We start from the raw sequence: 115,343 nt of genomic DNA, 5'->3' as shown, positions 1-115,343 counted from the left end.
CATTTTATTTGGGACCCCAAAAGTATATGCGGAAATTCTTCATCAGCACGAGAACTTTTCAAAAAATGAGTTCAATAGCATAAGATTATTTATATCCGCAGGTTCTTCCCTTCCGGAATCCATCATCAGAGAATGGGAGACAGTATTTGATAAAACGATTATCAACGGAATTGGCTCTACAGAAATAGGGCATATTTTCATGTGCAACCACCAATTACAAGAACAAAGTAAAAATTCATCACTAGGTGTTCCCGTTCCCGGCTACCATATAAAAATAAGCAGGATCGACACGCCCGATGAAACAATAGAAAACTATGGAGAGATAGGTGAACTGTGCATTTATCCTCCAAAAAGCACACTCAGTTCATATTGGGAAAAAGAAGAAACCAATAAAATAAAATATAAAGAAGGTTGGTATTTTTCAGGAGACCTGTGTTCTCAAAATGAAGATGGCTCCTACATCTATCACGGCAGAAAAGACGATCTATTTAAGGTAAATGGACGCTGGGTAAATCCTATTGAAATAGAAAATTATGTATTACAGAACTTCAGGCAGGTAAATGAATGTGCCATCAGCTATTACCTGGATGATGATGATCTTGCCAGGTCAGTATTATATCTGGTGGAAAAAAACGGAATAGCCACTGATGTTCTTTCTGAAGAAATTCAAAAAAAACTGTCAGAAAACTTCCCCTCCTATAAACGTCCTTCCAGAATTTATTTCATAAAAGAATTAACCAGAAATAGCAATGGAAAAGTAATCAGAAAAAGACTGGAAAACAATTTAACATAACACAAATTATTAATATTAAAATATGCAGATAATAGATGCAGTAAGCGAAGTTCCCGGAATGAATATCATTGGTATCCGTGGTAAAATGCAGAATGGCTTTCAATGCCAGATTTACGAAATCGAAAAAGAAAAATCCTTATCCGCCTGGGCTTCAGAATTAAGCAGACAGCTATTGGATAAAAATGCTGTTTCGCAAGATGAGCTGGGCATAATTATCAATGCTTCTATTTCGCTATATGATACTACTGCTCTGAGAAATACCTCAGCTCCCGGCGTAGGGCATGAAGTACAAAAGCATTTGGATGCAAAAAATGCATTCGTTTTCGAAATGTTTCATAATGACTTGGGAAATATGATTAAAATCGCATCTGATTTTTTATCAAACTCTGAGCATAAATATGCATTGATCATTCAATCAAATAAATTCTCGGATTTCCTTAAGGATGATAAAAACGGATTCTGTATTCCTGACGGGGTAAATGCATTGCTCCTTAAATCAAGCAACAACAAAATAGAACTGGAAAATATCCATATTCTTTCCTCAGAAATATCAAAAGCGGGTTTAAGCTTCAATGCAGGAAATGAAGAAGCCCTGAAAAAAGAGAATATTTTCAGGCTGAACTGGAATTACAGTTCATCCTTTGTAAAAGCCATCAACGCTGAATTGAAAAATATATTCTTAAACCTAAAAGAACAACAGACCCCGGTGATCACAGAAAAATGGTTTTCAGAACACCTCTCATCCCATGAAACTGAAAATACACTAGCCATGAATACTATTCCGTGGCATTTACAAGAAAACAAACAACTAAAAGAACACCCCCTCACCATAGTATCATACAATCCGTTTCTTGCCCAATATTCGGTTCTAAAAATTACAAATGATGAAATATAACTCCTCAATAAAAAGTGTAGCCATAGGACTTCCAGAGACATATTACACCAATGATATGCCTCCGTTTTCCGAAATTCCCAATCTTCCAAAAAACTGGTGGAGAAATTGGGGAATGGAAGGAAGATATATGGTAAACAAAGAAAAAGGAGAATCCTGCTCTCAACTTGCCAGAAAAGCATCTTTGGGAGCCATAGAAAAAGCAGGTCTTTCTACACAGGACATAGATCTTATCATAGGAACCACATGCACCATTACAGGTTGGTCTGATAAAGAAGACGACAGAATTTTCCCGGGAATTTCAGAGTATTTAAAAACAGAACTGAACTGTAAACACTCAGCCATGACTATGGAAGTCAACCAGGCATGCATATCATTCCTGGTAGCCCTACAAATAGCATCTGATTACATAAAAACAGGAATGTACGAAAACGTTCTGATCTGTTCCGCAGAAACATTTACGCAAATTGCAGACTTCTCCTTACCCTCTTCTACCCTTTTTGGAGATGGTGCGGCAGCAATAGTCATTGGAAGATCAGAAAAAGAAGGAAAATTGGTTTCTTCTCACTATAAAAGCATTCCCACCTATAATGATATTGCAACATTACAATGGAAAACCCCGGCAGATAAGCCCGGGAAAGAATTTATCCGTCCTTACTTTACATTAGGAGAAGATGCCCCCACTCAAATGCAGACATTTGTGCCTCAAAATGTTCCTGAGGTTGTCTTTAAAGCTTTAGAAAAGGCAGACGCATCTCTTGAAGATATACATCATTTTGTCTTCCATCAGCCATCAAAAATGCTTATCAGAATGTGGGCAATGGGAATAGGAATAAAGAAAGAAAAATATACAACCACCGTAGAAAAATACAGTTGCCTGAGCTCTGCCTCAATCCCCATGACCCTCTACTTTGCATTAAAAAACGGGAAAATAAAACCCAATAATACAGTTGTATTTGCCGGAGCAGGAATCGGATGGGGTTTTGGAGCACAGGTATGGAATACAGAAAATATTAACTATTAAAAATTACAATAGAATGGAAAACCAAGAATTATTCAACAAAGTGTATGCTATTTTAGCAGATATTGCAGAATGCGATATCAATATGATTAAACCTGATACAGACCTGTTAAATGAAATAGGGGTTACTTCTCTTATGGGATTGGAAGTTTTGGTTGAGCTGGAAAGAGAATTCGACATCAGCTTAGATGAAGGAATCCTGATCAAAATGAAGACGCCGAAAGATATCGTAGACGTTCTGGAAGAAGAATTGGCCGTTTAAGAATACAAAACACAATCTTTGGGTTTTTACCAGCGTGTCGGGCCCAAAGATTTTAATAGATTTTGACTTTTTACCAATATTAATACAGCCCATTAATGTTGGTTCATAACAGACATCCGTAATTAAAAATACTCACTTAAAAAAAAGTGAGGGTTATTTCTTTTGGAAAAATTAAAACAAAATAATCTAAATAATGATTGAAAATTTAGAAGTCGATGAATTAGTAATAGGTGCAGGACTTTGTGGCCTTATGTACGGTATTTCTGCAGTTACCGAAGGAAGCTCGGTTGCCATCAGCGAAGCCCATCATAAAGTAGGAGGTTATGCTACCAATTTTTATCGGAACAAAAGAAAATTTGTTTTTGACTGCAGCCAACATAAAGTAAGCGGACTCAAAGAAAATGTTGGAAACCTATGGAATACCCTTAAAAGACTCGAACTACAGTCATTACTAGACGAATTCGAATTGCATGAAGAAATTGGAACAGTAGTGTATAAAAACCAATTCATCAAACTTCCCTCTGAGCCGGAAGACATAAAAAAAACACTCATTACCCATTTCCCGGATGAATTGGCAGGAATAGAAAAACTATTTCAGGATATAGAATCTCACGGATATCAGCATTATATGTTTTTTAGAAAACTGATGAATGAATATACCATAAACAGGGATATTTTGAGAGAAAGCAGAGGCTTATCAAAAATTACAGCCCGTGATTACTTTCAATCCATTTTCAAAGGACCGGACATTGTAGAAGTACTCAGTCCCATTGCTATTTATTCAGGTTCCATTTCCAATGAAGTCAATGCATTTTATTTTCTTCATTGCCTTTATGCCATGTTCTATGGCGGCCCCGCATTTATGAAAGGAACCGGACAGCGTATTTCGGATCTGCTGTTAAAAGAATTTGTAGACCGCGGCGGAATTCTTTTGAAGAAAAACCAGGTGCACGAGATGGAAGATATGGGTGACCATATGCTGGTAACCACCCGGAAAAATATAGTAAAGACCAAAAGGGTCATCGCGACCTGCCCTCCCGAAGATGTAGTAAGAATGCTGAAAAAAGATGAAAAGTCTCAGGAATTTAAAGAAGTTCTCGAAAACTTTACTGTTGGATGGGGACATTTTTGTGTATTTGCTGTACTTTCTGTTCCACCCAATGAACTGGGAATTAGCTCACCAGAATACCTTTTGGTGTCCGACACGGGTGATGACTTTACAGAAGAAGATTTTGAGAACGACCGGTATTATGACCTTTTTACCCTGAGTGTCAGCAACTATCACCGGGTAGACCCGGAAGGCGGCTATATTCTCCAGCTTATAGTTCTGGATCACGGAGACCGCTGGTTCCACCTGTCCGAAGAAGAATATAATCAGAGAAAAGATAAAATTCAGGAAAAACTGATCAAAAGAGTTCTTAAAACCTTTCCTCAGATAGAAGACAAGCTGATCTATACAGAATCTTCAACTCCGAAGACCAATTACAAATTTACACTGGCTACCAAAGGTTCGGCTTTCGCCTACAAAATGCTTCCAAAAACCAATTTAGGGCTATTGAGCAACTTCCCAAATGACAAAGTAAAACTGGTAAGCACATGGTCCGGAGGTCCCGGCTATGAAACCGCAATGTGTTTCGGATTTACACAAGGAAAACTATTAAATATGGAAAAAACACAAAATATATGAGCAATCTAAAGAAAAAAACACTAAGCCCAAAGTTTACCCTCTTACTAGAAAAACTGAATAAAGCTTCCGAAAAAAAACAGATGAGCCTCCTTCTGGATCATCCTTGGGACGAACCTATAGAAAGCGCCTGGCTGAAAAAAAGAGAAAATATTGCGATCTACGGAACACCTTATTATGATCTTGCTACAGAAGAAGAAAGAAGGCTTTTATCCGTCTATGAAACAGGTTCATGGTGGTACACTTTCATCGTATTCGAAAACCTTGTGTCAGAATACTATATGAAAATCGTCAATCATGGCTCCCTTAAAAAATTTCCCGAAGTCGTAAAATACATACATCATTTCTGCAAAGAAGAAATAGTGCATGCAATGGTCTTCAAAAAGGCAATGGCCCATTTTCAGATTACCCCCTTCCCGAGCCCTTTAAACCTTAGAGAAATATACAGCCACAATGCCTCAATGTCCGAATTTCCCTTAAAGGCCATCTACCTTACCATTCTTATTGAATGGCTGGCAGAAAACAATGCAATGGAAGACTGCAACAGCAAGGAAATTTCCCCCTTATCAAGAGCTGTAGCGGTAGAACATCATAAAGAAGAAGCAAGACATATAGAATGGGGCAAAAATATGATCCGTGAGTTTATAGATATGGTTCCTGAATTTTTGAAAGAAGCACAGGAAAGTACAGCTCCAATGCTTAGAAGCATGCTTGATATGTCTGTCTGTAGTATTGTAGTGTATTCCCGCGTCGGCTTTCAGAATCCTGCATTCAGAGATTATAAAAAACTGATTCCTGCCGTGTTGGAAAGTGAAAACCGTCAGAAAATCAATTCCAGAATTATGGCTCCCTTGATGAGATACTTCCTGGAACTTGGAATCTTCGATCCTAGTGATGATGAAAACATGAAAGTATGGAGAGACAACAGATTTGAAAAAGATGTGGAAGATGCTGTAGAATATTTCAGAAAAAAATCTGCCGCAACAGAGGATATAGATAATGTAATGAACAAAAACTACGACTAATGAATACTGTCATATCCGGATTTGGTCATGCTCTGCCCTCTGCAACCATAGACAACAAAACAATTGTTGAATGGATGAATACCACGGAAGAATTCATAGAAACCCGTACAGGCGTGCTCACCAGACAACATATTTCTGAAAATGAAAGCACAGGCGTATTAATGGTAGAAGCCTGCAAAAAAGCAATTGAAAAAGCCAATCTCTTACCGGAAGATATCGATATGCTGATTGTAAATACATTGAGTCCTGATTACCATGATCCGTCTCAGGCCTGCCTGATTCAGCCAATGCTTTCTCTGAAAAATACAATTCCCGTATTTGATATCCGGGCGCAGTGTAGTGGGCTTATTTATGGAATGGACATCGCAAGACAATTTATAGCAACCGGAACTCATCAGAATATATTAGTCTGCTGCGGAGAAGCTTTATCAAAAAGAATGGACTATTCTGATGAGGGCAGAAACCTCTCTATATTACTTGGTGACGGCGCCGGAGCTGTTGTGCTAAGTGCTTCAGAAGATCAGAACAAAGGAATTCTGGATGCTGCAATACACGCTGATGGAAGTTATTTTGAACTGCTTTGGACAGAAAGTCCCGGTACATCAGGCAAAACCTTCAGCGGAGATGAGAGCAAATGTTCCTATTTCCGGATGAACGGCAAAGCCATGTTTAAACATGCAGTAGAGAAATTCACTGAAGTAACAGTACAGACATTGAAAAAGCACAATCTTTCCATGGAAGATATAGATGTTATTATTCCCCACCAGCCCAATATGAGAATTTTGGATGCAGTGATAAATAATCTGGGAATTCCAAGAAATAAGGTACAGATCAATGTACATAAATATGGAAATATTGCTTCCGGTTCTTTACCCATCACTTTGAGTGAATATATGGAGAATACTCCTCCGGAAGAAAGAGAAGGAAAGCTGGGACTTATAGTAGGATATGGCTCCGGAGCGACATGGGGAAGTGTTTTATATAAATTCTAATTCATAATACCATGTGGATCAATAAAACAGGAAATATAAACAACTCTTTAGCCATCTTGGGAACAATATCCAACCCGGTTTATCTGGTAAAAGAAAATCAGGAATACATACTGGTAGAAGGAGGATTAACCCGGGATGCCAAAGCTCTGCTGGCACAATTGAAAAAACATGTTTCTGATCTGTCATTAGTCAGACACTGGTTTATTACACACTCCCATTATGACCATTGCGGAGCTATAGAATCTCTTTATCCTTATCTGAAGCATGTAAAACTATATGCCTCGGAACATGCGGTGAAAAACTTCCGTAATGAAAAATATGTAAAAAGGATTCGTCAGCTGAATGCCCTGATCTCAGATAAAGAGATTAAAAAATTTCCGGCGGACTTACAACAGATTCCTTTCATCACTTTGAAAGATAAAGAACAAATAGAAACGGAATCTGGAATCTGGGAAGTAATCTATACTCCGGGCCATAGTCCATGTTCTGTGAGTATTCATTATAAAGAAAAAGACATTTTGTTTGTATCGGATGCTTTAGGGGAAATTATCAATACAAAAAAATGGTTTCCATTGGCTTTTGATCATGTAAGACAATTTATAGACAGCATCAATAGATTGGGAGATTTGTGTGCCGAGACCGTTGCTTTAGGACACAATGGTATCCTTACAAGTGTGGAGGCCCTATCTGCCCCTGCCTGCAGCCTTCTTGGGTGTAACGAATTGATAGAGTTTGTTGCCCTACGTAAAGATTATTTATCAGAAGAAGAATTGGTGGATCACGTATGCAAAAAATATAAAGTGATGGATCATTCCTTCATTCCGGATAAAGTATACAGAAAAAGTATAGGACTATTAATCTCTCATTTAAAAACAGAATCATTCGTATGAATCAAAATCCAAAATATACAGAATATGACGTTTGCATTGTAGGAGCAGGAATTGCCGGTATTTTCCTGGCCTGGCTGCTTGGTTCACAAGGAAAAAAAATACTGATTTTAGAAAAAAATGCTAAAGTCAATATGAATGGTGCCGATATTTTAAAGCCTTCCGGAATCAATGTCCTTGAAAAACACGGACTGCTACAGGAACTTATGAATAAGGAATGCAGAGTGAGAGATCAGCTCAGTGTTTTTCATAATGGCATTCAGGTCGATCACATCAATTATAAGGCAGAAAACGAAAGAGGATATTTCATGGTTTGTCCATACAGTGTTTTACTGGAAACGATTTATGATAAAATTCAGGCCATCAAAACCATAGAACTTTTGGTCAATCAATCCGTTTCAAAAATTAATGAAGTGGAAAACGGGGTCTATGTAACTCTTAATTCAGGAGAAGAGATTTTCAGCAATATCCTTATCGGAGCGGACGGAACCAAATCCATTGTAAGAGAATATGCGGGAATAAAAGCCCATTTCGACTATTACGATCATGTGATGTATTTCAACAAATACCCTATTACATCAAGTGTAGAAGAGCTCAACCGATTGTATGTAGACAAAAACGGAGGGCTCGCCTATTTCTACCCGATCAACAATACAGAAGCCCGATGTGTTTTAGGATTTAATATGGAAGAAGGGAAAAACCTGAAAGAATCCGGAAACAAAGAAACTTTGATCAACCGACTGAAAACATTTGTTACCCAAAGTGATGACATGTTAAACCAGATCAATTCACTGGACAATTTCCTCACTTTTCCCTTATGCAGAATGCATTCTGAACAATACTTTAAAGGAAGGATACTTCTTTTGGGAAATGCAGCCCATTCCATCCATCCCATTACGGGACAGGGAATGAACCTGGCTATCGAAGATACAGGAGAACTCTTCATCTGGCTTTCAAAATATTTTAACAGTGAAATTTCTTTGGAAGAAGCACTGGCAAGCTATCAGGAGCAACGTTTTGAACTTAACAATAAAGTTCTAGCTTATGGTCATCGCCTGGCAGGCAGTTTCGGAAGTGCAGAAGACTTTATGAACAGCCTTAATTCCAAAATACAGACCAGCAGCAGAGACCTTTCCATACTCAATAAGATTTAAAAATAATTATGCAAATAGATTTATCAGACAAACATTTTTTAGTGACAGGAGGCGGAAGAGGAATCGGAAGAGCTATTGTTCAGCAGCTACTTTCATCGGGAGCATCCGTATCATTTACCTATAATCATGGGAAAGAAATAGCAGAAGCTTTTTTGGACAAACTTTCAGCTGAATTTCCGGGTAAGACTATGCTTTATCAGGCTGACATAAAAAATGAAGAACAATCAAAATCTTTAATCGCCGAAATTGAAAAATCTGCATTAGGTCCGCTATACGGCTTGGTAAACAATGCAGGAGTCACAATGGACGCCCCTTTTTTCAGCATGACCACCGATATGTGGACCAATGTACTAGAAACCAACCTGAATGGAACCTATTACCTCACAAAAGCAGTGATAAGATCTTTCATCCGAAAGAAAAATTCAAAAATCATCAATATATCATCTGTTTCAGGTGTAAGAGGAGCAGTGGGACAGGCCAATTACGGAGCAACTAAAGCAGCTGTTATCTCTTTAACCAAAACACTTGCTCTGGAATTTGCAAAATTCAACTTACAGGTAAATGCTGTTGCCCCGGGATTTATTGATACCGAAATGGTAGCCAAAATGAATGAACAGGACAAAAAGAAAATAGATCAGATGATCCCCATGAAAAGGATGGGAAAAACGGAAGAAGTTGCTGAGCTGGTAACCTTTCTGTGCTCGGACAAAAGCAGCTATATCACTGGGCAGACATTCATCATCGATGGAGGATTAACTTTATAAAAAACACAAAACATATGAAAAGAATCGTAATTACAGGGATGGGTGTAGTAAGCCCTTTAGCCTGTGAAAAAGGAGCCTTTTGGGAAAAAATCTTGAATGGAGAATCAGGAGTCGGAGACCTTACAAAACTGGAGCCCTCCAACTATAAAGGAGTTACCCGCGCTGCTGAAGTAGACTTGGAAAAAGATTATAAGAATACTGAATTGCTGGAGCATTTTAAGCCTTATGGTAAAGCCGTTACTTATGCTGCTGCTGCGATAGACATGGGTCTGAAAGATGCCGGTTTTGAAAAATTCACTAAAAAAAATAATTACGGAGTTATTCTGGGTACTACAAACGGCAACCAGGATATTGTAGAAAGAATTGTAGATCAGTGGAATCTGGAAATGAAACATGAATACCTTTCCTCTAAAGCTGCAAAAACACTTACTTATTTTAGACCGGTTGAATTAAGTGCCAGTATAGCAAAATATTACAATCTCGGCGGAACAAATATGGTAATTCCTACAGCCTGTGCAGCAGGAAATTATGCTATCGGCACCGCCTATTCTATGATTCGTGAAGGCAGATCTTCCCTGATTATTGCAGGAGGTGCTGACCCTTTTACACGGTCCTGCTACACCGTTTTTTACAGATTGGGAGCCATGTCAAAAGACAACTGCAAACCTTTTGATCAGAACAGGAACGGAATGATTGTAGGAGAAGGAGCTGCTGTTTTAGTATTGGAAGAACTGGAACATGCATTAGCAAGAGGAGCTAAAATATATGGCGAAATCAAAGGATACGGCTTAGCCTGTGATGCTTATGATCCTACCGCCCCTGATCCGGAAGGTTCCGGTGCTACCCTGTCTATGAACAATGCAATAAAATCAAGCAATATTGATAGAGAGAACATCACTTATGTAAGCGCCCACGGAACAGGAACAAAAGCCAATGATTCCCATGAGGTAAATGCGATGCGCAATGTTTTCGGAGAAGAAATAGATTCTTTATATGTCAATGGAATCAAATCCATGTTAGGACACTGCATGGGAGCAGCCAGTGCATTGGAAGCAGTAACGGCCACTCTTTCCCTACATCATCAAAAAGTTCCCAGAAACCGCAATACAGAAAAAATTGATGAAGCTTTCAATACTCATTTTCATATCCAGCCATCCTCAGAAATCGAAAATAAAGTAGATCATGTTCTTAGTAATTCTTTCGCTTTTGGCGGAAATATATGCAGCGTAATATTCAGTAAATATGATAGCAAATAACATTTCAAATAACGATATAGTAATTTCCATAATAGGCTTCAATAGTCCATACGGAACGGAGATTGACAATTATTTCTTCCGAAAAGAATCGGAAACGAAAGCTTTAATCATTGAAGATCATGATCCCCAGAAGTTTTTAAAACCAAAAGGACAGAGATTCCTTAACAAAGCAACATTGTTGTTCTGTAATGCAGCATTTCATGCCATACATAGCAGGAGTTTAAGTTCGATAATCAATGAAGCTCCTGAAAGAATCGGGCTTTATGACGGCACTGAACTTTCCAACCTTGAAGACTGTTTTATCTTTGATTTAACTGCAAAAAATCAAGGTCCGGACCGTGTAAGCCCAATGAAAGCTCCAAGCACCATTGCCAATGCAGCAGCCAGTCAGATGGCCATTCAGGCAGGAATAAAAGGTCCCAATTTCAGTGTATGTGCAGGGATGGCAGGAAGCCTTCAGGCTTTAGATATTGCTTCCCTCCATCTAAAACAGGGAATCACAGATTACGGAGTTATTGCCTCTACAGAAGTCCGAAATGAATATCAGGAGTCTATCCGCAGGGGAAATGAAACCCTGCACAGACCAGTCTCCACCGAACTTGGAATTGCAATGGTTTTAGAACGTAGGGAAACTTTATCTGAAGCAGGCAGAAAACCTTTAGCCACAATAAAAAAGATACATTCTGAAACCCATACTGAGGGGCTGCCAATAGAAGCATTTCTGTATCAGAATATTTCAGGTATGGCAGCACTATTCAGTTTTGATACCATTATTTTTTCCGGAGGCACTTCGGTAATTGATGAAACTATTTTTGAAGAAGTGTTAAGAAAAAATGGGCTGAGCACATCTGTCATTTATCCTGAAAACCTTTTTGGAGATAATGACAACGCCGGAGGTATGCTGGGAATAGCCTATGCTGTTTCGGTATTCGAAGGAAAAAGCATTCACAAAACAGATCAGGAAAACATTCTGGTCCTTTCAGCAGACAAGGCAGGAACTGTAATTCTCAGCATAATAGAAAAAACAAAATAAATGGAAGCATTATTAGAATCCTATCAGATCACTCAAATTTTAAAATACAGACATCCGTTTCTTCTGATAGATAAAGTGACGGGTTATATTCCCGGAAAAGAACTTACTGCTGTAAAAGCCGTCTCTATGGGTGAGCCTTATTTCACAGGTCATTTTCCCGATTTCCCCATTATGCCCGGAGTTCTTATTACGGAAGCTTTAGCACAGGCTTCATCGCTCATGCTGGCTTTAGATGATCTGGAATGGGAAAAAGGAGGGCCTCTTCCTCCTACAGAAAGACCCATAATAGGGGTTTTAGGAAATGTCCAGATTAATTTTCTAAAGTCGGTATTACCAGGATGCTTGCTGCAGCTGGAGGTAAGTATAGACTGGAGAAAAGGGCCCGCCTGCTCTATTTATGTAAAAGCATCGGCAGAAGGTTCTGTCTGTGCAAAAGGAAAAGTAACCGTAATGTTTATAGATAAAAGTAAATTATCTGTTTAGATGGAATACAAAACACTATTGTTCTGTATTCCTTATGCGGGCGGCTCATCTTCCTCAATGTCTAATGTAGCCAATGTACTGAATACGGAAGATGTGGAGGTACATTATGTAGAACTGCCGGGAAGGGGAATGAGAAGTACGGAACCTTTTCATTCAACATTAGAAGAAACTATAGAAGATATTTCGGATAAAATCAGAAGCAGGCTGATAAGTAAAGACCAACCTTTCATATTGTGGGGACATAGTATGGGAGCTGTTTTAGGCCTTCTTATCTTATTTAATCTACAGAACGATTATACGCCAAAAGGATTGATCGTTTCAGGGATGCGGGCTCCCCTGTTTCAGTCTGCAGAACTGCCGATGCCGAGAGAAAAGCGGAATGCCCTGCTGCTTGATATTCTTCCAACGAAATATGAAAGAAGCAAAAATGCCCCGATTTTTCAGAGAGTACAGCAGAAACGGATAGAGATTATGGAAAAAGATACAGCACTTTTAGAAGAAAATCCTGTTGAAGACTGGCCGTCCATTATCATCGAAACTCCTTTGGCAGTAATCATAGCAGAAAATGATGAGCTGTATAATAATAAAGACTGCTATAAAGATTGGAACCGTCATACGTCCAATACTACAAGCTATTTTCCTGTAGAGGGAGGACATTTTTTTATGTTCCAGTATCCGAAGCAGACCTCTGCCCTGCTAAGTAAAATAATAAATGATTTAATACACTAAATCCATGAAAGAAACTAAGATCTTTTCTTCTCATATAAGTTCAGATTACCCCGAAAACTTTGATATGAAGAGTTTTTATAACTCTCTGAGGCAGAAAGCCACAAGTTCTATTTGGTTTGAAGTTTCTGAAGCTGTAAACAATGACAATCACAAGCTGGTTTTTATTGCGGCAGAATCTATTGCCTCATTACAGTCAAATAATATGAATGAGCTTCAATACAGATCAGGTGAAAAGACAGAAACAATAGAAACTGACGAGCTTAATTTTTGGGGTAAAACAGCCGAATGGCAGAAAAAAAATACCCCGGAAAATATTTCTCATCAGTATAACGGTCTTTTAGGTTTCAGCAGCTATGATTCTATACAGCTTATAGAAAATATTTCTCTGAAAAAATACGCTGAGGAAAGAGAAAGCAGCCAGTTACCACTCTTTAAATTTTCTCTGTACCGATATATTTATGTTTTCAATACCACCCTCTCACAGGTTGTCTGCATCAATAACTATTATAATGGAGAAAACGATGAGATCACGGAAATGAAAGAACAGCTGAAATACACCTTAAATACCGGATTAAAAGGATTTTCAGTATCCAACACAGAAGAAAAAGACTGTACAGAGGAAGAGTTTTTAGAAAAAGTGAATAAAGCAAAACATCACTGCCAGATAGGAAATGTATTCCAGCTGGTGGTTTCCCGAAGATTTTCCAGAAACTATGCAGGCGATCCGTGGACATTTTTTGTGAAGCTGAAAAACAACAATGCCCAGTATTATTTCTTTCTGGATGAAGAAAACTATACAATAGCAGGAGCATCACCGGAGACTCATTTCAGTTCTTCAGATGATTTGGCAATAGTAAAACCCATCGCAGGAACCTACAAAAAAACAATGCATGAAGAAAAAGATGCATTACTGGAAAAAGAGCTGCTAGCAGACCCTAAAGAAAATGCAGAACACAATATGCTGATTGATTTGGCAAGGAACGACCTCAGCAGATATGCAAATGATGTACAGATCAGTAAACTGAAAACCATAGAACATTATAATAATGTTATCCATATGGTAAGCCAGGTGCAGGGAAAACTAAATACAGAGCTTAATACGATCCGCCTGGTTAAAGAGTTTCTACCCGCAGGAACATTAAGCGGAGCGCCTAAATACAAGGCGGTACAACTTATTGATGATATAGAAAGCAGCGGTCGTTCATACTATGGAGGATTACTTGGCTGGATAGGATTTAATAATGATATCAATACCTGTATTCTTATAAGAAGTGCCTTATTCGAAAACGGAGTGATGGCTTACCGCGCCGGAGCCGGCGTTGTCATATCGTCTGACCCTCAAAAAGAGTTGGAAGAAGTAAACAATAAAATCACTTTAATTCTGAACACGTTAAAAGAATTTACATCATATACCTTATGAAAAAAATACTGCTTGTAGACAATTATGATTCATTTACCTACAACCTCAAACAGCTCATTTCCGAATGTGGTGACTATAAGATTGACGTTTACAGGAATGATGCCTTCCAGCTGGAACTAGCACAGGATTATAATGCTATTGTCCTCTCTCCCGGTCCCGGAATACCGCAGGATGCCGGACTATGCATTCCTTTGATTGAGACTTATAAGCATTCAAAAAAAATATTGGGTATCTGTTTAGGGCATCAGGCCATAGGAGTCGCTTTTGGAGCTCACCTTATCAATACTTCTCAAGTTTATCACGGAGTAAGTTCCATAATTTCACTTAACAAAAATGAAAAAATTTATACAGAATTGCCTGATCATATAGAAGTCGCAAGATATCACAGCTGGGTGGTGGAAAACTGTAATCTGCCTCAAAACCTGGTCATAACATCTACTGATGATCAGGACACCATCATGTCTCTGAGGCATGAAAAATATGATATTACCGGACTGCAATATCATCCTGAGAGTTTTCTTACTCCAAAGGGAAAAAATATTATGCAAAACTGGCTTAAATCTTAAAAATCAAGGAAAATATTATATGAATATAACCGGATATATTTTACTGATTATTATTCTGTCAATATCATTTCTGCACATCTATTGGGCATTGGGAGGGACATGGGGTAAGAATTTGGCAGTTCCCACAACAGAAAACCAAATTCCGCTTTTTGAACCGAGTGCCTTCGTTTGTCTTATTACAGGCTTTTGTTTTTTGCTGCCTGTATCAGCAATTGTCTTTCCCAGTAGATTTTCGCTGCCTATTTTATGGATAAATACTTTCCTGTTTTTTATAAGAGCAGTAGGAGATTTTAGATACATCGGTTTTTTTAAGAAAATAAAAAATACTCCATTTTCCAAAAGAGATACGCTTATCTACGCTCCATTATGCGTACTTATAAGCTTTTTAACATTACTACTGATTAACACATTTTAAATACCTTTATATGAGAAACAAAAAATTATTCCTTATGCTCTTCATAATGCTGGGCATAGTATCATGTCAAAACGATGAACTTTATGAACCCATTTCCGAAGCAGATCCTGAAATTTCAGCTTTGTCCAACTATAAAAGATCCTCCGGTGCTTTAGCAGCTACTTTTGGAAATAACATTGATCTGAATAATCTGGCAAACTATTCAGATCAGGAGATTCCTTCGTATATAATTCAAGACAATGCTCCCTTTCTAAATCCGATAACAGATGCAGGAGCGACCTTGGGAAGGGTTTTATTTTATGATAAGAATCTTTCCTCGAACAATACGGTGTCATGTGCCAGTTGCCATAAACAGGAGCTGGCATTCGGAGACAACAGCATTGCAAGCCAAGGGGTGAACGGACAGACAGGAAGACATTCCATGAGACTGGTCAATACAAGATTTTCCCTTGAATCCCGTTTTTTCTGGGATGAAAGAGCTTCCTCTTTAGAAACCCAAACCACAATGCCGATTAAAGATCATATAGAAATGGGATTTAGCGGCAGTAATGGTGACCTTTCAGTGAATGATCTTATTACCAGACTTAAAGGTCTACCTTACTATCAGGAATTATTTACCAAAGCATATGGAAGTTCTGATATTACTGAACGTAAAATGCAGAATGCGTTGGCTCAGTTTGTAAGAAGTATTACCTCCTTTGATTCTAAATATGATCAGGGCAGAGCCAAGTCTTTTTCAGATTTTTCTTCATTCTCAAATTTTACAGCAGAAGAAAACTTAGGTAAAAAGCTCTTCCTTGAGATTCCTGTGCTGAGTTTACTGATCGGGGGTGATCGTATAGCTGGTGGGCTTGGATGCGCCGGATGCCATGGAGCTCCTGAATTCAGTATAGCTCCTATTTCCAGTAATAACGGAGTCATTAATATAATCAACAGTAACGGGATTGATATTAACGTTACGAAATCTCCTTCCTTACGGGATCTTGTAAACAGCAATGGGGTATCCAACGGACCGATGATGCATTCGGGGCTTATTACCACTTTAGAAGGTGTTGTAGATCATTATAATAAAGTGCCAAAAAGCAGCAAGAATCCTAAGCTGGATATACGTTTGGCACTTGCCGATAACCTAAGAGTCACGGAAAAAGAAAAAAAAGCACTTGTAGCGTTTCTTAAAACCCTTTCCGGAAAAAATATATATACGGATAAAAAATGGTCAAATCCTTTTATTAATCAATAGTACATTTCAAATTTATGCTTAATGAAAAGAAGCCGTCTCACAACTGAGGCGGTTTTTTCTTGTTAAAAAGTAAATAATTTTGTATATTTTATTTTAAATCAATTTTGTTTTCAATGATTTGAAAAAACTTTAAGTTAATGCATTATACAAACAACTATCTTTTCCGCTTTTTCTTCTCTTTACACTATAAAATTCAAGAATCATGATGAATTTGTTATTTGCATATCGAACTCTTCTATCTAAGTTAAGAATTAATCCATGGTCAATTTTTCTATTTTTGACAGCCATTTTCCATGCGGCTAAACTTGCCTAATCATTACTCGTCCCCGAACTTAAACTCCAGCCAATTATTTTTTTGTCGTACAAATCTATATTCCTGTTAGCTATAAAAAACATCTTTGATCACGGGTGTATTTGGGACGACTATTACACCCTATATGTTCTTTTGGCAAACATCTCAGGAAGTGGAAGAAGAAAATAAAAAAGGTCTGATTCAAGATGGAAAGCCCAGCATCGGCTGGCGCCACATTCATGCGATGAGAAAAGATAATAATATAGGGATGATTATCTCTGAATTTACTACATGGTGCATTATTTTGGTTGGAGGAACTGTTTTACACAGCGCTCACATAACAGATATTAATACTGCCGCTGATGCAGCAAAGGCTCTAGAACCTTTAGTTCAGTCATTTCCCAATTCAGGGATGATATCAAAAATTATATTTGCAATTGGTATCATCGGCTTGGGACTCCTTGCTGTTCCAGTTCTATCAGGATCAGCATCTTATGCTGTTTCTGAAGCTCTCAGCTGGAATGCAAGTTTAGATCTGAAATTTACCAAAGCAAAAGGATTTTATATGGTCATTATTATTTCTACACTTATTGGCCTTTGCATGAATTTTATTGGGATTAATCCCGTGAAAGTCCTTGTTTACACAGCAGTTCTCAATGGTGTAGCTGCCGTACCCCTCTTGTTTCTGATAATCCGCATATCTGCAAGTGAACACATTATGGGAGAATTCAAAAGCAGGTGGCTGTCAAAAAGCTTATTATGGGCAACATTTTTCTTTATGACAGCAGCATCAGTTGCAATGTTTTTTACGATCTAAATAAATAGTAAATACTGCAGGAATGCAACAGCTAATATTGACTACTTTTGTATAATTTACCACAAAGAAGCTTAAAACAGCAACTTCCATAATGGTTTCCGTTTAAACAAATGTCTATTTTCCTGTAAATATTCTTCCATAATGCGTGGTTTTCGTGACATTAAATTGGTGATATTATCCCTTTCCGGTTCGGGAATTTTTATGGCTAGCTCATCAAGCTCTACAATATGGTTAGCCAGCCATACAGGAAATTTCGCTTTGTTGACCAACTGGTTAAACAGTTCTTCCGGTGTTACATTTACATATTCAATAGTACGCCCGGTCACATGAGATAATTTAGCGGCCATTTCTATATGACTAATGGCTTGTGGACCTGCAAGAACCACTGACTTTTCTTTTATTTCTTCGGGTGTCAACAAGTAATTTACGACTATATCAGCTACATCACGACAATCGATATAATTTCTTCGTGCTGTACCAAGTGCTCCGTAAATTTTCCCAAAATACTGAATGGTAAAAGTATTTCGTTCCCAATTTTGCATAAAAGAATGTGGCCTAAGGCAGCAATATTCATCCATATTTTGCCAAAGGTACTGATCTATTGTGCTATGCCATTGGCTGACCTATACCTTTGGCGCCATCACTATGGGAGCCGATAACTTGACGATTCGTCTTACACCATTTTGTCTTGCAGCATCGATAACATTAATTTCATATTCTACCTGGTTGGGATCAGTTGCTGTTAAAAGAAACAAAGCGTCAGCTCCTTTGCAAACTTCTTTAAGCTGGTTAACAGAATTTAAATCGGCACTTGCATAGGTTATATTCGATGGAACTTTATCCAATGGTAACGGATAAGGTCTTTCAGGGTTTCGAAGAATACCTCTTACCATACAATCCCGACTCTTGAGCTCTTGCATTACAACTGTTCCAACGGTACCCGTACATCCAAAAACAACGATAACTGGTTTTATTTTTTTCATTGAAATAAGTTGAATCTTTTAGTATGGATTAAGTGTTCAATATCCCTATTCTTAATGGGTATTCTATTTATTTTATTCTTCATTTTTTCTAGTTTGAGATGTTTCTGCTGATAAGTTTTTACAGATCAGTAATTTAGCTTTTACGTTTGGTCACAAGGTCACGAATGATGAGTATTGTAGCACCCAAAAATGCGGAGAATAAAATATTAAACTGTTCGTGGTGCCAATTGAACAGCCTTATACATAAGGTCCCTAAACCAATTATCAGTACAATGATCAACAAAGATCTGATTAGCTTGTTTCGTACTAATATTCGTTTCGACTCAAGCTGCCAAAGCAAGGTAAAACTGCAAAGTGTTGATAATAAGGAAGACAAACCAATGCTGCTGTAACTGGCTGTCATAAGATTATTGTTCTGAAGCAGAAAACCAGATATAAAAGACATTAAGGCAGGAAAAATATAAGCAGGCAGAGCTGCAGTAATCAGGCCTCGAAAGTTAAAAGTTGATTCAAGAGAATTGGTACTGTTCATAAAATTGTAATTGGATATTGATGATGAAATTGGTTTTGATTCATTTAATTTTCAGATCTTGAAAATTCCTAATACATGGTATGGTCACAAAACTGAAAATAATTGTTTTCATTATTTTTATTTGTCTATTTTCTGCCGATACGATAGGTAATGGTAACTTTCCCATAAGCCATGTTGGAGACAGAGAAATCATTGACTGTTTTTTGATGGGTATCGAACAATTCATACCGATTTAAAAGTCCCATTCCGGCTTGAGCTTGCAGCCAGATTCCACCCACTAAGCGCTGGTGAACCTGAAGACCTCCATGAATGGTAGAAAACTGAGCATAATCAACTTCTTTAAGATGATAGTCTTTATAATTTTTCAGGTTAAAGCGTGTCCAATCGATCGATCCGGCTAAACCTATTTGTGTATTTGGGCTTAGACTATAAAGTACATTTAGTCTCGGCCAATAAAATTGCGCTAACCATTTTTTATCGATACTTTGGTAATCAATTGATATTCCTGGAGTCACCAAAGTCTCCCCGAAAGAATGTAAGACATGAACTCCGAGTCCGATTTCAAGATTCGACTCCCTGCCGAATTTTTTAGATAATCCGAATATTCCATCTAGAATTAAATCATCAAAAGAAAGCGGTTTTTTAAAGTCGGATGCGATAGTTGGCATCGCTATTCCTAAAACCGACCATTTTTCAGAAAGTGGGTGCCTAATTATAAAAACAGATTTTATCTCGTGAATTCTTTCAATACGATTGGGATCTTGTATAGAATTTGTGTCATAATTAAAATCCATCATCCGATAGTTCAGATTACTAACAACACTTGTTTTACCAATTTTGAAAGGAGGGATGGATAACCATGCGTCATAAGTATTGAGTTGGAACTTATTTTCAGACAGAGAACTCTCTGAAGGTACATCTTTAAAGCTAGCTTTATGATGAGCCGTGACAGCAATACCGGCAACATCCTGAATAATCTGACCATGGCTTTTGTTTGAAAGGAAGAAAGCCGAAACGATTACACAAAGGCAGGATCTTTTGACAATCGCTCTGTGTTTAAAAGGAAAAACGTTTTAAACCTTTTCCTGATAGTATTTCTTACAGTAATCAATGTTTTCATTTTCTTTGAATTTTAATAATACAAAGGTGCTCTGAAAACAGGAAATACTTTAAAACTAAATCAACCTTTACTCGGACAAATCCTGCATAAATGTTATTCTGTACTCTGAAGGTGTTACTCCACTTATTTTCTTAAACAGGCGTCCAAAATAGCTGGGATCACCATAATTAAGTTCGAAAGCTATTTGTGAAATGCTCTTGGTTAAATCCTGTAAGAGCAATTGACTTTGCAAAATACTTACTTTATTAATCCATTCTTTGGGACTCTCACCTATCGTTTCTTTAATGCACCTATGAAGATAATTTTCAGAAACAGATAGTTCGGCAGCATAAAACAAAATTGTTTTATGTTCAATATAGTGTTTATACACCAATTCTTTAAAATTGAAAGTAATTTCCGCACTTCGGTTGACCCCTTTCTTGAGTTCGCAACCTGAACTGAAAACTTTCTGCAGCCCAGCCTGCAAAAGTGAATAGCAAATGTCTAAGTTTGCATTTTGAGAATAAATCTCTGTACTCAAAAGTTCAAATAGGGAGGTTAACCAGATGCTGTTTTCTTGTGATAAATGAATAATATTATTAACAGAAAACAGCTTGATCAGCTCCTGCTTTGATAGGATTTGGTTAAGCGTCTGGTCTTCAAATAAAATAATGTGCCCTGCAGCATCTGGGCTCACTTCCTTTAGTGAAGTTACATTTCCCTGCCTTACCAATAAGATTTCATGTTCTTTTATTGATATTAAATCTGCATCTACCTGCTGTTTTGCATTATCTTTTGTAACATGAACAATAAAATTGTATTCCGGCCTATGTAAAGGCGTAGGCACTTTAATAAAGCCTGATGTTTTTCCAATATCATGAATCTGAACAGCTGTTTTTAATATTGGAAAATCAGTCGACATTTCAGACATGTAATGTCCCCTGAAATCTGTTGGAGTTATTCTTTTTACTTTAACCACCGTACAAAGCTACCAACAAATATAATAACATACATAAATTTCCTTATTAAGATTTGATAATGATATATTAGTTAATATTAAATTAAACAACTTACATAATTAAAATAGCACCAAGTTTGATTCTATTTTAATTTATAGATTTATTGTTATTTCCTTCAAAATATTATTATCCTTTATATCTATTCCTACATCAATTCTATATTTTCATCAAGGTTTTTTGTGAATATAGTCCAGTGATAATCATTTTTACCTCTTAAATGTTTTGGAATCAAACGGATTATCTCCCTAATCAAAATATTCATATATACTTTCTATTCGCAATAAATCTTCTTTAAAAAAATTCGAGAAATCATCCGTTGGGGCTCCCTTGCACAATTTTAAGAGCTAAAAAACAAATTGAATTACTATATTTGTTCTTTAAAGCTAAAATGCTCTTTAAATCTTTTGTTAGATTTTGTAGATTAAAATATTAGTGTAGTTTGTGGCAAATTCGTGGCTATATTTCAAATTGAATTCGCAAAATGCTTATTTTCAATTAATTGTATTAAATAGTTCGAATCCCTCACTCTCCGCTTAGGGAGACGTTTATATTTAAACGTCTCCTTTTTTTACAGGTTTTGTGCATTGATTTACAATGCGTTATATTTGACTAAAATTATGTGAATAGGTGTTCGAGTTTTTCAGTATTTATCATCATAAAAAAACACAGGCCTTAAAATACCCCTATTCTTCATCATTTTGTGTTCGATATTCGTTTAACCATTCAATCTTGTAGCTCATTAATATTTTTCAAAAAAGCTGCTAATATATATTGAAAATCCAGGATAATGTATATATTTCGGTGAAAGTGGTCCCTCCTATTCCGGGCCAAATTCGACCATAGTTTTCGTTGAGGCAGATTATCTGTTGATAAATTATTATTATCTAGTAATTTGAAAATGAATTTAGGTTAATATGAGATCATATACTCTAATCTACAGAAGGTTTATGTCAAGCATTACGCTAAAAACATTTAGTCTAAAAAACCCTTACCAGCACTAGATCTATTAAAAGGAACCAAGTAAATAAAACAACCATTTCAGGACATGTCCTGAAATGGTTTGTTTCAACTTGTAAGGGATATTTTTTAAATACCTCTGGTAATTTTAGATGCTTCATCTACAACCGGAATGGCAACTATTTTTAAGTCTTTTAAAAATGGTAAATGAGCAACCACATCGATTTCTGGTGTTGCCATAAAAGCATCCATGTCTTCTTTCGTTTCCCATAAATAGAAACTAGAAAATTGAGTGTCAAAATCTGCCATCCATACTTTTGAGATTAACCCTTTGGCTTTAGAAATAGTTTCAGCAAATGGGTCTACGAATTGTTTGATATACTCTTCTTTAGAATCCAATTCGAGTTTGTAAGTGAAAATTTGTCCGTATTTCATAACTAATAATGTTTTATTACACTACAAAATTGGAGGAATTTACATGGATAAAAAATGAACTTTCACACTTTTATTTTGTGTGATTTATCACATTTTACTCAACCTACTTAACATTTCTCTTGACACACCGATATAGGATGCGATCAAGTATTTTGGAATAGATTGAATTAGATTTGGGTATAGCCTGTTGAAATGGTTAAACCGTTCTACAGAAGTCAGATTGAGCATAGTCAGTATCCTTTCCTGTGATGCCACATAACCTGCATTTGATTTGACACGAAAAAAATGTTCCATTTTATGAAATTCGGCACTTAGCTTTTCCAGATCTTCATTACTAATATACAACAGTTCACAATCTGTGATACAATCAACGTTGATGGTTGCTTCTTTATTATTAAAGAATGCATTATAGTCTGTGATCCACCAGTCAGGCTGTGCAAATTGTATAATATGTTCTTTGTCACTTTTATCGACATAATAAGATTTTAAAATTCCACTTAGGACGAAATATTTATTGACTTTCTGCTGTCCAACTTGTATAAGAAACTGGTTTTTCTTCATTTTCTTATAATGGAAGTGTGCGATGATGTAGTCAAATTCTTGATCTGAAAAGCTTACGATTTCTGCGATATGGTCTCTAAGTTTTGTTTTCATTATTTTACTTTCTGTCAAACTATTATATAGTTACTCAACCATAGCAATATTTAGTTTTACTGTCTGTGGAAAACATTATATTCTAACTACATTTAAAATTTCCATTGTGACTCTTACTGGATTTAGAGGTGACATTTAATCGATTTCGATTAAAGTAAATCTGTGTAGTCAATTCGGTCATGGACGCTTCACTTATTGATGCTATTACTATTAGCTTGTAAATATAATATTTTTCAAAGATATCAGCTTTTAAAATATTCCTGATGTAATAAGTGACTCAAGGTAAAACGACGTCTTTAAAAAAAATCCTAAAATACCAACCATCGTTGTTTGTAATTTTCGATCATTATCATAAGATTTTCAAGATACTTTTCGAGTATCATCACTACGAGTGAATCTGGAAATACTACTATATTTGCATAGTAATAAAGTTAAGCATAAACCGAGGCAAAATATGAAAAAGCAGGAAAAGGAGGCGATTTACGAATATCATTTACACGCTGATTCTCCAGGTAAAATGCAGTTTGAGGTCCAGTCTCTACAAGATGTTATTAAAGATCATCAGGAAGATATGGCCAAACCTCATATCCACAGTTTTTATCAGGTTATCTGGTTCAAGTCAGGTAATGGAAAACATTTTGTTGATTTCAACGAATACGATGTATCGGAAAATACGATCTTCTTTATTGCTAAAAACCAGGTTCATGCTTTTGATCATAATCCAGATTACCAAGGATTTGTTATCCATTTCTCTGAGGATTTTTTGGTTCAAAAGGAAAACGATGTTGATTTTTTCCTGAAGTGCAGCATGTTCAATAATCCCTATCAGATTCCTTCATGCTGTGTAGGAAGTGGAAATGAGTACAAATTGGATGAGTATATTGTCCAGATGCAGACTGAACTTAAAGAGCATGATAAATACGGTCAGGAAGAATTGCTTAGGCTTTATCTGAAAGCATTTTTGATTCAGGTTCAGCGCCGTAAATATGAACTTGAACAACTCAATAAGGGACTTGCGCCTTTTATTGTGGATGAAAAACGTACCCAGTTGATCCATTTTGTCAATCTGATCGAAGAAAACTATACCAAAGGACTTCCTGCATCTCAATATGCCGAAATGCTTTTTGTTTCCCTAAGAACGTTATCGAATCTTACACTGCAACTGCTCAATAAAAAACCATCTGAAATGATCCATGAAAGGATCGTATTGGAAGCAAAAAGACTATTGCTTCATTCAGAGCTCAATGTCAATCAGATTGCTGATAAAATAGGTTTTGAAGATTCATCTTATTTTATCAGATACTTTAAAAAATATACCGGTCAATCACCAACATCTTTCCGAAAATCCTTTCAATAGTTGGCCGGGCAGGAGATTCTATTGCGATATGGATATTGTAAAACACATCAGCCAGCATAGCCGGAACTTGATTGACGGACTGATGCATTCTTCCTTGGAGCAAAGAAAAAATTTAACCATAGCCCTATTAGGCTTTTATAGTCAATTGCCCAACTTTAAGGAAACTCTGCATCAATACCTCCATATCAACATAAAAAAACGGCAGTTAATCTCCGACATCCGTACTGGCCATCTTCAAAATTACGTAGATGCTATTGAAATAAGTAATGCTGAAGCAGACGTGTATGCGGACAACTATGAAGAGCCGGAGCCAATCGAACTCTTGATCTTATATGCATTTGCTGGTATCACTTCTGATTTGAAATTCTCTGCACCTTTAGTTCCACTTTTAATTGGAATTATTGACACCTTGGACTATTATGAAAATCTTTCTGATCGTCCTGAGTTTTGGCACCAGTTGTTAGAGAAAGAAGTACAGTTTCAAAATGAAATCTTGATTCAGCTCCGCTCAGAGCAAACTTTTCACGCTTCGATCTATGAAAAAAGATATGAACATGTAGAGTTTACTCACCTATGATTTGATTTCTGAAAAGCTGAAATTGTGGTTCTTGGGGAATTTCAGTTAAGTCCTCAAGTAATTTGATTTGCCCCTGTTTCTTATCTACCTAACCTTAAATCTTTGATTATTTATATCTGAATAATAATTGCTGTTAAGGGAGAAGAACGATCATGATCAGGAATCTTTCAACAGTCAAAATTCATCTACTGTTAAGTCTTAGGTATTCGTTTTAAAAAAAAAGTAGCATTCCATGTGCAACAAAAACACGACCACCCAGCTTGATGTTGTCCTCTTATTATTAGTTCATTACAAAGTTGTCGCGTGGAAATTTGAGGGGGTAATCCTATCAATAAGTACCACTTGTTTTCAGTTTTGTCCATTTTCTTGATACTTTCCAGCCACTACCTTTGTAGTATAAAATTTAAAAACAGATGCGTACTGAGCTTCAAGACCGTATATGTTCTTCCTTACTTGTAGATTGTCGATAAAAAAATAAAATTTAATCTCAACAATTTCTAAATCAAAGAAGCATTACACTTATCAGTAGCTGTCATTCATATTAAAAAAAGGAGAATTATGATACCTATATCATTATTAGAATTAGCGTTCATTTCTGAAGATAGCAATGCTCGTTCTACATTCGAAAAAACTAAAGAATTGGCCCAATTGGTCGATAATTTAGGATATAAACGCCTGTGGTTGGCAGAGCACCATAATATGGCTCATGTCGCCAGTACTGCAACTGCAGTTTTGATTGGACATCTTGCTGGCCACACGCAAAATATACGAGTCGGCTCGGGTGGTATAATGTTGCCCAACCATTCGCCTCTGATTGTTGCTGAGCAATTTGGAACCTTATCTCAGCTTTATCCAGATCGGATTGATCTGGGTTTGGGAAGAGCACCTGGAAGCGACATCCAAACAGCTTTAGCTATTCAAAAAGATTTTTATGAGCAATCTCAACGGTTTCCTCAAAATGTGGAAGCATTAGAAATCTATTTTTCCCATAAGAATCCCTATGCCAAGGTGCGTGCCTTTATAGCCGAAGATACACATGTTCCGATCTGGATATTGGGATCGAGTACAGAAAGTGCAGCTTTAGCCGCATCCAAGGGATTACCGTATGCTTTTGCTGGTCATTTTGCTCCAAGACAGATGTTGGAGGCCTTTGCACTGTACCGTCAGAATTTTAGAGCTTCTGATGTTTTGAAACAGCCTTACACGATAGCAGCTGTGAATGCTATAGCTGCAGAAACGGATCAGCAAGCAGAAATCTTATCGACCAGTCTGTATCAGATGTTTCAAAGTTTAGCACAAAACTCAGGGAAATTTTTACAACCTCCAGTGGACTCGTTAGCAGGGCTCCTGGACAGCATGTCTGAGCAGGTGCGTTTACAAGTGAAGCAAATGACGGCCGGTTCTTTTGTTGGAAGTAAGGAGAAAATCAGTCATGACTTAAAGGCCTTTTTAGGACAGACAGGCGTGGATGAATTGATGATCCATTCGCCTATCTATGACCATCAGGAAAAATTAAAAAGTATGATGATCATGAAAGAAGTGATGGATGATTTAAATGGTTAAGACTCCTGTTGTTTCGGGTCGATTGATCGTAGTTCATGATCCCTATAAGCAGAAAGAATATCCTACATTCCCTTAATACAATACAATACAATACAATACAACTGTTAATAATTTAAAAGTATAAAACAATGGATTTAGCAAATAAAATAGAATCAGAACAATTGACCATGGTTAATTTTCATGCAACTTGGTGTCCTCCATGTGTGGACATGAAGCCAAATTTAGATGAAGTGGTTGCAGAATTTGATGATGTTATTCATTATGAACGTGTGGATATCGATAAATATCCAGATTTGGCAACCCTATTTGAAATCAGAAGTGTACCGACTACCATGCTTTTCAAAAAAGGAGAAATGAAATGGAGACATTCCGGTATCGTACCCGCTCATGAACTTGGTCAGCTGGTAAAACAGAATCTTTAATAATTTATACTTCAATCAACATGAAAAGACTATTGTACATTATCAGTTCGCCGAGAAAGGAAAAATCTAAATCAGGAGCCATCGCTCATGAATTTTTGCAAAGTTACAAGTTATCAAACCCAGATACTGTCATTGATAAACTGAATCTATGGGACCTGAGCATTCCCACTTTTGATGGGGACAAAGCTGCGGCCAAGATGACTTTCTTCGGTGAAGGTACATTACATGAGGAATTAAAAAGTTCATGGGATAAAGTTGTGGAAGTAACGGAACGTTTTTCCTCAGCAGATGAATACCTCATCACTGTTCCTATGTGGAATGGTGGTATTCCATGGATATTGAAACACTATATCGATACCATTTCACAGCCGGGCTTGACTTTTGGCTTTGGAGCAGAAGGGTACTTTCCATTATTGAAAGATAAGAAGGCATGTGTTATTTATACTTCAGGCGTATATGGTGCAGGCGTACCGATTGAACTTGGATTAGATTTCCAGTCTACCTATTTAAACTGGTGGTTAGAACTTGTTGGTATTACTGAAGTTCATTCGGTTAAATTTTTAGGAAATCTAGTGAATCCGGATGCGGATAAAGAGTTTTCAAATGCGCTTAAATCAGCTCATGGTATTGCAAAAGAATTTTTTGCAGAGTAGTTCATTAATGCTAACTTGAGGAGTTTCGCTCTAATAAAAGATTTTGTGAAGAAGTCAAGTGAGCTATTTATCCTGTTGTTATCCGAAACTAAATTACGTCATTCAAAACAGCAAAATGCCACTTGACAAGAAGAAAGTTTCCCATAATTTGGGGAACTTCCTTTTTTTATAAGTGTAAGGTAACTAATGATTTGATTTTTCAATTAAGTGGGTTCGGATGGTCCGACCTATCTTTTCGCCAATATATTTTTGAAAGGAAATTTGACTATCTAAAGGGGTAGAATCGGATTAATAAGTGCTATTTGTTTTCAGTTTTGTCCATTTTCTTGAAGCTCTCTAGCCAGTACCTTTGTAGTACAAAATTTAAAACAATTGGTTATGTTAAACAATGTAAATTTAGAAGCATTAGGAAATTATGTAGAAGTAATTACTAACAAACCTGCTGAAGCAATTGCAGCATTAGGTGTAACCGCAACCTGGAAAGGTGGTGTAAATACTGAAATTACCACTCACAGTAAAAAGATAGGAAGTGCTTTCGTTGAAAAACAATTCAAATATCAGATCGGGGAGCCCGAAGAATTGTTGGGAGACAACCTGAATCCGAATCCTCAAGATTATATTTTAGGCGGTTTAGCCGGATGTATGATGGTGGGTTTTGTGGCAGGGGCAACCAGTAAAGGGATCAAGCTTGATAGTGTTAACCTAACGATTGTAGGTAACCTTGATCTCCGTGGGTTTTTGGAAGTTGACCCGAATGTTTCGGTTGGATTTGAAGAACTTCAGTTCAATTTTGAAGTTAGCGGTAGCGGAACCGAAGAAGACTACGCAGCTATTGCGGAACACGTACGTAAAGTATCTCCGGGATACAGAACGATTGCAGAACCCGTAAAGATTAGTATCAATAAGAGCTTAAATGCTGTGATCTAATTTAGTGTATGACAACAGTGATGTTCTAAATCAAAATGTCGCTGTTGTTCTTCATTTTAAAATATCAAAAAATGAATTTAGCTAACAAAATAGATTCTGATCAATTAACGATGATCAATTTTCACGCCTCTTGGTGTGGTCCATGTATCGCCATGAAACCGCATCTCGATCAAACCATAAGAAATTATGGCAAGGCGATTCATTATGAACGGGTCGATATTGATCAGAACCCGGGTTTAGCAGAAATATTCGAAATTAGAGGTGTGCCTACCACGATGTTATTTAAAAAGGGCCAAATGAAATGGAGACATTCCGGTGTACTTTCATCTGAGCAACTGACAGAAATCGTGAATAAGAACCTCTAAATAACTTTAAAAATAACAAGACAATGAAAATACAGGTATGGTCGGACATCATGTGTCCGTTTTGCTACATCGCTAAGAAAAATTTTGAGCAAGCGTTAGCAGACTCTTCGTTCAAAGATCAGGTGGAAGTAGAGTGGAAAAGTTTCCAGTTGGATCCTTCATTAAAAGAAAACTCTGGAACTTTGAGTATAAGCGAGTATATGATGAATTGTAAAGGTTTTTCTAAAGCTCACCTTGATCAGTTTTTGAATCAATTAAAAGAAATGGGTAAAAATTCTGGAGTAACTTTTAATTACGATCAGGTCATTGCTGCTGATACTTTTCCAGCTCATAAGTTATTGCATTTGGCAAAAGAACATGGTAAAGCTGATGATATGGAAGAAGCTTTATTTGAAGCTCATTTTGTCAACGGAAAAAACATTGCGGATGTTGAATTTTTGGTCTCCCTTGCTGAGGAACTTGGCTTAGATCAATCCAAAGCCCGAAAAGTATTAGCTGAAGATGAGTACAACTATGAAGTGAAACAGGATATCATGGAGGCACAAAATCTAGGAATAACTGGTGTACCCTATTACCTTCTTGATGGTAAATATGCCGTTTCAGGAGCACAACCTGTCGAACTTTTTGCTAAGGCCCTTGCACAGACCTACCAGGAAAGCATTGTCGATCTGTCTGAAGAATCTGGCGATAATATGTGTGGAATTGATGGATGTAGCATCTAATTTCAACATATAAGTCATTTCGTATTCACAATATAAAAAATTAAATAAAATGTCACAAATAATAGCAACTACCTACGAAGGTAAATATCATTCAAGAACAAAATCACCATTAAGCACTGATCCAATTCAAGTCGATTTAAAATTTGGTCCTATTGATCTTCTTATGGGTTCATATGCAAGCTGCATGCTTGGAACAGTAGATTTTTATGCTAGAAAAAAAGATTTTGAGGTCAATGGATCAAGAAGTGAACTTTCTTATGACATGTCAACAGAAGGCGGACAAGTCGGAACGATCCATGTGAAGATGTTCTTTGACAAAGCATATACTGCAGAACAAAAAGAAATCATCGAGCATTCGGCAAAAAACTTATGTCACGTAGGAAACAGCCTTAATCCGTCAATCGTCAAAAACTACGAATTCTTTTACGAGGCAAAATAAAAAGAATAAATCTTTTACTGATCTGAACGTTAGAAAAGATTTATTTACAACTGAATGTTATGCGGTCACCAATAGAGATCGGAGCAGATGTAGCGTAGGTGGTGTCTGCATCGACATTCTAAATCAATACATATTAATAATAAAAATTTAACAACATGTCACAAGTAATAGCAAGTACCTACGAAGGTAAATATAACTCAAGTACAAAATCAACATCGAATGCTGATCCGATTAAAGTAGATCTGAAATTTGGTCCTATCGATCTTCTTATGGGTTCATATGCAAGCTGTATGTTAGCTACAGTTGATTTTTACGCCAGAAAAAAAGATTTTGAAGTAAACGGTTCAAGAAGTGAGCTGTCTTATGAAATGTCAGCAGAAGGAGGACAAGTAGGAACGATCAACGTGAAGTTGTTCTTTGATAAAGACTATACAGCAGATCAAAAGGAATTGATTGAAAATTCAGCAAAGAATTTATGTCACGTTGGCAACAGTCTTAATCCTGCTATTGTAAAAAATTATGAATTTACTTACGGTGCTTAATCCGAAGGTAAGATCACATCAAAATTAATTTTAATTATTTCCAAGACGGAAATAACATAACGAATATAAAAAATATAGAAAAATGGAACAAGCATTAATCGTAGGTGGTTCAACTGGAATAGGTAAATCCACAGCAGAATTATTAATTGGAAGAGGAGTTGAAGTAGCACTAGTAGGAAGAAATGTTGAAAGCTTGAATAAAGCTAAAGCAGAATTGGAAACAAAAGGTGGTATAGTCAAGATTTACTCGGTAGATCTTTCCGATATGGATGCTGTCGTTGATTTCAATAGTAACCTAAAAAATGAATTGCCAAATTTGAAGTATTTGGTTAATGGGGCAGGACATTATAATCCAATTTCATTTTTTGATCATACGGAGAAAGACTATGATAGCTTTCAAACGTATACCAAAGCTTTCTTTTTTATTACACAAGCAGCGGCTTTAATTATGAAAGAAAATAAAGGTGGATCTATTGTTAATATTGGTGCGGCATTGATGCATCATGCGCTTAAAGCAGGACCAGCATCAGCCTATATGGTTGGAAAAGCTGGATTGGTAGCACTTACGAAACAATTGGCTATTGAATTAGCTGAATTTAACATCCGCGTAAATTCTGTCAACCCAGGATTTGTGGTTACCCCGATCTTCAAGACCTTTATGCCAGAAGATAAAATTGCTGAAAATCTATCTGCATTTGATGCATACCATCCATTAGGAGGTGTTGGTCAACCGGAAGATGTTGCCAAAACCATCGACTTTTTACTTTCAGACCAAACAAGCTGGGTTACCGGAGCAACTTGGACTGTTGACGGTGGATTACTAGCAGGACAAAACTAAATTTCAATCCATTTCATATAAAACATGGGTGTACAGAAATGTATATCCATGTTCTTAATTAAGTAAATCAGACACTTTTCTTTCATAGCTTAAATACGCTGATTTCATAAAATGTATGGTTTATGTAGTATCAACGTTTTAAGAACATTGTTTTATTTGAAATAAGATCAAAAAGATTGTGAAAATGAGTATTTAAGGTGGAGTATAGGATTTATCTAAACATCTTTGAACTGAAGAAGGCATCAAGTCACCTGGGTTACCTCCAATAATAGTTATTATTATATTTTTCAACATAGTCTTTTATATGAATCCCATAAGGTTTTCGATAATTTAGATTGATTTTATTTCAGATCAAAAATTCAAAAAAATCATCAAGTACTAATACTGATAAAAATATAGTTTTTAGTATCTTTGAAATTTATATATTTAATTTCAACTAGTTTTTTAGCTATTTAATTCCATTTAGAAATAATAAAAATGGTATAAGGAGTTCGACAGGCCTCCCGCTCATCCCGCTGGTTGAGAAACCAAAATAAGCTAAAACGCTGTAAACATTGATGTTTACAGCGTTTTTTGTTTTAAAGGAAGTATCAAAAAAAAATCAAATTACCAGTAGAATTTTCAATGAAATATCGGAAAGTAGAAAATTTCTCAACCTTCCAATGAGATAATAACAATAAACTACCCCGAGGCAAGCCTCGAGGTATTCTCTTCGAATAAATTCGATCGGAATTATTTAGTTTAGAGCTAGTTATAATGAGATTAGAGGATTGAGACACTCCCAACGGGATCACATAGCCATCTCCTTTTTTACACCCATAAAAATCTATTAGTCATACTTTTACTACTAGAGCATTTAGGAATGATTACGAAGCTTTTAATTTTGTTGTGTAATATTTAAATTACTGGCTTTAAAAAAATCTGGATTAATAATATGAACGTCCGTTCTGTTTTTCCAAATAATTGGCATATCATGACCTGGAAATACTATCAATTCGGGCATTTTTGTTCCTAAATTTCGAATATTATTTCTGTTTTTTGCAGCGTTCTCAGGTTGAGTTGGCAGTCTTTCAACATCATTAGATTTAAGCCAGTCGTTGTGTACAACAGCATCTCCGCTTAGTAAAACAGGCCCCCGATCTAAGGTTACTAAAAGCATTAAATCACTATCTGTATGTCCCGATTTTTCTATTAATTGTATCGTTTTGTCGCCAAACAAATCGTATGCTTTCCCTAACGAAGAATTACTTTCTTTAAATGAAGAAGCTGGTGTAAACCCTGGAAGACTTCCTTCTTTTGGCTCTGATTTGCCATTTAAGATGAGTGTTGCGTTTTTAAATGCGTTGACAGTTCCTATATGATCATCATGAAGATGTGAAATTGCCAAATATTTAATATCTTCAGGCTTTATGCCAAGTTTTTTAATCTGATTAAAAGCCAGCATTTCGAATTTAGATTTACTTTCAAATAAAAAAGACATAGGAAATCCTAACCCATTTTGACCTTCAAGTGCTACTTTCTCTGATATTCCCGAATCAAATAAAACATACCCAAACTTTGGATGTTTGATTAAATAAATTGGGCATGGTCTCCATTTTTTATAAGTAGGACTTAATGCTTTTGTCATTCGGTTAAACCCAGTATTAAATACATACAATTCAATACCTGAATCCTTAGAAAATGCTTCCATTTTCATCTCCTGATTTTCACCAACAATAAGAGTTGGCTGATATTTGACTGCAATCGAAATTCCAAAAGAAATAACAATCAATATAATAGCAGTGATTCGTACAATAATAGTATACCCATTATATTTTGCATCAATTTTTGGTATTTGCTGGTTATTCAAATTTAATATCAAAATACAAATAAGAAGTGCCAATACAGGAGCATGCGGAATATATTGAAACACCATCGTCCATAGAAGCGCTAACAAAACAGGCAATAAGTAAACATACTTTTTCCATTTTGAATGATCTTGTTCTTTTGATTTATAAGCAATTACAGTAAATAATATAAGTAAGATTGCAATTGCTGGAACTTCGATATAATTAAAGAATACTTCACGGGCATAAATAGTTAAATATTCACTGGCCCAATAAATTAAGATATTTGCACTTAAAGCAATTGATGTAATTAGTATTGCACTATTTTTCAGCCATCGCTGACGAATAAAACGACTAGTCCAAATTGCGATGAGTAAAGAAAAATAGACTAAAACAAAATAATGCCCATATTTAAAATATTCTTGTGGCATGTTTAAAGTTGACTTTACCGGCTCATCGAGCAATGCATCTTTTGCCAGAAAGTTTGTCAGGAAATTTGATATTACACAATCCTGACGGCCATTCCAGATTCGGGATTGAATAGGAATTAGAAATAGATTTAAAAGAATTCCCAGAGCACTTACTATAACTGTTATTCTTTCACTAATGAATCGTTTCATCTTTTGACATTTTTAATATTAAAATTATCTGACAAAAAAACAATAATAAAAAAACACTTGCATTTACATATGTAAAGGAATAATTAGTATTTATTGATATCCTATTCGCGACTATGATAGAATTTCCCCTGTTTTTCGATAAACATTTCAGGCGTTCAATCATCTAAAACGCTTATTTATGAACAATTTGTAGAATTGGTAAAACTACCAACTTTTTATTTTATTGTGTTACTCAATACCATTATATTAAACTTCCTTATCATCTATTTTTCTATGGATAGTCCATTCTGCAATGCTTCAGTTTTGTTTTCAGCGCATGTAGTAAATCAATTTTTCTGCGACTGTTGCTAAAAGACAACCTGTAATTCTTACCTTTATATGAAATTAAGTCTCAATGAATGAACTTAAAACTTTTCTTGACCGACTCTCACCTCTTTCTATCGTTAGCTGGGAAAAATTTTCGAATCTGTTTACTGCCAAGACACTGAAAAAGGGTCAGTATTATATTCGTGAGAACCAAATAGCAAAAGAAATTGGATTCCTAAATTCGGGAATATTACGTGCATTTTACCGGAGCGACAACGGGACTGAATATAACAAGCATTTTTTCCTTCCGCACTGTTTCATCGGCGGCTATGCTTCACTTATCTCAAAAAAAACAAATGCCATCAATCAGCAGGCACTCACGGATTGTGAGCTCCTTGTTGCCAATTATGCGGATATCCAAAAGCTATATCCATCGTGTCCAGATATCGAAAGGATTTCGCGACTCCTCGCCGAGCAGTTCTTTATTCAAAAGGAACAACGTGAAATTGAGATTGTACTGATGGATGCCGAAAAGCGTTATAAAATTTTCCAGAAGGACTTTCCATCCCTTGAGCAGTTCATTCCACAGTATCATATTGCATCCTATCTAGGGATTACCCCAACGCAACTCAGCCGAATCAGGAGAAAGATAGCCCAAAAGTAATTTTCTTTACCTATGTAAATGGATTTAAAAGTTTCAGAGACCAATTTTACAGTATGATAAAACAAATACCGTTAAAATAAAACAACCCGCCTTATGGGCCTGATGGCGCTTTCCTTGTATAGCAATACCCAAAAAAACAAGACATTATGGAAAAGAAAAAACCGTACACCATCCTGCTTCTTATGAATGCAACGCCACAATGGCTCTCCCTGACAAGAGAACAACGTAGTGATTTCCTTGAAGATCAACTCATGCCGATATTTGAAAAGGTAGCAAAGACCGTAAATGTGAGGATGTTCGATAGCGAATATTTCCATTCAAAAGTTTCTGACTTTCTGCTCGTCACTACCGACGAACTCCACGACTACAAACTAATGATGGAAATGCTCCGTGACTCCAAGGTATATGGTGTGCCTTACTTCCAGATCACCGATATCATCGTAGGCCAAGAAAATATGTTCAAGGATTTTAATGAAGAACTTAAGAACAAAAGCAATGAGAACCACTGATATACCGTACTCCTCACCTGAGTAAGCTCAGGGTTTGGGCTTAGCATTTGATAATTAGGGGGAAGAGGACTTAAGAAATTAAGAAAAAATCATTGCCCCGTGGAAAATTCTAGACATAGAAGTGTGAACAATTTTATGATGAACATTTTGGGTAGCTTTACTTCATATTGTTTCTTTCAAAAAAAACGTAATTAAATTAAAAAAGTAAACGACGAACCACTATTCTTAAACTTCGCTTAACCCGAACTCAGGTACTTTTACATTTTTAATCTTATATTTTACTCCTTCCAATGGAGAGGTAAATAGAACTGTATTAGCCTCGTTTTTCAAAACGTCAACATTAATTTCCTCTTTCTGATGGTTCCATTTAGTACTGTTAATAATAATATTTCTTCCCAGAGCAACATTGTGATTTTTTTCAACAAATAATATTTTCATCATGTAAAGTTCAGTAAATAATCAGAGGCTTATTATTGCATATATCAAATTTAAGCTAACTTTGTATTTCAAATAATCATAACTACTCAATACATGCTAGAGGTCAGAACCAGCTGCGAAAATTGCAAGAAACCCTTACCTTATGATTCCCCTGAAGCCATGATATGTACATTTGAATGTACCTTTTGTAAAGATTGTGTCGACTATATTTTTAAAAATGTGTGTCCAAACTGTGGTGGTGGATTGGAAAAACGTCCCATCAGACCTAAAAGTCTTCTTGCAAAATATCCCGTGAGTGCTGAAGTGGTATATAAACCGATTAACGAGGCTGAGTTTACAATGAAACAGGAGGGATTAATAGATATCCCTTTAGGTGAGCGATAAATAATACAATCGAATCACCTATACGCCAAACAATTAAAAAAACTCAAAAGGTTAAAAATAAAAGCCTTACCCAATATTCAGGATCTAAGTTTTTCTGATTTGGAAAAGTATTAAAACATAAAAATTTTCTTCCTTTATAAAAACAAAACCTACACATTACCGTAGGTTTTTCTTGTATTTGTAAGACATTTTGTTTTTATCTCAGGATGGAGTTTGCTGTACATTAAACACTGTACCTGCCGAATCTGTAATCCAATGCATATTTTCCGGAAGTTCCTCAATTTCATCACAGGCCTCTACTCCATTCAATTGCAGATATTGTGTTGCCTCTTCAACATTAGGAACGGTGAGCTGTAACCAGGTTTCTGAATGCGTGTAATTATCCACACAGTCTAACCAAATGATATTGTTCCCAAACTTCACTTCATGGGTTCTGGAGACCGTAGCGTTATCAATTTTCTTTTCTTCCACCGCTAATTTTAAAATATCTCTGTGAAAGGCTACCGTCTTCTCATATTTACTTTTCGGAATTTTAATGGCGATATTAATTCCTGCTTCAAATGGGATACTCATACATAATAGTTTTTGTATCAGTTGGTTTTGTAGAGTTATTATAATGAACCTTTGGAATGCTTGCCTTATGGCAAGATTCAATCATAGTAAAAGAATAGATTTAATAACTTTACCCTATATTTGCAGCATTCATCAATTAATGATGAATGGTATTAAAAACAATAACTACACTATCAATGTTCAATCAATCATTAAAAAAATCAATCCTTACCGCATCTGTATTTATATATTCAGCAACTGCATTCGCACAAAAATCGCCCATCAATATATTACCATCCGGCCATCTTATTGTACAGGCCGAAGTGGAGGGTAAAAAAGGAAATTTTATTCTTGACACAGGTGGTGGTGTCAATCTTTTCCTGGGTAACTTCTCCAAAGACCTTAGCCAAAAGGATTCTTATAATTTCCTTACCGCCTTCCGTGCTACAGGAGAGCAGATGACTGTACCCATGTTCAAATCAAAAGAGATTGTTTTTAACGGTAAAAAATTTAAAGACACCTGGTACGCAACCCACAACATGGAGATTAAGGGAATTGATGGACTTATCTCCCTGCCCATGCTTTATGATACAGAGTTTATTATAGATTATACCACTAAAGAAATTGTATTTCCAAAAGAAAAATTAAATGGAAAGAAAGTAGTAGATATTCAATTGTCTACCAATGCAGACCAGTCTCTGGATATTACCACTTATATTAATGTAAACAATATCAAGATCAATGTTCTTCTGGATTCCGGTGCCGGAAACGATTCTTTCTGGCTGAGTGAGCGTCTTATGAACACTTTAAATATTAAGAAAGAAGGGCTTCAGCTTATTGAAAAGAAAAGTGAGTTCAATCCGGCGATTACCAATAAGTTCTACAAAGGAAGTGTAAATACGGTTTCCAATTCGTTTGCAAAAGTTGAGAATCCTAATGTCTTTTTTGTTGAAGGATTAATTTACGAGGGTAAAACAAGTATTAACTGGCTGGGTAAGAAACTGGGCTTTAATCTTAAGGAAAAGAAAATTTATATTTTGGATTAATTTTTTTCAGTATACCCATAAAAACAAAACCTGCCTCTTTCGAAGCAGGTTTTTACTTTCCCGGAAATCAATAGGTTTTTATATTTTTACATCAATATAATTAACCCAGACCTGCTCCCGGTCTTGAGTATTTAAAAAATTCTCAAATAAGTATTCATGGTTATAGTTTATTCTTTTGTTGAAATAAAGTTTCATCAAACTGAGGAAACCAATGTGGCAATCCATTAAAACGAAATACCGGATAATCAGTCTGTATTTCCTTCATCAGTCTTGAAAAATCATCATTTGCGTTTAGTGGATAATAATCCTTATCGGTTGATCTACTAAAAGCTAAAAAGAATCAGTAGCATCGTTATCATATTTCATCAATACAATTTATGAGGCAAAGCTAACAAGAGAAAATCAGAAAAAATTGTAAAAATGGAACATTACAATTTAAGGCAGTAAATGCCAGAAAAGAGTGTCTTCCTGTCCCAAGATAGTTCCTTTAGAAAAAAACGATTTTGGAGAATTTTCCGTGAAGTTTTTATAAGTCTTATTGAAATGAGACTGGTCATTAAAATTAAACTCGTGAGCAAGCTCTGTAAAATTACGGTCAGGATTTTCAAAAAGTTTCTTGTTGATGGTTTGTCTGAACAGGACAATTTCGTTGAATTTTTTAACAGAAACTCCCAAATGAGCCTGAAAAAGTCGGTTTATATGCTGCCGGCTAACACCAATTTCTCTCGAAATTTTCTCCACTGAAAAGTTTTCGTAATGATTGAAAATATACTCAATCGATTTCTCAAGAATTACATTTTTAAATTTCTTGAATCTTTTTTCAAGAGACTTATCCAATAGGTTTTTATGAATTTCAGTATCTGTTGTTGAGAAAATCTCCTTCAGTTCATTCTGAGTAAAAAAATCATAGCCAGTAATATAATCTGTGAAATCTAAGTTTTCATAAAACTGATGAATTCCCAAAGGATGAAACACAACTACAATTCTATACACTTTTCCGGATTGTTTTACATGCAGAACTTTTTCCCGAATTGGCGTAAAAATTTGACATGGAGGCGAGTTTTCATCATAAATCACTTCTTTGGTTTCTAATCTGATATGGGATTTATAAAGAGAAATCGAGTTATTAAAGTGTGGAAAACATTGAAACTCATTGGTTGTATTATTATTTTTAATGTCCAAATAATAATAGTCAACGTATTTTCTAACGATAGAACTTTGAGGTCTGAATGTTTTAAAAATTTCCTCCATTTTCTTTTACAATGATTTTTCGTAAAATATCACCTAATGATCAAATATACGCAATGGTTTATTACTTCACAATAGATTGAAATTCCGAAAAACAAAAAAAAGAGGCTGTCTCAAAAGACAGTCTCTTTTTTATTGCAATTTTTTGTGAGGGACTTAGTTTTGTATTTTAATTATTTAGGATTTAGTTTTTTGATGAGTTGTGGATGTATTTTTTTTAAAAAAGAGCAGATTTTACCCTGCAAGCGCTAATTTTCTTAGATTGTGAGCAATAGCAACCAGGCCGATTTCTATTTCGACTTTATTTTGTCCTCTAAGCATAAATCTTTTAAATCCTTTGTTATGTTTGATCTGAGCAAAAACAGGTTCTACATCGTGGCATCTTTGTTTTCTAAGCTTTACTCCACGTTTGGTATTAAGAAGCTTATGAGCCTTATGCCGGAGCTTTGAAAGTTTTGGATTAGAAGGTGAAGAAGTTATGGTTTTAGTTTTCTGGTCTTTATCAAAGTAATTATACTTGATATAGGCTTTGACTTTTCTCTTTTGAAGAAAAATATAATTCTCTTCTGATCCATATCCTGCATCAGTCACTATCTCCTTGGGAGTTTTACGATAAAGATGTTCAAAATTATCAATATGAGGGAGCAGTGTTTTAGTGTCCCCAGGATTAGGATGCAGCGTATAGTTAAGGATAAACTGATTCTCGGTACTGAGCTGAAGATTGTAAGCGGCTTTAAGCTGTCCGTTACCCATATGATCCTCTTTCATACGCATGAAAGAAGCATCAGAATCTGTTTTTGAATAGCTGTTCCTGCCCCGGAGAATTTCCTGCTGTTTCTCATATTTTTCAAGGTTATCCGGCCAGTTTTTTTTTGCATAATTAATCTTCTGACGGACTTTAGGACAGATTTTCTTCTTTCTCAAAGTAGAGTCTATCGTTTCTATAGCAGATTTTATTTTTTCTTTATCCATAGACTTAAAGGTTACCTCAGAAGTATCTTTCATTTCTTCCCCAGCTATTTCCTGAGTGTAATTCCACAAATCTTCAAGCTGGGACTCTATACGTTCTTTATTCTTTTTGATCGCCTTTCCCCATACAAATGTATAACGATTGGCATTGGCTTCTATTTTGGTACCATCGGTAAAAATAGTCTGAAGGCTTACCAGCCCTTCTTTCTCTAAATACACTACAATTTGTGCGAAGATCTCTTTGAGTTCTCCTTTTAATCTTTCACTTCTAAAACGGTTCAAAGTATTATGATCAGGACGATTCATGGCACTGAGCCACATAAAATGAACATTTTCTTTGAGAGCCTGTTCCAGCTTTCTGCTAGAATAAATATTACACAAATAGCCATACACCAATACTTTCAAAAGCATTTTCGGGTGATACACCGATGTGCCCCCTGGTTTATAATTACGGATTAAATTACTGATATCCAGACCGTCTATAACTTCTGAAACAATTCGTACAGGATGATTAGCTTCTATTAACTCCGATAAATTCGGAGGAAATAGAAAATTTTGCTTGGGATTGTAATCTTTAAAGACTACCTTTGAATTACTTAACACACAGCAAATTAATCAATTTGCAAATATTAGGAAAGCAAAAGCTTTCCTTTTTTTATGCTTGCAAAAAAAGACTGCCTCACTTTTGAGACAGCCTCTTTCTATTTTATTATGCAACAGGCTTCTACTCCCCTGCCGGTTCAAACAATTCAATTTTATTTCCTTCAGGATCCATAATATGAACAAATTTTCCATATTCATACGTTGCAATTTCATCCAGAATTGTAATACCATCCTTCTTTAATTCCTCTACCAAGGCTTCAATATCCGCCACATGATAATTAATCATAAAATCCTTTTCTGAAGGTTCAAAATATTGGGTAGACTCTTTAAACGGACTCCATAGTGTATATCCTTTTTTATCAGATTCTGCTTCTCTCCAGTCGAATTTTGCTCCGTATGGGCTGGTTTCCACGCCAAGATGGGTTTTATACCAGTCGTTTACCTGTTCCGGGTCTTTACATTTAAAGAAAATACCTCCAATTGCGGTTACTTTTTTCATGCCTGTTGTTTTACTAAGTTTTATATTCAATCATTTTGAAACTTCACAAATATATTAATGTTTTCATTATATTACTCTACTTTATTTGAAGGATTAATAAGTTTACAACGTTGGAAAACGCAAAGGCGCAAAATAAGGTAAAAGCGTATGTTTTAAGGCGCAAGGATTTTATCTCCGATGAAATTGTATGCTGCTAAAGCATCCGTAGTAAAAAGAAAAACACTCCTTTGCTGAGAATTTTTAATTCTCCTGCGCCTTCGCATTTTCCAACAAAAACACTTCGTTGTTAATAACAAAAAAAGCGCACCCATTGGGTACGCTTTGTATGATTGAAAGCTGAATAATTAGTGTAATTCAGCCAAGTATTTTTCTGCATCCATTGCAGCCATACATCCGCTTCCTGCAGCTGTAATAGCCTGTCTGTAGATATGATCCTGAACATCTCCTGCCGCAAAAACTCCCGGAAGATTTGTTCTTGAAGAACCTTTTTCAGTTACAATATATCCGTTTTCATCAAGATCTACCTGACCTACGAAGATATCTGTATTCGGTTTGTGACCAATAGCGATAAAGATCCCTTCAACATCTACAGTAGATTTTTCCTGAGTCTGGTTATTGATAATTACCGCTCTTTCTACTAAGCTGTTTTCACCTTCAATTCCGATAAGCTCATGGTGAAATTTCACTTCAATATTGGGAGTGCTTTCTACTCTGTGTATCATTGCTTTTGAAGCTCTGAAAACGTCTTTTCTAACTAATAATGTTACTTTTCTGCAAAGTTTGGCAAGATAAGTAGCTTCTTCAGCTGCTGTATCTCCAGCTCCTACTACCACTACATCTTTTCCTCTGTAGAAAAATCCGTCGCAAGTAGCACAAGCAGAAACTCCGCCTCCTGCATATTTCTTCTCGTCTTCAAGACCTAAATATTTTGCTGTTGCTCCTGTAGAAATAATTACAGTTTTAGCAAAAATCTCTTTATTTCCAGCGTATAATTTGTGAACACCGCCAACTTCTTTTGAGAATTCAGCTTTAGTGATCATTTCGTAGTGTACTTTGGTTTCAAATCTTTCTGCCTGCTTTTGCAGATCCATCATCATTTCAGGGCCTGTAATCCCTGCTGGATATCCTGGAAAGTTATCAACCTCAGTAGTTGTAGTTAATTGTCCGCCCGGCTCCAAACCTGTATACAATTCAGGTTTTAAGTCTGCTCTTGCTGCATAGATAGCAGCTGTGAAACCAGAAGGCCCAGATCCAACGATCACACAATCTAAAATGTTTTGCTCCATAATTTACTTGTTCGAAAAAAGATGTAATTAAATTAAGACTGCTAATTTCGTAATTTTTGCCGGCTTTTTAAAGTTATTTTAATGATAGTTGTCAATAAGAGATATGCCGATTGTCAATGAAGGTACGGAGTACGAGATTCAGGATGCGTATTCAGGTGTAGAACTGGTAATTTATATTTAATCTATTTGTCTTAAATCCAGCACTTACTTTACCCTTCCACTCTAAAACGCTCCCAATCTCAAACATAAAATCAAACCTTCATTTTAATCTTATCCACATTAATAATCTTGTACACCAGTTCCTTAATAAGCTCTGCTTCTCCCATATTCACGGCTCCAAGACCTTTCCCTTTCATATCAAATTCTCTCAGAATAGAAATGACTCTTGTAGCATGCTTTAAAGGATACAGTCTTGCACTTTCTGCATAGTCTTTCACAAAATAAGGATTCACGCCCATTTGAGATGCTATGGTTTGTGGTGGCTGCCCTGCCATTGTCTGATAAATAATCACATTGGAGAAATAGTTGTAAAGACTTGCCAACATCATTACAAAAGGGTTATTCTTGGGATTCTTACCCATGAAATGGGCAATTTTAAAGGCTGTATTGGCATTTTTTGTTCCCAGTGCCTTCTGAAGTTCGAAAATATTGTACTCTTTGCTGATTCCGATATGGTTTTCAACAATGGTTCCGTCCAATACCTCTCCTTCTTTAAGGATGATTTTCAGTTTATTCAGTTCATTGGCAATTCTTGAAAGATCATTTCCCAAATATTCCGCTAAAAGATGGGAAATATTGGGAGCTGTTTTAATTTTCAGCTTTATACATTCATCAGAAATCCATTTCGGAAGGTTGCTTTCCTTTACAGATTCGCTAAGGAAAAGCGCATTGGCCTTGTCTAAAGCTTTAGCCGCTTTTTTTCTGCTGTCCAGCTTCTTATGTTTATGGGCAAAAACCAACACTGTAGAAGGAACAGGATTTTCAACATAAGCATCAAGAATTCTGTTTTCTTCCTCATTGAACTTCAGATCCTGAGCTTCTTTTACAATAATTACCTGTTTATCTCCCATCATGGGAAACTGTCTTGCCAGGGAAAGAACTTCCTGATAAGAAGTATCTTTTCCGTATGTAACGGTTTGGTTAAAGGCTTTTTCGTCCTCTTCCAAAAAATTATGTTCAAGGGCTTTTACGGCAACATCAATAAAGTAGGCTTCTTCTCCGTGGAAAAAATAAATAGGTAAAACTTCTTTATTTTTAATATTTTTGAGGATTAAATCTAATTCTTTCATCTTATTAATGGAACTTCCAAAACTGAATTTTCAGGAAACTTTTGATTTTAAATTCAAGAAAGACAAAGATAAGTTTTTTATTTATGATTTGGTTCGTAAAACTTATCTTCTGCTCACTCCTGAGGAATGGGTAAGGCAACACTGGATACATTACTATCTTACCGTAAAATCCTACTCTACATCGGCTTTAATCACCGAAAAAAAAATTATCCTCAATGGTTTAACCAAAAGAATTGACCTTTTAGTAACCGAAAAAACAGAACCTGTAATTCTGATTGAATGTAAGGCCCCACAAATCAAATTAACGGAAAAAACATTTGAACAAACGGCTCGATACAATTCTATTATCGGAGCTAAAGAAATTGTTTTAACAAATGGTTTACAGCACATTCATGCTTATTATGAAAATGAGCAGTATATGTTTTATAAACCTGAATAAAGTTGGAGCAAAAAATAAACAACAACGATCAATATGAAAATTAAAAATATAATATTCGATTTCGGAGGAGTTTTGATGGATTGGAATCCAAGATATTTCTTTAAAGATTATTTCAAGGACGATGAAAAAATGGAATATTTTCTGGAAAATATTGCTCAGGATGAATGGAATATTGAACAGGACCGAGGAAGAAGTCTTTCGGAAGGAACTGAAATTCAGGTGAAAAAATTTCCGGAATGGGAAAAGGAGATCAGGGCTTATTATGATAACTGGACTGTGATGCTGAAAAGTGATATTCCCCAGAATGTTGATATTTTAAGACGATTGAAAAATACAGATTATCAGTTATTCGGGTTAACGAACTGGTCTGCTGAAACATTCCCTTATGCATTGGAAAATTATGATTTATTCCAGCTTTTTGATGGAAAAATTGTGGTTTCAGGAACGGAAAAACTGATTAAACCTGACCCTAAAATCTGGCATGTTTTATTGGAAAGATATAACATTCATGCAGAAGAATCTGTTTTCATAGATGATAACCAGAAGAATATTGAAATGGCACAATCCCTGGGATTCAACACCATTCATATTCAGCCGGATACAGATCTAAAGCAGGAACTGGCTCATCTGGGTGTTGAGATCTGATTTTCTACATCATAAATAATAAAAATCCTCAATTAAGTTATTTTCATTAATTTGGTTGAGGATTTTTTATGAATATGAGAAAAATTTTACTTCTATTTTTATTTGCTGTTACAAGCTTTCATGCCCAAAGTATTGAAAACCCTGAAGCATTCAAAAAATGCCGCAAAGAATTCAACAAAAAGATTTGTCTTTCGGATGAAGATAAAGACAGCATTTTATTTTATCTCGACAGATGCCCTAAAGAAGAGGGCCCGGTAGAAAATAACGGCTGCCCATGGCCTGACTCCGATAAAGATGAAGTGATTGACAAAGATGACAAATGCCCTTACATAGCTGGCCCTCAGGAAAATCAGGGATGCCCTTGGCTGGACACTGATGGGGATGGTGTTTTGGATAAAGACGATGCCTGCCCAACAGTAAGAGGTGTTCAGGACAATAACGGATGCCCTCCTATAGTGATGAAAGGTTGCAGGTAAAAAATAAATTCGTTAATCTTGATAGCCATTTAAACAAACATGAGTAAAATTATTTTTTTTCTGGTATTTGCCGGAACTTATGTTCAGGCTCAGAATATAGAAGATAAGTTAGCTTTCAAAAAGTGCCGCAAGGAGTTCAATAAAAAGATATGTCTTTCGGATGAAGATAATGACAGCCTTTTATTTTATCTTGATAAATGCCCTAATGAAATAGGACCTGTAGAAAACCATGGCTGTCCATGGCCAGATACAGATAAAGATGGTACTTTAGATAAGGATGATGCATGTCCCACAATATTCGGAGTACCGGAAAACAATGGCTGCCCTCCTTCTACCAAACAAGATGATTGTGAAAAGTTTTATAAACAGCAACAAATAAAATATGAGCAGTTCCAGGCAGAACACCAAGATATTGGAAAAATATATAGTCTTCTCAATAAAAGAATTCTGAAAGATGCTCTTAATCTTCGTAAAAAAGATATGCTGAATAATAATTTTGGAATAAGTTTCGGATATATCCAGTTCTCTCTTGTACCTGATGGCGGCTGTGATGATCCCAACCCTACAAAGATCAAGAATTATTTGATTTCAAAATTTTGGAATAAAGATATCTTTGAATATGCCTCAAAAAAATACAACAAGGAAATTCTTATAAGAAGAATGTACTTTGATAAATATTTTAATCCTGAATTAGAAAAATTAATGGGCAAGGACACCTTTCAATACCTTCTTCAATATTCTAATAAAAATAATAACAGTATCATCATTCCATCCAAAACCTCCAAAAAACCTGAAAACTACATTCCTATCTATATACAATTCATAACCCCTTATAAAATTGAAATTGTAAATTCTGCCAGCCCTAAAATCTACGAATATAAAAATGGTCAATGGGAATCCAATAAAAAATAATCAGGCAGTTTATTGTATTCAGAATAATTTTTAACTCATATGAAGAAAATCGTTTTTTTGCTGGTATTTATAGCAACTTATACCTATGCTCAAAATACTGAAGATAAGGAATTATTAAAAAAGTGCCGTAAAGAATTTAATAAAAAGATCTGTCTTGCAGATGAAGATCAAGACAGCATCCCTTTTTACCTTGATAAATGTCCCTCCGAAGCTGGTGTGAAAGAAAATCTGGGCTGCCCGTGGCCTGACAAGGACAAGGATGGAGTACTTGATAAGGATGATCAATGCCCTGAAATAGCTGGCCCTGTAGAAAATAAAGGCTGCCCATGGGAAGATACAGATGGTGACGGAATCCTTGACAAAGATGATAACTGCCCTACTGTTCCTGGCCCTGCCTACTCCAATGGATGCCGTGCAATTTCCTGTACCTTTGGTAATGAACCTAATATCCGGATGGAAAAATTCGAAATGGATGTTCAAAATATTGAAAAAATATATGACCTTGTCAATAAGAAAGTATTGGATAATATTGTACAGGCACGTCCTAAAAAAGATTTTATAGGTCGAAAAACTTATTTTCGTATAGAATATATAGACTACAGATCTTATATTGACCGTAAAACACCTGATGATGGAACTTCCCCGGGATACAATCTTCTGATCACCAAATTCTGGAATCAAAATATCCTTGAATATATCCGGAAAAAATATGGCAAAGACATCTATCTTTCAACCTCAATCAGTCCCAACTATCTCAACGCGTATCATAAAATCATAGGTGATAGAACATTCAATTACATGATGAAACACTATGATTCAAGATACCATCAAATAAAAATAGCAGGAAAACAGCCAACTACACTTGAAAATCCTATACATATTATGGTCAACTTCATTACTCCTTACAAGATTAAAGTAATGGATTTCCAAAGTGTGACTGTATATGAATATAAAAACAATCAATGGGAATTTCATAAAGAGTAAAAGATGATAACAAATTATTTTTCACTAACTTAGATTCTCTATTAATATGAATAAAATTATTTTTCTTTTGGTATTTTCTGCCATTTATTGTCAGGCTCAGCATATTGAAGATAAGCAGGTATTCAAAAAGTGCCGTAAAGAGTTCAATAAAAAGATCTGTCTTTCGGATGAAGATAATGACAGTCTCTTATTTTATCTTGATAAATGTCCAAATGAAATAGGACCTATTGAAAATCATGGCTGCCCATGGCCAGATACGGATAAAGACGGTGTAGTAGATAAAGATGATGCATGCCCACAAATAGCCGGCCCTCCAGAAAACAAAGGATGTGAATGGCCAGATACAGATGGTGATGGCATTTTAGATAAAGATGATAACTGTCCTACTGTTCCCGGAATTCCCAATCTGAATGGCTGCCCAAGATGTAATCTATAACACCTTATAAAATATGATACGTTCAATCTTATTAACCACATGTATTATGGCCTCAGGAAACCTTTTTGGCCAAAGCCTTAAAACGGTTTCTTATCAAGACGGTTCACAAAAGCTAAACGGATTAGTAACTTCCAATGCAGGAAAAAAACTTCCGGGAGTATTGATACTTCCTGCCTGGAAGGGCATTGATGAAGAAGCCAAAACAGCCGCCCTTGAACTTGAAAAACAAGGGTATATTGCTTTCATCGCAGATATTTATGGAGAAGGTAAAATCCCTGCCAACAGCGAAGAAGCAGCCAAAAGTTCAGGATATTACAAAAAGAATTATTCGGAATATCAAAAAAGAATTTCACTGGCATTAGAACAGCTGAAAAAAAATGGAGCCATTACTGATAAAACAGCCGTTATCGGATATTGTTTCGGAGGAACAGGTGCACTGGAATCTGCCAGAGGAAATTTACCTGTTGCCGGAGTAGTTTCTATTCATGGAAGCCTGGGAAGAGATCAAAGCAGAAAAAATGAAAAATTAAATGCTAAAATACTGGTTGAAAATCCAGCAGATGATAAAGGGGTAACGCCTGATGATTACAGCAACCTCATCAAAGAAATGAATGACGGAAATGCAGACTGGCAGATTATTACTTATGCTCATTCCAAACATACTTTCACAGATCCTAAATCTCCGGATTATAATGAAACAATGGCTAAAAGAGCCTGGAATCATACCTTACTGTTTCTGAAGGAAATCCTGAAGTAAATACAATATAGCAAAGTACCAATGCTTTGGTGTGAGTCATTCATTGGTACATTATTATTTTTACATCTTTATTTTATTGTGGCTTGGCTTCTAATTCAACATTATATTTCTTAGTAGAATATTTTGTAAGAGAGCCTGTTGCAGCATCAATTCCTACACCTATTGCTCCTCCAAAAAGGATATTGAGAAGGGTTACTGCATTAAATGACTTATCCAGTTTTACTTTCTGTGCATCGAATCCTTCTTTTTCGATTGTAACGAACTGCTTACTTAAAGATCTAGAAATAGATGCTGTACAAGGGGTCACACATTTTTCTTCTCCGTTATGAATTACTTTGGCTCCTTCAGGAGTGGAATTGAAAGTTATTTTATCACGCGTTCCTGTAAAAATGGTTGCACAAGAAGTTGTGGAAAGCGCGATCCCTAACAATAACACAATGGGTAGATTGTTTTTCATATATTTTATTAAAAAGTTAAATAGGCCGACTTTTTTCGGCGCGCGAACTTACAAAATAATTAATGACAACCGGCATCAACAGGCGATAACATCTTCATTAAAATGATAACTTACTGATAGCTAAAATATTTTTTTAAAGCGGTTTTAATTAAAATATTCTAATCAGGTTTTAAAACAAAAAAGCCATCTCAGTTTTGAGACAGCTTTTCTATTTTTTGTATTGTATTACAGTGAGAGCACCATGTAAAAGAATTCCCCCTTACATTCGGGACAGATCTTTGTCACCATAAATACTTTTAATCTACTCCTTCCACTTCCCTGTTCACCAGCTCCATTGAAAATGCAGGCAGGCAGATTGCAAGATACTCGCAAGGTTCTGAAAAAGGATTGCTGTAACGAATTCTCGCTCCTTTTTCAATAAGGATACTGCTCCCTTTTTCCAACACTACAATTTCTCCGTCAATTTCAAACTGTTTTTTCCCTGAAATGATGTAAGTAAATTCATCAAATTCAGGAGTCTGATGAGGCTCACTCCAATCCGGAGGAGCTACCATATGGGCAATGGAAACATTAGAATTTCCTGTAGAGTTTCCCCAATGTTCTTCAATCAGTTTTCCGTCTGTAGTAGGAACTACAAAGGGAGACTGCTGTATTTTATACTTTTTCATACCCAATCTTCTTTTTTGATTTCGTATACAAAATTGGTTCTTGTAGGTTCTGCAAAATAAGCAACTTCTTCTTCCGCAATTTTGATCCCACCAAGCTTTTCCAATGCTTTCTGTGAACGGAAATTCTCTTTTCCGATGTGAAAATGAACTTTAGCTACATATTGGAAGATATACTCCAACATCAGTTTCTTAACCTTGGGATTGATTCCTTTCCCCCAAGATTTTGTTCCATAAAAAGTATAGCCGATGAAAATATGACTGTCATTTTCATCAAAATTATAATAACGGCTGCTTCCCAGTACGTCTCCGGTTGCTTTCTCAATAATTTTAAAGGCCCCTTTGCTTTCCATAGCTCCCAAAAAGAAATTTTCAAAGACTTCTCTTTGATAACGGTCTTTATTAGGATGCTGTTCCCATACTTTAGGATCTGATGCTACTTCATATAAAGATTCAAAATCCCCTTGCTGTAAGGGGATTAATTGAAATTCTTCATTCTCTAAAACAGGCTGAATAGAAAAATTCATGCTTAGCCTTTTTTGTTAGAATCTGATTCTATTCTCTGGATTTCTTTCAACTTATCAGAAATCTTGATTACTGTATCTAATTTTGCCGGTTTCAACGGAATTTCAGCCTGATTCATATCCCATTTAATCACAAGATTTCCTGAGTTTTCATCTGTTGGGTTCAGGGTAATTTCAAACCATTCCTGTTTGTCTGCCAGTTTATTTACCGGCACTGTAACATCTACTACATCCTGTTTTGGGTCGTAAGTATATGCTCCCCACTGTTGGAAATCTTTGTTCAGAATTACTTTCCATTCTTTTTCAGTAGGAACAATGAATAATCCGTAAGTACCTGCCGGAACATTTTTCCCACCAAAATTAACGGTCTGTCCAAATGTAATTTTTGTAGATGAGTTAGCTCCTGCTCTCCAAATCTGGCCATAAGGAACCAGTTCTCCAAAAATCTTACGCCCTTTTACTCCTGGTCTTCCGTAGTCGACAGAAATTTTAGACATAGAAAACTGCTGTTCTACTTTCTGACGCGGACTTGCCGCTGGCACAGAATAATCCTGTGCGAAAGTGAACACTGAAACTGAAATACAAACTGCTGCTAATAACTTTTTCACGTGTAAATTTTTGTTTAAAATTACGAAAATCAAAATAAAATAGCTTTCTCTAACTCCAATAATTTTTGTTTTCTCCAGATTCCGCCACCATAGCCTGTTAGCTGCCCATTGCTTCCAATAACTCTATGACAGGGAATCAGAATGGATATTTTATTTAATCCGTTGGCATTGGCTACGGCCCGAATTGATTTAGGATTTCCAAGAATATCAGCCTGCTCCCGATAACTTTTGGTTCCACCGTAAGGAATTTGCCGTAGAATTTCCCAAACTTCTTTTTGAAAAGCAGTTCCTACCAGAGAAAGAGGAACTGTAAATTCAGTTCTTTTTCCTTCAAAATATTCAGAGAGTTCCTTTTCCAGCTTTGTAAAATGAGGATTTTCTCCCTGCACAATATTAGCATTAAAGGATTTTGAAATATTCTTCAGCTCTGTAGGAAGTGCTTTTCTGTCAGCAAACTCCAGAAGACATATTCCATGCTCATCAGCACAGGCAACCATGGTTCCCAGCATGGTTTCAATTCTTTTCAGATCAATAATCTTTTCTGTCTTGTTCTTGCCTGGCGATACTCCGAAAATATTTTTAAAGCTTTCATTAAAGCCGCTCAAACTTTCATACCCTGAATCAAAAGCTACCTCTGTAACAAGTTCTCCTTGCTGAAGTTTTTTAAATGCTGTATTCAGTTTATACATTCTCTGAAAGGCATGAAATGTTACTCCATGATGTTTCAGAAACCATCTGCGTATGGTTGCCGGCTCCAGACCTCTTTTCACCAAATCATAATCTTTAAGTTTTAAAGTAGGATTATCAGAAATCTCTTTCAGCAATTCCTTGATATACAAAGGCGTCACATTCATAGTTTCCAGAGGTTTGCAAACTTTACATGGGCGATACCCTTTCAACATCGCCTCTTTTGTATTGGAAAAAAATTCTACGTTTTCAAATTTGGGTTTACGAGCAGTACAGGTTGGCCGACAGAATATTCCGGTTGTTTTAACTCCCATCCAGAAAATTCCTTCAAACGAAGAATCCTTACGAAAGGAAGCATCATACATAATTTGTTCTGTAAGTTCCATAATCAGATGAAAAGTGGGGCAAAGCTTTTGTTATTTGTAACTGTATCGCTGATTCTTTCGAGCTCGCGATAGATATGCCTGTTGAAAAAGGCTCCTGAAGTAATTCTTTTTACTCCTAATGTTTTTAAGATTTCAAAACCGGGGAGATCAGGTAAGCCCATCACATTAAGGGGAAGAGATGTAGCATTTACAACTATTTTAATATCCTCAACACGGGTCATTCCCGGAACAAATACTCCATCTACATTCAGTTTTTCAATCAGTTCAATTCTCTTTACTGTTTCTTCCAATGCATTTTCTATTCCTAATAAAAAAGGATCGGTTCTTACATTGATAAAGATTTTGCTCCTTCTCTCTTTCAGCATAGTCAGAATATGGCTTAGTTTTTCAAAAAAAACCTCTCTGCTTAACAGCTGTCTTTCTCCATCAACAATATGGGTATCTTCCAGATTTATTCCTACTACTCCTATTTCCAACAGTTTTATAATATTTGAAACAATTATCTCAGCAGTACTTCCGTACCCACCTTCCAAATCTACAGATAAAGGGATGGAAACGGATGCTTTTATTCTTTTGATGATATAAAAATACTCATCAAAGCTCATCTGCTCTCCGTCTTCGTATCCTAAACTCATGGCTACGGCTGAGCTGGAAGTTGCCAGAGCTTTATAACCAGCCTTTTCTAATATTCTTGCACTCTGTACGTTCCACACATTGCCTAATAATAAAGGCTGTTCTTCCTGATGTAAACTTTTGAAACCGATCATTATCTTTTTTTATTCAAAAGTAGGAAGAATGTTCAGGTAGCTGCAACCGAAAAATGAACAAGCATTTTTTGAGTAAGGAAGTTGGAGGCAGGAAGCTGGAAGTTATTGAAAGGAAATCAATAATTAAAGTCGATCTAAATGATATTTCTAATCCTTTGACCCGATTTCACAATAGGCACCATTCAATAAATGGCTTACAGTACCTTTTGCGTCCATCTTCAAACTTCAATCAACTTAAAATAAAATGGCTTTTTCCAGCTCCAAGAGCTTTTGTTTTCTCCAGATTCCACCTGCATAACCTACCAATTCCCCATTGGAGCCAATAACACGATGACATGGAATTAAAATAGCGATCTTATTGATTCCATTGGCTGTTCCTACAGCACGTATTGCCTTTGGATTCCCAAGAAATTCTGATTGCTGCTTGTAGGTTCTGATCTCTCCCATTGGTATTTCACGAAGCAACTGCCATACTTTTTCCTGAAATTCTGTACCTATGGTAAATAAAGGAACTTCAAACTTAGATCTGTTGCCCTCAAAATATTCTTTTAACTCCTGTTCCAGCTGTTGAAAATGGGGGTGTTCCTTTTCTACAATTTCAGCTTTCAGTTGCTTTGCTAAAACTTTGAGCTGCTTCTCAATATTCTTTCTGTCTGTAAATTCCAACAGGCAAATTCCCTGGTCTGTTGCACAGGCTATCATTTCTCCCAATGGAGTCTGTATTGTTTTTTGGTGTATGATTTCCATTAGTTTAAAATTACTATTTTTCCGGAATTCATACCCTCTCTTTTTTATATATTCTTTAAAACTCTTTCTGCCTGAGCCATATGCCTTGCATTATGATAGATTACAAACCTTAAAGTATCCCCCAGTTTTAAAGTTATTAATTTTGAGATACTAATAGCTGTTTTTGTTTTCTCCAGATTAATATGGCTTGCCTTTTCCAATAGATCCAGTAATTGCTGCTGCTGTTTTATAAATTCAGTCACAACCTCTTTATTCAACTCGCTATGAATCGGATTCATGATTTTAAGGGTCTTCATCTTGTTCAGCTTTTCTTTGGGAAGCATACTTTTAGCAAAATAATTCCCTAGAATTCCCGGCTTAAAATCAGATTTTGGGGTTGTTTTAGAAGAAGAAATTCTGCGTGAGATTTCGGGGATATAAAAATCTCCGTAACGGTTGAGATGTTCCAGACATTCCAAAGTGCTCCAGCTATCAGAAGTTATTCTGAAATTCAGTTCATTTTCCGGTTTCAGCAAAAGAGTTTCAGCATATTGCAAATGTTGTCCTGTTCTGCTTTTTAATTCGTCTAATAATGCTTCGGTTGAGATTTTCATTACTGTTTTTTGCAAATTTCCGAATTGCTTTATTCTTAAATCTTGATTGAGCTCAAGATTTTTTAAGCCTTGATAAGGTTTCCGGAGACATTCTTAGATAATTGGCTATATATTTATTAGGAACTTCCTGAAACAGCTTCGGACTTCGCTTTAAAACTCTTTCAAAACGCTCACCCGGAGCACTAATCAGTAAATCTTTTTCTCTTTCCAATTGTTGCAATACAAGGTCTTCCAGAACATTTATCCAAAATTTCATATGCTCTTCATCGGATTGAATAAATTTATAGAAATCTTTTTTTGAGGCTACTTTAACCGCTGTTTTCTTGATAGCTTGAATATAAAGTTCCGAGGGTTTCCCGGAAAGGAAAGAATCCAGAGAGACAATAATATTTCCGGTATATCCAAAACGGATAATCCTTTCTTCATTTTCATCTGTCATAAAGATCCTCACACTTCCTTTTTCAATAAAATAAATATGAGTATCGGTACTTCCTGAAGTCTTCAGAAATTCATTCCTTTTAAATTCTTTATGTTCCCAATGAATTCCGCTTTGAAGTACCTTTTCAATCATATCCTTTTATTATTTGGTGTTCCAAAGATAATGGGTAAATTTAAGGGTTTAAATACCAATCACGAATAATGCTCAAAAAAACAGGTTTTTTCCTTCTTTTTTCCGTCGGATTTTTCGGCATAAAAGCTCAGCAAACCATTCCTTTCAGGGTTACAAAATACAATACTATTATTGTACAAACTCTTGTCAACAAAAAGGATTCTTTGGATTTAATGTTTCAAATTGCGATGAAAGATGGGGCCATCTCTCCGGAACGGCAGCGGAAAGCAGATCACATTATTTTTAATAAAGAGGAAATAAGTGAACATAATAGAGTAGATATTGGCAGCATGAGCTGGAGAGATGTCACATTTACAGATAATCAGCTGGCTGGTTTGGAAGCTGACGGAAAAATTGGAACAGGACTTTTTGAGGGGAAGATCTTTAAAATTGATTATGACAGCAATCAGTTTGTGATTTATAATCAAAAACCTGATCTGAAAGGGTTTCAGCCTATTAAAACCACTTTTGAGAACGGAGGTTTTCATATTTCCGGGGATAATATTATAGATGGAGATAGGCAGCAGGCAACTTATTTTGTACTTCAATCCGGTTACTCAGGAGGCATATTGTATAGTAATGATTTTGCTGAAAAATATGATCTCAACAAAAAGCTAAAGATTATTGGAGAAAAAACGCTGAAAAATTCCAGTAATAAGCTTCTGGTTATTAAACAGGGAATTCTTCCATCTTTCAAACTTGGTGATTTTGTTTTCAGAGAGGCTCCTGTAGGATTTTTTGCAGGAGATCTTAAGAATCAAAATGTCAGCTATTTTGGCGCAGACATGATGCGAAGATTTATCTGGATTTTTGATGCTGACAGGAAAGTGGCATATATTAAACCCAGTAAATATTATTCTGAGCCTTACTATAAAATAAATTAAACTCAAAATATTCAAAACATTCTTAATAATGAAGATTAACACAGCCTTAGTGCTTTTATGTTCGCAACTGATGATTGTCAGTTGTAAAAAGGACGACAAAAAACCAATTCAGGATCAGCCAGCCATTGTAAAAGATTCTGTAAAAACGGCTACAACAGAAGAGGAAATAGATTTTAAGAATTTCAACATTTTCAATGTTTCCACCATGCAGCGGAAGGATCTTATGGATACTTTTATCTCCGTATCGGACATTTACAACGGTAAAAATACTATTCCGGCAGACTTTCTAAAGAAACAAAAGGAAGTTCCTTTTGAAAAGATGGCTTATATTGAGCTGGATCCTACGTATAGAAAAAAAATGCTGGATGGTATTCACATTACTGAAAATGATTCACTTTATCTTTACAACTACGAAAAGAATAAACTGCAAAAAATCCCTGTAAGTAAATTAAAAGCAGTGGCCTATCTTTCTCCTTATATGGGTGAAGGGGAGGAAATTGATCCTGAATCCTACATGGTTGGATTTCAAATCGGCACTCAGAAAGGCAATGATATTTTTGATAAATACATGAATGTAATTGCCTATTTTGGCAGTAAAAGTCCATTTGTAGAAAATAAAATGAAGATGATTAAATGGGAAAAGGCAGGAGCCGATATTCAGAAAAAATATTTTTCCGGTTCCACGCTTAAATATGGTGGCACTTATCAATATACCTATGAAAACCTGACCTATTATGTACAGGATCTTCTTGAAGAATATGGTCCTCAGGAACGCAAACTGGTAGTCATTAACGATCATCATGAAAAAGTCTTTGAGAAAACATTTACCATTGAGGATGGTGCGGAGTTTAATCCGCTTGAAAAAATGCCCAATGAAGAAACGAATTATTATGCTCAGTGGACCGGCAGACTTTTTAAAGGAAAGGCACCGGTAGTCTTTAATTTCATCTCCCCTTCTTTCGGATGTAGAGCCATTACATTTTTAGATAAAGAAAGTACAGAGCTTAGTATTAATTGTGATAACAGACATTAAAATTACTGAACAGAAAAATTCACGTACAGATATGGTCAATCAGCATTATCTGTGAGAGATTTTTTTAAGAAAATAACTTCAAAAGCAAATCTGTGAATATACAGGTTTGCTTTTTTTGCAGGGACAGTTTTCGGAATTAAAAAATAATGTAATTTTATCACAACACAAAAGCACAATTATGAAACAAAATATACTTCTTTTTATACTCTGCGTTTTCATCAACTTACTGATTGGTAACATTGTATTAATCGTTATTTTCCCAGATTTACCTTTCCTTTATAATATCCTTATTTCACTTTTTGTATTCATAATTTATGGAATTATATTTTATAAATTAAGCATAAATCCTAAAAGATATGAACCATGGAAATTGGCCGGAATTTCAGCAGTTCTAAGCCTCACTGCCTTATTAATCGCCTGTATTTTCACATCAATGGGTAACCGTTTACCAACAGACACTATAATAACTGCCGGGTTAAAAGGAGTAATTCCTATGTTTATTTTTGCGACAGTACTGGCTTCCCCATTCTGGATACCCTTAGCATTTTTTAATTTTGCCTGTCTTTATTTTATAAGACAGGAATAATCAATTTTAATATGCTAATAAACAAAGTATTACAACTTACTATTTAAATTATGAGCATGTATTATTTGTATTTAATATGTACACTTATTATATTTGCACTTACAAAATATAGTTATGTGGAAAAAATCATATTCAGTACTTACAAAAGAAGTTACAAGAGAGCAAATCTGGAAATTGACAACAGAGATTGATCGTTGGAAAGATTGGGATGAAACGGTTGAGTATTCAACCCTTTTAGGAGAGTTTAAGGAAGGAGAATCTTTTATTCTGAAACCAAAAGGAGGTCCAAAAGTAAAAATCAAACTTATTGAAATAATTCCTTTTCAAAAATTTACTGATTTAACATCATTTCCTTTAGCCAAAATGTATGGAGAACACATCTATGAAGAAACTGAAAATGGACTAAGGATTACAATCACCATGAGTGTTACAGGCTTATTATCAAGACTTTGGATAAAACTGGTCGCAAATGACATTGTAGAACATCTTCCGGAAGATATTGCCAATCAAATTAAAAATGCAAAAAAATTATGATACGATACTGGATGGCCTCTGTTTCTAAAGAACATACAGAACGTGGAGTTGAGGGCAACTTTATACAGGTTTGCCATGGGAAGAAGGCTCCGTTGCAGCGAATGAAAAAGGGAGACTATATTATCGTATATTCTTCCAAAATAAAAATGAACAGTTCTGAAAAACTACAGAATTTTACAGCAATAGGAAAAGTAATGGATGAGGAAGTCTATTCTTTTCAAATGACAGAAACATTTAATCCGTTCAGAAGAGATATAGAATTTTATGACTGTAAAGAATGTTCCATCATTCCGCTGATTGGTCAGCTTGATTTCATTGAGAATAAAAAATTCTGGGGGTATCCGTTCCGTTACGGGCATTTTGAAATTTCTGAAAAAGATTTTAATTTAATTGCCTCTAAAATGATCTAAATGAATAAGGATAATACGTTCAGCGTAAAGAAAGCTGAGGACAGTTCCGGTTTTTTACTGTGGCAGGTAACCAATCTTTGGCAGCGGGAAATTAAGAAAGCATTATTGCCGTTTGATCTCACTCATTCACAATTTGTTATATTAGCCAGCACTCATTGGCTGTCTCTTCAAAAAACTGAAGTTACTCAGATCATTCTTTCACATCATACCAAAATAGATCCAATGACCACTTCTCAGGTATTGAGAGCTTTACAAAAGAAGGATTTTATCTGCAGAAAAGAACATATGACGGACACAAGGGCTAAAACTATTGAAATAACCGAAGCCGGAAAGAAAACGATTAAAAAAGCAGTTATTGCTGTTGAAAATTTTGATCGCGAGTTCTTTTCGAAGCTTGAAACTTCACAACAGGAGTTCAACAGGAATTTGCAAAGCCTTTTAAAGAACCAATAAATCACAATAAACATGGGGTAGATTGAATCTGTATCAATCTACCCCAATTACATCCTATTTATAGCACATTTCAATTATTTAACCTTAGGATAAAGTTTGTTTTTCAGGTTTATAAAATAAGTTTCGGATTCTTTGAAGTCATTACTTTTCATGAATTTAAGAACTACATTCAGGTAAGATTCTGAAGGGGTAAACGCTGAACCCATCTTTTCTGATAACTTTTTATATTCCGTCTCTAGTAAGTCCGGATTTTTAGCAAGCTGCTTAATATCTGTTCTGAAACCTTTGAATATGAATTTTAAAGCTTCATAATTTCCGGGATAAGAAACCGTTCCATGTGTTTCGCCTTCAAAAAAACTGTGTTTATAATTCAAAGTTCCGTTATTCTCTATAATTCCTTTAAATTTCTCAATAGCCTGTGTCATATCTGAATTCCAGTTTTTCTGCTGTTCTTCGTTATCAGCCTGAGAAACGTATAAAGATTTGTTGGCCGGAAATTTTTTATTCTTTTCCAAATAGGCTTGTGTTCTTGAAAGGGTTACTTCATTATCCCACCATAAACTTGGATCATTAGCCACATAAGCATTGAAATACTCAGGATGGGTAAGAAAAGCATTGATGGCAAATAATCCTCCGAATGAATGCCCTACTAAAACGGAATATTCTTGTGTTCTATAGTTTTTGCTAATAAATGGCTTTAGCTCTTCCTGCATGAATTTCACAAAGTTCTCACTTCCACCACTGTCTGCAAAAAGAGTGACGGCAGGATTTAGCGGACTTTTCTTTTGAGATTTTGTTGGGGTAAGATCTCTTGTACGTTCTGTATTCTTAATCCCCACCACAATACATTCCGGAATGTCTGCATACGGAGTTCTTGCAATAAAATCCGTAAGTCCTGTATAATATTCAAAATTAATTTCACCATCTAAAAGATAGATAACCGGATATTTTGCAGGATTGATGGTTGTATCATTATACGTTTTAGGCAGATGAACCCAGATTTCTCTGTTTTCATTTAAAACCTTCGAAAATAAGGTCTGTTTTTCTCCTATTGTAAGCTGTTCCTGAGCTTTCCCAAATGTGAAGAATGAAAATACAGATAAAAATAAAATTTTAACCCAATTGTTCATGATGTGACTCTTTTCTATGTTGATGAATATTTTTAATTTCTTTTCCTTTTTTACCTGATTTGTTCCTTCTTCCCCACCAGATCAGAAATCCAGTTACCGGAAGACTGGTACAGATAATTCCGATAACGAATGTGAAGATCTTCCCGAACATTCCGCCCCAATATCCTACATGAAGATCAAAGTTCATGTGCTCAATCACTTCATGCATAAGAACTTCTTTTGGATAATTAATTTCGTCCCCGGTATACTTATTGACTTCTTTACTTTTTCCGTCAATAATACTTTTCAATCCTATAAATTGAGCGGCTACCACATTGTAAACTGTTGCAGAATCTCTACGCGGCACACTCATTCTGACTTGCTGCGCCTGAGGAATCTCTTTAAAGCTACGGTCTATAAAATCTGTAAAAGGGAGTGCTTTTTTATCAGGATTATACACAGGATCATACTTTTCAGCAATTTTATGGGCATCAGCAACTCCTCCAAAAGTCACCTGAGTAAGATCCGTCAAAACCTTATAAGCCATGATTAATCCTGTAATGGTAATAAATACAGCTGGCAACAGTGAATAAAAACCAAAAACATTATGGAAATCGTAATTTTTTCTACGCCATTTTGTTCCTGATTTGATTTTAAATGCTGTGGTTCTTGTTGTTTTATTCCATTTTTTTGGCCACCAAAGAATTAAACCACCGATTAGTTGAATGAAAAATATAATGGAAGCAACTCCCACCACTGTTTTTCCGAATTTTCCGGCCAATAACTGAGCATGAATGTGGGCTACCACATAGAAAAATTCATAGCTTTTTGTAGATCCCATTACTTTTCCGGTGTAAGGATCAAGATAATGGTAGGCGAAAACACCTCTTGGGCCACGTCCCTTACCTTTGGGTTTTTCTGCTTTTTCAGCATTTTTATCTTTTGGTGGTTTGGTGGCTGAAGCAACACGGAAAGTTCTGTCTGCTTCCCTGTAAGTATCAAAATAGAACGCTTTTCTGTCCGGAACCTGTTCATGAAATTTAACCAGCAATTCTTCCGGAGTCATTTTTTTTGTATGGGCTGGAGCCTGAACATATTTGGCACTTCCGGCACAAAGGTCAACAATCTCGTCACAAAACACGAAAACCGTTCCGGAAAGCGTAATAGTAAGTACAATAATCCCGGAAACAAGTCCGAGCCAGAGATGGAGCCATCCTGTAATTCTTTTGGTCAGGGATTTTCCCTGTTTTTTCTTGGGGTTAGTTTTTTTATTTTCCATATCTGAAAGGGTTGCCTTTCGGTCATTGTTGTTAGAAAACGTAAGGGCGCAAGGCTCTGTAACATGTTCGTGCTATAAGGGTGCAAAGATTTTATCTTCGATAAATTGTAGGCTGTACTATTATCTCACGATTTAACAGATTACACAGATGTTTGAAAACAAATGGTATAATCTATTGAAATTTGTGAAAACCGAAATACTGACAAGTTATTTCCTACTGAAAATCTTTGACTTTTTTTGCACTCTTGCACTTTTCCAATCAACTTTAAAGTTGAGACAACGTTTTTTATTTTTAAAAGGTATTAGAATTTAAATGCGAAGTTGGCCAGGAATTCTCTTGGTTTTTGTGGCTGTCCATAGAAGTTCCAATAGGTTTGGTTTAATGCATTATTCATTTTCACACCAATTCTGTATTTTTTCTTGTCGTAGAACACGGTAGCGCCTACAGTTGTATAAGCTGGTGCAAGGAAATGATTGGTAATATTGATATACGTTTTATCTACGAAGTTGAATCCTGCTCCGAAACCAAGACCTTCATATGTTCCATCCATAATCTTATAACTTGTCCATAAATTGGCAACATGTTTAGGGGCCCATGCTACTCTTTTTCCGGCATCTTTACTTCTGTCATCATAGCGGTTATCATTAAACCCATATCCACCCACGATATTCCAACCTTTCGCAGGGTTAATGACAAGGTCCATTTCAAATCCCTGATTTTTAATATTACCATCCTGTCTGCTTCCAAGTCCTCCCGGATCAGCAATGACTCTATTCTTAACTCTCATGTTATAATAGGAAATCGTTGATAATAATTTTTTACCAAACAGATCTAATTTAAACCCAGCTTCAAACTGGTTTCCCTGTTCCGGGTCCCATTTAGTAAGAACACCGTCCTGATTAGGTCCCGGAGCAATATTTTTAAACCCGTTTACATAGTTGGCAAAGAATGAAATTTCATCTTTCTTAATTTCATATACCAAACCAAATTTGGGAGAGAATTGTGTCTGACTATATTCAGTATCTCCGGCAACTCCATTTCTGGTAATATCTTGGTTTTTATAATGATCCATTCTTAAACTTGCCATTACCAGAAAATTATCTGTTACATTCAGAACGTTAGAAACATAAGCACTATATGTGCTGTATCTGGAAATTTCATATTTTGTTGAGGTTCTTGGTAGTTTTTTCACCACATCACGGGAAATAGGCGTCCAACCGGAAGTACCATCCAATATAATAATATCATTTCCCTCTTCTTTACCATAGTTATCTCCAATTACTCCATTCAAAGGATAAGGAGCAAAGGCTGAGTTTTTATTTTTACCCACTGTAAATTCCGGATATTGGTTTTTGCTGGTTTGCTGGAAATAATCCAATCCTACTACCAGACGGTTTCTTAAACCTCCAATTTTAAAGTCACCCATAAAGTTCTGTTGAATATTGTCTGTTGTGATTTTATAATTGTCAAAAGGACGAATGCTTCTGCTCACTCTATGGTCATCCATATAGTTTAAAACCAAGAAGATGGACTCTTTCTCGTTGGCTTCTCCTCTTTGATATGATGTTCTGGAAGTCCATTGATCATTGAATTTATGGGAGACTTCAGCCATCGTCACAAAATTGGTTCTTTTCGATCCCACATCATTACTGGTAAATGATCTGCCATGAATGGCAGCAAGATCTTTCATCGAATGGTAAGTCAATTTCTCAGACTGTCTTACATATGCATTCAATGTTTTTTCCGGTGCATGGAATTCTGTGTCTAAGGTTACGGTAGTCTTATCGTTTACTTTATATAAAATACTTCCGGAGAAAAATACTCCTTTATTGTATCCTGCATCCTGAAAAGAATCCTGAGAATACGCTGCTACATTGAATCTTGCCAAGGCTGTTTTTTCTTTATTTAAAGGGGTGTTCACATCGGCTGTAATTCTGTTCATTCCCCAACTTCCGGTAGTATAGTTGATGATTCCGCCGAAATTTTCCTGTGGCTTTTTGGTCACAATATTCACTACCCCGCCATAATTTGCTAAGGTTCCACCGAATAATGTTCCTGATGGTCCTTTGATAACTTCTACTCTTTCAACATTTGCAATTTCCGACTGTACTCTTGGGTTTTGAATCAATCCGTTTCTGAAACTGGCATTGGAACTGAACCCTCTCAGGAAAATATCATTGCCACTGTCATTAACACTATTGCTTACTACCACTCCCGGCGCTGATGCCATTGCCGTATTGAAATCTATAGCATTCATTTCACTGATAATTTCTTTAGGAACAAGATTGTAAACCGTTGGATTTTCAAGGTTTTCCAGCGGAAGCCTTGCTACTGATTCTGATTTTTTGGTTCTGTAATTATGGGTTCCCTGAAGGGATACTGACTGGATCTCAGCTACTTTAAGGGTATCACTTTCCTGTGCCCTTAACATGGTGACTGCTAATAATGATGCAGAAATAATAGTTTTTTTCATTTTTATAATTAAGCTTAGTAGCGCTAAATTACTTTATTTTTATTAATTCTAAATAAAAACATGATGGAAATCATAAAATTTTGCTGACAAAAAAGCCCATAAATAAAGGGTTTATGAAAATTCACAAACCCTTTATTTCAATACTGCATGAAATTTCAGTACTCTATTTTATATCAATGTATTTACATTTTATCTTATTAATTTCTATTATTTACACAACAACCATCATAGACATATAGTAATTGGCACAGTGTAATGAGGTAAGCAATAGGATTTCTTTATTGGAGTACGTCTCAAAATCATCGGAAGTAGTGATCCGGTATTCATAATTCAGAAGGTTCCATTTAAACTGAGGTTTCATTACTAAGAGCTCTGTTCCCTCTTTATCCGTAAGTACAAATGAATCTTTGAAAACGCCTCTATGTTTACATACAAAACTTTCTTTTACTCCATCAAAATAGGTTTGCACTATGATTTCACCATTCCAGTTCATTCTAAACTTTAAAAGAACCTTTTCATTATCTTTCAATTCAATAGTTGTTCCCCAGAACCCCTTGGGCTCAACCTGAAAGCTTTGATGGTTGGCCAGCTCAATCACAGCATTAAAATTAAACCAACTTTTATAGGTAATTTTCCCTGTTAGTTTATTATCATTGACGAGTTCAAAGGATAAAGAATTGCTGGATTTTGCGTAATATTCTGCCATGGTTGTTGTATAGTTTGGTGAAATTAAATCAGTTTTATAATAATTCTGGAATAATTTATTTATGATCCCCTAATTTACAACCTCTTACATAAATCAGCAAAAAAAATTAACTAGTTTAGTTTTTATATCAATTCTTTCCAAACCAGTACTCCCATTTTTCATTATCAATTCCAAATTTTCCCTGCCACACCGTGCAGGATACCCAACATCATCATTTCTGATGGGTTTATGTTTTCTTACCCAATAAGTTGCATATTGATCAGTATATCCAAAGTGTTCATCCTCAAGATAAGCAATAATCAAAATACTATTGATTATTTTGTCTTCAGATATATTCCTTCAATGGTGGCATTCAATCCGAATTGACCGCTGCATACTCCCTGAGTATACTGAACTACGGCAAATCCTTTGTAGAACTTCACTTTAAATTCACAATCATCTGTATCAGACAATTTATAAGTAAAATGGGTTGTTTTAAGGTCTATAGTATCATCATCTATTTGTGCAAGATTTCTTGCCGGCTCTCCGGTAACTGATGTAAGCCCAAAAACAGCTTTTGAACCTGGCAGTCTCTTAATTTCCAAATCCCCCTGATATCCTGCTTCACTATACTGGTAATGATAGCGTCCGAACAGATCTCCTAAATTTGTTTCTATTTCTTTTGAAACGAGAGCTGTATCTTTCTTTACAAGATTAAGCACAAGTTCCTTTCTGGTCTTTGGTGAAAACCAACTTCCTTTGAAAACACCATCCGTTGGATTTCCAGTAATAACACCCGTTATATTTCCCGATTTTTCAAATTCTAAAATTCTGTAGCTATTATCATCACCAATTGTTCCTAAAAGTGCTATTGGCAATTTATTTTTAGTATTCAGGTAGGTAATTTCACCAACAATGACATCTCCATCAATCTGATAATGGATAAATACAGGCGTTTTTCCATTCAAAAACCCTTTCCAGGATATTTCTTTTCCAACATTATTTTTTACTGATGCTAAAGTAACTGATCTTTCTGGGGTTATAGAATTGGAATTATCAACTTTTTCGTCAGGTTTATTACAGGAAATAATCGCCAATAATGGAATGTAAACTAAATATTGGTATTTCATGGTGATGTATGTCTTTTTATGCTAAGATAAGGCCTAGGGAGCAATTTAGATTATTTTTATATAATTATTTTATCTCAATAATAGATTTGAAGGCTTACAATCGATATCGTAAATTGTTGCTGACAATAGATATCAAACAAGTGAAATTAATCTTTTTCAATCATAATTTCCAACATTCTTCTGAATAGATTTTATATGATTGTTTTCGAATATAATTAAATAGTGCTCTCCGGTTGTCATTGAGTATTCAGCAAAAGGATTTCCCAAAATTTCAGCCCTGAGAGAATCATTTCTGATTTCAGAAAAATAAATATAATGTAATGGTCCATGAAAATCTTTTAATTCTTCAAGCTTTAAAATTTTATAATTCTTGTCTTTTCTCCAATTCGATTGAGTATATTTTTTAGAAATTTTCTTAATCATTATGTTTGAAAATGAATTCTCATTCTTGAAATTCTCACTTCCATATATTGAGTAATTTTGAATTTTAAAAATCCTGGGAATTATCTTTACTCCTGAAGCGTTAGAATTATAATCTTTTAAAAGTGGCTTTCCCTGATTAAGTTTATTAGTGATAGAACTATAAGCTATTTCATATTTATTAAATTCAAAATCTATTTTAAAATTATCCTTGGCTACACAAGAATAAATAACAAAAAATACTAAAAACAAACTATTGCATTTCATATCAAAATTGTAATTATTTTCCATAATTATTTAAATCTAACAATTACCCTTGTTCTTTGCCCCTCTTCCATTCCGAAAATAAAACTGTAGATATGCATTGACGCATTATCCCATCTTATAATTTTTTGCCACCAATAATCAACCGTTTTACTCTTTTCTAAACCTTTCATTGCTAATTCTTCAGAAATATTTTTCTTATTAAGCTGATAAAGGCTGTCTATAAATAGTTCTTTCTTTTTATCCTGATCCCAACTGTATTCAATTAGCCTTATAATACTATCATTCTTTGTAAAAAAATAAGAAATTTCTGTATCTAAGTTAGCTGTATCTCTATGATAAATTATAGGTTGTGCAAATTCATATTTATCAATTTCTGGAAAATATTCTTCTGATAATCCAATATTAATATTCCCAATATATTTAATTCCACCATGTGTTTTTTCAATATATTGAATATCTGAAATGTTAGGTTGTTTATATTCAAAGACTGTACTTTGAATTTGTACATTTTCTAGACTTACTTTTTGTTTACAATTGAAAAAGGATAGTAATATAAAAATTTGAAGGACTATTTTCATACTGGATTCAAACCTAACAGGTTTTTGAAACCTGTTAGGTTTATTTTTCAGTTTTAATAAGTAAATATATCTCATAAAGTGTTTACTCAATTTTATAAATATAATCATTACTAATAAACTTAGTTATATTTTGTAATTCCACTGTACTAAAGATTTTTCCGTCAGCCTCAACACTTTTAATCATATACCTCCATCTTCCATTATGGCTTTTATCAATTCTTGTGGTGGTATTTGGTGGTATTTCCAGAACAATAGCAGAATCTTTCACTTCTATCTTTTCAAGAGACTTCAGGTTGTTGATTTTTCTAAAAGCTTTGGAAGATAATACTTCATTTTCATAATTAAATCCAAAACTGGCAGGATCATTATTAATTGCTTTTGAAACAGGGTAATTATAATTGATCTTTATTATTTTTTTACTTCCAGTTAGGTTTTGAATATAAAATTCTGTCAAATAAGAACATCCCGAAAGCACCAGAACAAAAGCAACACTTAGGAATCCAATCGTCACTAACTTTACATTCATTGCATTTCAGTTTAGATGGTTTTTGTAAAAATAAACAGAATACTTTGATTGAGACGTTTTTCCAATAAAAAAATCCCGCAAGTAAACTTACGGGATTTTGAGTATTTATTTTTCGAAATTACATCGTCTCCATTTTGAAGCTCATACTTTCGATTACTTTTAGAATCGCTTCTACTGTATCCATTGAAGTTAAACAAGGAACTCCGTTTTCCACACTCATTCTTCTGATCTGGAATCCGTCTCTTTCTGCTTGTTTCCCTTTTGTCGTGGTGTTTACCACATACTGAACTTTTCCTTTCTGGATCAGGTCGATAAGATTTACACTTTCTTCTCCTATTTTGTATCCTATTTTGCAAGGAATTCCTTTTTGTTCGAAGAATTTCGCTGTCCCTTCTGTAGCCCAGATTCTGAAACCTACTTCATGGAATCTTGCTGCCAAATCAGCAGCTTCTTGCTTATGTTTATCTGCGACGGTGAACAAGATAGAACCGTGCATCGGAACTTTTCTTCCTGCTGCTACCAATCCTTTGTAAAGCGCTTTCTCTAAAGTAGTATCTTTCCCCATCACTTCTCCTGTAGATTTCATTTCAGGGCCCAAAGAGATGTCAACCTTTGTTAGTTTTGAGAAAGAGAATACCGGTACTTTTACGAAGACTCCTTCTTTATTCGGAACCAATCCGTTTTTGTACCCGAGATCTGCTAATTTCTGTCCTAAGATCGCTTTTGTTGCAAGGTTAGCCATTGGAACCTCTGTGATTTTAGATAAGAAAGGAACTGTTCTTGATGAACGTGGATTTACTTCGATCACATACACGTTTCCTTCGAAAAGTACGTACTGGATGTTCATTAATCCGATCACTTTCAATCCTTTTGCCAATCTCTGAGTATAATCAACTAAAGTATCGATTTCACTCTGAGAAATGTTCTGTGGCGGATATACTGCGATAGAGTCTCCGGAGTGAACTCCTGCTCTTTCGATGTGCTCCATAATCCCTGGAATCACTACTGTTTCACCGTCGCAGATGGCATCTACTTCAATTTCCTTTCCTACCATGTACTTGTCAACCAAAACAGGGTGTTCAGGGCTTGCATCTACTGCATTTTCCATGTAGTGTGCAAGTTCTGCTTCTGCGTATACAATTTCCATTGCTCTACCTCCCAAAACGTAGCTTGGACGTACCAATACCGGATATCCGATTTCGTTGGCAATTTTGATGGCTTCTTCTTTTGAAGTGGAAGTTCTTCCTTTTGGCTGAGGAATTCCCATTTCCTGTAAAGCTTTCTCAAATTTATCTCTGTTTTCAGCTCTGTCAAGGTCTTCCAGAGAAGTTCCTAAGATCTGTACTCCATGAGAAGCTAGTTTATCCGCAAGGTTGATTGCTGTTTGTCCACCGAACTGTACAACCACTCCTTTCGGCTTTTCAAGTTCGATGATATTCATTACATCTTCTTCCGTTAAAGGCTCGAAGTATAATTTATCTGAGATGGAGAAGTCTGTAGAAACTGTTTCAGGGTTATTGTTGATGATGATTGCTTCGTAACCCATTTCTTTGATCGCCCACACTGAGTGAACTGTTGCGTAGTCGAATTCAACTCCCTGTCCGATTCTGATAGGTCCTGAACCTAAAACGATGATCTTTTCTTTATCTGAAACTACACTTTCGTTTTCTTCTTCGTAAGTTCCGTAGAAGTATGGTGTTTCACTTTCGAACTCAGCAGCGCAAGTGTCTACCATTTTGTACACCGGCATGATTCCGTTTTCTTTTCTGAAGTTGAAAATTTCACGCTCTTTTACATCCCAAAGAACTGCGATATTGATATCTGCAAAACCTAATCTCTTAGCTTCGATTAATGTTTCTTTATCAAATTTGTTTTCAGCGATAACTTTCTCGAAGTCAACCAGTTTTTTCAGCTTCCAGATGAAGAATTTATCAATTTTGCTCCATTCTACGATTTGCTCCCAGTCGTATCCTCTTCTTAAAGCATCTCCGATGATGAATAATCTCTCATCATCACATACTCTGATTCTTCTTTCGATTTCTTCAGCGGTAAGTGCCTGAGCCTGCTTAGTTTTTAATCCTAAATGCTTGATTCCTGTTTCTAATGAACGGATCGCTTTCTGTAAGGACTCTTCAAGATTTCTTCCGATCGCCATTACTTCTCCAGTTGCTTTCATCTGAGTAGAAAGTCTTCTGTCTGCTGTTTCGAATTTATCGAATGGGAATCTTGGGAATTTAGTAACCACATAATCCAGAGCAGGTTCGAAACATGCGTATGTTTTTCCTGTTACCGGGTTCATGATTTCATCCAGCGTTAATCCTACTGCAATTTTCGCAGCGATTTTTGCAATCGGATATCCTGTTGCCTTACTTGCTAAAGCTGATGAACGGGATACTCTAGGGTTTACTTCGATGATATAGTAATCGAATGAATGCGGATCTAAAGCTAACTGCACGTTACATCCACCTTCAATTCCTAATGCTCTGATGATTTTTAAAGAAGCATTTCTCAGTAACTGATACTCTCTGTCTGAAAGGGTCTGAGAAGGTGCTACTACGATAGAATCTCCTGTATGAACTCCTACCGGGTCAATATTTTCCATGTTACAAACCACAATGGCATTGTCGTTTGCATCACGCATTACTTCGTACTCAATTTCTTTGAAACCTGCGATTGATTTCTCGATAAGACACTGTGTAACCGGGCTGTGTTTTAGTCCCAGTTCAGCAATCTCTTTTAATTCTACTTCAGTGGAAGCGATACCTCCACCTGTTCCTCCCATCGTAAAGGCAGGACGAACAATTACAGGATATCCAATCTCATCAGCAAAAGCTAATGCTCCTTCTACTGTGTTTACAATATCAGATTCCGGAACCGGCTCATTCAATTCTCTCATCAATTCACGGAAAAGATCTCTATCTTCTGCTCTGTTGATCGCAGAAAGCTTAGTTCCCAGTACTTCCACTTTGCATTCTTCAAGAATACCTGATTTTTCCAGCTCTACCGCCATGTTAAGACCAGTCTGACCTCCAAGTGTTGGTAGTAAAGCATCCGGACGCTCTTTTCTGATAATGTGGCTTACAAATTGTAATGAAATCGGCTCGATATATACTTTATCAGCGATTTCCACATCTGTCATGATTGTTGCAGGGTTTGAGTTGATCAAAATTACCTTGTAGCCTTCTTCTTTCAAAGACAGACAAGCCTGCGTTCCTGCGTAATCAAATTCAGCTGCCTGCCCAATGATGATAGGTCCTGAACCGATTACTAAAATTGTTTTTATATCTGTACGTTTTGCCATTTTTCTTTTTTTATTAGAGCCAAGAATCAAAATTCTTAAACTTCGTATTTTTTACTTTTATAAGACTTACGATTGTACTTTGTCATTCCGTAGGAATCTAACTCATTATAGTTGAGATTCTTCATTACGCTTCTCTTCATTCAGAATGACAATTGCATTGTCTTACTTTTTAAAGTCCTCCATCATTTGAATGAACTCATCAAACAGGTAGTTTGCATCTTCAGGGCCCGGGCTTGCTTCAGGGTGATACTGAACTGAGAAACAAGGGTGGATTTTGTGTTTTAATCCTTCGTTTGTTCTGTCGTTCAATGCGATGTGCGTTTCGATAAGATCTGTTCCTTTTAAGCTTTCCTGATCTACAGCATATCCATGGTTTTGAGAAGTAATGGCTACTGTATTTTTCTCCAGATCCAATACCGGGTGGTTTCCTCCTCTGTGTCCGAATTTCAGTTTGAAAGTTTTTGCTCCACAAGCAAGACCAATTAGCTGGTGTCCTAAACAGATTCCGAAGATTGGAACTTTTCCTAATAACCCACGGATCATATCCAATGCATGTGGTACATCTTCCGGATCACCAGGACCGTTTGAAAGCATAATTCCATCTGGGTCCATCAACAGAATGTCTTCTGCTGTAGTATCGTGAGAAACCACGATGATGTCACAGTTTCTTTGAGATAATTCTCTGATGATTCCCAATTTAGCACCAAAATCTACCAATACTACTTTGAAACCTCTGTTAGGGTTTGCGTAAGGTGTTTTAGTAGAAACCTCTTCCACCTGATTGATTGGAAAAGTGGTTGTTTTTAATTCTGCAGCGGTAACCGCTTCATCTGCATCTGCATTCACGATTTTTCCTTTCACCACTCCGGAGTTACGAAGAATTCTTGTCAGCCTTCTTGTATCAATTCCTGAAATTCCTGAAAGGTTTTTCTTTTTAAATAATTCATCTAAAGTAATCTGAGTACGGAAGTTAGAAGGAAGATCGCAAAGTTCTTTTACGATAAGTCCTTTAATTGCCGGCTCAATACTTTCATAATCATCACGGTTAATACCATAATTCCCGATAAGCGGATAGGTCATACAAACTATCTGACCACAGTAAGATGGGTCAGAGATCAATTCCTGATACCCTGTCATTCCGGTATTGAAAACTACTTCTCCTGCAGTTTCCAATTCTGCTCCGAAACCTTCTCCATGAAACACTTCACCGGACTCCAGTATTAATTTTTTCTTCATTTTTTCTATTTAGATTTTCTTTTTTTATTAACAGATCGCCTCTACGAGGCTTTTCTTTTTTTCCAAGGGTTTCACCCATGGTTATTAATAGGTCGCCCTTACAGGGCTTGTATAACTATTATCTTTATTTTCCAGGGATCTATCCCATGGCTATTAACAGGTCGCCCTTACAGGGCTTATATAATCATTGTCTTCTTTAATTTACCAAGGGATTTCGCCCGTGGTTATTAGCAGGTCGCCCTTACAGGGCTTATATAATCATTGTCTCCTTTAATTTACCAAGGGATTTCGCCCGTGGTTATTAGGCTATTAACAGGTCGCTCCTATGGAGCTCACTATACTTTTTACTTTTACCTTGGCTCTTTTATTTAAAAGTAAACCCTTTTTCTTCCAATGCATCTTTTAAGATGGCCATTCTGGCGAAAACACCGTTTTCCATTTGTCTGAATACTCTTGAACGTTCGCATTCTACTAAGTCTGAGTCAATTTCGACTCCTCTGTTGATAGGTGCCGGATGCATGATGATTGCTTCTTTTTTCATTGCTTGCTCTCTTTCTTTAGTCAGGCCATATCTTTTATGATAGTCGGATGCTGTGAAGCTCATCGCAGCATCGTGTCTCTCATGCTGAATTCTCAATAACATCAGAACATCTACTTCAGCGATCAGTTCATCTACTGAAAGATAAGTTCCGTTGATTAATGCTCCTTCATCAAACCATTGCTCAGGTCCTGAGAAGTATACTTTAGCGCCTAATCTTCTTAGAGCTTCAGCATTTGAGTTGGCAACACGGCTGTGTTTTACATCTCCTACAATTCCTATTTTTAGCCCTTCAAACTTTCCGAATTCCTGATAAATGGTCATTAGATCCAACATACATTGTGAAGGATGATTTCCTGTTCCGTCTCCACCATTGATTACAGGAATTTTAATATTATTCAGATCCTCAAAATATCTGTCTTTCTTATCTCGGATCACTACCAAATTTACTCCAAGACTTTCAATCGTCTTAACGGTATCATAAAGACTCTCTCCTTTATTTACAGAACTGTGGGAAGCATCAAAAGGAACAACCTGCAATCCTAATTTTCTTTCTGCAATATCAAAGCTTGTCTTTGTTCTTGTACTGTCTTCAAAGAAAAGATTGGAGCAAAAAACTTCGCCTTCAATTTTAGCAGTTTTTCCATTTCTGAAAGCCAGGGCTTCTGTCAGTATACTGTTGATTTTCTCGGTACTTAGTTCTGTAATCGTAAACATAATCTTAATTTTTAAGCATAAAAAAAGCGAAGACAACAATCTTCGCTAATAACAATAAATATCGTAAAGGGCGCTTTCGCCCGGTAAATCTAATGATATAAATGCTTTTTTATTCATTAGGTGCAAAGATACAACAATTTTATGAACCTACAAAACCAAAATTTAAAATAAATTAAAACCCTGAGTATTTCCTAATTCTCATTTAAAATTAATATTTTTGTTACAACACAACTTTATTCTATGGATTTAAAAGACAAAATGATTCTCAGCATTATACAGGAAGACTCCACTTTATCTGTTAAAGAAATTTCAGAAAAGATTGGTCTTACCTTTACTCCAACGTATGAAAGAATTAAACAATTGGAGAAGCAGGGGATCATTCAGAAGTATGTAGGTCTTTTAAACCGCGAGAAACTGGGTCTGAATATTGTAGTCTACTGTAACGTACGTCTTAAAGAGCAATCCAAGAAAGTATTGGAGACTTTTGAAAAGCATATTGGAAAGTATGATGAAGTACAGGAAATCATCAGTCTTTCCGGAGAGTATGACTATATGCTGAAAATTATTGCCAAAGATATCAACTCTTATAATGAGTTTGCTGTCAACGTTATTTCAAACATTCCTAATATCGGCCAGTATCACAGTTCCATCGTCCTTCATGAGGTGAAAAAATCTACCAAATTCAAGATTGACCTTGAATAGTTTTCAATTTTAAATCATTAAGAGACTTTAAGGGGTGAAGAAAAGTTAAGGGTATTCGCAAGCGAATGATAAAGCTATGCGTTACATTCCAAACTTTTCTTAACTCATCTTATCTTAAAGTTCTTTCAAGAACCTGGGTGGTTCTCATGACAATCATCAAATTCAAAGATCAAAATAAAATCCGACCATTAAGAGGGTTTAAGCAATTAAGATTTAAGGATTTCACAACGATAAAACATAAGGCGATTCTAAAGTAATTTTTAGATTTTTATGTTCGCTTAAGCCTTTATGATCTTAATGGTTCAGATTTTAACCTAATAATTTATTCTTCAGTTTATTGAACTGGTATTCTATTTTATCCAGGCAAAGGTTTCCTATACTTCCCTGGTGAGTATGATCCAAAGCACCCGGCTCGAATTCAAATTCATTATTTTCAATCTCCTGCCCTACTTTTACATAAGCATCTCGGAAAGAGCTTCCGCTTTTCACTTCTTCATTAATCTTCTCTACGCTGAACAGGTATTTATATTTTTCATCATCCAGAATTCCATCTTTTACCTGAATATTCGGCAAAGTATAGCTTAGGATTTCCAGACATTCTTTTAATGAATCAATTGCTGGGAAAAGAATTTCTTTTGTCAGCTGCACATCTCTGTGGTATCCTGAAGGAAGATTATTCGTTAACAGGATCAATTCATTCGGTAACGCCTGAATTCTATTGCATCGTGCTCGAACGAGTTCAAAGATATCCGGGTTCTTTTTATGGGGCATAATACTGCTTCCTGTTGTAAATTCTTTTGGAAAACTGATGAAATCAAAGTTCTGATTCAGATACAAGCATACATCATAGGCAAATTTACCGAGTGTTCCTGCTAAAGTTGCCATGGCCATTGCCAGTAATTTTTCAGACTTCCCACGAGTCATCTGAGCATATACCGAATTATAGTTCATGGATTGAAATCCTAGATTATAAGTAGTACTTTCACGATTGATCGGGAAAGACGAACCGTATCCTGCTGCTGAACCCAGTGGATTTTTATTGATGATATTTTTGGTTGAAAACAACATTTCTACATCATCCAGAAGCGCTTCTGCATACGCTCCAAACCACAATCCGAAAGAGGAAGGCATAGCAATCTGCAAATGGGTATATCCGGGAAGTAATACATTTTTGTGCTGATCTGCCAATTGGATCAAGATTTGGAAAAACTCATCGGTAAGAGCTGTAATTTCGCGGATCTCATCCAATAAATATAATTTAATATCCAGTAAAACCTGATCATTTCTTGATCTTGCTGTATGGATTTTCTTTCCGGTGTCTCCTAATTTTGTAATCAGGATCGCTTCTACCTGAGAATGGATATCCTCAGCTTCTTTATCAATTTCAAAATTTCCATTTTCAATTTCCTGTAAAATATCATTTAACACTGTTAGCATCTGTTCGGATTCTTCGTGAGAAATAATTCCGGTTTCTGCAAGCATTTTACAATGTGCCATAGAACCTTTAACATCATATTTAGCTAAACGTTCATCAAAGTCAAGGTCTTTTCCTACGGTAAATTTATTGACTAATATATTGGTGGCCAGGTCGTCCTTTTGCCATATTTTTTTCATAAGTAAGTTTTGATTTTCTAAGACTGAATGCTATCGTGTATTGATTTCATATCAGTCCGATTTAAAATATTTGATTGGTTTTGACCGGCCCAGCAAGGCGATCCTTATTACTATTAACTATAAAAAAACATTTCCTTATTATTTAAAGTCTCTTTCTAATGGTATTTTTTGCATAAATCTTTATTAAAAACGAAACTTTACTGCCTGCTGAGCGTAGTCAAAATACTTATTAAGCTGGAAGTTTGAAGCTGGAGGCTGGAGGCTGGAAGTTAATAACAAACCGTAACTACTTCCTTTCTTCCTTCTTCCCGCTTCCATCCTTTATAACACCTTTTCCAAAATCTGGATATAGATCTCAATTCCTTCTTCTATTTCATTAATATAGATGAATTCATCTGCTGTATGCGAGCGCCTACTGTCTCCAGGGCCTAATTTTACAGATGTACATGGAATAATGGCCTGATCTGAAGATGTTGGTGAACCATAGGTTGTCCTTCCTATTTCCAAGCCTGCTTTTACAAACGGGTGATCCATTTCTATTTTTGATGAATTCAACCTGAAAGACCTTGCCGTAAGCGTTGATTCCATCTGGGACTGGATAATTTCAAAGGCTTCTTTGTTGGAATATTCATCCGTCACCCTTACATCCAATGTGAAATGACAGGATTCAGGCACTACATTATGCTGTACTCCGGCATGAATTCCAGACAAGGTTACTTTAACTTCACCCAGATAATCTGAAACTTTCGGAAATTTAAAATTTAAAATTCCCTGCAGATCCTGCATACATTTTATAATGGAATTATCGTCATTAGGATGAGCAGCATGAGAAGGAGTTCCTTTCATCTCTCCGTCAATTACCAACAGTCCTTTTTCAGCTATTGCCAGATTCATCTGCGTGGGTTCACCTACAATGGCAAGCTCAATATTGGGTAACTGTGGAAACAGAGCCTCGATCCCGTCAAAACCTGAAATCTCCTCCTCTGCTGTCAACGCAATCACTAAATTATATTCTAAATCTTCTTTATCATAAAAATGTAAAAAAACCTGTGCCATAGAAACCAGAGAAGCTCCGGCATCATTGCTTCCCAATCCAAAAAGTTTACCGTCTTTTTCAATGGGTACAAACGGATCAAGGGTGTACGCCTTATTAGGTTTTACCGTATCATGATGCGTATTCAATAAAACTGACGGTTTAAATACATCAAAGTTTTTATTCACCGCCCAGATATTGTTTTTAAAACGCTTAGTCGGGATCTGATGTTTTTTGAAAAAGTTTTCAATCTCCACCGATGTATTGAATTCATCTTTACTGAACGAAGGAATTTCAATCAGTTTTTTAAGCAGCTCAACCGCATTATTCAACAATTCTTCTTTATTATAAACAGATTTCAGTTCCTGCATGATGATTCTCTATATGGTTTTTCAGTTCTGTTTCTTTAATCAGAAACACTTTATTTACATTATTCTTTATGGCTCCAAGAGCATTTTCTAGTTTGGGCAAAATCCCTTTGTGAAGCTTTCCTTCTTCTTTCAACGTAGTAAAATCGTCTTCAGAAATACTTTTGATAAGAGATTCCGGATCATCAACATTTTCCAATACTCCTTGTTTATCAAAACAATACAACAGTTCCACATCATATTTTTCAGATAAAGCCTGCGCCATCACAGAAGCAATGGTATCTGCATTGGTATTGAAAAGATTCCCTTTTTTGTCATGAGTAATGGCAGAAAATACAGGAATAAGATTCAGCTTAATCAGTTTTGAAACCAATTTCTTATTCACACTTTTCTTATTAATATCACCCACAAATCCGAAGTCTATTTCAGGATGTTCTCTTTTTTTTGCTTTAATCAGATTTCCATCTGCTCCGGAAAACCCTATGGCATTGCATTTTTTCTGCTGCAGTTTTTCAACAATATTTTTATTGATTCCACCAGCATACACCATCGTTACAATATCCAATGTATCTTTATCTGTAATCCTCCTTCCGTTGATCATCTTCTGCTCTATACCAAGTTTATCAGCCAAAATAGTAGCCAACTTCCCTCCGCCATGCACAAGGATCTTCTTTTCTTTAATTTTGGAAAACTGATCTAAAAACTGATCCAGCAATCGTTCATCATCAATGAGCGCTCCGCCTATTTTTATGATGTATATTTTCTGTTTCATTTTTTTACATTTATTGTATTGGTAGTAGGATTGATAGGAATCTATTCCTATCTTGGATTAAATCGTCCCTTCGGGACTCTGTTTGTATTGTTTACCATGTCAAGGTTTTAAACCTTGACATGGTTGATTTAAATAGCTATTCAGCTTTCAATTCGTCTAAAATTTCACTGAAAACAGCCTGTGCTGAGAAAATACGATTCTTTGCCTGTTGGTAAATGATTGAATTTTCTCCGTCCATTACTTCATCACTCAATTCTACATTACGACGAACCGGAAGACAGTGCATTACTTTTGCCTGATTGGTATTCGCTAACTTCTCATTGGTAAGCATCCAATCTTCTTTTACTTCAGGCATTGCAGCATAATCATCAAAAGAAGACCAGTTTTTCACATAAATAAAGTCTGCATCTTTTAATGCTTCCTCCTGATTGTGAATCACTTTTGTATCTTTTGTAAAAGCCGGATCCAAATCGTACCCTTCCGGATTGGTGATTACCAGCTCAACATCCATTTCCTGCATCCATTCTGTAAATGAATTTCCTACAGCATGAGCAATCGGTTTGATATGTGGAGCCCAAGTTAAAACAACTTTTGGCTTATGTTCTTTTTTCCAGTTTTCTGTAATGGTAATGCAATCGGCAAGACTTTGTAACGGATGACGGGTTGCTGATTCCAGAGAGATAACAGGAACTTTTGCATGCTGCTCAAACTGACTCAGAATACTTTCATTCACGTCATCCTCCTTGCTTTTCATTCCCGCAAAACAACGTACTGCGATGATATCACAATATTGGTTTAAAACCTCAATAGCATCTTTGATATGCTCTACGGTATCTCCGTTCATCACAGCTCCATCAGCAAATTCAAGATTCCATGCTTCCTGTGCTGCATTTAAAGTCAATACATTTAAGCCAAGATTCTGTGCGGCGATCTGGCTGCTTAAACGGGTTCTTAAGCTTGAGTTTAAAAATACCAGTCCTATTGTTTTCCCCTTTCCCTTTTCTGTTTCTGAAAGCGGGTTTGCTTTTATTTCTAAAGCTTTTTTTATGATTTCCTGTAAGTTTTCTACATCACTTACAGCGGTGAATTTTTTCATTTTGAATTGATTTTAAAGATTTTTGTTAACACATTTCTGTCATTCTTCTTTTTAATCTTCAATGCTTTCCAATACTGTTTTCAGAGCATTGATAAAAAGATCCGTTTCCTCTTTTTTGATATTCAGTGCCGGAAGAATCCTCAACACGGTTTTATCATTAGAGTTTCCGGTGAAGATATGATGATCAAACAGTAAGCTTTTCCTTACTTCTGAACAGTCTCTATCGAGTTCTATTCCGATCATCAACCCTTTCCTTCGGATGGATTTAATATGTGGTAAACCTTTAATTTCATTTTCAATATACTCGCCCATTTGTTGAGCGTTTTCGATAAGATTTTCATCTTTCATGACATCCAGAACCGCTATAGAAGCTACACAAGCTAAGTGATTACCACCAAATGTTGTCCCCAATAATCCATTACTTGCCTGAAATTTAGGATGAATTAAAACTCCACCAACCGGAAATCCATTTCCCATTCCTTTGGCTGTTGTGATAATATCCGCTTCAATGCCGAATTCCTGATGAGCAAAGAAGAATCCACTTCTTCCATATCCTGACTGCACTTCATCCAAAATCAAAACAGTGTCATATTTCTCACACAATTCTTTAATTTTAGATAAAAACTCTGGTGTTGGGATCATAATTCCACCTACACCCTGAATTCCTTCAATAATGACCGATGAAATCTCATTTCCATGTGAGGCAAAGGTTTCTTCAAGCTGCTTAATATCATTCCATTCCGATTTAATAAATCGTTCTGAAAAGTTAACCGGAGCAACAATTTTAGGATTATCCGTTACCGAAACTGCCGCTGAAGTTCTTCCGTGAAATGATCCTGAGAAATAAAGCACTTTGCTTTTTCCATTGTGAAAAGAAGCTAATTTTAATGCGTTCTCATTGGCTTCAGCTCCTGAATTACACAGAAAAAGATTATAATCTTCATATCCTGAAAGTTTTCCCAGTTTATCAGCCAATTCTACCTGTAATTCATTCTGAACTGAGTTGGAATAGAAAGAAATCTTCTCTAGCTGCTCTTTCAGTTTGTTTTGATAATGCGGATGGTTGTGACCAATAGAGATTACAGCATGACCTCCGTAAAAATCAAGATATTGTTCTCCTTTATCATCCCAAAGAAAAGATCCCTGAGCTTTAATTGGATTTATGTTGAATAATGGATATACGTTGAATAAATTCATTTTTTTGTTTTTTATTTTTCTTTTGTCTTAAAATAAAAGAAACAAAAGTTCAAGACCTGGAAACTTCCGCTAAAAATCAGTTCTATTCTCTAAAAATTCTAAAACTTGCGCAAATTTGAAATTAGCCTTTCGACTCAATATTTTCCTCGCGCTTCAAACAGTAGAATTTTCTTAACGTTCATAGAAATAATTTTCTTAACACTCCATTTTCCTAAGTCAGATTTAATTTTAGTTTTTAAAACTTATGATTGACTTATTAACTGTTTGAATTTAAAATGCTATTGGTTTCAAATTCAAACCTGTATTTTCTTCCCAACCCATTGCGATATTCATGTTTTGTACGGCTTGACCTGATGCTCCTTTCAACAAATTGTCAATCGCTGAGTGAATAACGGCAACATTTCCACTCTTTTCAATCTGAATCACACAGCGATTGGTATTGACAACCTGCTTTAAATCAATTCCTTTTTCACTTACCGTAACAAAGGGCGCCTCTGCATAAAAATCCCGATACAATTGATAGATGTCAGAAAGTCCCAAATCTGTTTTCACCGTAGAACTTGTAAAAATCCCTCTTGCAAAATCTCCTCTCCATGGCACAAAATTCAGGCTGACATTTTTATGATTAAACAAAACTATTTGTTGTAAAATTTCATCTACATGCTGATGGGTTAAAGTCTTGTAAGCCGATACATTATCATTTCTCCACGTAAAATGTGTGGTTGCCTGTAAAGACTGCCCTGCTCCCGTAGAACCTGTAATCCCTGTGGTAAAAACCTCATCCAAAACCTCTTTTCCAGCCAATGGCAATAATGCTAACTGAATCGCCGTAGCAAAGCATCCCGGATTGGCAATACTCTTTGAACCCGACAGTTGTTTTTTATTGATTTCCGGTAATCCGTAGATAAAATTTCTATTTTCAAAATTTCCATCCAAACGGAAGTCATTCCCTAAATCAATAACCAACGTTTCTTCTTTAACCAGGTTTTGAGTTAACCAATTCTGGCTTTCCTTATGTGGAAGACACAGAAAAAGAATATCTACTTCTTCAGATTTATCCGTCAACACCTGCTCACACACTGTCGTTAAATCCGGGTACAAATCAGAAATTCTTGTTCCCGAATTCGAACGACTATATAAAAAACTCAATGTTACATGGGGATGGAAAGCCAGTAAGCGTATCAATTCACTTCCTGTATAACCGTTGGCTCCGACTATTCCTACTGTTTTCTTCATTTTCAAACTGACAGGACTACATCCTATCTTGGGTTAAATCGTTCCTGCGGAACTTTAGTTGATATTTTGGTTAATCTGATGATATATGTTTAAGGAATTGCTTACAATTTTTGTGTATCCTTTTACATCTTCTCCCGTCCATGCTCTGTTAGCTTCTCCGTAGCTTCCGAATTTATCAGACATTAAATCGTGATCGGATTCAATCCCGTTTAAAATAAATCTGTACGGATGAAGGGTTACAAATACTTTCCCACTCACTGTTTTCTGGGAATCCGTTAAGAAAGATTCAATATTTCTCATCACCGGATCTAAGAAAAGTGCTTCATGAAGCCAGTTTCCATACCAGTCTGATAACTGCGACTTCATCATTTGCTGGTATTTTGAAAGCGTATGTTTTTCCAATAAATGGTGAGATTTGATAATCACTAAGGCTGCCGCCGCTTCAAATCCTACTCTTCCTTTAATTCCTACAATGGTATCTCCCACATGAATATCACGACCAATTCCGTAAGCAGAAGCTAATTTTTCTATTTTTTGAATGGCATATACAGAATGATCAAAGCTTTCTCCATTTACCGCTACAACCTCTCCATTTTTAAACTCAATCTCCAATTCTGAAGGCTGAATTTCCTGAACCTGAGATGGAAACGCTTCTTCCGGCAGATAATTTCTTGATGTTAAGGTCTCTTTTCCCCCTACAGAAGTTCCCCAAAGTCCTTTATTTACTGAATATTGTGCTTTATGGAATTCCATTTCATAGCCATGACTTTTCAAAAACTCAATCTCTTCTTCACGGGATAAAGCCATATCACGGATTGGCGTAATAATCTCAATATTCGGACACATTACCTGAAAAATCAGATCAAAACGAACCTGATCGTTTCCTGCACCTGTACTTCCGTGAGCAATAGCATCTGCTCCTACTTCAATGGCATATTTTGCAATTTCCTGCGCCTGAATGGTACGTTCAGCGCTTACAGAAAGAGGATACGTGTTATTTTTCAACACATTCCCGAAAATCAAATACTTCACACAAGAATTGTAATAATCTTCCTGAGCGTCTATGCACCTGTACTCTTTTACCCCAAGGTTTAAAGCTTTTTTCTCCAACTCTTTTTCTTCTTCTTTGGAAAAACCTCCGGTATTTACAGTAACCGCATACACATCATACCCCAGTGTTTCGCTAAGATATTTTGCACAGTAGGAAGTATCTAAACCTCCACTAAACGCTAAGATGACTTTCTTGTTCATTGTTATATTTAATTTCTGGTTGCGTATTCACAACACTGTTTATTTTATTATTATCAGGCTGATTGTTTACAGCCTCATCCTTTTTCATATTTTCCGGAACAAACAACATCGCTGTACATAAGCAGTTTTTACGTTCCTTTTTCATTAAGATCTCATAATTCACACAGTTCTTACAACCATTCCAGAATTCCTCATCCTGAGTTAGTTCCGAATAAATTACCGGCTTGTATCCTAAATCACTGTTGATTTTCATTACCGCAAGACCTGTTGTTAAACCGAATACTTTTGCTTCCGGATATTTTTCTCTAGATAACTGGAAAACCTTATGCTTAATTTGAGTAGCCACTCCACCATTTCTGAATTTGGGGGACACAATCAATCCCGAATTAGCCACAAACTTCCCATGCGACCAGGTCTCTATATAACAGAAACCTACCCACTCACCGTTTTCAGTAGCTACCACAGCATTGCCTTCTGAAATCTTCTTACTCAAATATTCTATGGAACGTTTTGCGATTCCCGTTCCTCTACGCTGTGCAGAATCATACATTTCCTGCTGTATTTCACTCACATACATTAGATGTTCGCATGAGGAAATTCCTATTTCCATTTATTTATCTAATTTTTTTGGCAAATTTAAAATATAATTCCTTTAAAAACCAAATTAAAAAGATATTTTTTTTGTTTTAAAAATTTATACAGGTAAAATTATCTTTATTCAAAATTATATATTTGCTAATTTATTATATATTTGCTAAAATAATATAGCTATGGAAAATACATGTCCTAAATGCAAGGGTAACAAAGTGGTTAAAAGCGGTATTGTTAACGATAAACAACGGTTTCACTGCAAAATCTGCAACTATTATTTTACAGTTAAAAAATTGGGAAAACAGATTGATGACTATTATGTCACCAAGGCATTACAGCTATACCTTGAAGGCTTAAGCTTCCGCGAAATCGAAAGAATTATCGGAGTTTCTCATGTCACCATAAGCTCATGGATCAAGAAATACAATATCATAAGACCTCCACATTCGGAATTCCATCCTGTCTATAAAATACTGAAGCAAAATGAATTAATTGAATATATTGCTAAAGAAGAGAATATCAAAAATTCCGGGATTATCATTACTCAATTTGCCGACAAGTACATGCTGATTAAGTGGGAAAGGTTTAAGAAGTAGATTCGGGTCTGCTAGATTCGAGATTCGGGGTACAAGATATAATAAACCAAACAACAAAATTTTAATTATCAACAATTTAAATATAAAACAAACTCAAAAATCCGGATCACGAAACCCGAAACTCGCAACACGCAACCAATCATACCTATACCATTACCACTAATATATATTAAATTTTCATAAACAAATTATTAATTCCAATTTGGCATTCACAAAAAACAACGCCAAAAATTGATAATTTATGAAGAAATTACTTACATTTATTGGAGTAGCCTTAATTAGTGGATCTATGTATTCACAGGGTTCTCCTGATTACGGCAGTGGATTAAAAATAAACCTTAACCCTGAGGGTGACAAATTCATCAGATTTATTTTATGGGACCAGCTTTGGCTAAGAAACAGCGCTATGAATCCCGGAAGCATGGTTGGAAATGAGCCTACAGATAACACATGGAACCTGGGAAACAGACGATTACGCGCTTTAACCTATGCACAGATCTCCAAAAGATATATGATCCTACTTCATTTTGGAATCAATAACCAAACGTTTATCAACGGCGGTGCATCAGGCACTTCAGGAACAGGAGGTTATGGAAACGGAAAAAAAACCCAGATGTTTTTTCATGATGCATGGAATGAATACGCAGTCATTTTACCTGGAGAAGCGGGAAAATTCAGTTTATCTTTAGGGGCAGGGCTTCATTATTATATGGGACTTTCCCGTATGACCATGGCTTCTACTCTTAACTTTCTTACTGTAGACTCTCCGGTATTCTCCTGGCCATTGATTGATAATTCAGATCAGTTTGGAAGACAAATTGGAATGTTCGCCAAAGGTAAATACGGAAAACTGGAATATCGTTTCAGCTTAAACAAACCTTTTGCTACAGATCTTGCTCCTGCGAATGTAACCGATCCATCGAAGGCTGTAGCAGTAGACAACAATGGAAATCCAAGTTTTTCAAAGGCCGGATATGTTGAATATCAATTTCTTGATGAGGAATCCAACACCTTACCTTTCAAAGTAGGATCGTATCTGGGAACGAAGAAAGTTTTCAATATAGGAGCCGGATTTTATCATCAGGCAGACGGAACCCGAACTTCTGTGAATTCAAATGTTGAGAAACACGACATTACTCTTTTCGCAGTGGATGCTTTTGCAGATATTCCACTGGGAGAAGCAAAAAACAAAATGGCAGTTTCTGCTTATGCCGGATATTATAACTACAATTTCGGTCCAAACTATGTAAGAAATCTGGGAACAATGAATATTGCAGCAACTGATCCAAACTTCATTGGCAACAAAGCTATTGCAGGGCCGGGAAATCTACAACCAACCATAGGAACAGGTAATATTATCTACGTACAGGCGGGTTTACTATTGCCAAGTCAGGCAGAAAAGCCAAAAATCAGAATACAGCCCTTTGCAGCTTATACCCACAAAAACTTCGAGGCTTTTGATAAATCATCTTCTCAATTTGACATTGGAGCGAACTGGTTTATTGATGGGCATCATGCCAAAATCACTACCCAATACTCTACAAGACCGGTTTATACTAATCCTACAGAAAGCCCTTCTTCAAAAGGAGAATTCATTGTGCAGTTTCAGATCTACTTATAATCTAAACACATTAAGGCAATAAAAATTGTAAGATGAGTTAAGTTAAGTTCTATTATGAACAAGGCTTCCCTATCTTCCATTAACATCAAAAACTAATCAATATGAGCGAAAATCATCACGAAAGCTACGAAAATATGACCGACAAGCAGAAAAACCGCACCATTTGGAGCGTCATCACTGCCTCGTCACTCGGAACACTGATAGAATGGTATGACTTCTATATCTTCGGAAGTTTAGCCATTGTTTTAGCAACCAAATTTTTCCCGGCAGATAATCCGACTGCAGCATTTTTATCTACACTGGCTACTTTTGCAGCTGGATTTGTAGTAAGACCTTTCGGAGCTCTATTCTTCGGAAGACTGGGTGACATTATCGGAAGAAAATATACTTTTCTTGTTACTTTACTGATCATGGGCTTTTCCACCTTTCTGATCGGATGCATTCCAAGTTATGAAACTATTGGATTTCTGGCTCCAGTTCTGGTTTTAATCCTGAGATTATTACAAGGTCTTGCGCTTGGAGGCGAATATGGAGGTGCTGCCACCTATGTTGCAGAATATGCACAACCTCATCGAAGAGGCTACTGGACTTCATGGATACAAACTACCGCCACAGCCGGACTTTTCATTTCACTAATCGTTATTTTAATTACCAAGAGCACGCTTTCTCCTGAAGAATTTGATAGCTGGGGTTGGAGAGTTCCTTTCTGGATTTCAATTCTGATGGTAGGGGTTTCTTATATCATCAGAAAAAATATGAAGGAATCTCCGCTTTTTGCAAAGGCGAAAAGTGAAGGAAAAACTTCTAAAAATCCTTTGAAGGAAAGTTTCGGCAATAAATTCAACTTTAAATTTGTTCTGCTTGCTCTTTTCGGAGCTGCAATGGGACAAGGGGTAATATGGTATACAGGACAGTTTTACGCTATGAGCTTCATGCAGAAAGTAATGAATATCGACTCTACTCAGGTAGATTATTTAATGGCTACTGCATTATTTTTAGGAACTCCTTTCTTTGTATTCTTCGGTTGGTTATCGGATAAAATCGGAAGAAAAGCAGTGATGATGACCGGCATGTTAGTCGCTATTTTAGCCTACAGACCTATTTATGACAGTATGTTTAAAAGTGTCGGTCTCGAAAATAAAACAATAGCTTCCAGCGGAATTACAGAGAAAAGAACCGCTAAAATCCACAAGGATATCGCTACAGACAGCCTTGTTACCTTTCATAAGGAAACTCTTTTCACAGATGGAACTCTCATTAAAAAAGACAGCATCGTTCACTGGTCACCAAGCGGCCCCGTTATGAAGGACGGAAAAGCTGAAGAACCAAAAGTTTCACAATCTGTAAAAGTGAGTGATAATACAAAATGGTATCTGGTTTTCTTGGTATTCATTCAGGTTCTTTTCGTAACAATGGTGTACGGACCAATTGCAGCATTCCTTGTTGAAATGTTCCCGGTGAGAATCCGCTACACATCCATGTCTTTGCCTTATCACATTGGAAATGGTGTATTTGGAGGACTTCTTCCTGCCGTAGCTACTTATCTGGTAACTACCGGAAAAGAAGCCAGACATGCAACATGGTATCTGGAAGGATTATGGTATCCGATCGGAGTGGCTGCAGTCTGTCTGGTTATCGGATTAATTTATCTTAAAAATAAGAACAATAATCTTCACGATTAATCACTGAATCACTTAAATTTTTATTAATTTTAAAACTACTAAAATGAACGGACTAAAAAAAATATTAGGCATACTCTGGATCGCAATAGCAGTGATCGTAGGATATTTTGGAATTACGGTAATGGGAATTCCCAAAATTACTTCAGGAAAACAGGAAGATCTGGTTTTCGGGATCATCATTCTGTTTGTCCTAATGCCGATTATCTCAGGCGGAATGGCGATTTTTGGTTATTACGCCCTAAAAGGAGAATATTCTGACGAAAAAATATAGTTAATAAGAGATGAATGATAATTGATGAATGATACTGTTCATCAATTATCTTTTATCCATCATCATTTATGAAAAAAAGACACGAACAAAAATTGGTTATCCTGAGCATCGGACTGATGATTGCTTTCAGCATTCCTATTTCTCTACTTTTCAATAGTGAGCGGGAAGTTTTCGGATACCCTAGGATTCTGGTTTACCTGTTTGTGGTCTGGATGATCTCCATCGTGATTTCTTTTGTAATTGTAAAAAAGTACAATGAGTAGTTTTGCATTATTTTTCGTGGTTCTGTTTTATCTGGCTCTTCTGTTCTTAGTTGCCCACCTGGCAGAGAAGAAAAGAAGTAAGTTCTGGATCAACAATCCCTACATATATGCATTGTCACTGGCTGTGTATTGTACCGCATGGACTTACTATGGAAGCATTGGTGTAGCAGCTACAGGCGGATTAAATTATTTACCGATTTATATTGGCCCTGCCATGATTATTCCTGCCTGGATCTACATCAACACCAGAATTGTAAGAATTGCCAGAGTTAATAAAATAAGCAGCCTTGCAGATTTTATCTCATTGCGATACGGAAACAGCCGAAGCATGGGTGCCATTATCACAGTTGTTTGTCTGCTGGCAATTGTACCTTATATTGGATTACAGATTAAAGCAATCTCTGAAACTTTTCATTTGGTAACAGAAACTCCGATGTCAAAGGATATTCTGACCGATAATGCAACATTTGTCGTTATTCTCATTGCTTTATTTTCTTCCTATTATGGAACAAGATATGTAGATGCTTCGGAAAAACGACTGGGAATTATTTCCGCCATTGCGCTGGAGAGCTTTTTAAAACTTTTCTTCATCATTATTCTTGGGCTTTTTGTGATCTATTATGTTTTTGATGGATTCCATGACATCTACCAGAAAGCGAGTCGTTTTGAAGATTTTAAGCAAAAAAATACATTCAATGGTATTGAAGGTGCCATGAACTGGATGGTTTTATGTATGATCTCAGCTACGGCTATCTGCATATTACCCCGACAGTTTCATACAGCAATTGTTGAAAACAGACAGGAAAAGCATATCAGAACAGCCATTTGGTTTTTCCCGCTCTATCTATTGATCTTCACCATATTCATTTTTCCGATTGCATGGGGCGGAAGATTAATTTTTGATGGTGAAAAAGTAAATCCGGAATTCTACTCTATTTTAATTCCGCAACATTTTGATAATACTTTAATCACCGTTTTGGTTTTCCTTGGTGGATTAAGTTCATGTATTTCCATGATTATTATTTCGGCAATTACTTTATCTATTATGCTTTCCAACAACCTTATTATTCCTTATGGTTTGCTTGGAAAACTGAAGTCTGAAAATGAAGTACAAAATACAAGAAGCATCACTAACATTAGAAAATTCAGCATTTTCGCCCTGATTATCATGGCTTTTGCTTTTTATAAATATTTCATTTTGAAAACATCGCTGGATTCTGTAGGTTTAATATCTTTTGTTATTATTGCACAGCTTGCTCCTGCCTTTTTCGGAGCCATATTTTGGAGAAGAGGGAGCTATAAAGGTGCTGTAATTGGACTTGCTGCCGGATTAGCCATCTGTTATTTCGGATTGATTATCCCACAGTATTATTTCTCATATAATCAGGAATTCAAAGGGGTTTTAAGAGATATGTACAACTCTTTCGATTTCTTTACAATTCCTTATCTGGCGAGGATTCCACAGATCTTTTTCTGGTCAATTCTCGTGAATACAGGTTTGTTTACCATTATTTCAGTAAGTATCAAAGGTAATTACCGTGAAAGAAACTTTGCCGAACTGTATGTGGACATCGATAAATACATTCAAAATCACGAAAATGCATTCATCTGGAGAGGAACTGCCTATATTTCAGATATTCAGAATATTCTGGAACGATTTTTAGGGAAGAACAAGACAGAACAGGCTTTGAGAATTTTCAATTTAAAATATAATATTGATTCTAAAACAGAGACCGCTGATTCAAGATTCATTAAGTTCTCGGAAAACCTTCTGGCCGGAAGAATCGGAACTGCTTCCGCTAAAATTTTGATTGAGGGGGTAACTAAAGAGGATAAAATCTCTCTGAAGGAAGTTTTAAATATCCTTGAAGAATCTAAGGAAAACATCACCTTAAACAAAAAGCTAACGGAACAGTCTGAAGAATTACAGAAACTTTCTGATGATCTCAGAAATGCTAATGAAAACCTGATCGTTAAAGACCGTCAAAAAGATGATTTTCTGGATTCTGTTGCCCATGAATTGAGAACTCCGATCACCGCAATCCGTTCTGCCGGAGAAATCCTAGCTGACGACGATGACATTCCCCTTGAGATCAAACAGGAGTTTTTAAATAATATTATCACAGAATCTGACCGGCTAAGTGAAATCATCAACGATATTCTTTACCTTGATAAGCTTCAGCATGGTGAGATCTTATTAAGCATCCAACAAAACAACATTCTTGAAACTTATAAAAAAGCATTAAATCCTCTCCTCCATCTGATACAGCAGAAAAACATCCATTTAAGTGAAGTTAATCTTCTGAATCGGGCTATATTTGAATATGATGAAGCCAGAATGATCCAGCTTCTTCAGAATATATGGGGAAATGCCTTAAAATTTACAGATGAACAGGGAACGATACAGACTAAACTGTTTGAAAAGGAAAATCAATTGGTGATTACCATTTTCAATACAGGGAAACATATTCCTGAAGAAGACCTGGAAATGATCTTTGACAAGTTTTATCAATCCAAAAATCAGAACATTTTAAAACCTACAGGAAGCGGACTTGGACTAGCCATTTCAAAAAAAATAATACAAGCCCATAACGGAAGTATAAAAGCTGAAAACAGCGGTCTCGGAGTAACCTTTACCATCAGCCTTCCCGACAGAATAATAAACGAGATTAAAAATGAAGTTGAACACTTTTAAAAAGCCTTTATGAAAAAGATAATCATTGCAGATGACGAACACAAAATATTAATGTCACTGGAATACAGTTTTAAAAAGAACGGTTACGATGTCTACATTGCCCGTGACGGAACTGAAGTTCTGGAATTTTTAAAAACAATGGTTCCTGATGTGATTCTACTTGATATCATGATGCCGAATCTTGATGGATACAGCACATTAGACCTCATTAAACAGGATGAAAATCTGAAAAATACAAAAGTAATCTTTCTGAGTGCAAAAAATAATCCTAGAGATATTGAAAAAGGACTTGAAATGGGAGCTGATGCGTATGTAACAAAGCCTTACTCTATTAAAAAATTGATGCAGCAGATTGAAGAGATGTTTTAGAAAAAAATTATCCTTAATTATCCTTGTCAAGGTTTTAAACCTTGACAAGGATAAAAAAATACACAACACAACACTATTGATATGAATACAGATACTCTATTTAAACAAAGCATAGAAGACAAAGAGAAGTTCTGGAAAGAACATGCCGAAGCAATACAATGGTTTGAATTTCCACAAAAGATCCTTTCAAAAGATGCCAATGATTATCCGCAATGGTTTGCCGATGGAAAACTAAACATGTGTTACCTCTGTATAGACAAACACGTTGAAGACGGTTTTGGAGATCAGAATGCCATTGTTTATGATTCTCCGGTAACAGGTCAGAAGAAAATATACACCTTCAATCAGGCTAAGGAAGAAATATCAAAATTAGCAGGCGGGCTAGCTTCTTTAGGACTAAAAAAGGGTGATACTGCTGTTATTTATATGCCTATGATCCCACAAACCCTTTTTGCCATGCTTGCGTGTGCAAGGATTGGAGTGATTCATAATGTTGTTTTCGGAGGTTTTGCTCCTCATGAGCTTGTGGTAAGGATTGATGACTGCAAACCTAAAGCTTTAATTACAGCTACTGCAGGCGTAGAAATCGCCAAAAGAATCCCTTACCTTCCATTGGTAGAAAAAGCCATTGAACTGGCACAGGATAAAGTAGATAACATCATCGTTTACAACAGAAAATTAGTAGACAACCAAAATGAAATGTTTGACGGCCTTATTGATTATGAAGAGCTGGTTCAAAAATCAGCACCTGCCGACTGCACTCCTGTAGAATCTACTCACCCGCTCTATCTGCTTTACACCTCCGGAACCACAGGAAAACCTAAGGGAATTGTTCGTGATACTGGCGGTTATGCCACTGCATTAAAATTCTCCATGAAATACATATATGGTATTGAACCGGAAGAGACCTATTGGGCTGCATCTGATTTTGGATGGGCTGTTGGACACAGTTATTCTGTTTATGGACCACTCATTAATAGAAATACAACAATCGTCTTCGAAGGAAAGCCTATTATGACGCCTGACGCAGGAACTTTCTGGAGAATCATCTCAGAATATAAGGTTTCGGTTATGTTTACGGCTCCCACAGCCATCAGAGCCATTAAAAAAGAAGACCCTAACGGTGAACTGGTTAAAAAATATAATCTGTCAAACTTCAAAAAGCAATTCCTTGCTGGTGAACGATGTGATGTCGCTACCTTAGACTGGTTTGCAGAACACATTGGAGTTCCCGCTATTGATCACTGGTGGCAGACAGAATCCGGATGGCCAATGCTTGGGGTATTGACTTTTGATGAAAACTACCAGATCAAAAGAGCTTCTGCCGGAAAACCTATTCCGGGATATGACATCAAAATTTTTGATGAAAACGGATTGGAACTCGATCCACACCATGAAGGTTATTTAGTCATAAAGCTTCCTCTTCCACCGGGAGCTATGTTGGGAATCTGGAAGGATTACGACCGCTTTGAAAACAGTTATTTATCACAATATAAAGGATATTATTTTTCCGGTGACGGAGCCATACAGGATGAAGATGGTTATATTTTTATCACAGGAAGAGTGGATGATGTCATCAACGTAGCAGGTCACCGACTTTCCACATCAGAAATGGAAGAGATTGTTTCCTCACATCCTGATGTGGCAGAATGTGCTGTGGTGGGAATTGATGATGATTTAAAAGGCCAGATTCCTTTTGCAACCGTTGTTTTAAAAAATGGTTCTGCTATTACCGAGGAGGAAATTGAAAAAAATATTATCCAAATGGTTCGCGAAAAGATCGGCGCTGTAGCTTTTCTAAAAAACGTAATGGTTGTCAAACGCTTACCTAAAACAAGGTCCGGAAAGATCTTACGAAAGCTCATCAGAACATTATTGGATGGAAAAGATTTTCAGATCCCATCTACGATTGATGATGAAAAAATCATCGAAGAAATCCAGCAAAAGATCAGTGAATATAGGACCTAAACAAAAAATTAAACATATATTTAAATATCATTTTGATTTAAATTACAGCCAAAACCTAAAGTCAAAAAAAACAAACAATCAATACAATTCAAATTTCAAAAAACGAAAGGGATATGAGAAATTACTTAATAGAAGATTTACCACAATATTTTGAAGATTATAAAAAGTCTATCAAAAATCCGAAGAAATTCTGGGACAAGGTAGCCGATCAAAACTTTGTATGGTATCAGAGATGGAGCAAGGTTGTTAAGTACGATATGAATGAAGCTAAAATCGAATGGTTCAAAAATGCCAAGCTTAATATTACCAAAAACTGTCTGGACAGGCATCTTTCCATAAGAGGAGACAAAACAGCCATTATCTGGGAACCAAACGATCCGAAGGAAGAAGCTCAGCATATTTCCTACAACGAATTATATACCCGTGTTAATAAAACAGCCAATGTATTAAAGGATATGGGTATTGAAAAAGGAGACAGAGTCTGCATCTATCTTCCCATGATTCCGGAACTTGCTGTTACCATGCTCGCATGTGCTAAACTGGGAGCAGTTCATTCCGTTATTTTTGCCGGATTCTCTGCATCTGCGGTATCTTCAAGAGTGAATGACTGTGAAGCCAAAATGGTGATTACATCTGATGGAAGTTACAGAGGAAGTAAAGTTCTGGATCTGAAAAGCATTGTTGATGAAGCACTGGAAAAGACTCCAACTGTTGAAAAGGTTCTGGTAGTGAAGAGAACCCACAACGAAATCAAAATGAAAGAAGGCAGAGACTACTGGCTGGCTGATCTATACGAAAAAGCTTCTCCTGATTTCGTAACCGTTATTATGGACTCTGAAGATCCTCTTTTCATTCTTTATACTTCCGGTTCTACAGGAAAACCAAAGGGAATGCTCCATACCTGCGCCGGGTACATGGTGTACACAGCCTATACTTTCAAAAATGTATTTAATTATAAGGAGAATGATATTTATTGGTGTACAGCCGATATTGGCTGGATTACTGGTCACTCCTACATTCTTTACGGCCCCTTGTTGAATGGTGCCACTACTGTCATTTTTGAAGGAGTCCCTACATACCCTGAGCCGGATCGTTTCTGGGAAGTTATTGAAAAGCATAAAATCACTCAGTTCTATACTGCTCCTACTGCCATCCGTTCTTTAGCTAAAGAAAGTACAGAATGGGTAGATAAGCATGACCTGAGCTCTTTGAAGGTAATTGGATCTGTAGGAGAACCTATCAATGATGAAGCATGGCACTGGTTTAACGATCATGTTGGAAAGAAAAAATGTCCAATTGTTGATACCTGGTGGCAAACTGAAACAGGAGGAATTATGATCTCACCACTTCCTTTCGTTACTCCGACCAAACCTACGTATGCCACCCTTCCTTTACCAGGAATACAACCCGTTTTGATGGATGATAAACGTAACGAAATTACAGGAAATCAGGTAACCGGAAACCTATGTATCCGCTTTCCGTGGCCAGGAATCGCTAGAACAATCTGGGGGGATCATCAAAGATATAAAGAAACCTATTTTACAGCTTTCCCTGGAAAATATTTCACAGGAGATGGCGCTCTGAGAGATGAAGTAGGCTACTACAGAATTACAGGCCGTGTAGATGATGTCATCATTGTTTCCGGGCACAATCTAGGAACAGCTCCTATTGAAGATAGCATCAACCAACACCCTGCTGTTGCCGAATCTGCAATTGTAGGCTACCCTCATGATATTAAAGGGAATGCTTTGTATGGCTATGTAACACTTAAAGAAACTGGAGAAAGCCGTGATAAGGAAAATCTTAAAAAGGAAATCAATCAACTGATTTCCGATCAGATCGGGCCTATTGCCAAACTGGATAAGATACAATTCGTTTCAGGACTTCCGAAAACACGTTCCGGTAAGATTATGCGTAGAATCCTTAGAAAAATTGCCGAGGGGGACTTCAGCAATTTCGGGGACATCAGCACATTATTGAACCCGGAAATTGTGGATGAAATTAAAAACGAAAGAATTTAATTGAATTTCAAATAGTAAAATAAAGAGATCATTTCCATTGTGAAATGGTCTCTTTTCTTTTTGCATGAGTAAGTTTAGGCTCTCATAATCATTAAAATAAACTCTCGCAAATTATGCAGATGATTCTGTCATAACAATAGAGAGATATTCTAGGAAATACGATTGTCATTCTGAAAAATCGAGAAATTTCGGAGAGTCTTCACTACGCTTTGCTCTGTTCAGAATGACAATAATCCTGCAATTATTAAATCTGCTAAATCTGTGAAAAAAATAAACGCAAAGAAATATAATTATACAGCTTTAGTTTAAGGGTGCTAAGGAGAAGCGACAAGTCGCTTAGGAAGCGGAATGGATATATTCACACGCCTAAAAAGAATCAATGCAATTGATTCCCCACTTCGCTTCCTTACAATATAACACAAGCATACTTAAAACTTTGCGTGAAAGAATAATTGCAAGTTTAATCAAGAATGTTGAGAAATTTCGGAGAGCCTTCACTACGCTTTGCCCCATTCAGAATGACAATAATCCTGCAATTATTAAATCTGCCTGATCTGCTAAATCTGCGTGAACAATAAATTAATCAAAATAAAAAATTAGAGTTAAACAACAAGAAAATTTCAAAATTGCTATCATCAGAAGCATTGATGAGCTTTAATTGTTTTAGAGAATTTTTTAAAAATTTAGTAAATCTATAAAACCAAACACATGTTTGATAGATATTTTTAAACATTTTAACATTACATTATAGATAAAACATTAATAGATAAATTTTATTGAATTTACATTAAAAAAAATAAAAAAAATTCAGTAACTTTATTCACAACTTTAAAACCCATTAATTATGTCAAATATATTAGCTGGGCTATTTGAGCACCATAGCGATTATAAAAAGCTTGAGAGTGATCTGGAAAATTCAGGAATTCCTAGTTCAGATTACATTGTATACCTTAACAGTGAAGCAAGCAACGCCCAATACCTTGCAAGTGTGGCGGTAAAGGACAGTGGCCAGACGGATATTGCCCGGAGCATTTTTGCACAAAATGCTGTTATTAAAACTTATTTATTCGAAAATATGAGCATTGATCAGGCCAATTATGATACAATTAAAAGTTACATAGATGCCAGAAACAGAGCAGAAATTCATAACAGTCCTGATATTAAAATTAAAATGGCTAGTGATGGCATCAATTCAGAAGTGAAATCCTAATCGATATAAAACTTAATAACCGGAAATCCGTAGTGCGTGCTACGGATTTTTTATGCTTGAAAAAAGTAAAAATTTTCGTATTTTCGTCTAAATATAGGCATCTGCACAAATGAGTTACGATTTAGAACAAGAGAATAAAGAGATCCTTGCAAGGTATAAGGATCTGATTTCTAACACATACAGAACACTGGATGAGGAAAATAACAAGCTTATCCGGAAAGCATTCGATATTGCATTGGATGCTCATAAAGACCAAAGGAGAAAATCTGGAGAGCCTTACATTTATCACCCTATCGCTGTAGCCAAAATTGTTGCTACAGAGATCGGTTTGGGGGCTACCTCTATTGCCTGTGCATTGCTGCATGATGTAATTGAAGATTCCGACTACACCTATGAGGATCTGAAAAAGATCTTTGGTGAGAAAATCGCCGGTATCGTGAATGGATTAACCAAAATATCCATCATGAACCATCAGAATATCTCTGTACAGTCGGAAAATTACAGAAAGCTCCTGCTTACACTGTCTGAGGATTTCAGGGTTATTCTAATCAAAATTGCGGACCGTCTTCACAATATGCGGACCCTGGAAAGTATGGCTCCGGACAAGCAGAAAAAAATTGCTTCAGAAACGGTTTATATCTATGCTCCTATGGCACACCGTCTTGGATTGTACAATATCAAATCCGAGCTGGAAGATCTTTCTTTAAAATACAATAATCCTGAAGTATACAATGAAATCACGGAGAAATTGGAATTGGCCAAGGAAAGCCGTGAAAGGTACATTGAAGAGTTCAAAAAAGAAGCTTCTGAAAGACTTAGTGAAGAAGGTTTAAACTTTAAAATCAAAGGCCGTGCAAAGGCTATTTCTTCTATTTACAGAAAAATGCTGAAGCAGGGGGTTCCCTTTGAAGAAGTTTTCGACAACTATGCCATCAGAATCATTTATAAATCGGATGCTAAAAATGAAAAATTTCTGGCATGGAAGATTTATTCTATCGTTACGGATGTTTATCACAGTAACCCATCAAGAATGCGCGACTGGATCACTCAACCCCGCTCTACAGGCTATGAAAGTTTACACCTGACGGTTTTAGGCCCTGATAGAAAATGGATTGAGGTACAGATCCGTTCCGAACGGATGGATGAAATTGCTGAAAAAGGGGTTGCAGCGCATTATAAATACAAAGAAGGCTATAAACAAAGCTCAGATGACCGTAATTTTGAAAAATGGGTTACGGAGATCCGTGAAGTGCTTGAACAGCAGCAAAACCTTTCTACTTCCGAACTTCTGGATAATATCAAACTGAATCTTTATTCAAAAGAAGTATTTGTATTTACTCCCAAAGGAGAAATCAAGATCTTACCAACCAATGCAACGGCACTGGATTTTGCATTCTCAGTTCACTCGGATCTGGGTATGAAGTGTTTGGGTGCTAAAATTAACGGCAAACTGGTTCCTATTTCCTACGTTCTTCAAAACGGAGATCAGGTAGATATTCTTTCTTCTCAGAACCAGAAACCTAAATCGGACTGGCTGGAATTTGTAGTAACATCCAAGGCCAAATCCAAGATTAAAAGTTACCTGAATTCCCAGAAAAATCAGCTGGTGGAAGAAGGAAAAGAAACTTTACAGAGAAAACTTCGTCATGCGAAAATCAACTTTAATGATGAAGAAATTAATAAATTACAAAAGTTCTTTAATTTAAAATCGTCACAGGAACTATTCCTCAAATTCCAAACTAATGAACTGGATGCAAGTAGTTTAAGGAAATATATTGAAAGTAAAAACGTATTCAACAATTTACTTTCCAGATTCAGGAAATCCCCATCCAAAAATACTCATTACGAGGAGCCGAAAGAGCAAAACCTTGACATGATTGTCTTTGGAAAAGATGAGGAAAAACTGAATTATACCTATGCAAAATGCTGTACGGTAATTCCGGGAGACAAAATCTTCGGATTCATTACCATTTCTGACGGAATTAAAGTACACAGTGACAACTGTCCGAATGCTATAAACCTTAGAGCACAATATGATTATCGTGTTATTCCAGCTAAATGGGTCAATGAAGAAAGCTTCAAGAACAGAGTAAAAATTGAGATTGAAGGCCTTGACAGAATGGGTATGATTAACGATATTACTACGGTCATCAGTGGAAGTATGGGAATGGATATGAAAAGCCTGTCTATTGAATCCAACAACGGAGTCTTCACCGGACACATCAATCTTGAAGTCAAGAATAAGGGGCAATTGGAGGAAACCTTCAAGAAGCTCAAGAATATTAATGGAGTCTCAAGAGTGAGACGACTACAATCTTAAACATGAATTTATCACTTTATTTTAAAAAATTTTTCAACAACAGTCAGGCCTCAGGAATCATTCTTATTTTCTGTGTGTTTATTTCATTACTTATGGCGAATTCTTCTGTTGCCGGAAGCTTTCAAAGCTTTTTAGACAAGGAAGTGGGAACTCACCTTTTTGATCTGAACTATCCTGTCAGCACCTGGATCAATGATGGTCTGATGGCCGTGTTCTTCCTTTTGGTGGGCCTGGAAATTAAAAGAGAGCTTGTAGAAGGCGAACTTTCTTCTTTTAAGAATGCGTCATTGCCTATTTTTGCCGCAGTAGGCGGAATGCTTGTGCCTGCAGTTATTTACAGTATTTTCAACTCCGGGACAGAATACAGCAATGGCTGGGGAATTCCTATGGCTACTGATATTGCTTTTTCTTTGGCTATTATTTCAATGTTAGGAAAGAAAATCCCTAATTCAATCAAGATATTCCTGGCGGCATTAGCCATTGTAGATGACCTGGGAGCTATTCTTGTGATCGCTATTTTTTATACAGACCAGATCCACTGGAGCTATCTTCTACTGTCTTTTGGAGTGACCGCTCTGCTATTTATCCTAAACTTTTTAAAGGTTACCAAGACAATATTTTATATTATTCCGGGACTGTTTTTATGGTATTTCCTGCATCACTCCGGAATTCATGCAACCATAGCAGGTGTTTTACTGGCATTTTCAATTCCAACCAATGCTTCAAATGTAGAAATTTCACCATTGGAAAAACTGGAACATCAGCTTCATATTCCGGTAAGTTTTTTAATCATGCCTATTTTTGCTTTAACCAATACCAATATTACTTTTTCAAGTGAAATGGTAGCAGGTGTTACCAGTACATTAGGATTAGGAATTATCTGCGGATTAATTCTTGGGAAGCTGATCGGCATTAACTTATTCTCTTTGATTGCCATCAAATTAAAGCTTAGTTCTTTACCTCAAAACAGTAACTGGACTCAGATGATTGGTGTAGGTCTTTTGGCAGGAATCGGATTCACAATGTCTATTTTTATTGCCTTATTATCATTTAAAGGTGAAATTGTGATTCAGGATGAAGCTAAATTTGCAATTCTGATTGCCTCTTTTATTGCAGCCATTCTAGGGTTTATGATCTTAAGTCTAAGTTCTAAAGGAAATATGGAACCGGAGGAAGATTAATTTTTCTTCTGGTCTTCCAGCTTTCTTCGGTGTTCTTCATCACTTTCAAAATTCGGTTCTGCAATCGGAGTATGATAATGAACTGTTTCTTTCTGAATCTCATCGGACAGCAATTTCTCTATTCTTAACTTTCTAATTGCCATATTCAGCTCATTTCCAAAGAGTAAAAGATAGACATTCACATTCACCCAGACCATCAGCAGGATCATACTTCCAATGGATCCATAAAGGACATTATAGCGGGCAATATCTTTTACATAGATTGCAAAAATATAGGTAGTAAGCACAAATAATACAGTTGTAAGAATTGCTCCCGGAACCGCCTGTCTAAATCTTGTAATTTTCACTGTTCCTAACCAGTAAAATAAGGTTAAAAGGATAAAATAAAATAAAGGGAAAGAGACAAACCCGATGATACTGGAAAGATTATCTACCAACCAGCTTACATCATAAGCAGGTGTAAAAAGTTTCATTACAACCTCTACATAATAGACTCCAAAAAGCGTTAAAAACACAATGGTAATAAAGCCTATTGTAATAAAGAATGAAAGAATAAATTCTTTTACATCGCTGAGCTTCTCTTCTGTATTCTCATTAAACCCATTGATCAAGGAAAAAGTACCATTTGTGGCAAAAATGAGAGCCAATACAATGGTCAGATTACTGATCCCTTTCATATTGGGGATGATATTGGTTTCAATATAACCTCTCACATCGCCTTCCATATTGGATGGGAAGACATTATGCATCAAAACATCAAAGATATAGAACTGAAGCTTGTCATAATGTGGCATATAAGGCAAAACCGAAAGTAAAAACAGAATAAAAGGGAATAAACTTATGGTAAAGCTCCAGGAAATAGCAGCGGCTTTCCGCCCTATCTTTCCTTTGAAAATCCCGGAGATATAAATCTGAAACATCTGCCAAAGCGATATTCCCAAAACAGGAATATGAATGTTATCAAAAAACGCCTGAACTTTCAGGATAAATCTGGGAACTTTTACACTCATCTATTGCTGCAATTTCGTGATTAGTCAAAAGATCAAATATCAAACCCAAATGATGAGTTTTTAAAGATATTTTCTCTATCTCTTACAAATATAAACATTTTCCCTCTCCCGCTCCACCATGCAAATTATAGCGAATGGAGACTTATCAACATTCACTATAAAAATCCTGACTATTTCCTTTTTATAGTTGTGGCTCTTTTCAAATTACCCGCGGACTATTAAAATAATTGTATTCAGACCGCTAAGCTTTAAATTATCATACATGATATAGCTACAATGATTTGAAACGTTTATCAGCCAGCTCTAACCGGTAAAAATCACTATCTTTGCCGCCTGAAACTTCTTACAATGCGAATCAGCTTACTTTGTATCGGCAAAACGGATGATAAGGAAATTACATCCTTGATTAATTATTACCTTAACCGCCTTCCCAAGCACTGGAATTTTGAAATTACCGAGATTCCTGATGTTAAAAATGCCAAAAACCTTTCATCGGATCTTCTTAAAAAAGAGGAAGCCAAGCTTTTCCTTAATCATATTGATAAAAATGATCTGGTTATTATTCTTGACGAAAAAGGGAAACAGTTTACCAGCCGGGAATTTTCTCAGAAAATCGACACATGGATGAATTCTTCCGTAAAAAAAATACATATCCTGATTGGCGGTGCATATGGTTTTTCAGAAGATGTCTATGGCAGAGCCAATGAAAAAATGTCGTTATCTAAAATGACTTTTACTCATCAGATGATCCGCCTGTTTATTGTGGAACAGCTTTACCGTGCAGATCAGATTCTTCAGGGAAAGCCTTATCATAATGATTAAAAGTCACTTATTTTTTTAACTGTAAATAACAGGCTACCCTTTTAAACCAATCTGTCTTTTGGCTTCTCCTACCACAAAAGCAACAGAATTGGCAATATTAAAGCTTCGGATCAGCTTAGACATCGGAATGGTTAAATGGTTTTCAAATTGGTTCAAAACCTCTTCGCTCAACCCAACACTCTCTTTTCCGAAAACAAGCCAGTCGCCATCCTGAAAATCGTTTTCCAAATATGATTTCTCCGCATGGGAACTCATTAAAAACACACGTGACAGATCCGGAATACTGTTGATCCATTCCTCTACATTGGCATATTCAGTAACATCAAGATGAACCCAGTAATCCAATCCGGATCGCTTCAGGTTTTTATCATTAATTACAAATCCGAAGGGATGAACTAAGTGCAGTTTGCATTCTGTCCCCACACATAAGCGTCCGATATTTCCTGTATTATTGGGGATTTCGGGTTCTATAAGAACAACATTTAACATCTATATTTTTTATATGAATAAAAACAGCTAAAAGTAAGCATTTAGCCATGATCAGCTGTTTTTAATTGATGGCTAATAATAAAATAATGATTTCTATCTAAAACAATCCTATTAACAGGTATTGTAGTGAGGAGCAGATATTATTTTTTAACGCATTTAGCGTAATACTCAGCTAAGATAGCCTTTTCATAGCCTAAACTTACAGCTCTGTCAAGGGTTTCACAAGCTTCTTTTGGCTTTGCCGTATTAAATAATATCAATGCTTTCGTTACATAGGCTTGGGCAAATTTTGGGTCAATAGAAATCGCTTTATTAACGTCTGTAAGAGCTTCCTTATTTCTTTTCATTTTCAGATAAACATCAGCTCTTCCACTGTACAGCAATGATTCAGGTTTTTCGGCAATGAGTTTATTGTAATCTTTCAGCGCATCTTCCAGTTCACCATTATTTTTTTTCAGATTGGCTAAACCGGTTTGGGCAAAGATATTATCCGGGGCAAAAGTCAGGATATGATTAAGATCTGCTTTAGCTAAATCTTTTTTGTCCTGAGCTTCATAAATCTTGGAACGGGTAAGGTATAAATCAGGGCTTTTGTCATTCACTTTAAGCCCGTTTTCGATATACTCCAAAGCCTTTTTCTTATCCCCTTTCTGGCTGTATAATGAAGAAAGATTTTCATATACAGAAACAGACATCGGATTGGTTTTTAAAGCCATATCATACGATTTAAAAGCAAGATTGGTTTTTCCTAATCTTCTTTGCGCTGTTCCGAGATCATTATAATATTCTGATTGAATTTTTCGGATCTGCTCCTTCTCTGCCAGCTTGGAATATTGCTCTTCAGCACACTTATAATCTGCTTTTTTAAAACATTCTTCCGCTATTTTTTTATCCTGGGCAAAGGCATTTAATGAGAAGCTAAGGGAAACTAAAACTAATAAAGATTTTTTCATGAAGTTATATTTTGTTTGTTGATTACTTTTTTCGAAAGTGCACCAAATATCACTCCCAATAAAGATCCAACAAACACCCCCACCAAAATATCAATTGGAAAATGCACTCCTAAATATATTCGGCTGTAGGAAACCACTATAGCCCACACAAATATAGTATAAGGAAACCATTTAAGTTTATTCTTAAGCAAAATACTTAAAAAGGCAGCCAAGAAGAATGTATTGGACGCATGTGCAGAATAAAATCCATACTGTCCCCCACACTTCACAATTCTCATATAATGCTCCAAACTGGGATCATGACATGGTCTTAACCTTGCCACTCCATATTTGAAAACGCTTGCAAGCTGGTCTGAAACCGTTGCTCCAAGTGCTAAAAATATAAGTATAAAAACTAATGATTTTAGTTTGTAATTTTTGTATAAAAAATAAAGGAATATACTATAAAGTGGTACCCAGATCCATGTGCTGGATATCAGCATCCAAAACTGGTCAAAGGCTGGGTCGCCCAAATTATTAAGGTATAGAAATACCTGCTTATCATCCTGAATAATTTCCTCCATACATTATCTGCTTACAGGCCCTTCGTAGGTTTCGTCCTCGGCAGGCTTTGGTTTTGGAGGTTCCTGAGTCGTAGAAACAGGTTCTGTAAGAACATCTTTTTCAATATCCTTCATTGGGTTGAAATCTTTCGCGGCATCTTTTACTTTCTCAATTTCACGTTTAATCTCAGAAACAGGATTATCTGTTTCCTTCATGATCTCAGTTTTGATATCTTCCACTGCACCACGCATTTTTCTAACACCCGCACCCAAGTCACGTGCAATTTGAGGCAGTTTATCCGGACCGAATAATACAACGATTGCGATTGCAATCAATGCCATTTCTCCAATGCTTAATTCCATGCTGTAAAATTACAAAAGATTATACATTTATTTGCCGTAAACTAAAAATTTAAACAAATTTTAAGATTTTGAATGGGAAGCAGGTTTAAAGTTCAAGGTTCATTGTTCAAAGTTTATTTCATGAAATGCCTGGTTGCTAGTTTTGAATTTAAAGTTCAATACTTAGATTTTTTCAATAATCTCAAATCTCAGTTCTAAATTCCATTCTACTTTTCTATGGTCTAGTATCTCTCCAATCCCTGTTTTTTTTCAAATCCTTTCTCCCAAATAATAATTACTTTCAAATTAACAAATAATTAATTCAAAACATTGAGAATTACACAAGATTTAAGTATATTTACTATGCACAACCTAAATTAAATATATTATGAAAAAATTAGTTACTGTCTTTAAACTGATGGCCGTTTTATCGGTATTATCACTTAGCAGCTGTAGTGATGAGAACAATGAAATTTCCAAACAGGAAACGACTCAGACAAAAATCACCACTGCCGATCTGCAAAAAGAAACCACTTCTATTTCACAAGCTGTTCCCAGTACTGTACAGGCTCAGTTAGACGAATCACAAAAAAGTCTTGAAAAATATCTAAAAAGTGATATCCAAATAGCTGGAGTGAAGGTTATTGGACAAATTTCAACTCAAAAAGGGATTGAAATTTCAAAAAGTCTTATTTCTGACAAGGACCAATTTATTGCTGTAGGAAATCTTATGGATCTTTCTACTGTAAAATTGGGAAGAATTGGTGATCTTTATGCAGGTAATGATCTTAACGTCGCTCAAACCGGATTAAAAGAAATGGCGACTGAAGAAATAAAAACAGGAACCAACGTTATGGAAATAATCTGGAGCAATAAAAATGGAAAATTTACAACACTTTGTTTTTATCATGATTCAGGAATTATCTGGGATAATGTTCTTGGAGGATTAATCATGATGGATACAAGAGGAGCCGTGGAAAATTCAAATACAGCCGCTGCAAAAGTAGTCTCCAAATGGTATAAAGAATGGTGGACTGCCAACTGGCTTTGGGGATCTAAAAGAGGTGAAATGGGATATCAGATTACCATCTACTATACTGGCTCATCTGTATCCAACACAGATGTTAACGACTGGTCTAATATCAGCTTAGGAAAAGCAAAAAGTGAAAGTAAGGTTACTAAAAAAACTGGTGCTTACGGACAATGTCAATATGCCTTGGGACTTTGTACTCCAACAGGATCTTTAAGCTTTAATGCCAGCAAATTCTCTGTATCATTCTCAGGATTGGGCAGTAATATGGTAAGCAATGGATACAAATCATTATATCCATAGTTTCATAGAATATAAAATTAAAAAAATGATAAAGGGGAGTCTGTTAGCAGCTTCCCTTTATTTATATAATTCCAATCAATAATGAAAGTTTATTTTTATATTTTCTGTTTCAGAAGTTCTATGGCATTTTCTTTCAAGCCAAATACATCCTTCAGCATTTGGAAAAGTTGAATATTATTTTCAATGGAAACTGATTCTTTTCCACCCTCCTTTTTTCTGATATTTAATGTGTGATTGTTAAAGGTGTACCGTGCATTTTCGTCCACCTTTGAAAAAACCAGATTTTTTCTGAAATTGGATTCCGGGTGAGTAGCCAGATACCAATTGCAAATTTCAAGGTCAAAAGGTTCTACATGCTCTAACTCAAAACGATAAACCGGCAACCACTTTTCCCTCCAGGTCCAAAGAGTGTAGGCTCCATTTTTCTGCGAAATTTTAAATTGTTCGTTGGGAGTCTCTTGTGGTTCTTCATCATTCAGAATTAAAGGACCGGTAAGTGTAGCCGTTCCAAAACCAGAGTCTACAAGATATTTTTGATCCTCCCACTCTACCATCAGCAGCAGGTGTGTTTTAGCAGCACTGCTGTTTTCATCTTTTTGCCACAATACTCTACCCAACTGCAATTGCACTTTAAAACCAAGATATTGTAGCACTTCACTCAAAAGCAGGTTTTGCTCGTAACAATATCCTCCTCTGGATTCAATTACCAGTTTCTGGAAAATATGTTCTACATCCAGTGACGGAACGATCCCTGTATAAGAATCTATATTTTCAAATGGTATATGCTTGGGATGCAGCTGGTGGATTCTTTTTAAAACCTCCATATTCGCTCCCAAATCTCCGGAATAGTGAATTCTTTTGAGGTATTTTTCTAATTTCAAATCATCCATGATTTTAACTTTACCTATTTACATTAGCAAATGTCTGAGAAATTCTCTTACAAATTCACATCATTATTATGAATAGAATAAATCAATCATTTCCTGATATTGGGAAAAGCATATCCCTTTTTACTAATAATATCTCTTCTTTAACCATAAGCTTATCTTTACAAGTAATATCAAAACGGGAACTTCTACCAATGGCCCGATCACTCCAACAAATGCCTGAGGAGAATGAATCCCAAACACGGCTATAGACACCGCAATAGCTAATTCAAAATTATTACCTGTTGCTGTAAACGCTATGGAAGCATTTTTATCATAAGGAACGCTGAATGATTTATTGATAAAAAAGCTTACAAAAAACATCAAAACAAAGTATACTATTAAGGGCACGGCTACTTTTAAAACATCTAATGGCAGCTCTAGGATCTTATCTCCTTTCAGGCTGAACATTAATACAATTGTCAATAAAAGAGCATACAGAGTGAGTGGAGAAATTTTAGGAACAAATTTTCTGTTATACCATTCCAGACCTTTTAATCTGATGGATAAATATCGGCTTAAAAAACCTGCTATAAAAGGAATACCCAAATATATAAAAACACTTTCTGTAACCTCTCTCATTGATACCGATATATTAAAATTAGCCAAACCTAATTTTTCCGGCAGAATGTTGATGAAAAGCCAAACCATGAAACTGTAACTAAATACTTGGAATATGCTATTCAAAGCAACTAATAATGCCCCATACTCACGATTCCCTTTTGCTAAATCATTCCAGACCAGCACCATTGCAATACACCTTGCCAAGCCAATGAGAATTAAACCGATCATATAATCCGGTTCATTTCTGAGGAAAACAATAGCCAATACAAACATTAATACCGGCCCAATTATCCAGTTCAACAACAAGGAAATTCCTATAACTTTTTTATCTGTAAAAACTTTTGGTAATAAGGAATAATCAACCTTTGCTAATGGTGGATACATCATGACTATTAAACCAATTGCCAGCGGAATATTTGTAGTTCCAACGGACAAAGAATTGGCTAGATTTGAAATCCCCGGAAAGAAATAACCTAATCCTATTCCTAAAAACATGGCTAAAAATATCCAAAGCGTAAGAAATCTATCCAGAAATTTTAATTTTGGCTGCATAACATCTATTTAATTTATTCCTACTACTTTGCTTCTTCTTTCCATTATTACACTATTTTTCCATACACCTCGCAGTTTTCCTATTCTTTCCCGATAGCCAATCATTCTGAATCCAAAACTTGTATGCAATGCTATGGTAGCTTCATTTTCCGGAAACATCCCAGACTGTAAGGTCCAAATCCCATTAGCCTCACTTTCTTCTATGAGATATTGCATTAAAACTTTCCCTACGCCTTTCCCTCTATGGTCTTCTGATACATAAACACTTACTTCAGCTACTCCTTCATAAACACAACGGCTACTTACTTTAGATAAGGCAGCCCAACCTAATACGGTATTAGCCTGAACTGCTATCAACCTACTATGAGGCAGTTTAGTTTCATTCCAAATCTCCCATGATGGAACAGAGGTTTCAAAGGTTGCAATACCAGTGTCAATCCCCTGTTGGTATATATTGGAAATAGCCGGATAATGCTCTCTATCAATTGAAATTATTTTCATTCTATTTTTTTATTTGTGAAAACACATACAACATTTCTGCACCGATCTGTAAACTTCTTTCATGATAAACCTTTTCCTGTTCAGGAGTACCGTCTGAAATTTTGGGATCTTCAAAAGTAATAGGGATACGTTTGTCGGCTCCTGGAATAAAAGGACATCCGCCATCTGCCTGCGAACAAGTCATAACTGCTGCAAAACCATGCGCGGGGTTAAAGACACTATCATATTTTTTAGAAAAACCTATAATGGGATGCAGATCTTCATCATACTTGATAGCATACACAGGATTTTCCGTATCTGAAATTTTCACGATAAAAAAACCTTGCTCCATTAAAGTTTCTGCAACTTTAGGAAACATTGCCGTTTCTTCCGTTCCCCCTGAATAACAAGTTACATTTGGAATATTAAAATATGTACTTGCTGCCTGTGCCCAAACTTGTGATAAATGGCTTCTTCTTGAGTTGTGGGTACAGATAAAGTTAATATCAATGCCTTTCTTGTCGTCAAGATTTTTCTGAATAAAATCAATTAAGGGTTTTAGTATAGCTTTTCTATCCTCGTTAATTTCTTGACTGTTTAATAACTCTATTGTTTCTAATAATTTGGAATACATTGTTTGTTTATTTTGAGTTATTCAATTTTAGCAACATCCGGAATCTGGGGTACAACATGAAGTTTGCTTTGAAGATAATTCTGATAATCTCACTTTTTGTTTCTCTACAGGAATACCACAGGCATCCTGAGCTAAGCAGGCTGTTGTTTTATTTTTAAGAACAAAGGTTTTTCCATTAAACTCTAAATCATATTTTCCAATGGTTGTATTTTGATATTCCACTTCAATTTCATTATCTTCTATCCCCAATTCCTCTTCTGAAAGGTTAATAATATGTAAAAGCTTCCCAGGTTTTAGTCTGTGCTCAAAATCATTGGCATTCCATAATTGAAAATTAACCACCTTTTCATGGCGGACTTTTCCGCCGCAATCAATAAAATATTTTGTCACAGTTCCTACTTCCGTAACATGAAAATGCTCGGGAACAAAATCTCCATTTTCTAATTGAAATTCAACATTAGCTAATGTTGGTAAAATTGCTTTGATTTCAGATAATTTCATTGTCTTTTTATTTATTGGTTAAATGCTATATTACGATAAATATGAGTAAAAAATGCTTAACAGCATTTTTGATTGGAAACAGTCAGTATTATATTTGAAAAATAATCTTTTAATATTTCAAAAGTATTTTCATCAATACAGTAACAGATGGCAGTCCCCTCAATGTTTCCTTTGATTAAACCTGCATTTTTTAATTCTTTCAAATGTTGGGATACTGTTGCTTGTGCTAATGGAAGTTCATTAACAATATCTCCACATATACAAGTGTCTACCTTTAGCAGATATTCAATAATAGCAACTCTGGCAGGATGCCCTAATGCTTTTGCAATTGTAGCGATCCTGTTTTGCTTATCTGTGAAATGGTCCGTTTTCGTTGCTCCCATAGTTTGAATAATTATATCGCAATATTACGATAAAAATTTAAATCAAAAAAGGAAATCCAATAATATAATTTTTTACGCCAATCTGATTGTCGGAAACTTATGATATATTAAAGGGTTTTCGTTCATACTCTTCCCCTTCTGATTGAAATGAACTCATTCAGCTTGTATTCAGGAATACAAGTTATATCTTAAAAAACGGTTTTGAATTCTTATCCAGTTAACAGTCTGGTTTATTAAATCTTTCCTTTTTTCTTAAAGGCAGAATAAGTAATAACTACACTAATGGCCATTAAAATAAATGCAAGGAAGAATGGTGCCCCTGAAAACTCAAACGGCGCCTCATCATGCGTGAAGAAGTAGAACAGATTGGTCATCACCGGAGGGCCAATAATTGAAGTAGCGCTCATTAAACTCGTTAATGCTCCCTGAAGTTCACCCTGCTCGTTAGAAGGTACACTTTTCGTAATCACCGACTGCAGGGCCGGGCCACAGATTCCTCCTAAACAATACGGAACTAGAAAGACAAACATCATCCAACCTTCTGAAGCAAATGCAAACAATAACAATCCTATAGCATACATAGTAAGACCATAATAAATGCTCTTCTGCTCTCCCAGCCTTGGTGTAGTCCATCTGATTAAAAGTCCCTGTACCAAACCAACCAATAAACCTACAACCCCTAATGAGATCCCGACCATTCTTTCTGTCCAGTTGAACTTATACATAGTAAAGAAGCTCCAGTTACTCTGTACGGCATGCCCTGCAATATAGATCAGGATCAATGCGGTAATAAGCCCTGAAATTTCCGGGTGTTTTCCTAAAAACTTGAAAGATCCCACAGGATTAGCGCGCTTCCAGTTAAACTCTCTTCTTTTATCTTTATCCAAACTTTCAGGAAGAATGAAATAACCATAAAGGAAATTAAGGAGGCATAAAGCTGCTGCTGCATAAAAAGGGACTCTTGCACCGTAATGTCCTAAAACACCACCCAGAACTGGCCCTATTATGAAACCCAAACCAAAGGCTGCCCCTATCAATCCAAAGTTTTTTGCTCTGTCTTCGTCCGTGGAAATATCTGCAATATAAGCACTCGCAGTGGTTACACTTGCGCCCGTAATCCCGGCTATAATTCTTCCCAGGAACAGCCACCAGATAGTTGGGGCCAGTGCCAGGAAAATATAATCTATGGCAAACCCGAAAAGCGAAATCAGAATAATAGGTCTACGTCCATATTTGTCACTCAGGTTTCCAACCAGTGGAGAAAAGATAAATTGTGTAAATGCGTAGGCAAATCCCAACCATCCACCATATTTTGCGGCTTCACTGATATCTGCATGAATCAACTCTTCAATTAATTTAGGAACAACAGGAATAATGATTCCCCATCCCGTAATATCAATCAGTAAAGTAATAAATATAAAGCCTATTGCTGCTTTTTTCTTTGAATTTTCCATGATGGTGCAAAATTAATCAAATCTTAAAAATAATGGTTCTAAATTGTATGATATTAAAGAAGTGTAATATTGATTAGCAGAATTATATTAAAAATAGCTCTGTTTTATAGTATTTCCAACACCTTAAAACACAAAAAAAGGCCGCCTCACTTTTGAGACAGCCTCTTTACTAATTTATTGTAGTTTGTATTATTTTGAAGCAAGTACTTCTTTATCGGAAGTCGTTTTTCCGTGTACTTCTTCTTCTTTTCCTTTTTTAAGGAAGTCATAAGCAATTGCCGATGCTATGAAGATTGATGAGTAAGTACCAAATCCAATACCGATTAACATAGCAAACATAAATCCTCTTAGGTTATCACCACCGAAGATGAAGATCGCAAGAATCACCAAAATTGTAGTGAATGAAGTGTTGAATGTTCTACCCAATGTACTTGAAATAGAGTCATCAAACAATCCAGCTAGTGTTAAAGATTTCTTCTCTCTTAAGTATTCTCTAATTCTGTCGAAGATAATAACTGTATCGTTGATTGAATATCCTAATACCGTAAGGATTGCAGCAATGAAATCCTGGTTGATCTCCATGTTGAACGGCATATATTTATGAAGTAATGAATACGTTCCTAAAATGATAACCGCATCGTGGAATAATGCTGCAACAGCCCCTAAGGAGAACTGCCATTTTCTAAATCTGAATAAAATATAGATAAAGATACCAGCTAATGCAGCCACTACTGCAAGGATACCGTGTGTCTGAATATCATCAGCAACAGTAGGTCCTACTTTCTCAGATGAAATGATACCAGCATGATCTTTGTCTGCAGATTTGAAGTCATTTAAAGTAATATTAGAAGGAAGATCTCCTTTTAATCCTTCATATAACTTCTGCTCGATAGTCTGGTCAGCTTTTAAAGATTCATCTTCGATAAGGTAATCTGTAGAGATTTTTAACTGCTTAGCATTTCCGAAAGTTTTAGCTTCTACCGAAGAGTTCTTACCATCTTCAGTTTTGAATAATTTTACTAATTTTTCTTCAACATCGTTAGCATTTACTTCTTTATCAAATCTTACCACGTAGTTTCTACCCCCTGTAAAGTCGATACCATATTTGAATCCGTGAGTTACAATAGAAACAACACAGATTACCGTTAGTACCGCAGAAATGATGTATGCGTATTTTCTCTTTCCGATGAAGTCAATCCAAGTATTTCTGAATAAGTTCTTCGTAGGAGCAGTCCATACAGAAAGGGTTTTACCTTTGTTCAGTCTGCTGAAGATCATTACTCTTGACAATAATACAGAAGTAAACAATGTCATGATAATACCGATCATCAATGTCAATGCGAAACCTTTAATAGGTCCTGTTCCGAAGAAGAACAATACAACTGCAGTTAGTAACGTAGTAGAGTGACCGTCAATAATCGCGCTTAATGCGTGTTTGAAACCGTCTTTATAAGCTTCTAAGATGCTCTTACCGGCAAATAATTCTTCTTTCGTTCTTTCATAGATAATTACGTTCGTATCTACCGCCATAGCCATCGTTAATACGATACCAGCGATACCGGGAAGCGTAAGGGTGAAGTCTCCGGAATCCATAATTCCGAAAATATAGAAAAGGTTAATTACCATCGCAATTACAGCGTAAATCCCTGCACCACCATAATAGAAAATGATGTAAACAATGATAATTAAGAATGCGATTGCAAATGAAATCATACCAGCGTTGATAGACTCTTGTCCTAATGACGGACCTACCTGAGTAGCCTGAACTACTTTAGCACCTGCAGGTAATTTACCAGCACCTAAAACGTCAACCAATTCCTTAGCTTCTTCCTGAGAGAAGTTACCAGAGATTTGAGTTCTACCGTTAGGGATAGCATTTACAACGTTTGGAGCAGTATATACTCTGTTATCAAGCGTTACAGCTACTGGTTTTCCAACGTTTTTCTCCGTTAAAGTTTTCCATTCTTTTGCTCCTTTAGAATCCATCTGCATGTCTACTACTACTCTTCCAAGTTCGTCGTAGCTAATGTTTGCAGTTTCTACTGCACCGTCAACCGGAGCTTTTTGGTTGATGTTACTTCTGATCGCATACAATACTAAATCATCAGGACTTGTAGCTTCAGGTTTGTAACCCCACATGAACTGTGTATATTTAATGTTTGCAGGACGTAAAGCCATTCCTACTTTGCTGTTCAAGATTTTGTTTACAGCAGCTGTATCCGACAATTTTACGTTAGCAACACCATTACTTCTTAATTTGTCAAGCTGTAAAAGGTTCATGAAGTTTACATTCTTTGCAACTCCCATAGAATCTCCTTTTGCAGCAACCATAGTTGTTAATGTCTGGAAATAAGGAGCCACTTCAGTAACCTGCTGTACTTCCCAAAACTGAAGTTTTGCAGAGGTCTGAAGCATTTTCTTTACCTTGTCGATATCCTTCATACCAGGCATTTCTACAGAGATTCTAGCTGTACCAGGTACTCTCTGAACGTTTGGCTGAATCGCTCCAAGCTTATCAATTCTCGTTCTGATTACCTCGAAAGCTGTTCCTACAGAAAGATCAATTCTTCTCTTAACAATACTTTTTACCTGCTCATCAGTAGTATTATACTTGATTTCAGATAAGTTGGTGTTTCCGAAAAGTTCCGGATCAGCAAGCTTTAGGTTTGTTCCTTTCGCTTTGTTAATCGCATCGAACTGTTCAAAGAAGTTGTCGATGTAAGATTTTGTTGAGTTTTTCTGAGCTTCATCAGTCTTATTTAAAGCCTCAATAAGAATAGGATTTGTAGAAAAATTGGTTAAATCATTTACCAAATCTCTCTGGTTGATTTCCAATAGAACGTTGATCCCTCCTTTTAAGTCAAGACCCAATTTCATTTCCTTGTCTTTAGCTTTTGAATAATAAAGCTTCGTATACCCAAGATTAAGAGTATCTTCCTTGATTCGTTTGATCTCTTTCTCGTTTCCTTTCGCAGCTTCGATCTGCGATTCAATTTTGCTGGCGTACCAGGTTGGTAATAGCTCGTTTAAGCAAATCAACCCCAGGACAATAGCAACAATTGTAATAAGTCCTTTTCCTTGCATTTTGTTATAACTACGTTAAATTAAGTCGGCAAATATAATGATTTTCTTGTATTTTATGAATTTTTAACAACAGAAATGGTTTATTTTCAGATATATCAGTATTCTGAGTTCTATTTAAGATTTAACAATTATTTTAGGGTATCTTAGTGAAGTTTACAAAATTTAATTGGTATAAAAATTTCATTCATATTTCAACACCTTAACTATCAAAATATTATGGAAAAATTACTTTTTACCCTAAGTATCTTTTCTTCTTTATTCGTTAATGCTCAAAGCATTAATTTGGAAGAATTTGCCAGTGGACTTACCAGTCCCGTTGAGATTACAAACGCCAATGACAGCCGGTTATTTGTGGTTCAACAGAACGGAATGATAAAAATAATTCAGCCTAATGGGACTATTAACCCAACTAATTTCCTGAATATTTCCTCAAAAATTGTTTTTAATGGAGAAAGAGGTCTTTTAGGACTCGCATTCCATCCGCAATACTCAACCAATGGGTATTTTTTTGTGTATTATAACAACACAGCAGGGAATATTGTACTGGCCAGATATAGTGTTACCCCAACCAATCCAGATGTGGCGGATCCTAATTCTGAAAAAATACTATTAAATATTCCCAAACCATTTGCCAACCACAACGGCGGAAGTATTCATTTTGCACCAGATGGAAAACTCTGGGTGGTAACAGGAGATGGAGGAAGCGGCGGAGACCCTAATAACAATGCGCAAAATAAAAACGTATTATTGGGAAAAATGCTGAGAATAGATGTGAATGCCACAGATCCAACCCCATACAATATTCCATCCGACAATCCTTTTGCAGGCGCGGGCATTGACGGCGCCGATGAAGTATGGGCCTATGGCCTCCGAAATGCATGGAAATTCTCATTTGATCTCGCTACCGGAAACGCCATGATTGCAGATGTAGGCCAGGGAGCTATTGAGGAAATCAATAAAATGCCCCTATCACAAGCAGGCATCAATTACGGATGGCGTTGCTATGAAGGAAATACGGCTTACAACACCGCAGGATGCCCCACTCAGTCTTCCATGACGTTTCCTGTTGCTGTATACGATCATTCCGGCGGAAAATGCTCTATTACCGGCGGCTATGTGTACAGAGGTTCTCTATATCCATCACTTCAGGGGAAATATTTCTTTGCAGACTTTTGTTCTGACCAGATAGGCATCCTGAATACTGACAATTCCATTATATGGACCTCTGCCTACAGTGGAAATGGGTTCTCTACTTTCGGGCAGGACCTTCAAAAAGAACTGTATGTTGCCGCAGTGAATAGCGGAAAAGTTTTCAAAATTACAACAGGATCATTAGGTACCCATGAAAATGATTTCTCAGAAGCCATAAAAATTTACCCAAACCCTGCTTCAAAAGAAATCTTCATCAGTGGAATTAAAGATAAAAAGGTAACGGCAGAGGTCATTAGCGCAGAGGGAAGAAAAGTTTTAGAAAAAGATCACATCATTAATGAAAAAGGAATTGATATTTCCGGAATTGCTCCAGGGGTTTATTTTATCAATCTGAAATCAGGGAATTATAAATCTTACAGCCAGAAAATTGTTATTAAGTAGAAATAGCTTATTTTAAAAACTGGAAGCCACTCAAGCTTTATTACTTTATAGCACAAAGTAAAATACAACTTTAAACAAATAAAAAAGCGATTCAGTGTTGAATCGCTTTTTGTTTTATATCGTCATTGAGAAAATTCTCGTTTCCGGTTTATTTCTCATCATTCTAAGGTCAAAAACCATCGCTACATTTCGGGTGAAAGCTCTACCCGCTTCTGTAATTTTAATTTCTTTACCTGAAATTTCAACCAACCCGTCATTTTCCATTTCCTTCAACATGTCTAATGCATTATCCAATTCAGGGAAAGAATTATCTATAGTAAAAGTGGTTTCAAGCTGACACATCAGATTTAAAATATGTCTTCTTACAATCAGGTCTTCTTCATTCAGAACATGTCCTTTCACAACAGGAATTTTACCTTCTTCTACCATTGTCTGATATTCCTCTACCGTTTTCACATTCTGAGCAAAAGCATACCATGAATCTGAAATCGCAGACATTCCAAGTCCTACCATCAGCTGGGTATTGCTTGAAGTATATCCCATAAAGTTTCTGTGAAGCTTTTTATGGATCAGAGATTGGTATAAATCATCATGTTCTAAAGAGAAGTGATCCATTCCTACCTCAATATATCCCAAATCCTGAAGCAGTTTTTTACCATCTTCATACAAACGGCGTTTTTCCTCTCCACTAGGAAGGTCATTTTCATCAAAACCTCTCTGTCC

General features: G+C 36.1%; 117 protein-coding genes and 2 pseudogenes (2 of these 119 only partly in view). 63 read left to right on the top strand and 56 right to left on the bottom strand.

Annotation, left to right across the window (positions count from 1 at the left end):
* The 19 genes from CHSO_RS10145 to CHSO_RS10055 form a co-directional block, all read left to right on the top strand.
* Positions 1-793 carry the 3' portion of an AMP-binding protein gene (locus CHSO_RS10145; RefSeq protein ID WP_045495548.1) on the top strand. The gene continues 782 nt to the left of window position 1, outside the view, so the window shows 793 of its 1,575 coding nt (coding positions 783-1,575); the start codon falls outside the window, past its left edge; it ends in the stop codon at positions 791-793.
* A 22-nt stretch (positions 794-815) separates the two neighbouring features.
* Positions 816-1,688 (top strand): hypothetical protein, encoded by an 873-nt coding sequence (locus CHSO_RS10140; protein ID WP_045495546.1) that lies wholly within the window; start codon positions 816-818, stop codon positions 1,686-1,688.
* Positions 1,675-2,709 (top strand): 3-oxoacyl-ACP synthase III family protein, encoded by a 1,035-nt coding sequence (locus tag CHSO_RS10135; protein WP_045495544.1) that lies wholly within the window; start codon positions 1,675-1,677, stop codon positions 2,707-2,709. Before CHSO_RS10140 ends, CHSO_RS10135 begins: the two co-directional genes overlap by 14 nt.
* A gap of 13 nt (positions 2,710-2,722) precedes the next feature.
* Complete coding sequence (locus CHSO_RS10130; RefSeq protein ID WP_045495542.1) at positions 2,723-2,968, top strand: acyl carrier protein; 246 nt, start codon at positions 2,723-2,725, stop codon at positions 2,966-2,968.
* A 193-nt stretch (positions 2,969-3,161) separates the two neighbouring features.
* Positions 3,162-4,655 carry a phytoene desaturase family protein gene (locus CHSO_RS10125; protein ID WP_045495540.1) on the top strand — a complete coding sequence of 498 codons (1,494 nt, stop codon included), beginning with the start codon at positions 3,162-3,164 and terminating at the stop codon, positions 4,653-4,655.
* On the top strand, positions 4,652-5,677 hold the full coding sequence (locus CHSO_RS10120) for a diiron oxygenase (RefSeq protein WP_045495538.1): 1,026 nt from the start codon (positions 4,652-4,654) through the stop codon (positions 5,675-5,677). Before CHSO_RS10125 ends, CHSO_RS10120 begins: the two co-directional genes overlap by 4 nt.
* A complete protein-coding gene (locus CHSO_RS10115) occupies positions 5,677-6,669 on the top strand; it encodes a 3-oxoacyl-ACP synthase III family protein (RefSeq protein WP_045495536.1) in 993 nt (330 codons plus the stop codon). Before CHSO_RS10120 ends, CHSO_RS10115 begins: the two co-directional genes overlap by 1 nt.
* Positions 6,670-6,680: 11 nt before the next feature.
* Positions 6,681-7,559 carry an MBL fold metallo-hydrolase gene (locus tag CHSO_RS10110; protein ID WP_045495533.1) on the top strand — a complete coding sequence of 293 codons (879 nt, stop codon included), beginning with the start codon at positions 6,681-6,683 and terminating at the stop codon, positions 7,557-7,559.
* Entirely contained in the window at positions 7,556-8,710 is a 1,155-nt protein-coding gene (locus tag CHSO_RS10105) for an FAD-dependent monooxygenase (protein WP_045495531.1), read from the top strand. Before CHSO_RS10110 ends, CHSO_RS10105 begins: the two co-directional genes overlap by 4 nt.
* 8 nt (positions 8,711-8,718) lie before the next feature.
* Positions 8,719-9,474 (top strand): 3-oxoacyl-ACP reductase FabG, encoded by a 756-nt coding sequence (gene fabG, locus CHSO_RS10100; protein ID WP_045495529.1) that lies wholly within the window; start codon positions 8,719-8,721, stop codon positions 9,472-9,474.
* Positions 9,475-9,488: 14 nt separating this feature from the next.
* Complete coding sequence (locus CHSO_RS10095) at positions 9,489-10,730, top strand: beta-ketoacyl-[acyl-carrier-protein] synthase family protein (RefSeq protein ID WP_045495527.1); 1,242 nt, start codon at positions 9,489-9,491, stop codon at positions 10,728-10,730.
* Positions 10,717-11,763, top strand: a complete 1,047-nt coding sequence (locus CHSO_RS10090) for a beta-ketoacyl synthase N-terminal-like domain-containing protein (protein WP_045495525.1) — start codon at positions 10,717-10,719, stop codon at positions 11,761-11,763. The genes CHSO_RS10095 and CHSO_RS10090 overlap by 14 nt, the downstream gene beginning before the upstream one ends.
* Positions 11,764-12,246: a 3-hydroxyacyl-ACP dehydratase FabZ family protein gene (locus CHSO_RS10085; protein ID WP_045495523.1), complete on the top strand. Its 483-nt coding sequence runs from the start codon at positions 11,764-11,766 to the stop codon at positions 12,244-12,246.
* Positions 12,247-12,975, top strand: coding sequence for a thioesterase II family protein (locus CHSO_RS24980; RefSeq protein WP_052480551.1), 729 nt, complete (start codon positions 12,247-12,249; stop codon positions 12,973-12,975). It abuts the gene before it with no gap.
* Between the two features lie 4 nt (positions 12,976-12,979).
* Positions 12,980-14,395 carry an anthranilate synthase component I family protein gene (locus CHSO_RS10075; RefSeq protein ID WP_052480550.1) on the top strand — a complete coding sequence of 472 codons (1,416 nt, stop codon included), beginning with the start codon at positions 12,980-12,982 and terminating at the stop codon, positions 14,393-14,395.
* A complete protein-coding gene (locus tag CHSO_RS10070; protein WP_045495521.1) occupies positions 14,392-14,961 on the top strand; it encodes an anthranilate synthase component II in 570 nt (189 codons plus the stop codon). Before CHSO_RS10075 ends, CHSO_RS10070 begins: the two co-directional genes overlap by 4 nt.
* Positions 14,867-15,376: a DUF3995 domain-containing protein gene (locus tag CHSO_RS26605; RefSeq protein WP_084220961.1), complete on the top strand. Its 510-nt coding sequence runs from the start codon at positions 14,867-14,869 to the stop codon at positions 15,374-15,376. The genes CHSO_RS10070 and CHSO_RS26605 overlap by 95 nt, the downstream gene beginning before the upstream one ends.
* Before the next feature lie 10 nt (positions 15,377-15,386).
* A complete protein-coding gene (locus tag CHSO_RS10060) occupies positions 15,387-16,616 on the top strand; it encodes a cytochrome-c peroxidase (RefSeq protein ID WP_052480549.1) in 1,230 nt (409 codons plus the stop codon).
* A 398-nt stretch (positions 16,617-17,014) separates the two neighbouring features.
* Entirely contained in the window at positions 17,015-17,725 is a 711-nt protein-coding gene (locus CHSO_RS10055) for an NRAMP family divalent metal transporter (RefSeq protein WP_262483768.1), read from the top strand.
* Between the two features lie 71 nt (positions 17,726-17,796).
* Here the strand turns inward: CHSO_RS10055 and CHSO_RS26235 are convergent, their stop codons facing one another.
* The 6 genes from CHSO_RS26235 to CHSO_RS10030 form a co-directional block, all read right to left on the bottom strand.
* Positions 17,797-18,267 (bottom strand): hypothetical protein, encoded by a 471-nt coding sequence (locus tag CHSO_RS26235; RefSeq protein ID WP_232509175.1) that lies wholly within the window; start codon positions 18,265-18,267, stop codon positions 17,797-17,799.
* Positions 18,268-18,348: 81 nt separating this feature from the next.
* On the bottom strand, positions 18,349-18,708 hold the full coding sequence (locus CHSO_RS26230; protein ID WP_262483767.1) for an SDR family oxidoreductase: 360 nt from the start codon (positions 18,706-18,708) through the stop codon (positions 18,349-18,351).
* Positions 18,709-19,365: 657 nt separating this feature from the next.
* The gene (locus tag CHSO_RS26120) at positions 19,366-20,034 is read right to left on the bottom strand and encodes a DUF6268 family outer membrane beta-barrel protein (RefSeq protein ID WP_232509205.1); all 669 of its coding nucleotides are present in this window, start codon (positions 20,032-20,034) and stop codon (positions 19,366-19,368) included.
* Between the two features lie 393 nt (positions 20,035-20,427).
* Positions 20,428-21,318, bottom strand: coding sequence for a helix-turn-helix domain-containing protein (locus CHSO_RS10040; RefSeq protein WP_045495515.1), 891 nt, complete (start codon positions 21,316-21,318; stop codon positions 20,428-20,430).
* Positions 21,319-22,444: 1,126 nt separating this feature from the next.
* Positions 22,445-22,750 carry a YdhR family protein gene (locus CHSO_RS10035; RefSeq protein WP_045495513.1) on the bottom strand — a complete coding sequence of 102 codons (306 nt, stop codon included), beginning with the start codon at positions 22,748-22,750 and terminating at the stop codon, positions 22,445-22,447.
* A gap of 87 nt (positions 22,751-22,837) precedes the next feature.
* Positions 22,838-23,404, bottom strand: coding sequence for a Crp/Fnr family transcriptional regulator (locus CHSO_RS10030; RefSeq protein WP_045495511.1), 567 nt, complete (start codon positions 23,402-23,404; stop codon positions 22,838-22,840).
* Positions 23,405-23,858: 454 nt separating this feature from the next.
* On the opposite strand from CHSO_RS10030, the gene CHSO_RS10025 reads away from it, so the two are divergent.
* The 11 genes from CHSO_RS10025 to CHSO_RS09975 all read left to right on the top strand — a co-directional run bounded on the left by CHSO_RS10025 (position 23,859) and on the right by CHSO_RS09975 (position 31,809).
* A complete protein-coding gene (locus tag CHSO_RS10025) occupies positions 23,859-24,761 on the top strand; it encodes a helix-turn-helix domain-containing protein (protein WP_045495509.1) in 903 nt (300 codons plus the stop codon).
* Between the two features lie 28 nt (positions 24,762-24,789).
* Positions 24,790-25,338, top strand: a complete 549-nt coding sequence (locus CHSO_RS10020; RefSeq protein ID WP_045495507.1) for a hypothetical protein — start codon at positions 24,790-24,792, stop codon at positions 25,336-25,338.
* Between the two features lie 558 nt (positions 25,339-25,896).
* The gene (locus CHSO_RS10015) at positions 25,897-26,901 is read left to right on the top strand and encodes an LLM class flavin-dependent oxidoreductase (RefSeq protein ID WP_045495505.1); all 1,005 of its coding nucleotides are present in this window, start codon (positions 25,897-25,899) and stop codon (positions 26,899-26,901) included.
* A gap of 128 nt (positions 26,902-27,029) precedes the next feature.
* Positions 27,030-27,323 carry a thioredoxin family protein gene (locus tag CHSO_RS10010; RefSeq protein WP_045495503.1) on the top strand — a complete coding sequence of 98 codons (294 nt, stop codon included), beginning with the start codon at positions 27,030-27,032 and terminating at the stop codon, positions 27,321-27,323.
* A gap of 20 nt (positions 27,324-27,343) precedes the next feature.
* Positions 27,344-27,976, top strand: a complete 633-nt coding sequence (locus CHSO_RS10005; protein WP_045495501.1) for an FMN-dependent NADH-azoreductase — start codon at positions 27,344-27,346, stop codon at positions 27,974-27,976.
* 378 nt (positions 27,977-28,354) lie between these two features.
* Positions 28,355-28,903, top strand: coding sequence for an OsmC family protein (locus CHSO_RS10000; protein WP_045495499.1), 549 nt, complete (start codon positions 28,355-28,357; stop codon positions 28,901-28,903).
* A 71-nt stretch (positions 28,904-28,974) separates the two neighbouring features.
* Positions 28,975-29,268 carry a thioredoxin family protein gene (locus tag CHSO_RS09995; protein ID WP_045495497.1) on the top strand — a complete coding sequence of 98 codons (294 nt, stop codon included), beginning with the start codon at positions 28,975-28,977 and terminating at the stop codon, positions 29,266-29,268.
* Between the two features lie 23 nt (positions 29,269-29,291).
* Positions 29,292-29,990 carry a DsbA family protein gene (locus CHSO_RS09990; RefSeq protein ID WP_045495495.1) on the top strand — a complete coding sequence of 233 codons (699 nt, stop codon included), beginning with the start codon at positions 29,292-29,294 and terminating at the stop codon, positions 29,988-29,990.
* Between the two features lie 49 nt (positions 29,991-30,039).
* A complete protein-coding gene (locus CHSO_RS09985; protein WP_045495493.1) occupies positions 30,040-30,429 on the top strand; it encodes an OsmC family protein in 390 nt (129 codons plus the stop codon).
* A 155-nt stretch (positions 30,430-30,584) separates the two neighbouring features.
* Positions 30,585-30,971 carry an OsmC family protein gene (locus tag CHSO_RS09980; protein ID WP_045495492.1) on the top strand — a complete coding sequence of 129 codons (387 nt, stop codon included), beginning with the start codon at positions 30,585-30,587 and terminating at the stop codon, positions 30,969-30,971.
* Positions 30,972-31,053: 82 nt separating this feature from the next.
* Entirely contained in the window at positions 31,054-31,809 is a 756-nt protein-coding gene (locus tag CHSO_RS09975; RefSeq protein ID WP_045495490.1) for an SDR family NAD(P)-dependent oxidoreductase, read from the top strand.
* A gap of 877 nt (positions 31,810-32,686) precedes the next feature.
* On the opposite strand, the gene CHSO_RS24975 is transcribed toward CHSO_RS09975, so the two are convergent.
* A complete protein-coding gene (locus tag CHSO_RS24975) occupies positions 32,687-34,255 on the bottom strand; it encodes an MBL fold metallo-hydrolase (RefSeq protein WP_052480548.1) in 1,569 nt (522 codons plus the stop codon).
* Positions 34,256-34,649: 394 nt separating this feature from the next.
* On the opposite strand from CHSO_RS24975, the gene CHSO_RS09965 reads away from it, so the two are divergent.
* Together CHSO_RS09965 and CHSO_RS09960 are read left to right on the top strand one after the other, a co-directional pair.
* Positions 34,650-35,225 (top strand): Crp/Fnr family transcriptional regulator, encoded by a 576-nt coding sequence (locus CHSO_RS09965; protein WP_045495488.1) that lies wholly within the window; start codon positions 34,650-34,652, stop codon positions 35,223-35,225.
* 146 nt (positions 35,226-35,371) lie between these two features.
* Complete coding sequence (locus CHSO_RS09960; protein WP_045495486.1) at positions 35,372-35,734, top strand: darcynin family protein; 363 nt, start codon at positions 35,372-35,374, stop codon at positions 35,732-35,734.
* 225 nt (positions 35,735-35,959) lie between these two features.
* On the opposite strand, the gene CHSO_RS09955 is transcribed toward CHSO_RS09960, so the two are convergent.
* Complete coding sequence (locus CHSO_RS09955) at positions 35,960-36,175, bottom strand: hypothetical protein (RefSeq protein WP_144428890.1); 216 nt, start codon at positions 36,173-36,175, stop codon at positions 35,960-35,962.
* A gap of 90 nt (positions 36,176-36,265) precedes the next feature.
* On the opposite strand from CHSO_RS09955, the gene CHSO_RS09950 reads away from it, so the two are divergent.
* Positions 36,266-36,556, top strand: coding sequence for a DUF1272 domain-containing protein (locus CHSO_RS09950; RefSeq protein ID WP_045495482.1), 291 nt, complete (start codon positions 36,266-36,268; stop codon positions 36,554-36,556).
* A gap of 201 nt (positions 36,557-36,757) precedes the next feature.
* Here CHSO_RS09950 and CHSO_RS09945 read toward each other — a convergent pair whose 3' ends face one another.
* Positions 36,758-37,129, bottom strand: coding sequence for a glyoxalase/bleomycin resistance/dioxygenase family protein (locus CHSO_RS09945; RefSeq protein WP_045495480.1), 372 nt, complete (start codon positions 37,127-37,129; stop codon positions 36,758-36,760).
* Between the two features lie 176 nt (positions 37,130-37,305).
* Between CHSO_RS09945 and CHSO_RS09940 the strand changes: the two genes are divergently transcribed.
* Positions 37,306-38,154, top strand: coding sequence for a hypothetical protein (locus CHSO_RS09940; protein ID WP_171817631.1), 849 nt, complete (start codon positions 37,306-37,308; stop codon positions 38,152-38,154).
* Positions 38,155-38,589: 435 nt separating this feature from the next.
* On the opposite strand, the gene CHSO_RS09935 is transcribed toward CHSO_RS09940, so the two are convergent.
* The 5 genes from CHSO_RS09935 to holA all read right to left on the bottom strand — a co-directional run bounded on the left by CHSO_RS09935 (position 38,590) and on the right by holA (position 44,048).
* Complete coding sequence (locus tag CHSO_RS09935; RefSeq protein WP_045495476.1) at positions 38,590-39,405, bottom strand: helix-turn-helix domain-containing protein; 816 nt, start codon at positions 39,403-39,405, stop codon at positions 38,590-38,592.
* Positions 39,406-39,636: 231 nt separating this feature from the next.
* Positions 39,637-40,974: an IS1182 family transposase gene (locus CHSO_RS09930; RefSeq protein WP_045494754.1), complete on the bottom strand. Its 1,338-nt coding sequence runs from the start codon at positions 40,972-40,974 to the stop codon at positions 39,637-39,639.
* A gap of 121 nt (positions 40,975-41,095) precedes the next feature.
* On the bottom strand, positions 41,096-41,473 hold the full coding sequence (locus CHSO_RS09925; RefSeq protein ID WP_045495474.1) for a VOC family protein: 378 nt from the start codon (positions 41,471-41,473) through the stop codon (positions 41,096-41,098).
* Between the two features lie 344 nt (positions 41,474-41,817).
* Complete coding sequence (gene trxB, locus CHSO_RS09920) at positions 41,818-42,759, bottom strand: thioredoxin-disulfide reductase (protein WP_045495472.1); 942 nt, start codon at positions 42,757-42,759, stop codon at positions 41,818-41,820.
* Positions 42,760-43,010: 251 nt separating this feature from the next.
* Entirely contained in the window at positions 43,011-44,048 is a 1,038-nt protein-coding gene (holA, locus tag CHSO_RS09915) for a DNA polymerase III subunit delta (RefSeq protein WP_045495470.1), read from the bottom strand.
* A 7-nt stretch (positions 44,049-44,055) separates the two neighbouring features.
* On the opposite strand from holA, the gene CHSO_RS09910 reads away from it, so the two are divergent.
* The 7 genes and pseudogenes from CHSO_RS09910 (at position 44,056) to CHSO_RS09880 (ending at position 48,697) form a co-directional block, all read left to right on the top strand.
* On the top strand, positions 44,056-44,487 hold the full coding sequence (locus tag CHSO_RS09910; RefSeq protein WP_045495468.1) for a type I restriction enzyme HsdR N-terminal domain-containing protein: 432 nt from the start codon (positions 44,056-44,058) through the stop codon (positions 44,485-44,487).
* A 33-nt stretch (positions 44,488-44,520) separates the two neighbouring features.
* Positions 44,521-45,132 carry an HAD family hydrolase gene (locus CHSO_RS09905; protein WP_045495466.1) on the top strand — a complete coding sequence of 204 codons (612 nt, stop codon included), beginning with the start codon at positions 44,521-44,523 and terminating at the stop codon, positions 45,130-45,132.
* A 194-nt stretch (positions 45,133-45,326) separates the two neighbouring features.
* Positions 45,327-45,581 (top strand): annotated as a pseudogene (locus CHSO_RS26225) (thrombospondin type 3 repeat-containing protein); the annotation flags it as partial.
* Between the two features lie 66 nt (positions 45,582-45,647).
* Positions 45,648-46,520 carry a hypothetical protein gene (locus CHSO_RS09895; RefSeq protein ID WP_045495462.1) on the top strand — a complete coding sequence of 291 codons (873 nt, stop codon included), beginning with the start codon at positions 45,648-45,650 and terminating at the stop codon, positions 46,518-46,520.
* 159 nt (positions 46,521-46,679) lie between these two features.
* Positions 46,680-46,931: pseudogene (locus CHSO_RS26220) on the top strand (thrombospondin type 3 repeat-containing protein); the annotation flags it as partial.
* Positions 46,932-47,550: 619 nt separating this feature from the next.
* The gene (locus tag CHSO_RS26600) at positions 47,551-47,940 is read left to right on the top strand and encodes a thrombospondin type 3 repeat-containing protein (RefSeq protein ID WP_045495458.1); all 390 of its coding nucleotides are present in this window, start codon (positions 47,551-47,553) and stop codon (positions 47,938-47,940) included.
* A 13-nt stretch (positions 47,941-47,953) separates the two neighbouring features.
* Complete coding sequence (locus CHSO_RS09880; protein ID WP_045495456.1) at positions 47,954-48,697, top strand: dienelactone hydrolase family protein; 744 nt, start codon at positions 47,954-47,956, stop codon at positions 48,695-48,697.
* Between the two features lie 73 nt (positions 48,698-48,770).
* On the opposite strand, the gene CHSO_RS09875 is transcribed toward CHSO_RS09880, so the two are convergent.
* The 9 genes from CHSO_RS09875 to CHSO_RS09835 all read right to left on the bottom strand — a co-directional run bounded on the left by CHSO_RS09875 (position 48,771) and on the right by CHSO_RS09835 (position 54,702).
* The gene (locus CHSO_RS09875) at positions 48,771-49,154 is read right to left on the bottom strand and encodes a PEGA domain-containing protein (RefSeq protein ID WP_045495454.1); all 384 of its coding nucleotides are present in this window, start codon (positions 49,152-49,154) and stop codon (positions 48,771-48,773) included.
* A 296-nt stretch (positions 49,155-49,450) separates the two neighbouring features.
* The gene (locus CHSO_RS09870; RefSeq protein ID WP_045495452.1) at positions 49,451-49,822 is read right to left on the bottom strand and encodes a cupin domain-containing protein; all 372 of its coding nucleotides are present in this window, start codon (positions 49,820-49,822) and stop codon (positions 49,451-49,453) included.
* Positions 49,819-50,346 (bottom strand): GNAT family N-acetyltransferase, encoded by a 528-nt coding sequence (locus CHSO_RS09865; RefSeq protein ID WP_045495451.1) that lies wholly within the window; start codon positions 50,344-50,346, stop codon positions 49,819-49,821. The genes CHSO_RS09870 and CHSO_RS09865 overlap by 4 nt, the downstream gene beginning before the upstream one ends.
* A 2-nt stretch (positions 50,347-50,348) precedes the next feature.
* Complete coding sequence (locus tag CHSO_RS09860) at positions 50,349-50,951, bottom strand: DUF2911 domain-containing protein (RefSeq protein WP_045502229.1); 603 nt, start codon at positions 50,949-50,951, stop codon at positions 50,349-50,351.
* Positions 50,952-50,980: 29 nt separating this feature from the next.
* Positions 50,981-52,024: a bifunctional transcriptional activator/DNA repair enzyme AdaA gene (locus CHSO_RS26505; protein ID WP_045495449.1), complete on the bottom strand. Its 1,044-nt coding sequence runs from the start codon at positions 52,022-52,024 to the stop codon at positions 50,981-50,983.
* A gap of 2 nt (positions 52,025-52,026) precedes the next feature.
* Positions 52,027-52,791: an isocitrate lyase/phosphoenolpyruvate mutase family protein gene (locus CHSO_RS09850; RefSeq protein ID WP_045495447.1), complete on the bottom strand. Its 765-nt coding sequence runs from the start codon at positions 52,789-52,791 to the stop codon at positions 52,027-52,029.
* A 234-nt stretch (positions 52,792-53,025) separates the two neighbouring features.
* A complete protein-coding gene (locus CHSO_RS09845; RefSeq protein WP_045495446.1) occupies positions 53,026-53,538 on the bottom strand; it encodes a methylated-DNA--[protein]-cysteine S-methyltransferase in 513 nt (170 codons plus the stop codon).
* A gap of 44 nt (positions 53,539-53,582) precedes the next feature.
* Positions 53,583-54,131 (bottom strand): DinB family protein, encoded by a 549-nt coding sequence (locus CHSO_RS09840; protein ID WP_045495445.1) that lies wholly within the window; start codon positions 54,129-54,131, stop codon positions 53,583-53,585.
* A gap of 52 nt (positions 54,132-54,183) precedes the next feature.
* Positions 54,184-54,702: a Crp/Fnr family transcriptional regulator gene (locus CHSO_RS09835; protein WP_045495443.1), complete on the bottom strand. Its 519-nt coding sequence runs from the start codon at positions 54,700-54,702 to the stop codon at positions 54,184-54,186.
* A gap of 68 nt (positions 54,703-54,770) precedes the next feature.
* Between CHSO_RS09835 and CHSO_RS09830 the strand changes: the two genes are divergently transcribed.
* The 6 genes from CHSO_RS09830 (at position 54,771) to CHSO_RS09805 (ending at position 58,641) form a co-directional block, all read left to right on the top strand.
* Entirely contained in the window at positions 54,771-55,625 is an 855-nt protein-coding gene (locus tag CHSO_RS09830; RefSeq protein WP_045495441.1) for a hypothetical protein, read from the top strand.
* 28 nt (positions 55,626-55,653) lie between these two features.
* Positions 55,654-56,658, top strand: a complete 1,005-nt coding sequence (locus CHSO_RS09825; protein ID WP_144428889.1) for a hypothetical protein — start codon at positions 55,654-55,656, stop codon at positions 56,656-56,658.
* Positions 56,659-56,836: 178 nt separating this feature from the next.
* Entirely contained in the window at positions 56,837-57,244 is a 408-nt protein-coding gene (locus CHSO_RS09820; RefSeq protein WP_144428888.1) for a hypothetical protein, read from the top strand.
* 114 nt (positions 57,245-57,358) lie between these two features.
* The gene (locus CHSO_RS09815; RefSeq protein ID WP_045495428.1) at positions 57,359-57,778 is read left to right on the top strand and encodes a polyketide cyclase; all 420 of its coding nucleotides are present in this window, start codon (positions 57,359-57,361) and stop codon (positions 57,776-57,778) included.
* Positions 57,775-58,188, top strand: coding sequence for an EVE domain-containing protein (locus CHSO_RS09810; RefSeq protein ID WP_045495426.1), 414 nt, complete (start codon positions 57,775-57,777; stop codon positions 58,186-58,188). Before CHSO_RS09815 ends, CHSO_RS09810 begins: the two co-directional genes overlap by 4 nt.
* Positions 58,189-58,641 (top strand): MarR family winged helix-turn-helix transcriptional regulator, encoded by a 453-nt coding sequence (locus CHSO_RS09805; RefSeq protein ID WP_045495424.1) that lies wholly within the window; start codon positions 58,189-58,191, stop codon positions 58,639-58,641.
* A 74-nt stretch (positions 58,642-58,715) separates the two neighbouring features.
* Here CHSO_RS09805 and CHSO_RS09800 read toward each other — a convergent pair whose 3' ends face one another.
* The 11 genes from CHSO_RS09800 to CHSO_RS09745 form a co-directional block, all read right to left on the bottom strand.
* Positions 58,716-59,771 (bottom strand): alpha/beta hydrolase, encoded by a 1,056-nt coding sequence (locus CHSO_RS09800; RefSeq protein WP_052480547.1) that lies wholly within the window; start codon positions 59,769-59,771, stop codon positions 58,716-58,718.
* Complete coding sequence (locus CHSO_RS09795; protein WP_045495423.1) at positions 59,755-61,029, bottom strand: PepSY-associated TM helix domain-containing protein; 1,275 nt, start codon at positions 61,027-61,029, stop codon at positions 59,755-59,757. The genes CHSO_RS09800 and CHSO_RS09795 overlap by 17 nt, the downstream gene beginning before the upstream one ends.
* Positions 61,030-61,331: 302 nt before the next feature.
* On the bottom strand, positions 61,332-63,503 hold the full coding sequence (locus CHSO_RS09790) for a TonB-dependent siderophore receptor (RefSeq protein ID WP_045495421.1): 2,172 nt from the start codon (positions 63,501-63,503) through the stop codon (positions 61,332-61,334).
* Between the two features lie 211 nt (positions 63,504-63,714).
* Positions 63,715-64,209, bottom strand: coding sequence for a hypothetical protein (locus CHSO_RS09785; protein WP_045495419.1), 495 nt, complete (start codon positions 64,207-64,209; stop codon positions 63,715-63,717).
* 314 nt (positions 64,210-64,523) lie between these two features.
* On the bottom strand, positions 64,524-65,318 hold the full coding sequence (locus CHSO_RS09775; protein WP_045495417.1) for a hypothetical protein: 795 nt from the start codon (positions 65,316-65,318) through the stop codon (positions 64,524-64,526).
* Positions 65,319-65,474: 156 nt separating this feature from the next.
* Positions 65,475-66,029 carry a hypothetical protein gene (locus CHSO_RS09770; RefSeq protein WP_045495415.1) on the bottom strand — a complete coding sequence of 185 codons (555 nt, stop codon included), beginning with the start codon at positions 66,027-66,029 and terminating at the stop codon, positions 65,475-65,477.
* A gap of 2 nt (positions 66,030-66,031) precedes the next feature.
* Complete coding sequence (locus tag CHSO_RS09765; protein WP_144428887.1) at positions 66,032-66,583, bottom strand: hypothetical protein; 552 nt, start codon at positions 66,581-66,583, stop codon at positions 66,032-66,034.
* Between the two features lie 82 nt (positions 66,584-66,665).
* The gene (locus CHSO_RS09760; protein WP_045495413.1) at positions 66,666-67,109 is read right to left on the bottom strand and encodes a hypothetical protein; all 444 of its coding nucleotides are present in this window, start codon (positions 67,107-67,109) and stop codon (positions 66,666-66,668) included.
* Between the two features lie 118 nt (positions 67,110-67,227).
* A complete protein-coding gene (gene carB / locus CHSO_RS09755; RefSeq protein WP_045495412.1) occupies positions 67,228-70,410 on the bottom strand; it encodes a carbamoyl-phosphate synthase large subunit in 3,183 nt (1,060 codons plus the stop codon).
* Between the two features lie 162 nt (positions 70,411-70,572).
* Entirely contained in the window at positions 70,573-71,646 is a 1,074-nt protein-coding gene (locus tag CHSO_RS09750; RefSeq protein WP_045495411.1) for a carbamoyl phosphate synthase small subunit, read from the bottom strand.
* A 364-nt stretch (positions 71,647-72,010) separates the two neighbouring features.
* On the bottom strand, positions 72,011-72,901 hold the full coding sequence (locus CHSO_RS09745; RefSeq protein WP_045495407.1) for an aspartate carbamoyltransferase catalytic subunit: 891 nt from the start codon (positions 72,899-72,901) through the stop codon (positions 72,011-72,013).
* Between the two features lie 240 nt (positions 72,902-73,141).
* Here CHSO_RS09745 and CHSO_RS09740 point away from each other — a divergent pair, with 240 nt between their 5' ends.
* Positions 73,142-73,603, top strand: a complete 462-nt coding sequence (locus CHSO_RS09740) for an Lrp/AsnC family transcriptional regulator (RefSeq protein ID WP_045495405.1) — start codon at positions 73,142-73,144, stop codon at positions 73,601-73,603.
* Between the two features lie 309 nt (positions 73,604-73,912).
* On the opposite strand, the gene argH is transcribed toward CHSO_RS09740, so the two are convergent.
* From argH to CHSO_RS09700, 8 genes are all read right to left on the bottom strand, one after another.
* A complete protein-coding gene (gene argH, locus CHSO_RS09735) occupies positions 73,913-75,217 on the bottom strand; it encodes an argininosuccinate lyase (protein WP_045495403.1) in 1,305 nt (434 codons plus the stop codon).
* A 321-nt stretch (positions 75,218-75,538) separates the two neighbouring features.
* Complete coding sequence (locus CHSO_RS09730) at positions 75,539-76,621, bottom strand: M20 family metallo-hydrolase (protein WP_045495401.1); 1,083 nt, start codon at positions 76,619-76,621, stop codon at positions 75,539-75,541.
* Complete coding sequence (argB, locus tag CHSO_RS09725) at positions 76,596-77,390, bottom strand: acetylglutamate kinase (protein WP_045495399.1); 795 nt, start codon at positions 77,388-77,390, stop codon at positions 76,596-76,598. Before argB ends, CHSO_RS09730 begins: the two co-directional genes overlap by 26 nt.
* 136 nt (positions 77,391-77,526) lie before the next feature.
* Positions 77,527-78,486 carry an N-acetylornithine carbamoyltransferase gene (locus tag CHSO_RS09720; RefSeq protein WP_045495397.1) on the bottom strand — a complete coding sequence of 320 codons (960 nt, stop codon included), beginning with the start codon at positions 78,484-78,486 and terminating at the stop codon, positions 77,527-77,529.
* A gap of 51 nt (positions 78,487-78,537) precedes the next feature.
* Positions 78,538-79,683: an aspartate aminotransferase family protein gene (locus tag CHSO_RS09715; protein ID WP_045495395.1), complete on the bottom strand. Its 1,146-nt coding sequence runs from the start codon at positions 79,681-79,683 to the stop codon at positions 78,538-78,540.
* Between the two features lie 270 nt (positions 79,684-79,953).
* Complete coding sequence (argC, locus tag CHSO_RS09710) at positions 79,954-80,919, bottom strand: N-acetyl-gamma-glutamyl-phosphate reductase (RefSeq protein ID WP_084220958.1); 966 nt, start codon at positions 80,917-80,919, stop codon at positions 79,954-79,956.
* A gap of 54 nt (positions 80,920-80,973) precedes the next feature.
* Positions 80,974-82,170 (bottom strand): argininosuccinate synthase, encoded by a 1,197-nt coding sequence (argG, locus tag CHSO_RS09705; protein ID WP_045495391.1) that lies wholly within the window; start codon positions 82,168-82,170, stop codon positions 80,974-80,976.
* A complete protein-coding gene (locus tag CHSO_RS09700) occupies positions 82,142-82,780 on the bottom strand; it encodes a GNAT family N-acetyltransferase (RefSeq protein ID WP_045495388.1) in 639 nt (212 codons plus the stop codon). Before CHSO_RS09700 ends, argG begins: the two co-directional genes overlap by 29 nt.
* Positions 82,781-82,940: 160 nt before the next feature.
* On the opposite strand from CHSO_RS09700, the gene CHSO_RS09695 reads away from it, so the two are divergent.
* The 12 genes from CHSO_RS09695 (at position 82,941) to nhaA (ending at position 98,958) form a co-directional block, all read left to right on the top strand.
* Complete coding sequence (locus CHSO_RS09695; protein ID WP_045495385.1) at positions 82,941-83,357, top strand: terminase gpP N-terminus-related DNA-binding protein; 417 nt, start codon at positions 82,941-82,943, stop codon at positions 83,355-83,357.
* Positions 83,358-83,598: 241 nt separating this feature from the next.
* Positions 83,599-84,978 carry a hypothetical protein gene (locus CHSO_RS09690; RefSeq protein ID WP_045495379.1) on the top strand — a complete coding sequence of 460 codons (1,380 nt, stop codon included), beginning with the start codon at positions 83,599-83,601 and terminating at the stop codon, positions 84,976-84,978.
* 101 nt (positions 84,979-85,079) lie between these two features.
* The gene (locus tag CHSO_RS09685) at positions 85,080-86,660 is read left to right on the top strand and encodes an MFS transporter (protein WP_045495378.1); all 1,581 of its coding nucleotides are present in this window, start codon (positions 85,080-85,082) and stop codon (positions 86,658-86,660) included.
* Between the two features lie 43 nt (positions 86,661-86,703).
* Positions 86,704-86,931 carry a DUF6814 family protein gene (locus CHSO_RS09680; protein ID WP_045495376.1) on the top strand — a complete coding sequence of 76 codons (228 nt, stop codon included), beginning with the start codon at positions 86,704-86,706 and terminating at the stop codon, positions 86,929-86,931.
* A gap of 68 nt (positions 86,932-86,999) precedes the next feature.
* The gene (locus CHSO_RS09675) at positions 87,000-87,194 is read left to right on the top strand and encodes a hypothetical protein (protein ID WP_045495374.1); all 195 of its coding nucleotides are present in this window, start codon (positions 87,000-87,002) and stop codon (positions 87,192-87,194) included.
* Positions 87,187-89,889, top strand: coding sequence for an ATP-binding protein (locus tag CHSO_RS09670; RefSeq protein ID WP_045495371.1), 2,703 nt, complete (start codon positions 87,187-87,189; stop codon positions 89,887-89,889). The genes CHSO_RS09675 and CHSO_RS09670 overlap by 8 nt, the downstream gene beginning before the upstream one ends.
* Positions 89,890-89,898: 9 nt before the next feature.
* Entirely contained in the window at positions 89,899-90,258 is a 360-nt protein-coding gene (locus tag CHSO_RS09665) for a response regulator transcription factor (protein WP_045495369.1), read from the top strand.
* An 81-nt stretch (positions 90,259-90,339) separates the two neighbouring features.
* Positions 90,340-92,226: an AMP-binding protein gene (locus CHSO_RS09660; protein WP_045495367.1), complete on the top strand. Its 1,887-nt coding sequence runs from the start codon at positions 90,340-90,342 to the stop codon at positions 92,224-92,226.
* A 92-nt stretch (positions 92,227-92,318) separates the two neighbouring features.
* Positions 92,319-94,247, top strand: coding sequence for an acetate--CoA ligase (gene acs / locus CHSO_RS09655; protein ID WP_262483776.1), 1,929 nt, complete (start codon positions 92,319-92,321; stop codon positions 94,245-94,247).
* An 844-nt stretch (positions 94,248-95,091) separates the two neighbouring features.
* Positions 95,092-95,457: a hypothetical protein gene (locus CHSO_RS09650; RefSeq protein WP_045495364.1), complete on the top strand. Its 366-nt coding sequence runs from the start codon at positions 95,092-95,094 to the stop codon at positions 95,455-95,457.
* Between the two features lie 109 nt (positions 95,458-95,566).
* The gene (locus CHSO_RS09645; protein WP_045495362.1) at positions 95,567-97,777 is read left to right on the top strand and encodes a RelA/SpoT family protein; all 2,211 of its coding nucleotides are present in this window, start codon (positions 95,567-95,569) and stop codon (positions 97,775-97,777) included.
* 2 nt (positions 97,778-97,779) lie between these two features.
* A complete protein-coding gene (gene nhaA, locus CHSO_RS09640) occupies positions 97,780-98,958 on the top strand; it encodes a Na+/H+ antiporter NhaA (RefSeq protein WP_045495360.1) in 1,179 nt (392 codons plus the stop codon).
* On the opposite strand, the gene CHSO_RS09635 is transcribed toward nhaA, so the two are convergent.
* The gene (locus CHSO_RS09635) at positions 98,955-99,968 is read right to left on the bottom strand and encodes a YihY/virulence factor BrkB family protein (protein WP_045495358.1); all 1,014 of its coding nucleotides are present in this window, start codon (positions 99,966-99,968) and stop codon (positions 98,955-98,957) included. The two genes, nhaA and CHSO_RS09635, sit on opposite strands and share 4 nt — an antisense overlap.
* 348 nt (positions 99,969-100,316) lie before the next feature.
* Here CHSO_RS09635 and rlmH point away from each other — a divergent pair, with 348 nt between their 5' ends.
* Positions 100,317-100,790, top strand: a complete 474-nt coding sequence (gene rlmH / locus CHSO_RS09630; protein WP_045495356.1) for a 23S rRNA (pseudouridine(1915)-N(3))-methyltransferase RlmH — start codon at positions 100,317-100,319, stop codon at positions 100,788-100,790.
* Positions 100,791-100,823: 33 nt separating this feature from the next.
* Here the strand turns inward: rlmH and CHSO_RS09625 are convergent, their stop codons facing one another.
* The 4 genes from CHSO_RS09625 to CHSO_RS09610 all read right to left on the bottom strand — a co-directional run bounded on the left by CHSO_RS09625 (position 100,824) and on the right by CHSO_RS09610 (position 103,137).
* Positions 100,824-101,279 carry a tRNA (cytidine(34)-2'-O)-methyltransferase gene (locus CHSO_RS09625; RefSeq protein ID WP_045495354.1) on the bottom strand — a complete coding sequence of 152 codons (456 nt, stop codon included), beginning with the start codon at positions 101,277-101,279 and terminating at the stop codon, positions 100,824-100,826.
* A 140-nt stretch (positions 101,280-101,419) separates the two neighbouring features.
* Complete coding sequence (locus CHSO_RS09620; protein WP_045495352.1) at positions 101,420-102,232, bottom strand: tetratricopeptide repeat protein; 813 nt, start codon at positions 102,230-102,232, stop codon at positions 101,420-101,422.
* Positions 102,229-102,795, bottom strand: a complete 567-nt coding sequence (locus CHSO_RS09615) for a phosphatase PAP2 family protein (RefSeq protein WP_045495350.1) — start codon at positions 102,793-102,795, stop codon at positions 102,229-102,231. Before CHSO_RS09615 ends, CHSO_RS09620 begins: the two co-directional genes overlap by 4 nt.
* Before the next feature lie 3 nt (positions 102,796-102,798).
* Complete coding sequence (locus CHSO_RS09610) at positions 102,799-103,137, bottom strand: twin-arginine translocase TatA/TatE family subunit (protein ID WP_045495348.1); 339 nt, start codon at positions 103,135-103,137, stop codon at positions 102,799-102,801.
* Between the two features lie 367 nt (positions 103,138-103,504).
* Between CHSO_RS09610 and CHSO_RS09605 the strand changes: the two genes are divergently transcribed.
* On the top strand, positions 103,505-104,449 hold the full coding sequence (locus CHSO_RS09605; protein ID WP_045495346.1) for a hypothetical protein: 945 nt from the start codon (positions 103,505-103,507) through the stop codon (positions 104,447-104,449).
* Between the two features lie 95 nt (positions 104,450-104,544).
* On the opposite strand, the gene CHSO_RS09600 is transcribed toward CHSO_RS09605, so the two are convergent.
* From CHSO_RS09600 to CHSO_RS09565, 8 genes are all read right to left on the bottom strand, one after another.
* Positions 104,545-105,339: an arylamine N-acetyltransferase family protein gene (locus CHSO_RS09600; protein WP_052480546.1), complete on the bottom strand. Its 795-nt coding sequence runs from the start codon at positions 105,337-105,339 to the stop codon at positions 104,545-104,547.
* Positions 105,340-105,462: 123 nt separating this feature from the next.
* Positions 105,463-106,491, bottom strand: a complete 1,029-nt coding sequence (gene arsB, locus CHSO_RS09595; protein WP_045495344.1) for an ACR3 family arsenite efflux transporter — start codon at positions 106,489-106,491, stop codon at positions 105,463-105,465.
* Positions 106,492-106,500: 9 nt separating this feature from the next.
* Positions 106,501-106,992, bottom strand: a complete 492-nt coding sequence (locus tag CHSO_RS09590; RefSeq protein WP_045495342.1) for a GNAT family N-acetyltransferase — start codon at positions 106,990-106,992, stop codon at positions 106,501-106,503.
* Position 106,993: 1 nt separating this feature from the next.
* On the bottom strand, positions 106,994-107,605 hold the full coding sequence (locus CHSO_RS09585; protein WP_045495339.1) for a low molecular weight phosphatase family protein: 612 nt from the start codon (positions 107,603-107,605) through the stop codon (positions 106,994-106,996).
* Between the two features lie 27 nt (positions 107,606-107,632).
* Entirely contained in the window at positions 107,633-108,106 is a 474-nt protein-coding gene (locus CHSO_RS09580; protein ID WP_045495337.1) for a DUF6428 family protein, read from the bottom strand.
* Positions 108,107-108,162: 56 nt separating this feature from the next.
* Entirely contained in the window at positions 108,163-108,489 is a 327-nt protein-coding gene (locus CHSO_RS09575) for an ArsR/SmtB family transcription factor (protein ID WP_045495335.1), read from the bottom strand.
* 233 nt (positions 108,490-108,722) lie between these two features.
* Positions 108,723-109,943 (bottom strand): TCR/Tet family MFS transporter, encoded by a 1,221-nt coding sequence (locus CHSO_RS09570; protein WP_045495333.1) that lies wholly within the window; start codon positions 109,941-109,943, stop codon positions 108,723-108,725.
* A gap of 189 nt (positions 109,944-110,132) precedes the next feature.
* Complete coding sequence (locus CHSO_RS09565) at positions 110,133-113,027, bottom strand: protein translocase subunit SecDF (protein ID WP_045495331.1); 2,895 nt, start codon at positions 113,025-113,027, stop codon at positions 110,133-110,135.
* Between the two features lie 216 nt (positions 113,028-113,243).
* Between CHSO_RS09565 and CHSO_RS09560 the strand changes: the two genes are divergently transcribed.
* A complete protein-coding gene (locus tag CHSO_RS09560; RefSeq protein ID WP_045495329.1) occupies positions 113,244-114,620 on the top strand; it encodes a PQQ-dependent sugar dehydrogenase in 1,377 nt (458 codons plus the stop codon).
* A 114-nt stretch (positions 114,621-114,734) separates the two neighbouring features.
* Here CHSO_RS09560 and hemN read toward each other — a convergent pair whose 3' ends face one another.
* A protein-coding gene (hemN, locus tag CHSO_RS09555; RefSeq protein WP_045495326.1) for an oxygen-independent coproporphyrinogen III oxidase crosses the window boundary here: on the bottom strand, positions 114,735-115,343 show its final stretch. The gene runs 750 nt beyond the window's last position; only the last 609 of its 1,359 coding nucleotides appear in the window; its start codon lies off the right edge, out of view; its stop codon occupies positions 114,735-114,737.

Origin of the sequence: Chryseobacterium sp. StRB126 (assembly GCF_000829375.1) — a bacterium.
Classification (GTDB): Bacteria; Bacteroidota; Bacteroidia; order Flavobacteriales; family Weeksellaceae; genus Chryseobacterium.
The sequence above is the reverse complement of the archived record's forward strand: the minus strand, read 5'-3'. Positions and strand labels throughout refer to the sequence as shown.

What these genes read in the sequence shown, in the direction of transcription:
- CHSO_RS10140 (WP_045495546.1), top strand. Translation starts at nt 816, where the DNA reads ATGCAGATAATAGATGCAGTAAGCGAAGTTCCCGGAATGAATATCATT.
- CHSO_RS10135 (WP_045495544.1), top strand. Translation starts at nt 1,675, where the DNA reads ATGATGAAATATAACTCCTCAATAAAAAGTGTAGCCATAGGACTTCCA.
- CHSO_RS10130 (WP_045495542.1), top strand. Translation starts at nt 2,723, where the DNA reads ATGGAAAACCAAGAATTATTCAACAAAGTGTATGCTATTTTAGCAGAT.
- CHSO_RS10125 (WP_045495540.1), top strand. Translation starts at nt 3,162, where the DNA reads ATGATTGAAAATTTAGAAGTCGATGAATTAGTAATAGGTGCAGGACTT.
- CHSO_RS10120 (WP_045495538.1), top strand. Translation starts at nt 4,652, where the DNA reads ATGAGCAATCTAAAGAAAAAAACACTAAGCCCAAAGTTTACCCTCTTA.
- CHSO_RS10115 (WP_045495536.1), top strand. Translation starts at nt 5,677, where the DNA reads ATGAATACTGTCATATCCGGATTTGGTCATGCTCTGCCCTCTGCAACC.
- CHSO_RS10110 (WP_045495533.1), top strand. Translation starts at nt 6,681, where the DNA reads ATGTGGATCAATAAAACAGGAAATATAAACAACTCTTTAGCCATCTTG.
- CHSO_RS10105 (WP_045495531.1), top strand. Translation starts at nt 7,556, where the DNA reads ATGAATCAAAATCCAAAATATACAGAATATGACGTTTGCATTGTAGGA.
- fabG (WP_045495529.1), top strand. Translation starts at nt 8,719, where the DNA reads ATGCAAATAGATTTATCAGACAAACATTTTTTAGTGACAGGAGGCGGA.
- CHSO_RS10095 (WP_045495527.1), top strand. Translation starts at nt 9,489, where the DNA reads ATGAAAAGAATCGTAATTACAGGGATGGGTGTAGTAAGCCCTTTAGCC.
- CHSO_RS10090 (WP_045495525.1), top strand. Translation starts at nt 10,717, where the DNA reads ATGATAGCAAATAACATTTCAAATAACGATATAGTAATTTCCATAATA.
- CHSO_RS10085 (WP_045495523.1), top strand. Translation starts at nt 11,764, where the DNA reads ATGGAAGCATTATTAGAATCCTATCAGATCACTCAAATTTTAAAATAC.
- CHSO_RS24980 (WP_052480551.1), top strand. Translation starts at nt 12,247, where the DNA reads ATGGAATACAAAACACTATTGTTCTGTATTCCTTATGCGGGCGGCTCA.
- CHSO_RS10075 (WP_052480550.1), top strand. Translation starts at nt 12,980, where the DNA reads ATGAAAGAAACTAAGATCTTTTCTTCTCATATAAGTTCAGATTACCCC.
- CHSO_RS10070 (WP_045495521.1), top strand. Translation starts at nt 14,392, where the DNA reads ATGAAAAAAATACTGCTTGTAGACAATTATGATTCATTTACCTACAAC.
- CHSO_RS26605 (WP_084220961.1), top strand. Translation starts at nt 14,867, where the DNA reads ATGAAAAATATGATATTACCGGACTGCAATATCATCCTGAGAGTTTTC.
- CHSO_RS10060 (WP_052480549.1), top strand. Translation starts at nt 15,387, where the DNA reads ATGAGAAACAAAAAATTATTCCTTATGCTCTTCATAATGCTGGGCATA.
- CHSO_RS26235 (WP_232509175.1), bottom strand. Translation starts at nt 18,267, where the DNA reads ATGCAAAATTGGGAACGAAATACTTTTACCATTCAGTATTTTGGGAAA.
- CHSO_RS26230 (WP_262483767.1), bottom strand. Translation starts at nt 18,708, where the DNA reads ATGAAAAAAATAAAACCAGTTATCGTTGTTTTTGGATGTACGGGTACC.
- CHSO_RS26120 (WP_232509205.1), bottom strand. Translation starts at nt 20,034, where the DNA reads ATGGATTTTAATTATGACACAAATTCTATACAAGATCCCAATCGTATT.
- CHSO_RS10035 (WP_045495513.1), bottom strand. Translation starts at nt 22,750, where the DNA reads ATGAAATACGGACAAATTTTCACTTACAAACTCGAATTGGATTCTAAA.
- CHSO_RS10030 (WP_045495511.1), bottom strand. Translation starts at nt 23,404, where the DNA reads ATGAAAACAAAACTTAGAGACCATATCGCAGAAATCGTAAGCTTTTCA.
- CHSO_RS10025 (WP_045495509.1), top strand. Translation starts at nt 23,859, where the DNA reads ATGAAAAAGCAGGAAAAGGAGGCGATTTACGAATATCATTTACACGCT.
- CHSO_RS10020 (WP_045495507.1), top strand. Translation starts at nt 24,790, where the DNA reads ATGGATATTGTAAAACACATCAGCCAGCATAGCCGGAACTTGATTGAC.
- CHSO_RS10015 (WP_045495505.1), top strand. Translation starts at nt 25,897, where the DNA reads ATGATACCTATATCATTATTAGAATTAGCGTTCATTTCTGAAGATAGC.
- CHSO_RS10010 (WP_045495503.1), top strand. Translation starts at nt 27,030, where the DNA reads ATGGATTTAGCAAATAAAATAGAATCAGAACAATTGACCATGGTTAAT.
- CHSO_RS10005 (WP_045495501.1), top strand. Translation starts at nt 27,344, where the DNA reads ATGAAAAGACTATTGTACATTATCAGTTCGCCGAGAAAGGAAAAATCT.
- CHSO_RS10000 (WP_045495499.1), top strand. Translation starts at nt 28,355, where the DNA reads ATGTTAAACAATGTAAATTTAGAAGCATTAGGAAATTATGTAGAAGTA.
- CHSO_RS09995 (WP_045495497.1), top strand. Translation starts at nt 28,975, where the DNA reads ATGAATTTAGCTAACAAAATAGATTCTGATCAATTAACGATGATCAAT.
- CHSO_RS09990 (WP_045495495.1), top strand. Translation starts at nt 29,292, where the DNA reads ATGAAAATACAGGTATGGTCGGACATCATGTGTCCGTTTTGCTACATC.
- CHSO_RS09985 (WP_045495493.1), top strand. Translation starts at nt 30,040, where the DNA reads ATGTCACAAATAATAGCAACTACCTACGAAGGTAAATATCATTCAAGA.
- CHSO_RS09980 (WP_045495492.1), top strand. Translation starts at nt 30,585, where the DNA reads ATGTCACAAGTAATAGCAAGTACCTACGAAGGTAAATATAACTCAAGT.
- CHSO_RS09975 (WP_045495490.1), top strand. Translation starts at nt 31,054, where the DNA reads ATGGAACAAGCATTAATCGTAGGTGGTTCAACTGGAATAGGTAAATCC.
- CHSO_RS24975 (WP_052480548.1), bottom strand. Translation starts at nt 34,255, where the DNA reads ATGAAACGATTCATTAGTGAAAGAATAACAGTTATAGTAAGTGCTCTG.
- CHSO_RS09965 (WP_045495488.1), top strand. Translation starts at nt 34,650, where the DNA reads ATGAATGAACTTAAAACTTTTCTTGACCGACTCTCACCTCTTTCTATC.
- CHSO_RS09960 (WP_045495486.1), top strand. Translation starts at nt 35,372, where the DNA reads ATGGAAAAGAAAAAACCGTACACCATCCTGCTTCTTATGAATGCAACG.
- CHSO_RS09955 (WP_144428890.1), bottom strand. Translation starts at nt 36,175, where the DNA reads ATGATGAAAATATTATTTGTTGAAAAAAATCACAATGTTGCTCTGGGA.
- CHSO_RS09950 (WP_045495482.1), top strand. Translation starts at nt 36,266, where the DNA reads ATGCTAGAGGTCAGAACCAGCTGCGAAAATTGCAAGAAACCCTTACCT.
- CHSO_RS09945 (WP_045495480.1), bottom strand. Translation starts at nt 37,129, where the DNA reads ATGAGTATCCCATTTGAAGCAGGAATTAATATCGCCATTAAAATTCCG.
- CHSO_RS09940 (WP_171817631.1), top strand. Translation starts at nt 37,306, where the DNA reads ATGTTCAATCAATCATTAAAAAAATCAATCCTTACCGCATCTGTATTT.
- CHSO_RS09935 (WP_045495476.1), bottom strand. Translation starts at nt 39,405, where the DNA reads ATGGAGGAAATTTTTAAAACATTCAGACCTCAAAGTTCTATCGTTAGA.
- CHSO_RS09925 (WP_045495474.1), bottom strand. Translation starts at nt 41,473, where the DNA reads ATGAAAAAAGTAACCGCAATTGGAGGTATTTTCTTTAAATGTAAAGAC.
- trxB (WP_045495472.1), bottom strand. Translation starts at nt 42,759, where the DNA reads ATGGAGCAAAACATTTTAGATTGTGTGATCGTTGGATCTGGGCCTTCT.
- holA (WP_045495470.1), bottom strand. Translation starts at nt 44,048, where the DNA reads ATGAAAGAATTAGATTTAATCCTCAAAAATATTAAAAATAAAGAAGTT.
- CHSO_RS09910 (WP_045495468.1), top strand. Translation starts at nt 44,056, where the DNA reads ATGGAACTTCCAAAACTGAATTTTCAGGAAACTTTTGATTTTAAATTC.
- CHSO_RS09905 (WP_045495466.1), top strand. Translation starts at nt 44,521, where the DNA reads ATGAAAATTAAAAATATAATATTCGATTTCGGAGGAGTTTTGATGGAT.
- CHSO_RS09895 (WP_045495462.1), top strand. Translation starts at nt 45,648, where the DNA reads ATGAGTAAAATTATTTTTTTTCTGGTATTTGCCGGAACTTATGTTCAG.
- CHSO_RS26600 (WP_045495458.1), top strand. Translation starts at nt 47,551, where the DNA reads ATGAATAAAATTATTTTTCTTTTGGTATTTTCTGCCATTTATTGTCAG.
- CHSO_RS09880 (WP_045495456.1), top strand. Translation starts at nt 47,954, where the DNA reads ATGATACGTTCAATCTTATTAACCACATGTATTATGGCCTCAGGAAAC.
- CHSO_RS09875 (WP_045495454.1), bottom strand. Translation starts at nt 49,154, where the DNA reads ATGAAAAACAATCTACCCATTGTGTTATTGTTAGGGATCGCGCTTTCC.
- CHSO_RS09870 (WP_045495452.1), bottom strand. Translation starts at nt 49,822, where the DNA reads ATGAAAAAGTATAAAATACAGCAGTCTCCCTTTGTAGTTCCTACTACA.
- CHSO_RS09865 (WP_045495451.1), bottom strand. Translation starts at nt 50,346, where the DNA reads ATGAATTTTTCTATTCAGCCTGTTTTAGAGAATGAAGAATTTCAATTA.
- CHSO_RS26505 (WP_045495449.1), bottom strand. Translation starts at nt 52,024, where the DNA reads ATGGAACTTACAGAACAAATTATGTATGATGCTTCCTTTCGTAAGGAT.
- CHSO_RS09850 (WP_045495447.1), bottom strand. Translation starts at nt 52,791, where the DNA reads ATGATCGGTTTCAAAAGTTTACATCAGGAAGAACAGCCTTTATTATTA.
- CHSO_RS09845 (WP_045495446.1), bottom strand. Translation starts at nt 53,538, where the DNA reads ATGGAAATCATACACCAAAAAACAATACAGACTCCATTGGGAGAAATG.
- CHSO_RS09840 (WP_045495445.1), bottom strand. Translation starts at nt 54,131, where the DNA reads ATGAAAATCTCAACCGAAGCATTATTAGACGAATTAAAAAGCAGAACA.
- CHSO_RS09835 (WP_045495443.1), bottom strand. Translation starts at nt 54,702, where the DNA reads ATGATTGAAAAGGTACTTCAAAGCGGAATTCATTGGGAACATAAAGAA.
- CHSO_RS09830 (WP_045495441.1), top strand. Translation starts at nt 54,771, where the DNA reads ATGCTCAAAAAAACAGGTTTTTTCCTTCTTTTTTCCGTCGGATTTTTC.
- CHSO_RS09825 (WP_144428889.1), top strand. Translation starts at nt 55,654, where the DNA reads ATGAAGATTAACACAGCCTTAGTGCTTTTATGTTCGCAACTGATGATT.
- CHSO_RS09820 (WP_144428888.1), top strand. Translation starts at nt 56,837, where the DNA reads ATGAAACAAAATATACTTCTTTTTATACTCTGCGTTTTCATCAACTTA.
- CHSO_RS09815 (WP_045495428.1), top strand. Translation starts at nt 57,359, where the DNA reads ATGTGGAAAAAATCATATTCAGTACTTACAAAAGAAGTTACAAGAGAG.
- CHSO_RS09810 (WP_045495426.1), top strand. Translation starts at nt 57,775, where the DNA reads ATGATACGATACTGGATGGCCTCTGTTTCTAAAGAACATACAGAACGT.
- CHSO_RS09805 (WP_045495424.1), top strand. Translation starts at nt 58,189, where the DNA reads ATGAATAAGGATAATACGTTCAGCGTAAAGAAAGCTGAGGACAGTTCC.
- CHSO_RS09800 (WP_052480547.1), bottom strand. Translation starts at nt 59,771, where the DNA reads ATGAACAATTGGGTTAAAATTTTATTTTTATCTGTATTTTCATTCTTC.
- CHSO_RS09795 (WP_045495423.1), bottom strand. Translation starts at nt 61,029, where the DNA reads ATGGAAAATAAAAAAACTAACCCCAAGAAAAAACAGGGAAAATCCCTG.
- CHSO_RS09790 (WP_045495421.1), bottom strand. Translation starts at nt 63,503, where the DNA reads ATGAAAAAAACTATTATTTCTGCATCATTATTAGCAGTCACCATGTTA.
- CHSO_RS09785 (WP_045495419.1), bottom strand. Translation starts at nt 64,209, where the DNA reads ATGGCAGAATATTACGCAAAATCCAGCAATTCTTTATCCTTTGAACTC.
- CHSO_RS09775 (WP_045495417.1), bottom strand. Translation starts at nt 65,318, where the DNA reads ATGAAATACCAATATTTAGTTTACATTCCATTATTGGCGATTATTTCC.
- CHSO_RS09770 (WP_045495415.1), bottom strand. Translation starts at nt 66,029, where the DNA reads ATGGAAAATAATTACAATTTTGATATGAAATGCAATAGTTTGTTTTTA.
- CHSO_RS09765 (WP_144428887.1), bottom strand. Translation starts at nt 66,583, where the DNA reads ATGAAAATAGTCCTTCAAATTTTTATATTACTATCCTTTTTCAATTGT.
- CHSO_RS09760 (WP_045495413.1), bottom strand. Translation starts at nt 67,109, where the DNA reads ATGAATGTAAAGTTAGTGACGATTGGATTCCTAAGTGTTGCTTTTGTT.
- carB (WP_045495412.1), bottom strand. Translation starts at nt 70,410, where the DNA reads ATGGCAAAACGTACAGATATAAAAACAATTTTAGTAATCGGTTCAGGA.
- CHSO_RS09750 (WP_045495411.1), bottom strand. Translation starts at nt 71,646, where the DNA reads ATGAAGAAAAAATTAATACTGGAGTCCGGTGAAGTGTTTCATGGAGAA.
- CHSO_RS09745 (WP_045495407.1), bottom strand. Translation starts at nt 72,901, where the DNA reads ATGTTTACGATTACAGAACTAAGTACCGAGAAAATCAACAGTATACTG.
- CHSO_RS09740 (WP_045495405.1), top strand. Translation starts at nt 73,142, where the DNA reads ATGGATTTAAAAGACAAAATGATTCTCAGCATTATACAGGAAGACTCC.
- argH (WP_045495403.1), bottom strand. Translation starts at nt 75,217, where the DNA reads ATGAAAAAAATATGGCAAAAGGACGACCTGGCCACCAATATATTAGTC.
- CHSO_RS09730 (WP_045495401.1), bottom strand. Translation starts at nt 76,621, where the DNA reads ATGCAGGAACTGAAATCTGTTTATAATAAAGAAGAATTGTTGAATAAT.
- argB (WP_045495399.1), bottom strand. Translation starts at nt 77,390, where the DNA reads ATGAAACAGAAAATATACATCATAAAAATAGGCGGAGCGCTCATTGAT.
- CHSO_RS09720 (WP_045495397.1), bottom strand. Translation starts at nt 78,486, where the DNA reads ATGAAAAAATTCACCGCTGTAAGTGATGTAGAAAACTTACAGGAAATC.
- CHSO_RS09715 (WP_045495395.1), bottom strand. Translation starts at nt 79,683, where the DNA reads ATGAATTTATTCAACGTATATCCATTATTCAACATAAATCCAATTAAA.
- argC (WP_084220958.1), bottom strand. Translation starts at nt 80,919, where the DNA reads ATGAAGAAAACAGTAGGAATAGTCGGAGCCAACGGTTATACAGGAAGT.
- argG (WP_045495391.1), bottom strand. Translation starts at nt 82,170, where the DNA reads ATGAACAAGAAAGTCATCTTAGCGTTTAGTGGAGGTTTAGATACTTCC.
- CHSO_RS09700 (WP_045495388.1), bottom strand. Translation starts at nt 82,780, where the DNA reads ATGGAAATAGGAATTTCCTCATGCGAACATCTAATGTATGTGAGTGAA.
- CHSO_RS09695 (WP_045495385.1), top strand. Translation starts at nt 82,941, where the DNA reads ATGGAAAATACATGTCCTAAATGCAAGGGTAACAAAGTGGTTAAAAGC.
- CHSO_RS09690 (WP_045495379.1), top strand. Translation starts at nt 83,599, where the DNA reads ATGAAGAAATTACTTACATTTATTGGAGTAGCCTTAATTAGTGGATCT.
- CHSO_RS09685 (WP_045495378.1), top strand. Translation starts at nt 85,080, where the DNA reads ATGAGCGAAAATCATCACGAAAGCTACGAAAATATGACCGACAAGCAG.
- CHSO_RS09680 (WP_045495376.1), top strand. Translation starts at nt 86,704, where the DNA reads ATGAACGGACTAAAAAAAATATTAGGCATACTCTGGATCGCAATAGCA.
- CHSO_RS09675 (WP_045495374.1), top strand. Translation starts at nt 87,000, where the DNA reads ATGAAAAAAAGACACGAACAAAAATTGGTTATCCTGAGCATCGGACTG.
- CHSO_RS09670 (WP_045495371.1), top strand. Translation starts at nt 87,187, where the DNA reads ATGAGTAGTTTTGCATTATTTTTCGTGGTTCTGTTTTATCTGGCTCTT.
- CHSO_RS09665 (WP_045495369.1), top strand. Translation starts at nt 89,899, where the DNA reads ATGAAAAAGATAATCATTGCAGATGACGAACACAAAATATTAATGTCA.
- CHSO_RS09660 (WP_045495367.1), top strand. Translation starts at nt 90,340, where the DNA reads ATGAATACAGATACTCTATTTAAACAAAGCATAGAAGACAAAGAGAAG.
- CHSO_RS09650 (WP_045495364.1), top strand. Translation starts at nt 95,092, where the DNA reads ATGTCAAATATATTAGCTGGGCTATTTGAGCACCATAGCGATTATAAA.
- CHSO_RS09645 (WP_045495362.1), top strand. Translation starts at nt 95,567, where the DNA reads ATGAGTTACGATTTAGAACAAGAGAATAAAGAGATCCTTGCAAGGTAT.
- nhaA (WP_045495360.1), top strand. Translation starts at nt 97,780, where the DNA reads ATGAATTTATCACTTTATTTTAAAAAATTTTTCAACAACAGTCAGGCC.
- CHSO_RS09635 (WP_045495358.1), bottom strand. Translation starts at nt 99,968, where the DNA reads ATGAGTGTAAAAGTTCCCAGATTTATCCTGAAAGTTCAGGCGTTTTTT.
- rlmH (WP_045495356.1), top strand. Translation starts at nt 100,317, where the DNA reads ATGCGAATCAGCTTACTTTGTATCGGCAAAACGGATGATAAGGAAATT.
- CHSO_RS09625 (WP_045495354.1), bottom strand. Translation starts at nt 101,279, where the DNA reads ATGTTAAATGTTGTTCTTATAGAACCCGAAATCCCCAATAATACAGGA.
- CHSO_RS09620 (WP_045495352.1), bottom strand. Translation starts at nt 102,232, where the DNA reads ATGAAAAAATCTTTATTAGTTTTAGTTTCCCTTAGCTTCTCATTAAAT.
- CHSO_RS09615 (WP_045495350.1), bottom strand. Translation starts at nt 102,795, where the DNA reads ATGGAGGAAATTATTCAGGATGATAAGCAGGTATTTCTATACCTTAAT.
- CHSO_RS09610 (WP_045495348.1), bottom strand. Translation starts at nt 103,137, where the DNA reads ATGGAATTAAGCATTGGAGAAATGGCATTGATTGCAATCGCAATCGTT.
- CHSO_RS09605 (WP_045495346.1), top strand. Translation starts at nt 103,505, where the DNA reads ATGAAAAAATTAGTTACTGTCTTTAAACTGATGGCCGTTTTATCGGTA.
- CHSO_RS09600 (WP_052480546.1), bottom strand. Translation starts at nt 105,339, where the DNA reads ATGGATGATTTGAAATTAGAAAAATACCTCAAAAGAATTCACTATTCC.
- arsB (WP_045495344.1), bottom strand. Translation starts at nt 106,491, where the DNA reads ATGCAGCCAAAATTAAAATTTCTGGATAGATTTCTTACGCTTTGGATA.
- CHSO_RS09590 (WP_045495342.1), bottom strand. Translation starts at nt 106,992, where the DNA reads ATGAAAATAATTTCAATTGATAGAGAGCATTATCCGGCTATTTCCAAT.
- CHSO_RS09585 (WP_045495339.1), bottom strand. Translation starts at nt 107,605, where the DNA reads ATGTATTCCAAATTATTAGAAACAATAGAGTTATTAAACAGTCAAGAA.
- CHSO_RS09580 (WP_045495337.1), bottom strand. Translation starts at nt 108,106, where the DNA reads ATGAAATTATCTGAAATCAAAGCAATTTTACCAACATTAGCTAATGTT.
- CHSO_RS09575 (WP_045495335.1), bottom strand. Translation starts at nt 108,489, where the DNA reads ATGGGAGCAACGAAAACGGACCATTTCACAGATAAGCAAAACAGGATC.
- CHSO_RS09570 (WP_045495333.1), bottom strand. Translation starts at nt 109,943, where the DNA reads ATGGAAAATTCAAAGAAAAAAGCAGCAATAGGCTTTATATTTATTACT.
- CHSO_RS09565 (WP_045495331.1), bottom strand. Translation starts at nt 113,027, where the DNA reads ATGCAAGGAAAAGGACTTATTACAATTGTTGCTATTGTCCTGGGGTTG.
- CHSO_RS09560 (WP_045495329.1), top strand. Translation starts at nt 113,244, where the DNA reads ATGGAAAAATTACTTTTTACCCTAAGTATCTTTTCTTCTTTATTCGTT.